The 113,343-nt window shown below is 72.8% G+C and carries 102 protein-coding genes (1 of these 102 only partly in view); 35 read left to right on the top strand and 67 right to left on the bottom strand.

Going from position 1 to position 113,343, the window contains the following annotated elements; translation table 11 throughout:
- A protein-coding gene (locus ACFYMU_RS21710; protein WP_388375460.1) for a DUF6421 family protein crosses the window boundary here: on the bottom strand, positions 1-1,212 show its 5' portion. It extends 186 nt beyond the left edge of the window; only the first 1,212 of its 1,398 coding nucleotides appear in the window; it begins with the start codon at positions 1,210-1,212; its stop codon lies beyond the left edge, outside the window.
- Positions 1,213-1,624: 412 nt separating this feature from the next.
- Between ACFYMU_RS21710 and ACFYMU_RS21705 the strand changes: the two genes are divergently transcribed.
- Positions 1,625-2,308: a glycerophosphodiester phosphodiesterase gene (locus ACFYMU_RS21705; protein ID WP_388375457.1), complete on the top strand. Its 684-nt coding sequence runs from the start codon at positions 1,625-1,627 to the stop codon at positions 2,306-2,308.
- A 49-nt stretch (positions 2,309-2,357) separates the two neighbouring features.
- Here the strand turns inward: ACFYMU_RS21705 and ACFYMU_RS21700 are convergent, their stop codons facing one another.
- Positions 2,358-2,915, bottom strand: coding sequence for a GNAT family N-acetyltransferase (locus ACFYMU_RS21700; RefSeq protein WP_388375454.1), 558 nt, complete (start codon positions 2,913-2,915; stop codon positions 2,358-2,360).
- Between the two features lie 73 nt (positions 2,916-2,988).
- Here ACFYMU_RS21700 and ACFYMU_RS21695 point away from each other — a divergent pair, with 73 nt between their 5' ends.
- The 5 genes from ACFYMU_RS21695 (at position 2,989) to ACFYMU_RS21675 (ending at position 6,797) form a co-directional block, all read left to right on the top strand.
- Positions 2,989-3,381, top strand: coding sequence for a VOC family protein (locus ACFYMU_RS21695; protein WP_388375451.1), 393 nt, complete (start codon positions 2,989-2,991; stop codon positions 3,379-3,381).
- A 295-nt stretch (positions 3,382-3,676) separates the two neighbouring features.
- Complete coding sequence (locus tag ACFYMU_RS21690) at positions 3,677-4,219, top strand: DUF5134 domain-containing protein (protein ID WP_388375449.1); 543 nt, start codon at positions 3,677-3,679, stop codon at positions 4,217-4,219.
- Positions 4,220-4,336: 117 nt separating this feature from the next.
- Positions 4,337-5,272 (top strand): M56 family metallopeptidase, encoded by a 936-nt coding sequence (locus ACFYMU_RS21685; protein ID WP_388375446.1) that lies wholly within the window; start codon positions 4,337-4,339, stop codon positions 5,270-5,272.
- 83 nt (positions 5,273-5,355) lie between these two features.
- A complete protein-coding gene (locus ACFYMU_RS21680) occupies positions 5,356-6,066 on the top strand; it encodes a phosphatase PAP2 family protein (protein WP_388375443.1) in 711 nt (236 codons plus the stop codon).
- A 32-nt stretch (positions 6,067-6,098) separates the two neighbouring features.
- Positions 6,099-6,797, top strand: a complete 699-nt coding sequence (locus ACFYMU_RS21675; protein WP_388375440.1) for an HAD family hydrolase — start codon at positions 6,099-6,101, stop codon at positions 6,795-6,797.
- A 45-nt stretch (positions 6,798-6,842) separates the two neighbouring features.
- Here the strand turns inward: ACFYMU_RS21675 and ACFYMU_RS21670 are convergent, their stop codons facing one another.
- Positions 6,843-7,088 (bottom strand): DUF2630 family protein, encoded by a 246-nt coding sequence (locus ACFYMU_RS21670; protein WP_388375437.1) that lies wholly within the window; start codon positions 7,086-7,088, stop codon positions 6,843-6,845.
- 273 nt (positions 7,089-7,361) lie between these two features.
- Between ACFYMU_RS21670 and ACFYMU_RS21665 the strand changes: the two genes are divergently transcribed.
- Positions 7,362-8,045, top strand: coding sequence for a TetR/AcrR family transcriptional regulator (locus ACFYMU_RS21665; RefSeq protein ID WP_388375436.1), 684 nt, complete (start codon positions 7,362-7,364; stop codon positions 8,043-8,045).
- Here the strand turns inward: ACFYMU_RS21665 and ACFYMU_RS21660 are convergent.
- Positions 8,033-9,526: an LVIVD repeat-containing protein gene (locus tag ACFYMU_RS21660; RefSeq protein WP_388375433.1), complete on the bottom strand. Its 1,494-nt coding sequence runs from the start codon at positions 9,524-9,526 to the stop codon at positions 8,033-8,035. The genes ACFYMU_RS21665 and ACFYMU_RS21660 overlap by 13 nt on opposite strands.
- Before the next feature lie 64 nt (positions 9,527-9,590).
- Here ACFYMU_RS21660 and ACFYMU_RS21655 point away from each other — a divergent pair, with 64 nt between their 5' ends.
- Positions 9,591-10,295 carry a DUF305 domain-containing protein gene (locus tag ACFYMU_RS21655; protein ID WP_388375431.1) on the top strand — a complete coding sequence of 235 codons (705 nt, stop codon included), beginning with the start codon at positions 9,591-9,593 and terminating at the stop codon, positions 10,293-10,295.
- A 43-nt stretch (positions 10,296-10,338) separates the two neighbouring features.
- On the opposite strand, the gene ACFYMU_RS21650 is transcribed toward ACFYMU_RS21655, so the two are convergent.
- Entirely contained in the window at positions 10,339-10,884 is a 546-nt protein-coding gene (locus ACFYMU_RS21650; RefSeq protein WP_388375428.1) for a DUF6214 family protein, read from the bottom strand.
- Between the two features lie 235 nt (positions 10,885-11,119).
- Here ACFYMU_RS21650 and ACFYMU_RS21645 point away from each other — a divergent pair, with 235 nt between their 5' ends.
- Positions 11,120-12,484: an FAD-dependent oxidoreductase gene (locus tag ACFYMU_RS21645; protein ID WP_388375425.1), complete on the top strand. Its 1,365-nt coding sequence runs from the start codon at positions 11,120-11,122 to the stop codon at positions 12,482-12,484.
- A 150-nt stretch (positions 12,485-12,634) separates the two neighbouring features.
- On the opposite strand, the gene ACFYMU_RS21640 is transcribed toward ACFYMU_RS21645, so the two are convergent.
- Positions 12,635-13,006, bottom strand: coding sequence for an ArsR/SmtB family transcription factor (locus ACFYMU_RS21640; protein ID WP_388375422.1), 372 nt, complete (start codon positions 13,004-13,006; stop codon positions 12,635-12,637).
- Between the two features lie 133 nt (positions 13,007-13,139).
- Between ACFYMU_RS21640 and ACFYMU_RS21635 the strand changes: the two genes are divergently transcribed.
- The 7 genes from ACFYMU_RS21635 (at position 13,140) to ACFYMU_RS21605 (ending at position 27,394) form a co-directional block, all read left to right on the top strand.
- Positions 13,140-14,219, top strand: a complete 1,080-nt coding sequence (locus ACFYMU_RS21635) for an NADH:flavin oxidoreductase/NADH oxidase (RefSeq protein WP_388375419.1) — start codon at positions 13,140-13,142, stop codon at positions 14,217-14,219.
- A gap of 130 nt (positions 14,220-14,349) precedes the next feature.
- Positions 14,350-14,637 carry a metal-sensitive transcriptional regulator gene (locus tag ACFYMU_RS21630; RefSeq protein ID WP_388375417.1) on the top strand — a complete coding sequence of 96 codons (288 nt, stop codon included), beginning with the start codon at positions 14,350-14,352 and terminating at the stop codon, positions 14,635-14,637.
- A 297-nt stretch (positions 14,638-14,934) separates the two neighbouring features.
- Positions 14,935-15,816, top strand: a complete 882-nt coding sequence (locus ACFYMU_RS21625) for a DUF4132 domain-containing protein (RefSeq protein WP_388375414.1) — start codon at positions 14,935-14,937, stop codon at positions 15,814-15,816.
- Entirely contained in the window at positions 15,813-20,678 is a 4,866-nt protein-coding gene (locus tag ACFYMU_RS21620) for a hypothetical protein (RefSeq protein WP_388375411.1), read from the top strand. Before ACFYMU_RS21625 ends, ACFYMU_RS21620 begins: the two co-directional genes overlap by 4 nt.
- Positions 20,675-21,802 (top strand): AAA family ATPase, encoded by a 1,128-nt coding sequence (locus ACFYMU_RS21615; RefSeq protein WP_388375408.1) that lies wholly within the window; start codon positions 20,675-20,677, stop codon positions 21,800-21,802. The genes ACFYMU_RS21620 and ACFYMU_RS21615 overlap by 4 nt, the downstream gene beginning before the upstream one ends.
- Positions 21,789-25,511: a DUF5682 family protein gene (locus ACFYMU_RS21610; RefSeq protein WP_388375406.1), complete on the top strand. Its 3,723-nt coding sequence runs from the start codon at positions 21,789-21,791 to the stop codon at positions 25,509-25,511. The genes ACFYMU_RS21615 and ACFYMU_RS21610 overlap by 14 nt, the downstream gene beginning before the upstream one ends.
- Positions 25,508-27,394: a hypothetical protein gene (locus ACFYMU_RS21605; protein ID WP_388375403.1), complete on the top strand. Its 1,887-nt coding sequence runs from the start codon at positions 25,508-25,510 to the stop codon at positions 27,392-27,394. Before ACFYMU_RS21610 ends, ACFYMU_RS21605 begins: the two co-directional genes overlap by 4 nt.
- 477 nt (positions 27,395-27,871) lie before the next feature.
- Here ACFYMU_RS21605 and ACFYMU_RS21600 read toward each other — a convergent pair whose 3' ends face one another.
- Complete coding sequence (locus ACFYMU_RS21600) at positions 27,872-28,471, bottom strand: hypothetical protein (RefSeq protein WP_388375400.1); 600 nt, start codon at positions 28,469-28,471, stop codon at positions 27,872-27,874.
- Positions 28,472-28,748: 277 nt separating this feature from the next.
- Between ACFYMU_RS21600 and ACFYMU_RS21595 the strand changes: the two genes are divergently transcribed.
- On the top strand, positions 28,749-29,834 hold the full coding sequence (locus ACFYMU_RS21595) for a WD40/YVTN/BNR-like repeat-containing protein (protein ID WP_388375397.1): 1,086 nt from the start codon (positions 28,749-28,751) through the stop codon (positions 29,832-29,834).
- Positions 29,835-29,920: 86 nt separating this feature from the next.
- Here ACFYMU_RS21595 and ACFYMU_RS21590 read toward each other — a convergent pair whose 3' ends face one another.
- The 5 genes from ACFYMU_RS21590 to ACFYMU_RS21570 all read right to left on the bottom strand — a co-directional run bounded on the left by ACFYMU_RS21590 (position 29,921) and on the right by ACFYMU_RS21570 (position 36,214).
- On the bottom strand, positions 29,921-32,143 hold the full coding sequence (locus ACFYMU_RS21590) for a TIGR03767 family metallophosphoesterase (RefSeq protein ID WP_388375394.1): 2,223 nt from the start codon (positions 32,141-32,143) through the stop codon (positions 29,921-29,923).
- Between the two features lie 95 nt (positions 32,144-32,238).
- Positions 32,239-33,828 carry an FAD-dependent oxidoreductase gene (locus tag ACFYMU_RS21585; protein ID WP_388375392.1) on the bottom strand — a complete coding sequence of 530 codons (1,590 nt, stop codon included), beginning with the start codon at positions 33,826-33,828 and terminating at the stop codon, positions 32,239-32,241.
- The gene (locus tag ACFYMU_RS21580) at positions 33,825-34,472 is read right to left on the bottom strand and encodes a DUF5987 family protein (protein ID WP_388375389.1); all 648 of its coding nucleotides are present in this window, start codon (positions 34,470-34,472) and stop codon (positions 33,825-33,827) included. The genes ACFYMU_RS21585 and ACFYMU_RS21580 overlap by 4 nt, the downstream gene beginning before the upstream one ends.
- A gap of 6 nt (positions 34,473-34,478) precedes the next feature.
- A complete protein-coding gene (locus ACFYMU_RS21575) occupies positions 34,479-34,970 on the bottom strand; it encodes a hypothetical protein (protein ID WP_388375386.1) in 492 nt (163 codons plus the stop codon).
- Between the two features lie 566 nt (positions 34,971-35,536).
- Positions 35,537-36,214 carry a uracil-DNA glycosylase gene (locus ACFYMU_RS21570; protein WP_388375383.1) on the bottom strand — a complete coding sequence of 226 codons (678 nt, stop codon included), beginning with the start codon at positions 36,212-36,214 and terminating at the stop codon, positions 35,537-35,539.
- A gap of 284 nt (positions 36,215-36,498) precedes the next feature.
- On the opposite strand from ACFYMU_RS21570, the gene ACFYMU_RS21565 reads away from it, so the two are divergent.
- On the top strand, positions 36,499-37,500 hold the full coding sequence (locus ACFYMU_RS21565; protein WP_388375740.1) for an N-acetylglucosamine kinase: 1,002 nt from the start codon (positions 36,499-36,501) through the stop codon (positions 37,498-37,500).
- 167 nt (positions 37,501-37,667) lie between these two features.
- On the top strand, positions 37,668-38,591 hold the full coding sequence (locus tag ACFYMU_RS21560; protein WP_388375380.1) for a sirohydrochlorin chelatase: 924 nt from the start codon (positions 37,668-37,670) through the stop codon (positions 38,589-38,591).
- Positions 38,592-38,795: 204 nt separating this feature from the next.
- On the opposite strand, the gene ACFYMU_RS21555 is transcribed toward ACFYMU_RS21560, so the two are convergent.
- On the bottom strand, positions 38,796-39,845 hold the full coding sequence (locus ACFYMU_RS21555; RefSeq protein WP_388375378.1) for a lactonase family protein: 1,050 nt from the start codon (positions 39,843-39,845) through the stop codon (positions 38,796-38,798).
- A 128-nt stretch (positions 39,846-39,973) separates the two neighbouring features.
- On the opposite strand from ACFYMU_RS21555, the gene ACFYMU_RS21550 reads away from it, so the two are divergent.
- Entirely contained in the window at positions 39,974-40,672 is a 699-nt protein-coding gene (locus tag ACFYMU_RS21550; RefSeq protein WP_388375375.1) for an HAD family hydrolase, read from the top strand.
- A gap of 28 nt (positions 40,673-40,700) precedes the next feature.
- Here the strand turns inward: ACFYMU_RS21550 and ACFYMU_RS21545 are convergent, their stop codons facing one another.
- Positions 40,701-41,633 carry an NADP-dependent oxidoreductase gene (locus ACFYMU_RS21545; protein WP_388375373.1) on the bottom strand — a complete coding sequence of 311 codons (933 nt, stop codon included), beginning with the start codon at positions 41,631-41,633 and terminating at the stop codon, positions 40,701-40,703.
- A 77-nt stretch (positions 41,634-41,710) separates the two neighbouring features.
- Positions 41,711-42,529 (bottom strand): LysR substrate-binding domain-containing protein, encoded by an 819-nt coding sequence (locus ACFYMU_RS21540; protein WP_388375370.1) that lies wholly within the window; start codon positions 42,527-42,529, stop codon positions 41,711-41,713.
- A 58-nt stretch (positions 42,530-42,587) separates the two neighbouring features.
- Between ACFYMU_RS21540 and ACFYMU_RS21535 the strand changes: the two genes are divergently transcribed.
- Positions 42,588-42,995: a DUF5997 family protein gene (locus ACFYMU_RS21535; RefSeq protein ID WP_388375367.1), complete on the top strand. Its 408-nt coding sequence runs from the start codon at positions 42,588-42,590 to the stop codon at positions 42,993-42,995.
- Positions 42,996-43,084: 89 nt separating this feature from the next.
- Here the strand turns inward: ACFYMU_RS21535 and ACFYMU_RS21530 are convergent, their stop codons facing one another.
- Positions 43,085-43,453, bottom strand: a complete 369-nt coding sequence (locus tag ACFYMU_RS21530; RefSeq protein WP_388375365.1) for a DUF6479 family protein — start codon at positions 43,451-43,453, stop codon at positions 43,085-43,087.
- A gap of 322 nt (positions 43,454-43,775) precedes the next feature.
- On the opposite strand from ACFYMU_RS21530, the gene ctaD reads away from it, so the two are divergent.
- Together ctaD and ACFYMU_RS21520 are read left to right on the top strand one after the other, a co-directional pair.
- Positions 43,776-45,449, top strand: a complete 1,674-nt coding sequence (gene ctaD, locus ACFYMU_RS21525; RefSeq protein WP_388375363.1) for a cytochrome c oxidase subunit I — start codon at positions 43,776-43,778, stop codon at positions 45,447-45,449.
- Entirely contained in the window at positions 45,446-45,835 is a 390-nt protein-coding gene (locus tag ACFYMU_RS21520) for a cytochrome c oxidase subunit 4 (RefSeq protein ID WP_388375362.1), read from the top strand. The genes ctaD and ACFYMU_RS21520 overlap by 4 nt, the downstream gene beginning before the upstream one ends.
- Here the strand turns inward: ACFYMU_RS21520 and ACFYMU_RS21515 are convergent.
- The 11 genes from ACFYMU_RS21515 to mftA (ACFYMU_RS21465) all read right to left on the bottom strand — a co-directional run bounded on the left by ACFYMU_RS21515 (position 45,765) and on the right by mftA (ACFYMU_RS21465) (position 55,733).
- Positions 45,765-47,207, bottom strand: a complete 1,443-nt coding sequence (locus ACFYMU_RS21515) for a cytochrome bc complex cytochrome b subunit (RefSeq protein WP_388375737.1) — start codon at positions 47,205-47,207, stop codon at positions 45,765-45,767. The two genes, ACFYMU_RS21520 and ACFYMU_RS21515, sit on opposite strands and share 71 nt — an antisense overlap.
- 324 nt (positions 47,208-47,531) lie before the next feature.
- Positions 47,532-48,554, bottom strand: a complete 1,023-nt coding sequence (locus tag ACFYMU_RS21510; RefSeq protein ID WP_388375360.1) for an iron-containing redox enzyme family protein — start codon at positions 48,552-48,554, stop codon at positions 47,532-47,534.
- Positions 48,551-48,790: a CDGSH iron-sulfur domain-containing protein gene (locus ACFYMU_RS21505; protein ID WP_388375358.1), complete on the bottom strand. Its 240-nt coding sequence runs from the start codon at positions 48,788-48,790 to the stop codon at positions 48,551-48,553. The genes ACFYMU_RS21510 and ACFYMU_RS21505 overlap by 4 nt, the downstream gene beginning before the upstream one ends.
- The gene (locus ACFYMU_RS21500; RefSeq protein WP_388375356.1) at positions 48,774-49,451 is read right to left on the bottom strand and encodes a HemK2/MTQ2 family protein methyltransferase; all 678 of its coding nucleotides are present in this window, start codon (positions 49,449-49,451) and stop codon (positions 48,774-48,776) included. The genes ACFYMU_RS21505 and ACFYMU_RS21500 overlap by 17 nt, the downstream gene beginning before the upstream one ends.
- 183 nt (positions 49,452-49,634) lie before the next feature.
- Positions 49,635-51,200, bottom strand: coding sequence for a mycofactocin biosynthesis glycosyltransferase MftF (gene mftF, locus ACFYMU_RS21495; protein WP_388375354.1), 1,566 nt, complete (start codon positions 51,198-51,200; stop codon positions 49,635-49,637).
- Complete coding sequence (locus tag ACFYMU_RS21490; protein WP_388375351.1) at positions 51,197-51,982, bottom strand: mycofactocin-coupled SDR family oxidoreductase; 786 nt, start codon at positions 51,980-51,982, stop codon at positions 51,197-51,199. The genes mftF and ACFYMU_RS21490 overlap by 4 nt, the downstream gene beginning before the upstream one ends.
- On the bottom strand, positions 51,979-52,737 hold the full coding sequence (mftE, locus tag ACFYMU_RS21485; protein ID WP_388375349.1) for a mycofactocin biosynthesis peptidyl-dipeptidase MftE: 759 nt from the start codon (positions 52,735-52,737) through the stop codon (positions 51,979-51,981). Before mftE ends, ACFYMU_RS21490 begins: the two co-directional genes overlap by 4 nt.
- 33 nt (positions 52,738-52,770) lie before the next feature.
- Positions 52,771-53,964: a pre-mycofactocin synthase MftD gene (gene mftD / locus ACFYMU_RS21480; protein WP_388375346.1), complete on the bottom strand. Its 1,194-nt coding sequence runs from the start codon at positions 53,962-53,964 to the stop codon at positions 52,771-52,773.
- A 70-nt stretch (positions 53,965-54,034) separates the two neighbouring features.
- The gene (gene mftC, locus ACFYMU_RS21475; protein ID WP_388375343.1) at positions 54,035-55,267 is read right to left on the bottom strand and encodes a mycofactocin radical SAM maturase; all 1,233 of its coding nucleotides are present in this window, start codon (positions 55,265-55,267) and stop codon (positions 54,035-54,037) included.
- On the bottom strand, positions 55,264-55,593 hold the full coding sequence (gene mftB, locus ACFYMU_RS21470) for a mycofactocin biosynthesis chaperone MftB (RefSeq protein WP_388375340.1): 330 nt from the start codon (positions 55,591-55,593) through the stop codon (positions 55,264-55,266). Before mftB ends, mftC begins: the two co-directional genes overlap by 4 nt.
- A gap of 11 nt (positions 55,594-55,604) precedes the next feature.
- Entirely contained in the window at positions 55,605-55,733 is a 129-nt protein-coding gene (gene mftA, locus ACFYMU_RS21465) for a mycofactocin precursor MftA (protein ID WP_388375337.1), read from the bottom strand.
- A 377-nt stretch (positions 55,734-56,110) separates the two neighbouring features.
- Between mftA (ACFYMU_RS21465) and mdo the strand changes: the two genes are divergently transcribed.
- The 4 genes from mdo to mftM all read left to right on the top strand — a co-directional run bounded on the left by mdo (position 56,111) and on the right by mftM (position 61,256).
- A complete protein-coding gene (gene mdo, locus ACFYMU_RS21460; protein WP_388375334.1) occupies positions 56,111-57,403 on the top strand; it encodes an NDMA-dependent methanol dehydrogenase in 1,293 nt (430 codons plus the stop codon).
- A 74-nt stretch (positions 57,404-57,477) separates the two neighbouring features.
- The gene (locus tag ACFYMU_RS21455) at positions 57,478-58,716 is read left to right on the top strand and encodes an AAA family ATPase (RefSeq protein ID WP_388375332.1); all 1,239 of its coding nucleotides are present in this window, start codon (positions 57,478-57,480) and stop codon (positions 58,714-58,716) included.
- A 34-nt stretch (positions 58,717-58,750) separates the two neighbouring features.
- Positions 58,751-60,274 carry a VWA domain-containing protein gene (locus ACFYMU_RS21450; RefSeq protein ID WP_388375329.1) on the top strand — a complete coding sequence of 508 codons (1,524 nt, stop codon included), beginning with the start codon at positions 58,751-58,753 and terminating at the stop codon, positions 60,272-60,274.
- 43 nt (positions 60,275-60,317) lie between these two features.
- Positions 60,318-61,256 (top strand): mycofactocin oligosaccharide methyltransferase MftM, encoded by a 939-nt coding sequence (gene mftM, locus ACFYMU_RS21445; protein WP_388375326.1) that lies wholly within the window; start codon positions 60,318-60,320, stop codon positions 61,254-61,256.
- 97 nt (positions 61,257-61,353) lie between these two features.
- Here the strand turns inward: mftM and ACFYMU_RS21440 are convergent, their stop codons facing one another.
- The 3 genes from ACFYMU_RS21440 to ACFYMU_RS21430 are packed head-to-tail and all read right to left on the bottom strand — an operon-like array spanning position 61,354 to position 64,694.
- Complete coding sequence (locus ACFYMU_RS21440) at positions 61,354-62,022, bottom strand: response regulator (protein WP_388375323.1); 669 nt, start codon at positions 62,020-62,022, stop codon at positions 61,354-61,356.
- Positions 62,012-63,388: a sensor histidine kinase gene (locus tag ACFYMU_RS21435; protein ID WP_388375320.1), complete on the bottom strand. Its 1,377-nt coding sequence runs from the start codon at positions 63,386-63,388 to the stop codon at positions 62,012-62,014. The genes ACFYMU_RS21440 and ACFYMU_RS21435 overlap by 11 nt, the downstream gene beginning before the upstream one ends.
- A gap of 31 nt (positions 63,389-63,419) precedes the next feature.
- Positions 63,420-64,694 (bottom strand): iron-containing alcohol dehydrogenase, encoded by a 1,275-nt coding sequence (locus ACFYMU_RS21430; RefSeq protein WP_388375317.1) that lies wholly within the window; start codon positions 64,692-64,694, stop codon positions 63,420-63,422.
- Between the two features lie 230 nt (positions 64,695-64,924).
- On the opposite strand from ACFYMU_RS21430, the gene ACFYMU_RS21425 reads away from it, so the two are divergent.
- From ACFYMU_RS21425 to ACFYMU_RS21415, 3 genes are all read left to right on the top strand, one after another.
- Complete coding sequence (locus tag ACFYMU_RS21425) at positions 64,925-66,160, top strand: GAF domain-containing protein (protein WP_388375314.1); 1,236 nt, start codon at positions 64,925-64,927, stop codon at positions 66,158-66,160.
- Positions 66,161-66,446: 286 nt separating this feature from the next.
- On the top strand, positions 66,447-67,964 hold the full coding sequence (locus ACFYMU_RS21420) for an aldehyde dehydrogenase family protein (protein WP_388375311.1): 1,518 nt from the start codon (positions 66,447-66,449) through the stop codon (positions 67,962-67,964).
- A complete protein-coding gene (locus ACFYMU_RS21415) occupies positions 67,964-68,368 on the top strand; it encodes a DUF779 domain-containing protein (protein ID WP_388375308.1) in 405 nt (134 codons plus the stop codon). The genes ACFYMU_RS21420 and ACFYMU_RS21415 overlap by 1 nt, the downstream gene beginning before the upstream one ends.
- Before the next feature lie 191 nt (positions 68,369-68,559).
- Here ACFYMU_RS21415 and ACFYMU_RS21410 read toward each other — a convergent pair whose 3' ends face one another.
- From ACFYMU_RS21410 to ACFYMU_RS21395, 4 genes are read right to left on the bottom strand one after another with little or no spacing between them, the layout of a single operon-like run.
- Entirely contained in the window at positions 68,560-69,702 is a 1,143-nt protein-coding gene (locus ACFYMU_RS21410; RefSeq protein WP_388375305.1) for an XdhC family protein, read from the bottom strand.
- On the bottom strand, positions 69,695-71,827 hold the full coding sequence (locus ACFYMU_RS21405) for a xanthine dehydrogenase family protein molybdopterin-binding subunit (RefSeq protein WP_388375302.1): 2,133 nt from the start codon (positions 71,825-71,827) through the stop codon (positions 69,695-69,697). Before ACFYMU_RS21405 ends, ACFYMU_RS21410 begins: the two co-directional genes overlap by 8 nt.
- Positions 71,824-72,816, bottom strand: a complete 993-nt coding sequence (locus ACFYMU_RS21400) for an FAD binding domain-containing protein (protein WP_388375299.1) — start codon at positions 72,814-72,816, stop codon at positions 71,824-71,826. Before ACFYMU_RS21400 ends, ACFYMU_RS21405 begins: the two co-directional genes overlap by 4 nt.
- Positions 72,813-73,367, bottom strand: a complete 555-nt coding sequence (locus ACFYMU_RS21395; RefSeq protein ID WP_388375296.1) for a (2Fe-2S)-binding protein — start codon at positions 73,365-73,367, stop codon at positions 72,813-72,815. The genes ACFYMU_RS21400 and ACFYMU_RS21395 overlap by 4 nt, the downstream gene beginning before the upstream one ends.
- A gap of 293 nt (positions 73,368-73,660) precedes the next feature.
- Here ACFYMU_RS21395 and ACFYMU_RS21390 point away from each other — a divergent pair, with 293 nt between their 5' ends.
- Positions 73,661-74,227, top strand: a complete 567-nt coding sequence (locus ACFYMU_RS21390) for a TetR/AcrR family transcriptional regulator (RefSeq protein WP_388375735.1) — start codon at positions 73,661-73,663, stop codon at positions 74,225-74,227.
- A 95-nt stretch (positions 74,228-74,322) separates the two neighbouring features.
- Here ACFYMU_RS21390 and ACFYMU_RS21385 read toward each other — a convergent pair whose 3' ends face one another.
- The gene (locus ACFYMU_RS21385; RefSeq protein WP_388375293.1) at positions 74,323-75,132 is read right to left on the bottom strand and encodes a GntR family transcriptional regulator; all 810 of its coding nucleotides are present in this window, start codon (positions 75,130-75,132) and stop codon (positions 74,323-74,325) included.
- A 161-nt stretch (positions 75,133-75,293) separates the two neighbouring features.
- Here ACFYMU_RS21385 and ACFYMU_RS21380 point away from each other — a divergent pair, with 161 nt between their 5' ends.
- A complete protein-coding gene (locus ACFYMU_RS21380) occupies positions 75,294-76,034 on the top strand; it encodes a class I SAM-dependent DNA methyltransferase (protein WP_388375290.1) in 741 nt (246 codons plus the stop codon).
- Positions 76,035-76,098: 64 nt separating this feature from the next.
- Here ACFYMU_RS21380 and ACFYMU_RS21375 read toward each other — a convergent pair whose 3' ends face one another.
- The 24 genes from ACFYMU_RS21375 to ACFYMU_RS21260 form a co-directional block, all read right to left on the bottom strand.
- Entirely contained in the window at positions 76,099-76,374 is a 276-nt protein-coding gene (locus ACFYMU_RS21375; RefSeq protein WP_388375287.1) for a ferredoxin, read from the bottom strand.
- The gene (locus tag ACFYMU_RS21370) at positions 76,371-77,981 is read right to left on the bottom strand and encodes an FAD-dependent oxidoreductase (RefSeq protein ID WP_388375284.1); all 1,611 of its coding nucleotides are present in this window, start codon (positions 77,979-77,981) and stop codon (positions 76,371-76,373) included. The genes ACFYMU_RS21375 and ACFYMU_RS21370 overlap by 4 nt, the downstream gene beginning before the upstream one ends.
- Before the next feature lie 106 nt (positions 77,982-78,087).
- Positions 78,088-78,906 carry a mycofactocin-coupled SDR family oxidoreductase gene (locus tag ACFYMU_RS21365; protein ID WP_388375281.1) on the bottom strand — a complete coding sequence of 273 codons (819 nt, stop codon included), beginning with the start codon at positions 78,904-78,906 and terminating at the stop codon, positions 78,088-78,090.
- A 33-nt stretch (positions 78,907-78,939) separates the two neighbouring features.
- Positions 78,940-80,406, bottom strand: coding sequence for an aldehyde dehydrogenase family protein (locus ACFYMU_RS21360; RefSeq protein WP_388375278.1), 1,467 nt, complete (start codon positions 80,404-80,406; stop codon positions 78,940-78,942).
- 75 nt (positions 80,407-80,481) lie between these two features.
- Positions 80,482-81,660, bottom strand: a complete 1,179-nt coding sequence (locus ACFYMU_RS21355; RefSeq protein WP_388375275.1) for a cytochrome P450 — start codon at positions 81,658-81,660, stop codon at positions 80,482-80,484.
- Between the two features lie 406 nt (positions 81,661-82,066).
- Positions 82,067-82,717 (bottom strand): TetR/AcrR family transcriptional regulator, encoded by a 651-nt coding sequence (locus ACFYMU_RS21350; protein WP_388375272.1) that lies wholly within the window; start codon positions 82,715-82,717, stop codon positions 82,067-82,069.
- A 448-nt stretch (positions 82,718-83,165) separates the two neighbouring features.
- Positions 83,166-83,609 carry a Zn-ribbon domain-containing OB-fold protein gene (locus ACFYMU_RS21345; RefSeq protein ID WP_388375269.1) on the bottom strand — a complete coding sequence of 148 codons (444 nt, stop codon included), beginning with the start codon at positions 83,607-83,609 and terminating at the stop codon, positions 83,166-83,168.
- A complete protein-coding gene (locus ACFYMU_RS21340) occupies positions 83,606-84,799 on the bottom strand; it encodes a lipid-transfer protein (RefSeq protein ID WP_388375266.1) in 1,194 nt (397 codons plus the stop codon). The genes ACFYMU_RS21345 and ACFYMU_RS21340 overlap by 4 nt, the downstream gene beginning before the upstream one ends.
- 137 nt (positions 84,800-84,936) lie before the next feature.
- Complete coding sequence (locus tag ACFYMU_RS21335; protein WP_388375264.1) at positions 84,937-85,149, bottom strand: hypothetical protein; 213 nt, start codon at positions 85,147-85,149, stop codon at positions 84,937-84,939.
- A 42-nt stretch (positions 85,150-85,191) separates the two neighbouring features.
- The gene (locus tag ACFYMU_RS21330; protein ID WP_388375261.1) at positions 85,192-86,316 is read right to left on the bottom strand and encodes an amidohydrolase family protein; all 1,125 of its coding nucleotides are present in this window, start codon (positions 86,314-86,316) and stop codon (positions 85,192-85,194) included.
- A gap of 419 nt (positions 86,317-86,735) precedes the next feature.
- Positions 86,736-87,359, bottom strand: coding sequence for a TetR/AcrR family transcriptional regulator (locus ACFYMU_RS21325; protein ID WP_388375259.1), 624 nt, complete (start codon positions 87,357-87,359; stop codon positions 86,736-86,738).
- Positions 87,360-87,521: 162 nt separating this feature from the next.
- Entirely contained in the window at positions 87,522-88,442 is a 921-nt protein-coding gene (locus ACFYMU_RS21320; RefSeq protein WP_388375256.1) for a DUF2889 domain-containing protein, read from the bottom strand.
- Between the two features lie 288 nt (positions 88,443-88,730).
- Entirely contained in the window at positions 88,731-89,489 is a 759-nt protein-coding gene (locus ACFYMU_RS21315; RefSeq protein ID WP_388375253.1) for an SDR family NAD(P)-dependent oxidoreductase, read from the bottom strand.
- Between the two features lie 147 nt (positions 89,490-89,636).
- Positions 89,637-90,209 (bottom strand): DoxX family protein, encoded by a 573-nt coding sequence (locus ACFYMU_RS21310; protein ID WP_388375251.1) that lies wholly within the window; start codon positions 90,207-90,209, stop codon positions 89,637-89,639.
- A gap of 43 nt (positions 90,210-90,252) precedes the next feature.
- Complete coding sequence (locus tag ACFYMU_RS21305) at positions 90,253-91,065, bottom strand: enoyl-CoA hydratase-related protein (protein ID WP_388375248.1); 813 nt, start codon at positions 91,063-91,065, stop codon at positions 90,253-90,255.
- A gap of 195 nt (positions 91,066-91,260) precedes the next feature.
- On the bottom strand, positions 91,261-92,223 hold the full coding sequence (locus ACFYMU_RS21300; protein WP_388375246.1) for an electron transfer flavoprotein subunit alpha/FixB family protein: 963 nt from the start codon (positions 92,221-92,223) through the stop codon (positions 91,261-91,263).
- Between the two features lie 54 nt (positions 92,224-92,277).
- Positions 92,278-93,063, bottom strand: coding sequence for an electron transfer flavoprotein subunit beta/FixA family protein (locus ACFYMU_RS21295; RefSeq protein ID WP_388375244.1), 786 nt, complete (start codon positions 93,061-93,063; stop codon positions 92,278-92,280).
- 78 nt (positions 93,064-93,141) lie between these two features.
- On the bottom strand, positions 93,142-94,074 hold the full coding sequence (locus ACFYMU_RS21290) for a phosphotriesterase (protein WP_388375241.1): 933 nt from the start codon (positions 94,072-94,074) through the stop codon (positions 93,142-93,144).
- A 350-nt stretch (positions 94,075-94,424) separates the two neighbouring features.
- Positions 94,425-95,540 carry an acyl-CoA dehydrogenase family protein gene (locus tag ACFYMU_RS21285; RefSeq protein WP_388375239.1) on the bottom strand — a complete coding sequence of 372 codons (1,116 nt, stop codon included), beginning with the start codon at positions 95,538-95,540 and terminating at the stop codon, positions 94,425-94,427.
- Positions 95,541-95,582: 42 nt separating this feature from the next.
- Positions 95,583-96,695, bottom strand: coding sequence for an acyl-CoA dehydrogenase family protein (locus ACFYMU_RS21280; RefSeq protein WP_388375237.1), 1,113 nt, complete (start codon positions 96,693-96,695; stop codon positions 95,583-95,585).
- On the bottom strand, positions 96,692-97,549 hold the full coding sequence (locus tag ACFYMU_RS21275; protein ID WP_388375234.1) for a VOC family protein: 858 nt from the start codon (positions 97,547-97,549) through the stop codon (positions 96,692-96,694). The genes ACFYMU_RS21280 and ACFYMU_RS21275 overlap by 4 nt, the downstream gene beginning before the upstream one ends.
- Positions 97,546-98,607 carry an acyl-CoA dehydrogenase family protein gene (locus ACFYMU_RS21270; protein ID WP_388375231.1) on the bottom strand — a complete coding sequence of 354 codons (1,062 nt, stop codon included), beginning with the start codon at positions 98,605-98,607 and terminating at the stop codon, positions 97,546-97,548. Before ACFYMU_RS21270 ends, ACFYMU_RS21275 begins: the two co-directional genes overlap by 4 nt.
- On the bottom strand, positions 98,607-99,758 hold the full coding sequence (locus tag ACFYMU_RS21265) for an acyl-CoA dehydrogenase family protein (RefSeq protein WP_388375228.1): 1,152 nt from the start codon (positions 99,756-99,758) through the stop codon (positions 98,607-98,609). Before ACFYMU_RS21265 ends, ACFYMU_RS21270 begins: the two co-directional genes overlap by 1 nt.
- A 1-nt stretch (position 99,759) precedes the next feature.
- A complete protein-coding gene (locus tag ACFYMU_RS21260; RefSeq protein ID WP_388375226.1) occupies positions 99,760-100,617 on the bottom strand; it encodes an enoyl-CoA hydratase in 858 nt (285 codons plus the stop codon).
- A 132-nt stretch (positions 100,618-100,749) separates the two neighbouring features.
- Here ACFYMU_RS21260 and ACFYMU_RS21255 point away from each other — a divergent pair, with 132 nt between their 5' ends.
- A complete protein-coding gene (locus ACFYMU_RS21255; protein WP_388375224.1) occupies positions 100,750-102,333 on the top strand; it encodes a class I adenylate-forming enzyme family protein in 1,584 nt (527 codons plus the stop codon).
- A gap of 29 nt (positions 102,334-102,362) precedes the next feature.
- On the opposite strand, the gene ACFYMU_RS21250 is transcribed toward ACFYMU_RS21255, so the two are convergent.
- The 7 genes from ACFYMU_RS21250 to ACFYMU_RS21220 form a co-directional block, all read right to left on the bottom strand.
- Positions 102,363-103,043 carry a GntR family transcriptional regulator gene (locus ACFYMU_RS21250; RefSeq protein ID WP_388375221.1) on the bottom strand — a complete coding sequence of 227 codons (681 nt, stop codon included), beginning with the start codon at positions 103,041-103,043 and terminating at the stop codon, positions 102,363-102,365.
- A 261-nt stretch (positions 103,044-103,304) separates the two neighbouring features.
- Positions 103,305-104,141 (bottom strand): enoyl-CoA hydratase-related protein, encoded by an 837-nt coding sequence (locus tag ACFYMU_RS21245; protein WP_388375218.1) that lies wholly within the window; start codon positions 104,139-104,141, stop codon positions 103,305-103,307.
- A gap of 95 nt (positions 104,142-104,236) precedes the next feature.
- Positions 104,237-105,007, bottom strand: a complete 771-nt coding sequence (locus ACFYMU_RS21240) for an SDR family NAD(P)-dependent oxidoreductase (RefSeq protein WP_388375215.1) — start codon at positions 105,005-105,007, stop codon at positions 104,237-104,239.
- Positions 105,008-105,036: 29 nt separating this feature from the next.
- Positions 105,037-106,209, bottom strand: a complete 1,173-nt coding sequence (locus tag ACFYMU_RS21235) for a thiolase family protein (protein WP_388375213.1) — start codon at positions 106,207-106,209, stop codon at positions 105,037-105,039.
- Positions 106,210-106,256: 47 nt separating this feature from the next.
- Entirely contained in the window at positions 106,257-107,804 is a 1,548-nt protein-coding gene (locus ACFYMU_RS21230; protein ID WP_388375210.1) for an AMP-binding protein, read from the bottom strand.
- A complete protein-coding gene (locus tag ACFYMU_RS21225) occupies positions 107,801-108,544 on the bottom strand; it encodes a hypothetical protein (protein WP_388375207.1) in 744 nt (247 codons plus the stop codon). The genes ACFYMU_RS21230 and ACFYMU_RS21225 overlap by 4 nt, the downstream gene beginning before the upstream one ends.
- Positions 108,541-109,899, bottom strand: coding sequence for a phenylacetate--CoA ligase family protein (locus ACFYMU_RS21220; RefSeq protein ID WP_388375205.1), 1,359 nt, complete (start codon positions 109,897-109,899; stop codon positions 108,541-108,543). The genes ACFYMU_RS21225 and ACFYMU_RS21220 overlap by 4 nt, the downstream gene beginning before the upstream one ends.
- Before the next feature lie 555 nt (positions 109,900-110,454).
- On the opposite strand from ACFYMU_RS21220, the gene mftR reads away from it, so the two are divergent.
- Positions 110,455-111,126 (top strand): mycofactocin system transcriptional regulator, encoded by a 672-nt coding sequence (gene mftR / locus ACFYMU_RS21215; RefSeq protein WP_388375202.1) that lies wholly within the window; start codon positions 110,455-110,457, stop codon positions 111,124-111,126.
- 135 nt (positions 111,127-111,261) lie between these two features.
- Here mftR and mftG read toward each other — a convergent pair whose 3' ends face one another.
- Positions 111,262-112,809, bottom strand: coding sequence for a mycofactocin system GMC family oxidoreductase MftG (gene mftG, locus ACFYMU_RS21210; RefSeq protein ID WP_388375199.1), 1,548 nt, complete (start codon positions 112,807-112,809; stop codon positions 111,262-111,264).
- A gap of 309 nt (positions 112,810-113,118) precedes the next feature.
- On the opposite strand from mftG, the gene mftA (ACFYMU_RS21205) reads away from it, so the two are divergent.
- Positions 113,119-113,253 carry a mycofactocin precursor MftA gene (gene mftA, locus ACFYMU_RS21205; protein ID WP_388375196.1) on the top strand — a complete coding sequence of 45 codons (135 nt, stop codon included), beginning with the start codon at positions 113,119-113,121 and terminating at the stop codon, positions 113,251-113,253.
- Positions 113,254-113,343: the final 90 nt, after the last annotated feature.

Raw genomic sequence — 113,343 nt, 5'->3', positions numbered from 1 at the left:
CGCCGGGTGCGGCGAGAGGTAGGTGGAGACGAATTCGTACGCCTTGAGCCAGTGCACCAGCTTGGGGCGGTCGATGCCCTCGCGGTACAGCGTCTCGATCTCGCCGCACAGCTGGTTGGTGGCCTGCGGGGCCCGCTGCCAGTCGATCGAGAGCTTGTTGTCGGTCCACCGGACGACGTCGTGCCGGTGCAGGTACGCGAAGAGCAGCTGTCCGCCGAGGCCGTCGTAGTTGCGGACCCGCTCGCCGGTGACCGGGAAGCGGAACATGCGGTCGAAGAGCACCGCGTACTGCACGTCACGCCCCTGCGGGAAGCCGTCGGCCGCCAGTCGCACGGCCTCCTTGAACGCGGTGAGGTCACAGCGCAGCTCCTCGAGGCCGTACATCCAGAACGGCTGGCGCTGCTTGATCATGAACGGGTCGAACGGCAGGTCGCCGTGACTGTGGGCGCGGTCGTGGATCATGTCCCACAGGACGAATGCCTGCTGGCAGCGCTCCTGGTCGTGGACCATGTCCGCGATGTCGCTCGGCAGGTCGAGCCCGAGGGTGTCGACGGCGGCCGCGGTGACCCTGCGGAAGCGCGCGGCCTCGCGGTCGCAGAAGATCGCGCCCCAGGTGAAGCTCTCGGGCGTCTCGCGCACGGCGACGGTCTCGGGGAAGAGGACGGCCGAGTTGGTGTCGTAGCCCCCGGTGAAGTCCTCGAAGGTGATGCCGCAGAACAGCGGGTTGTCGTAGCGGGTGGCCTCCAGCTCGGCGAGCCACTCGGGCCAGACCATGCGCAGGACGACCGCCTCGAGGTTGCGGTCGGGATTGCCGTTCTGCGTGTACATCGGGAAGACGACCAGGTGCTGGAGGCCGTCCCGGCGGATCGCGGCGGGCTGGAAGGCCATCAGCGAGTCCAGGAAGTCCGGCACCCCGAAGCCCTCCTCGGCCCAGCGGTGCAGGTCCCTCACGAGCGCCTCGTGGTACGCGGCGTCGTGCGGCAGCAGGGGGGAGAGCTCCTCCACGGCCTCCGCCACACGGCGCACCGCGGACTCGGCGGCCGCGCGATCAGGTGCGCCCTCGGCGTGGAAGTCGATCGAGCCGTCCTTGGCCTGCCACGGCCGGATCTGATCGACGGCGTCCTTGAGCACGGGCCAAGCCGGATGATCCACCACCCTGCTCAGCGGAGGAACCCGCTCCCCCGAACCCACCTGCACAAGAATTTCCGTCATAACCCATCCTCCACGGGAGAACCTCGCGTAAGGACACCGTAAGCACAGAGTGTTTCCCCCAGCAAGGGGGTGGTCAGCAAATATTCCTGCGCACCCCCACCTTCACCGCTCTTTTTCCTGCCCCATGCTCGGTGTTCGAAACGTCGACTCTCACCCGGCCGCCGATGCGTACGCGCGTGCGGGCGAGAGCCCGGCACCCGCGAGCCAGGGGTCAACACCCGCGCGACGCGCCCACCGGGAGGTGACGCGCACCCGGCCCCGAGGGGCGGATTCGCGCCGTGCCGCACACCCATTGCCTCGCGTAGGAGCGGGTTCAGCGCGCACCCGGGCCACTAGGCTGCGGCCGTGCCGCGCGGGTACGGGAGCGCCACGCGCGACAGCCGAGCCGCCGTCGACGGAAGCGAGTTGAACCTTGAACTTCCTCACCATCGGTCACCGCGGAGTCATGGGTGTCGAGCCCGAGAACACCCTCAGGTCCTTCGTCGCCGCCGAGCGCGCGGGCCTCGACGTCATCGAGCTGGATCTGCATCTGAGCAAGGACCGCGCCCTCGTGATCATGCACGACGCCGAGGTGGACCGGACGACCGACGGCACCGGACCCATCTCTGAGAAGACCCTCGCCGAGCTGCGCGCGCTCGACGCGGGACGCGGCGAGCGGGTCCCCGTCCTCGAGGAGGTCCTGGACGCGGTGAAGGCCCCGCTCCAGGCGGAGATCAAGGACGTGGCCGCGGCGCGCGCGCTGGCCGACGTCATGGGCCGCAGGGACCTGGTCGGCAGGGTCGAGGTGTCGTCGTTCCACGACGCGGCGCTCGCCGAGATCGCCCGCCTGGTACCGGGCGTGCGCACCGCGCTGATCGCCGGCCGCTACGGCACCGACGTCGTGGAGCGAGCGGTGGACGCCGGAGCCACCACCGTCTGCCTCGACATCCGCCGGCTCACCCTCGAGGTCGTGGAGCACGCGCGCAAGGCGGAGCTGAGGGTCTTCGGCTGGGTCGTGAACACCCAGAAGCACCTGCGGCTCGTGCGCGCGCTCGAGCTGGACGGCGCGACCACCGACTATCCGGAGATCAAGCGCACCGGCCGCTTCACCGCGTGACCGCCGGGGGACCGCCCCCGGCGGACGCCGTCCGCGCGCCGCGCGTGCCTCAGCCCAGCGACTTGACCAGCAGCTCGAACTGCAGGTCCGCGCGCTGCGGGATACCGAAGCGCTCGTCGCCGTACGGGAAGGGGCTCATCCTCCCCGTACGGCGGTAGCCGCGCCGCTCGTACCAGGCGATGAGATCGTCCCGGAGGGAGATCACCGTCATCCGCATCTCCGTCACGCCCCAGGTGTCGCGGGCCGTCCGCTCCGCCTCGGCGATGATCATCTTGCCGAGGCCCGCGCCCTGGAGCGTGGGGCTGACCGTGAACATCCCGAAGTAGGCGTGGTCGCCGCGGTGTTCCAGCTGACAGCAGGCGATGACCGCTCCGTCGCGCTCGACGGTGAGCAGCCGGCTGTGCGGCGCCTCGATGACCTCCAGCACGCCCTCGCGATCGGTGCGCTGCCCCTCGAGGAGGTCCGCCTCGGTGGTCCAGCCGGCCCGGCTCGAGTCGCCCCGGTAGGCCGACTCGATCAGTGCGACCAGCACGTCGGCGTCCGCCTCGGTCGCGTCGCGGAAGGTCAGTCCGTGCGTGCTGGCGGGGGCGGCGGCAAGGCTGTCCATGGGGTGCATCTCCGTCTTCCGTGGCGCGAGTCGGGCATCTGCGAGGGTAACCGCCCCACTAATCTGCGCTTGTATGGTCCACGTATTGAGCAGCCGCACCCTCCTGCGTCCCACCGACCCGGAACGCTCGCGCGCCTTCTACGGCGGAAAACTGGGGCTCGCCGTCTACCGGGAGTTCGGCACGGGTCCCGAGCGCGGGGTCGTGTACTTCCTCGGCGGCGGCTTCCTGGAGGTGTCGGGGCACGGTGACGCCCCGCCGTCGCCCGCGCTCAAGCTCTGGCTCCAGGTGCCGGACGCGACGGCCGCGCACGAGGAACTGTCGGGCAACGGGGTCGACATCCTGCGGCCGCCCGTCAGGGAGCCGTGGGGCCTGATCGAGATGTGGATCAGGGACCCGGACGGCACGCAGATCGTGCTGGTGGAGGTCCCCACCGACCATCCCCTGCGCTACCGCCCGGGCATCTGAGCCGCCGAGCCGGCCCTCCCACCGGACGAGCAGGCCGCCGAAGCCGGCGAGGGGCAGGGGGCGCACGCGGAGGGCCGGAGGCGGGGTCGCTCTGCCCACCGCGGGGATATCGTCAGGTGCTTTACCCATAAATATCTCCGTTCGGAGCGCCGCCCCAGTTCACGGCGGCGATGCTCCCCCGTGTACCGCCGCGTACCTCCGTGCGCTCGCTTGCGCGCCGTCGATGAGGGGTATGTCGCCCTTACAGCCGTTTAGGACTGTTCAGGTCTGTCGAGCGGGGGAGGTGGACGGGACGGTGCACGGACCGGCATCGCCCGGCTGGCTGCTCGTCGCCCTGTGCGCGGCGACCGGCGCCTACTGCCTGCTGCGCCTGCGCAGCAGCGTCGAGGAACAGCGCAGGACCGCGGGCGGCGAGGCAGTGATGGGTTTCGGGATGGCGCTGATGGCCGTGCCCGCGACGGTCGCGGCTCCGCCCCGCTGGGCCTGGATGGCCTATGCGGCGGTCTTCGGCGCCGCGGCGTTGCGGTCGCTGTGGGCGGCGCGCACCGGGGCCCACCATCTGCACCACCTGATGGGCGCTCTGGCGATGGCCTACATGGCGGCGGTGATGGCCGCCTCTCCCGGACACCACGGGCACGCGGGGGTCCCGCCCCTCACCGGGGTGCTCCTGCTGTACTTCACGGGGTATGTGCTGTGGTCGGGGGTGCGGCTGGTGCCGGTGACCGCGGTGGCCACCGCGGGCGCGCGCTCCGTCGGCTGGGGCGACCGGCCCGAACTCGCACGCGTGTGCCGCCTGTCCATGGCCATCGGAATGCTGGCGATGCTGCTCGCACTGTGAGGCGGCGCCGCAGGAGACGCCCCGGCGCCGGCCCGGGGTGTACAAAACCGTGGCGTGCGTCACATTGCCTCGCCGTTACGTATCCCGGGGCACCGCACGACTCATAGGCTTTGAGTCATGATGGTCCCCGCGGCACTGCTGCTGCTCGGCGCCCTGACCGCCGTGCTCGCTCCGCGGCTGCTCGCCCGGGCACGCTGGCTGGACCGCGAACCTGTGGTCGCCCTGTGGGTGTGGCAGTGCGTGGTGGCGGCCGTCCTGGTGTCCTGCGCCCTCTCGATGACGTTGAGCGCGGCCGCCGCCTGGGCCGCCGTCCGTGGCCATGTGTTCGCACCCGCACCGCACTCCGTCGTGGACGCCTACGCGCTCGACACCGGGAGCCCGTGGGCCGCGGCGACCGCCGTGGCGCTCGCCTGCGGCGGGGCCTGGAGCGTGACGATGCTGGTCCGGGAGGTGGCCCGGGCCCGGGCGCGCCGCCGGAACAGCCGGGCCGCACTGCTCGTGCGCGCCCCGCTGCTGCCGGGTGAAAAGCCCGACGGCGACCGGCTGGTGGTCCTGGAGGGAGAGCGACCGGACGCCTGGTGGCTGCCCGGTGCCACACCCCGGCTGGTCATCACGACGGCCGCGCTGCGCCGGCTCAAGGGCAGGCAGTTGGACGCGGTGCTCGCCCACGAGCAGGGTCACGCGCGGGCCCGTCACCACTGGCTGCTGCACGTCTCGGCCGCACTGGCCGCCGGTTTTCCGCAGGTGCCGGTCTTCGCGGCGTTCCGCGACGAGATGCACCGCCTGGTGGAGCTCGCCGCCGACGACATGGCGTCGCGCCGCCACGGCCGGCTCACGACCGCTCTCGCGCTGGTCGGGCTGAACGAGGACCGCGGCGTGTTCGGCCCCTGCCCCACTCCGGAGGCCCACGTACCGGAGCGCGTCCACCGCCTCCTCACTCCCCCGGACCGGCTTCCCGCGGTGCATCGGCTGCGGCTGACGGCGACCGCGGCGCTGGTGCCGGTGGTCCCGGTGCTCGTGACATTCGTGCCGGGGCTGCGCGCACTGGGGTAGCGGAAGGGCGCCGACCGCCCTCGCGGGGGCCGGGGGCCGCACCGGGCTGGCCCCGGGTCCCGCGCGTCGGCAAGGATCAGGGCATGCACCTCGCTCCCGTGGAGTCACCGACCCGCCGGCCGAGCCCGCGGGCCCCGGCGCTCGCGGCCGCCGCCCTGGCCGTGCCGTCGATGGCGCTCCTGGTACTGGTCGCGGTCTCCTGGCACCCGCTCATGGCGCTGGACGGCCGAATCGCGCGCGCCGCACACCGCCGGGCGGTGGCCGAGCCCGGGCTCACCCACACCTTCCGCGTCCTCACGGACTGGGTGTGGGACCCGGTGACCATGCGGGTGCTGGCCGCGGCCGCCGTCGTCTGGCTGCTGTGGCGGTACCGGGCGCGGGTGCTCGCCCTCTGGGTGGTGGCCACCGTCGCGCTGGGGGCGTTGGCACAGCAGTCCCTCAAGGCCGCCGTCGGCCGACGGCGCCCCGTCTGGCCGGACCCCGTCGACTCGGCGCACAACGCGGCCTTCCCCTCCGGCCACGCCATGACGGCGACGGTGGTGTGCGGCCTGCTGCTCTGGCTCCTTCGCCGGTACGGCGCAGGGCGCGTGCTGTGGCGCACCGCGCTCGCCGTCGCCGTGGTCTCCGTCGTCGGCGTCGGTCTGACCCGTGTCTGGCTCGGGGTGCACTGGCCGTCGGACGTGGTGGGCGGCTGGCTGTTCGGCGCCCTGCTGGTCGCGCTCGCGACGATGTCGTACGAGCGGTGGCGGGGTTCCGAGGAGCGGCCGGTGGTCCGGCGGGAAGGGCGTTCTTGACCCGTCCGCGCACCTCACGAAGGATCGGGGCCATGGCGATCAAAGGCGTGCTCTTCGACTTCTCCGGGACCCTCTTCCGCATCGAGTCGAGCGAATCGTGGCTGCGTGCGGTGCTGGCGGAGAACGGGATCGCCCTGCCCGAACCCGAGCTGGTCCGCGTGGCGGAGCAGTTGGAGGCGGCGGGCGCACTCGCCGGCGGTGCCCTCCCCGCGGGGCGACTGCCGGACGACCTCGCCGCGCTGTGGGCGATCCGGGACCGTACCGCCGAGGCGCACCGGGCCGCGTACACCGGTCTCTCGCGCCAGGTACGGCTGCCCGACCCGGGACTCCACGACGCCCTCTACGACCGCCATATGACACCCGCCGCCTGGCAGCCCTACCCCGACGCCGCCGAGGTGCTCGGCGCCCTGCGCGAGCGCGGCGTGGCCGTGGGGGTGGTCAGCAACATCGGGTGGGACCTGCGCCCGGTCTTCCGGGAACACGGCATCGACCCGTACGTCGGCTCCTACGTCCTGTCGTACGAACACGGGATCCAGAAGCCCGACACGCGGCTGTTCGCCGTGGCCTGCGAGGCGCTCGGGATCGATCCGCGGGACACCCTGATGGTCGGCGACGACCGCCGCGCCGACGGCGGGGCGGCGGACCTGGGCTGCGCCGTGCACTTCGTCGACCACCGCCCGGTGACCGAGCGTCCGGACGGACTGCGTCCCGTCCTGGACCTGCTCGGCTGAACCGGCCGGCCGGGCTCCCGGCCCTCGGGGACCTCGGCCGGTCCGTCAGCCCTCGTAGTTCTCGACCTGGGACGACGGGCGGACCCGGGCGTCGTTGGGGTTCCCGCCGAACTCGGTCTTGGCGCGCCGCTGGCGCAGCAGGTCCCAGCACTGGTCCAGAGCGCGTTCCAGCCGCGCGAGCCGTTCCTGCTCCGTCTCGCTGTCGATCCGGCCGGCCGAGAGCGCGTCGCGCAAGGCGTGCTCCTCGTCCACCATCGCCGTGATCCTCGCCAGGATCTCGTCTTGATCCATGGGGTCAGCCTCCTCCCGACTCGTGCCCACTCTAGGAACGGTCCGGCGGCTCTGCGACACCTGCGGCGGGTCCCTGCCCGCCGGGCCCGCGGCCATGGCTCGCTGCCCGGGCCGCACGGCCGATGCGCCGGCTCGCGCCGGGGCAGTCGTCTGCCCTGGACCATCCCCCGTGTGGCCCAGGGCAGACCTCACCCCGGAGCCGAACCCGTCGGGGCGGGATCCGGGACGCGTTGAGTATAGTTGGCTGGCAGCCAGTCAACGCAGGAGTCCAGCATGTCCCCTCGCAGCCCCTCGGTCAATGAAGAATTGCGGCGGCGTTCCCGCGAACGGCTCCTGCAGGCCGCGGTGGAGCTCGTCGGAGAGCGCGGATACGACGCGACGACGCTCGGCGACATCGCGGATCGCGCCGGCTCCGCGCGGGGTCTGGTGTCGTACTACTTCCCGGGCAAGCGGCAGCTCCTGCAGTCGGCGGTGCACCGGCTGATGCACCGCACCCTGGAAGAGGCACTGGAGTGCGAACCGCGTACCGAGGACGGCCGGGAGCGCATGGCACGGGCCGTCGACGCGATCCTCGGCCTGACCGTCCGTCACACGGTCCTCATGCGGCAGCACATGGCGGGAATCCTGCAGGCCGAGGGTTTCCTGCAGTGCCCCGAGCAGCAGCGACTGGCGGAGCTGCTGCGGGACACCGTCACACGGCTGGGGTCCCCGAACCCCGAGAGCGACTATCCGATGCTGCGGGCCCTGCTGATGGGCGCGGTCTACGCGGCGCTGGTGCCGGGCGCTCCGATGCCGGTGCCCGTGCTGCGGGCCGAGCTGTTCAAGCGGTACGGCCTCGACTGGACGATGGGTGCACCGCCGGACCCCGAAGGGACCGGCGGCGCACCCGACACGGATCTGTCACGGTTCTTCGCGACGGAGAGCCGCTGCCCGGAGGGGAACGGTCAGTCGAAGTAGTCCGGCTGCGTCTGGACGTTCAGCTCGTGCAGCCGGACCCGCTGCGCGGGGTCCGTGCGGCGGTCGTGCAGCCTGAGGACGTCGAAGCCTTTGGCAATGTCGTTGGAGTAGACGTAGCCGTTGTAGTAGTAGGCCGACCAGGAGCCTCCGACGGTGAGCGTGCCGGTGCTCAGCGGACCGCGCTCGAAGTAGGCGATCTCCCTGGGGTTGCGGGAGTCGGTGAAGTCCCAGACCGAGACACCGCCCTGGTACCACGCCTGGACCATCAGGTCCCGGCCCTTGACCGGGATGAGCGACCCGTTGTGGGCAACGCAGTTCTCGGAGTCCGCCTGGTGCCGGGGGATCTTGTAGTAGGCGCGGAAGACCAGTCTGCGGTGGTCACCCCTGCCGACGATGTCGTAGATGCCGTCGGCGCCGCGGTCGGGGCCGATCGCGGCGTTGCAGGTGGCCGCTCCGCCGCCGCCCAACTCGTCGGTGAAGACGACCTTGTCCGCCTTCTGGTTGAAGGTCGCCGAGTGCCAGAACGAGAAATTCACGTTGTCCTGGACACGGTCGATCACCTTCGGGTGTTCCGGGTCCTCGACGGACATCAGGATGCCGTCGCCCATGCAGGCGCCCGCCGCCAGGTCGCGTGAGGGCAGCACGGTGATGTCGTGGCAACCGGTGGTCTTCTGGACACCCGGGTTGGTGGGGGAGCCCGGGTTCCCGCCGCCGTCCGGGCCGTCACCGGGGAACAGCACCGGGAAGCCCACGACCGCCGCCTTCTCGGGGGCGTGCCGCGGCACCTTGATGACGGAGATGCCGTCGTGCGGGGGTTGGCAGTCGGGGAACGCGCTGTTCGGGGAGTAGGAGGAGACGTAGACGTAGACGTTGGCGCGCCGCGGCACCAGTGAGTGCGTGTGGGAGCCGCAGGCCGTCTCCACGGCGGCCACGTACTTCGGGTTCCGCTTGTCGGTGATGTCGAAGACCTTGATGCCCTCCCAGGAGGACTTCTCGGTCGCGGGCTGTGTGGTGCTGTTGCAGCTGCTGTCGCTGCGGGAGGAGTCCGTGGAGAGGAAGAGCAGATTACCGGAGACGGAGACGTCGTTCTGCGAACCGGGGCAGAGGACCTGGGCGATCGTCTTCGGTGCCCCGGGGTCGCCGATGTCGAAGACGCGGAAGCCGTCGTAGTTGCCGGCGAAGGCATACCGGCCCTGGAACGCCAGGTCCGAATTGATGCCGGTGAGGGCGTCCTTGGGGACGTTGGCGAGGTGGTCGACGTTGGCGGAGTGGACGATCTCGTCCTGGCCGGGTATCTCGCCGCTCACGAGCGCGGCCGCCGCGGCGCTCCCGGAGACCTTCTGGTGGGGTACCGGACCGTCCCCGGGGTCCGGGGTGGCGGTGGCGGGAGCGGCCGTGAGCAGCGCGGCCAGGAGTGCGACCGCGGTGGCGCCGACTCCGAGGCGTCTGGGCCGCGTTGAGGGGTCGTGGGACAGGGTCACTGTGTCCTCCCTGGTGCCGTTCAGGCATGAACGGTTCACGGTCTCCTGAAGTATCGTCTCCCTCATGCGGGGACCAACAGACGGCAACGCACGCGTCAAGGGCCTGTCTCGATACGCGCCCGCGCGCCGTCGCCGCGGATTCGCCGTGGGGCTCGCGGTGTTGCCGGCGGTGGTCGGCCTGCTCGCCGGATGCGACTCGGGATCCGGCTCCGACACGGCGGCGTCGGGCGGGCCTTCGGTGATCGCGCCAGGCAAGCCCGGTGCGGCGGCGAGGACGCTCTCCCCCGAGGAGGCCCGCAGGCAGCGCGCCGAGGACGACACACCGAACGCGGCGGACTTCTCCTACGCACGGATGATGATCGAGCATCACCGGCAGGCGCTCGAGATGGCGCGGCTCGTCCCGCAGCGCGCGGAGTCGGGCTCCGTGAAGCGGCTCGCGGAACGGATCACGGCCGCGCAGAAGCCGGAAATCGCCGCGATGGAAGGCTGGTTGACGGCACAGGGCGGCGATGAGCCCGCCACCGCGCCGCACCGGCACGACGGGATGCCGGGGATGGCGACCGCGGACCAGCTGAAGCGACTGCGCACGGCCCGGGGCGAGGCGTTCGACAGGCTCTTCCTCACGCTGATGATCGCCCATCACAACGGGGCGATCACCATGGCCGCGGAGGTCAAGGCGCAGGGCAACAACATCCGGATCGAGGAGATGGCCGACGACGTGATCGCACAGCAGACGAGCGAGATCGGCAGGATGCGCGCCCTGCGGTGACGGGCCCGTCGCCTCGCGGCGGCGCCGTGCTCACATCGCGTGCTCAGGGCCGTGCGTGACGTGGTGTCAGCAGCCCCGCGTCGCGGGCCCCGCCGATCAGCTTCAACGACCGTCGGCGGCTGTGCCCCGTCGCGGCCATCACGGCGAGCACCGGGTCGGCGCCCTTGCCCTGGGCCGCGAGGTACTTCTCGGCGACGAGGCGCCAGCCCTCGACGGCGGACGGCGGGACGGGGCAGGAGCGCCCCGCGGCGTCCCCCGGCGGCTCGCGGGGCGAGGACTCGTACGCTGCGGACTCGCAGGAGGCGGACTCGCAGGAGGCGGGCTCGCAAAGTGCGGACTCGCAGGGGGCGGACTCGCAGGGGGCGGGCTCCGCGCCGCACGCCTCCAGCAAGGGCCTCTCGATCCAGTCGGCGAGTGCCGCCAGATCGTCGAGGGACAGGGGCGGCTGGGCCCGTACCTCCTCGATCCCCACGCATCCGCCGCCCACCACGGCGAGGACGTCGATCCCGCCCCCGTCGGGGAAGTCGAGCCGCACGGCGAACCAGGTCGTGTGGTTCCCGCGCTCCTGCACTTCCCACGCGGGCCACACGGATACGGCCCCATTCGATCGATAACGCTCAGAAAAATCCCTGAAGGACGCTTCCAGCACATGCGCAACGTAAGCAAATGATCACATACCCGGCGACGAGCCACGCACGGGAAGGAGGTGCACCGCACCCCGTCGGCCCAGCGCCACGCCCGCCGATCCTCCCTCCTCCCCTCACGCGCCGTGCGGTGCCATGCTGGAGGCATCAAGCGATCTCCTCCGCCGAGGGAGCTCCGCCGTGCTGCGTGTCGCCGTCGTCGGTTCAGGACCGAGCGGGGTCTACACCGCCCAGAGCCTTGTCCAGCAGGATCCTGAAGCGCGCGTCGACGTCCTCGACCGGCTGCCGTGCCCGTACGGGCTGGTGCGGTACGGGGTCGCGCCCGACCACGAGAAGATCAAGTCGTTGCAGGGCAACCTGCGGACCGTCCTGGAGCACGAACGGGTCCGGTTCCTCGGCGGCGTCCCCGTGGGGACCGGCGGGGTGCCGCCCGCCCGGCTGCGCGAGCTGTACCACGCGGTGGTCTACTGCGTGGGCGCCGCGACCGACCGTCGTCTCGGCATCCCGGGCGAGGACCTGCCCGGCAGCTGGTCGGCGACCGAGTTCGTGTCGTGGTACAGCGCCCACCCGGACGCCGGCGCCGACGGTTTCCTGCGCGGCGCGCGGACGGCCGTGGTGATCGGGGTCGGGAACGTCGCCGTCGACGTGACCAGGATGCTGGCCCGCGGAATGACGGAACTGAGCCCCACCGACATGCCGCAGTCGGCGCTCACCGCGCTGGCCGCCAGCAGCGTCACGGAGATCCACATGGTGGGGCGGCGCGGCCCCTCGCAGGCCCGCTTCACCACCAAGGAACTGCGCGAGCTGGGCGCCCTGCCGGACACGGACATCATCGTGGACGAGGAGGAGCTGGCGCTCGACCCCGCGTACGCCGACCCGTCCGCGCTGCCGGCCACCCAGCGCCGCAACGTCGAGGTGCTGCGCGGCTGGGCCGCGACGCCGCCGCGTGGCGCCCCACGCCGGATCCGGCTGCGCTTCTTCCTGCGCCCGGCCGAACTGCTCGCCGGCGACGCCGGCTCCCCGCCGGCGCCGGGCGGGGGCCGCGTCGCGTCGGTGCGTTTCGAGCGGACGGTTCCGGACGGACACGGCGGGGTGCGGGGCAGCGGCCGGTACGAGGACGTCGAGACCCAGCTCGTGCTGCGCTCGGTCGGCTATCGCGGAGTGCCGCTGGAGGGCATGCCGTTCGCCCCGGAGACCGGCACCGTGCCGCATCTGGCGGGCCGGGTGCTGCGCGACGGGGCGGTGTCGGCCGGCGAGTACGTGGCGGGCTGGATCAAGCGCGGCCCGACCGGCGTCATCGGCACGAACCGCCCCTGCGCGAAGGAGACGGTGGCCTCGCTGCTGGCGGACGCGCCGGCGCTCGTACGACGTGACGTGCCCGACGACGCGCTCCCCGCCCTGCGCGCGGACGGCCTGGCACCCGTGGGATGGGCGGGATGGCTGGGGATCGAGCGGGCGGAGGCGGAGCTCGGGGCCTCGCTGGGACGACGGATCGTCAAACTCCCGGACTGGCAGGCCCTCATGGCGGCGGCTCACGGCTCCTGAGCGGCGCGGGCGCGGGGTGGACGCGCCGGGCGCCCGTGACGGGGCGTCCTCGTGCCGCTGGGCCTGCGGCCGAAGCCGGGCGCGGTGGTCGTGGCCGTTCCGGTGCCGGTGCCGGTGCCGGGCGACGCCCACCTCCCCGTGAAGGCGCGTTCAGCCGCCGGTGCGGCCTCCGGCGCGGTCGGCCTGGTGCGCGGCGGCGGCGAGCAGGGTGTCGAGGAGCCCCGGGAAGAGGTCGTCCAGGTCGTCCCTGCGCAGGCCGTTCATCTTGGCCGTGCCCCGGTAGATCTGCCGGATCACGCCGCTCTCGCGGAGCACCCGGAAGTGGTGCGTGGTCGTGGACTTGGTGACGGGCAGGCCGAACTGCGAACAGGTGAGCTCGTCGCCGTCGACGGCGGCGAGCTCGCGCACGATCTGCAGCCGCACGGGTTCGGACAGTGCGTGGAGCACGGCCTCCAGGCGGATCTCGTCGCGCGCCGGGTGCGGGAGGTCGCGGCTGCTGGTGGCGGGGGCGGCTGTGGTCACGACGGCTCCAGTACGTCCAGGAATCCGACCGGGGGGCTCCTTCATTGTACGAGACTCTTCGTAGTTTGACATTCGCCGTACTACGATGTCTATCGTATGAGTGTCCGTCGACCCTCACCGAATGGAGTCCGCCGTGAGCACGCTGTTCGAGCCCTTCACCCTGCGCGATGTGACCGTCCCGAATCGCGTCTGGATGCCTCCCATGTGCCAGTACTCGGCGGCACCGGAGGGCCCGGAAGCGGGCGCGCCCGGTGACTGGCACTTCGTGCACTACGGGGCGCGGGCGACCGGCGGCACCGGACTGATCGTCGTCGAGGCGACGGCCGTCTCCCCCGAGGGCCGTATCTCGCCCTACGACCTGGGCCTGTGGAACGACACACAGGCCGAGGCGTTCCGCCGGATCACACGTTTCCTCGTGGAGCAGGGCACGGTACCGGCGATCCAACTCGCGCACAGCGGCCGCAAGGCGTCCACCGACCGCACCTGGAAGGGCGGTGCGCCCGTCGGTGCCGAGGCGTACGGCTGGCAGCCGGTCGCCCCGAGCGCGCTCCCCTTCACAGCCGAGCACCCCGTACCGGCCGAGCTGACCGTGGACGGCATCAGGGACATCGTGGGCCGGTTCGCGGACGCGGCCCGCCGCGCCCTGGCCGCCGGCTTCGAGGTCGTCGAGATCCACGGCGCGCACGGTTACCTGCTCAACGAGTTCCTCTCCCCGCACTCCAACCACCGCACGGACGCCTACGGCGGCTCGTACGAGAACCGCACCCGTTTCCCGCTCGAAGTCGTCGACGCCGTACGGGAGGTGTGGCCGGACGACAAGCCCCTGTTCTTCCGCATCTCCGCCACCGACTGGTTGGGCGAGGACGGCTGGACGGCCGACGACACCGTCCGCTTCGCGGCCGATCTCCAGGCCCACGGCGTGGACCTCCTCGACGTCTCGACCGGCGGCAACGCCTCGAGCGCGCACGTCCCCGTGGAACCCGGGTACCAGGTCCCCTTCGCCGCCCGCGTGAAGGCGGAGACGTCGCTTCCGGTCGCCGCGGTCGGGCTCATCACCGAGGCCGGACAGGCCGAGAAGATCCTGGCCGCCGGCGAGGCGGACGGGGTGTTCCTGGGCCGCGAACTGCTGCGCAATCCGTCCTTCGCCCGCCTGGCGGCCCGCGAACTGGGCGCCGGGGTACGGGTACCGGAGCAGTACCACCGCTCGGTCTGAGCCGACGGCCGCACCGGCGGTCCCACCCGGCCCGGCCGTCCCGTTCCCGGCCAACGGTGTCATCCTTGATTGTCACTGACACCCCCGAAGCGGGGTAGATTACCCCGTGGGGTATGTCTGAGGAGTGAGCGTGGAGCTGGATCTCGCGGGCGCCGAACTACGAGCCGTGCTGAACCGACTGCGCCGTGCGCAGGGCCAGATAGCCGGTGTGATCCGGATGATCGAGGAAGGCCGCGACTGCGAGGACGTGGTCACCCAGCTCGCCGCCGCGTCGCGGGCCCTCGACCGGGCCGGCTTCGCCATCATCGCGACCGGTCTCCAGCAGTGCCTCGTCGACGGCGAGGACGGCACGAAGCCGGCGGAGGACCGCGAACAGATGCGGGCGCGCCTGGAGAAGCTCTTCCTGTCCCTCGCGTAGGGACACCGACGCAGCCCGTGCGCCACCACTCGGAACCGGCCACGCCGCGACGGCACCGTGCGCGGGCCGGTGACGGCGGCCCGGGTCGCCTCGACACCGGACCGCCTCGACACCGGACCGCCTCGACACCGGACCGCCTCGACACCGGACCGCCGCCGCGCGCCTGCCGCAAGGCCCTCGCCCCGGCCGCCGCTCCCCAGCCGGGGAGCCTTTCCACCGTTGCCCGTGAGGCGTTGTCAGAGCCCTCCCCTACTGTGATCACCGTCGCCGGAAGGATCATCGGGGAGGGCTCCTGGCATGGGCTGGATCGAGACATCGGACGGGTACGCCGTCACGTTGGACGGCACGCAGGTGCGCTGCCGGAACGCCGCGGGGCGGACGCTGAGGCAGGTCCCCGCCAGACTGCGGGACGACGCGGAGGTCGTCCGGCTGCGACAGCTGACCCAATGGCTGGAGCGGCACGAACAGGAATGCCGCGCCCAGGCCGACACCTGGCTCGTACGATCCCTGCCGGTGCCGGCGGGGTTGCTCGCCCGGGTCTGGCCCGACGCGGCGTGGCAGGCGGCCCTGCGCGACCTGGTGGTCGCGCCCGTCGGCGCCGACGGCACCGCCGACATGGCACACGCCGGATTCCTGCGCGACGCGGATCCCGAACGGGGCCTGGGTGTGGTGGACCTGGACGGCGATTCGGTGCGGCTGGACGGCGAGAGGGTGCTGATACCGCACCCGGTGCTCCTCGAAGACCTCGACGACCTGAGGGAGTTCGCGGCCGAACTGGGGGTCGAGCAGGGGGTGTCCCAGCTGTTCCGGGAGGTCTGGACGAAGCCGGAGGAGCTGAAGAGCGGCGCCCAGGAGTGGGGCGCCTACGCGAACGCGCGATTCGACCAGTTGCGGCACGCGACGGCACGGGCGGCGTCGTACGGCTACCGGGTGCGCGGCGGATACGCGGTCTGTCCGCTGATCGAGGCCGGCGTGCCGCTGGAGGCGGCGTACTGGCTCGGCGACGACCATCCCGACTCCGAGGCACTCACCGGCGGCCTGGAGTGGCGCGGCGCGGGCGGACGGCGGCTGCACCTGCGCGAGGTGGGTCGGGTCGCCTGGTCGGAGGGCGTACGCATGGCGGCGCTGGTGCACGCGGGCCGTGTGGTGAAGGTGGACGACGAGGAGGGGGAGCTGTGAGCGGGGACGAACTGCTGGCGTCCGGCGGTGTCCTGCCGCTGGGCGAGGGCGTCGGGGACGTGCTGACCGCCCGGACCTACGGGCACCCGGTGCTGGAGGGGCGCACGGTGGTGCGTCTGGTGCCGGAGGCGATCGGTGCGGCCGAGGACCTGGCCCTGGAGTACCTGGGGTTCGGGGCCGGGACATCGGTGCCGGTGGGCCGGGTCAGGCGGCAGTCGCTCGGCTTCCCCGCGTGGGCGCTGGTCAACGACCCGGCGAACGGGCATCACGCGCTCGCCGTCGTCAAGGAGATGGAGCGCCTGGCCCGCCTGGTGGCCACCAGGCCCGGGCACGCCAAGGACGGCTTCGACGAGATCGGCGCGCGCCTGGACCGCTCGGTGCCGCACTTCCTGCCGACCTACTACGAACACGTGGCGCGGCTGTTCCTGGCGGCCGAGTCGCGTCAGCACGCCGCGTCGTTCTTCGGCAAGGCCCGTGCCGCCGAGCAGCGGCACGCGCTGCCGGTGGACGAGGAGCGGCTGCGGGAGGTGTTCCTGGAGTTCGCGGGTGCCGGCGCCCTCAGCGGCAAGGCACTGCGCGACCACGCCAAGGGCCTGGCCGCGCGGCTGTCGGGGAAGGAGGCGTACGAGCAGTTCCGCACCCTGTCGCTGCAGCGCTGCGCGGCCGGGATCGCCCCCTACGCGGGCATGCTGGAGGACCTGCGCCGACTGGCCAGGGCCGCAGGACTCGACGCGCATGCCGAGGAACGGGCCCTGCTCGCCGAGATCATCCACTCCGGTGTCATGAACCGCACCGCGGCCGGCTTCTGGAAGGCCGCGCTGCCCGTGCTGGCGGAACTGGCCCATGACGACCGGGGGGTCCGGGAGCGGCTGCTCGCGCTGCTGCCGACCACGACGGGCGAGCACCAGGAGGAGTTCGACGCTGCCTGGCTCGCCCTCCTGGACCGGTGCGGGGCGATCGATCTGCTGCTGGACGGCACGGTGGACGCAGCCGACTGGCTGACCGCGTGGGCGGCGCACCGTCAGCGCGGCTGGCGCCCGAAGCGGCGGCTGCCGCAGGAGCTCGCCCTGATGGAACGGCTGGCGCCGCGGCTGATGGCCGACGGCCGCCCGGTGCGCCTGTTGCGCGAGTCCGGGTACCACAGGGCGGTCGACCTCGATCTGCTCGACACCGCGCTGGCGGCGGGCGTCGCGGTGGCCGACCCCGACCCGAGGGCCGACGAGTTGGAGCTGCAGTACTGGCTCGCCGACGACAGCGAGGGCGGCCGGGACCTGGCCGCCGTCGCGGCGGACCCCCGGTTGGTCCCCCTGCTCCGCAAGGGCGTCGAGCGTCTCGCCCTCATGGACGGGCCCGGGGCCGGTCCCTCGACCCGGCTGAAGCGGCTCGCCGCGCACCCCGTGCTCCGCACCGTGTTGGCCGGCTGGTTTGCGGACCGCGCCGAGGACGTCACGCGCCCGATGGGGCTGCCGGGCCTCGCCGACCTGCTGACCAGGGTGACCCGCTTCTCGGCCCCCGCGGTGCTCGCCACGGCTCCGGACGCGGTGGACCGGATCACCGGCTTCGACCCCGCCCCGGTGCTGGGCCGCACGCTGCGCACCGGCATCCTCGACGAACTGGGCTGGCCCGCGCTGGAGGAGGCCCTCGGCACCTTCGGCACGGCCGGCCCCACGACGCGGCAGCACCACCCGCATCCGGACGACGCCTGGTACCAGTGCGCGGACGCCTCGCCCGCGCTGATCGTCCGCGTCGGCACCCGGGTGGCGCTGGTCGGCCCGGACGCCGTCCTCGACGCGCGGGTGCTGACCCTGCCGTCCGAGGGACCGCACCACGGCGAGCCCACCGTGCGGTTCGTGGACGGGCAGTGGCTGATCGCGTCCGGGTACGGACCGGAACGGCGGGCGTCCTGGTCGGGCCGGCCCGCCGACGTGTTCACCCCGATCGGGCTGCCCGCCGGGTGGTACGGCAGCGAGCCCGTGTCGCTGGAACTGCCCGACGGCGGCCGCTGCTTCGGCGGCCGCCCGGTGCACGCCGGGGACACCTCGTTCGCCGAGCAGCACCGCGAGGTGGCCTCGGACGGCATCTCGTACTGGGTGCTGCACGAGGGGAACTGGTACGCGTACGACCCGGCGTCGGCGAAGCGCGGCCGGGCGTCGGTGCCGGCCTTCTTCGACTCCGCGCTCGCCGCGGCCCGGCCGGGCGTGCGGCTGGCCCCGTCGGAGTGCCGTCTGCTGCCGGCGCGCCCCGGTCTGGAAGGCTCGCCGTTCGGCTGCAAGGACGGGCTGCTCGGCTGGTGGGTGACGCACGACGAGAAGTCCGGCACGTGGACCGCCTGTTCCGTCGACGGGACGCGGAGCCCCGCCACGGGCGAGGGCGTCCCCGTGCCGCCCCTGCGGATGCCGGGCGGTGCCCTCGTCCACCCCGTACGGCCACGCTGGAACCACACGCCCATCGGCCTGTACGACACGGAGGGCGTGGCCGTGGCCCACATCCGGGAGGGCCGGCCCGGCGGCGCCCACGCGGCCGGCACGCCCCTGGTGCCGCCCGTGTGGTACTGGCATGCGCTGCGTCCGCGTGACGAGCGGGGTTCCGCCGCGCTGCGGGCCCTCACCGACGGGGACGCCGCGGCTCTGCTGGACGCCGTCCGCGACGGCGAGACTCCGGCCGAGGCCGTGGCCCGGCTGCTGCCCGGCGTGACGGACGAGCGGCTGGCCCGGGGCGTGGCCGGGCTGGTGGAGGAGACCGCCCGCTGCGCCCGCCGGATCGCCGACCTCGCCGAGCGTGCACGGCGCGCGGCGACGGCACCGCAGGACACCGAGGAGACCCGCCACGCCTACGACCATGTGCTGCGCCAGGCGATGCAGGCGCTGTGCGGCCGCCAGTACCACTACGGCTACTCCTACGGGCAACAGGACCGGACCACCAAGGCGATGGACCACTTCCGCGCGCTGCGGTGGGCGTTCGGTCCGGACACCCCGGCGGGGAAGGTCCCTCCGGCCGGCACGGCCGTGGACTGGCCGACGCTGATCGGGCCGGGCATGGTCGCGCTCGGGCTGCGTGCGGCCTCTCCGGCGACGGACGACACGCAGCGCGCCGCCCTGCTCGAATTCCTCGACGCGGTGCTGTCGGTGGGCGACGACCCGGTGGTCGTGGATCCGCGCGGCCGGCTGCGGGCGGTGCTGCTGAAGGCGTCGCGCTCCGAGCGTCCGGAGCGGATCGGCGAGCTGCTGGTCCGGGGGGCGCGACGGCTGCTGATCCTGTCCTGCCAGAAGGTCGACGGCGACGACGCGTACTGGAACGCCGTGGAGCACGACCCGGCCGGTGCCTTCGGTCCCTGGGAGGGTCTCGCCCTCGTCGACTCGCAGGTGCGGGGCACCACGGACGACGGCGCGTGGGCGCCGTCGCTGCGCCGGCTCGTCGCGCTCGTGCGGGAGCGGGGCCCGCTGCCGTACCGGCCCGAGCAGGCACGGGACTTCGCCGACCGGGTCGGCATCGGCGCGGTGACCGCTGCCCTGCTGCTGCTCGGCCTGCCGGGAATCACGGCGTACGGCAGGGAGGGCCTGCTGTCCGCGGACTTCCTGCGGCCGCTGGACGCGAAGAGCGCGGAGGCACAGGCGGCGCGCGGCGCACTGGCCGAACTGACGCTGTCCGAGCGGCAGGCGTGCCTCGCCGCGCTGCTGCCCCGCGATCCCGAGGACGTGCGGCGGCTGTGGGACGGGGGCTTCGACCTGGAGCCGTTGGCGGCACTGTGGATCGAGCGGTGGGGCAAGCGCCTGGCCGCTCCGCCGGAGCTGGTCGCGCGGGTGGTCGCCGAGATCGGTCCGGGCCGCATACTCGACTCGGTCCTCAACCCCGCCCTGCGTCCGGAGCTGACGGGTCGCACCGAGCAGCGGTACGACGACGGCATCGAGGCGGTGGATCCGCAGGCGCTGCTGACCGGCCGGGACCTCGCCGCGTACGTCACCATGCTCGGCTGGCTCGCCTACCGGCTGCCGTACGGGGATCCGCTGCGGCCCGTGCTGCCGGGCACCCTGGACGTCCTGCGCGAGCGGCTCGCCGACCCGGGGCTGCTGCTCGACCTCCAGGTCACCTGGGACCTCGACTGGAAGGCCACGTCGGGCCGCATCCGGGAGGCGTTCGGGCTGCCCGAACAGGGCGGCGCGGGCCCGGACGGGCTGGTGCGCGCCGGCTCGGCGATCGTGCTCGCACCGATGGCTCACGGGCAGACGTCGGACACGGTGTGGGTGCGGTCCTCGGCCGTCCTGGCCGAGGACGGCGGGCCCGACCATCCCGCGCTGAAGCTGCTCGCCGCGGTGGGCCGGCCGACCGCGGAACTGCGGGCGCTGCGGACGCTGCTGAGCGACGGCTTCACCGCGCTGGTCGCCGCGGACGGCCCGTCCGGTGCCGCGCAGGACCCGGCGCACAGCGCGCCTGAGCTGGTCGCCGAGGCGGCGCAGCGGTTCGGGCTGTCGCAGGACGCGGCGGGGATCTACCTGATGCTGCTCGCGCTGCCCGATCCGACGGACCGCAACCAGGCGGCCTGGACCGGCTGGAAACCCGCCCGCCTGAAGAGAGCCAGGGCGGAGCTGGCCGCCACCGGACTGGTGGTGGAGGCGAAGCGGGCCCGCGCCGGGCGCACGCAGTTCCTGCCGGGCGGCTGGCTGGAGGCCAAGGCGCCGCAGCTGCCCGTCGAGAGCTGGAAGACGCCGCTGCTGCCGCCGGGGCACGGGGTGGTGGTGCCGGACCGCCCGGTGCCCGAACTGTTCGCGCACGCCTGGCGCAGGGTCGTGGAAGGGGACGCGCCGGCGTTCGAGGAGTTCGCGGGGCGGGGCGCCCGGCGCGCCAGGAGCGGGGGCAACCGATGAGCATGCGGCAGATCGAGCTGCCCGAGGACCGCTACGCGCGGGAACTGGAGTTCCTCGCGGCGTACGACGACGGGCCGCGGCCGCCCCGCTGGCGGCTGAGCCCGCGCGCCGTGGTGACGTTCGTGTGCGGTTCGGACGGCGAGGAGCTGACCGGTCCGGACGGTCGGCGCTGTGTCGTGTCACGGAAGTTCGTGGGAGACCGGGCGCTCGTGGAGCGCTGTGTGGTGACGCTCGCCGGGGAGCGCGGCCTGCTGCTGGTCGGCGAGCCGGGCACGGCCAAGTCGATGCTCTCCGAGCTGCTGGCGGCCGCGGTGTGCGGCACCAGCACCCTCACGGTGCAGGGCACCGCGGGCACCACTGAGGACCAGCTCCGCTACGGCTGGAACTACGCGATGCTGCTCGCCAAGGGCCCGAGCCGCGAGGCCCTGGTGCCGTCTCCCGTGCTCACCGCGATGGAGCGGGGCGCGGTCGCCCGGGTCGAGGAGGTCACCCGCTGTCTGCCCGAGGTGCAGGACGCGCTGGTCTCGCTGCTGTCCGAACGGCGCATCTCGGTACCCGAGTTGGCGGGCCAGGAGGAGGACGGCGGCGTGGTGCACGCGGTGCCCGGCTTCGCCCTGATCGCCACGGCCAACCTGCGCGACCGGGGCGTGTCCGAGATGTCCGCGGCGCTCAAGCGGCGCTTCAACTTCGAGACGGTCGGCCCGATCGACGACCTGGACGCGGAGACGGAGCTGGTGCGCAGCCGGGCCACGGCGGCGCTGGAGCGCTCCGGCGCCGGATTCTCCGTGGACGACACGGTCCTGCAGGCCCTGGTCACCGCGTTCCGGGACCTGCGGTCGGGGCGGAGCGCGGAGGGCTGGGAGGTGGAGCGTCCCACCACGGTCATGTCGACGGCGGAGGCGGTGCAGGTGGCCACGTCCATGGGACTCGGCGCGGCCTATCTGGGAGACGGCCGCGATGTCGTACGCACGCTGCCTGGGCATCTGCTCGGCACGGTGCGCAAGGACGACCCGGCCGACCACGCCCGGCTGCTGGGCTACTGGGACGGGCCGGTGCGGCGGCGCGCCGAGCAGGGGGCCGCGCTGTGGCGGACGTTGTGGGAGCTGCGCGATGAGCTCGGCTGACGGCGGCGCCGCGGCCGGGGAGCCGGGGGCCGGAGGCCCGCCCTCGGAGGAGGCTCCCGCGGCGGCGGGTGAGGCCCTGGCGCGGTGCCGTGCGCCCTTCCTGATCGGCGTGCGCCACCACTCCCCCGCGCTGGCGGCCGCCGTCCCGGCGATGCTGGCCGAGGCCGCTCCTGAGGTGGTGTTCGTGGAGCTGCCGGAGGAGTTCGCGCCGTGGCTGGAACATCTCGCGGATCCGGCGACCGTTCCCCCGGTGGCGCTCGCGGGCTGCGGGGAGGACGGCGGGCTGGTGTTCCTGCCCTTCGCCGAGTTCTCGCCGGAGCTGGCGGCGATCCGGTGGGCTCGGGAGGCGGGCGTGCCCGTGGTTCCGTTCGATCTGTCGCTCTCGCGACGGGGGACGGACGGTCCCGCCGGATGCGCGCCCACCGACGCGAACGGGGCGTGTGCCACGTCGGGGCGGCTGACCGCGGCCCTGCGGGCGCGGGCCGGCGGCGGCGCGGAGGACGACCTGTGGGCACGGCTCGTCGAGTCGTGCGCACCCGGCGCCACGGCGGAGGAACTGCGCCGGGCCGCCCTGCTCGTCGGCTGGGCGCTGCGCACCGACACCGGGCAGGTGAGCGCCGGCGATCTGCGCCGGGAGGCCGCCATGCGGCGTCGGCTGGCCGAATGGCCCGGCCGGCGCACGGCTGCGGTCATCGGTGCGTTCCACGCGCCGGCACTGGTGGGCGCGGCGGAGCCGGTCGCCGCCCGGGCCGCCGGGACGGCCCCGCAGGAGCCTCCGTCGACCGTGACCGGGGCCGCCGGGGCCCCCGAGGCCGGCGAGCCGCATCACCGGGTGACGACGTCCCTGGTGCCGTACTCGTACGCCCTGCTCGACGAGCGCTCCGGATACCCGGCGGGCATCCGGGACCCGGAATGGCAGCGCGGCGTGTTCCGCGCCGGCGGGGATCCTGAGCGGCTGGACGACCTGCTGACCCGGACGGCCGTACGGATCTGTGCCGGGGTGCGGGACGCCGGGCATCCCAGCGGCCCCGCCGACGCCCGGGAAGTGGTCCGGGTCGCCCGGGACCTCGCGGCGCTGCGCGGCCTGCCCGCCGCGGGGCGCGGAGAGCTGGTCGAGGCGGTGCAGACCGTCCTCACCCAGGGACAGCTCCTGGGCAGGGGCCGGGCGGTGGCCACCGTCATGGAGCGCGTCCTCGTCGGCGACCGGCAGGGCCGTCTCGCGCCCGGCACCCCCAGATCCGGCCTCGGCCCGGCGGTCGAGGCTCTGCTCGCGGAGCTGTCCCTGCCGTCCCCCGCCGCCCCGGAGCGGCGCGAACTCCGGCTCGACCCGCTCCGTTCCGCACCGGACCGGCGGCGCGAGGTCTGTCTGCGCCGCATGGCCGTCTGCGGCATCCCCTACGGCGAGGAGACCGGCGTCACGGGGGTGGGCGAGTCGTCCGCGCTCACCACCCGGTGGGCCGTCCGATGGACGCCGTCGACCGCGGCGATGCTCGATGTCGCGGGCGTGCACGGGGTGACCCTGGAGCAGGCCGCCACCGGGGTCCTCGGCCGGCGGCGGGCCACCGAGCGGCGCGACGGCGGACCGACCGCGGCCCAGGTGATCGCCGGGCTCGCGGACGCGGCCCGCTGCGCCCTGCCGACGCTCGCCGCCGAACGTCTCACGGAGGCCGCCGAGCTCCTCCCCGCGACCGGTACCCTGCCCGAACTGCTGGACGGACTCGACCTGTTGAGCCGCCTGGCCGCCGGGCATGTGCCGGGGCTGCCCTCGGACTGGGAGGCGGAGCGTGTGCGGGCCGCCGCCGAGCAGCTCGGTGCGGCGGGGGTGCGCGCGCTCGACGGGCTGGCGGGATCCACCGATCCGGCCGACGCGCGGGCCCTGGTGGACCTCGCCACCCGTGTCGACGGGGCGGGCGGGGGACTGCGCCTTGCCGATGCGCTGGCGCGGCTGGACGCGGAGGGGACCCCGTCGATCCGGGGCGCCGCGGGCGCCGCGCGCGCGCTGCTGGGCCAGCGGGACGCCGTCGGCTTCGGCGCGCGGCTGGCCTCGCGGGTGGACGCGGCGGCGACACCCGAACTCCGGACCGATCTGGCGGAGTTCCTGCGCGGCACCCTGCTGGCGGCGGGCCCGCTGCTGGAGACGGGGCAGGCGCTGGACCCGCTCGTGGAACGGATCGAGTCCCTCGACGACCGGTCCTTCCTCGACCGCCTCCCCGCCCTGCGCGCCGGCTTCGACGTCCTGTCCCCGGCGGCGCGCTCACGGATGCTGGCGGCCGTGGAGGACCGCACGGGCGCCGCGGTCGGTACGCTGCCGGATCCGGTCGCGGCGCCCGGATCGCTGGCGCTGACGGCCGCGGCGGATCTGGCGGGACGCGAGGCGCTCGCGGCGGCCGGATGGGCCGTACCCGTGGCGGGCACCGACCGGCCCGCGACGGCAGCAGGCACCGACGGCCCTGCGGCGGCAGCCGGCCGTGCACCGGCACCGGGGCGGGACGCCCGGCCGACGGCGCCCGCGGACCGTGAACCGGCCGCCGCCGCGCCGCGGGCGCCGGGACCGGCGGCGCCGCTGGCACGGACGGCACCCGCGGGGCCGCGAGGTCTCGCCCCGGGTGAGAGGTGGCGCCTCCTCCTGGGCCGGGCCCGGGAGCTGACCGGGCGGGCGGGGCGGATCGCCTCGGCGCTGGACGAGCTGTACGGCAGCGGGAGGGGCGAAGGCTCCCGCGGTCAGGAGGGCGTCGGCGCGGGCGGGGGCGGCGAACCCCCGTACCCGGACGTGCGCAGCTGGTCCCGGGAGCTGGCGGCGTTGTTCGGGCCGGGGGTGCGCGAGGAGGTGCTGGCCGCGGCGGCGGACGCGGGGCGGGCCGACGCCCTGCTGGAGATGGACCCGGCGGCGGCACGGCCCTCCGTGGAACTGCTGCGCACGGTCCTGTCGTACGCGGGCGGCATGCCCGAGCAGCAGCTCGCCCGGTTGCGGCCGTTGGTGGCGCGGCTGGTGCGCGAGCTGACGGACACCCTCGCCGCCCGGCTGCGGCCCGCGCTCACCGGTCCGGCCCGTCCGCGCCCCAGCCGCAGACCGGGGGGCCCGCTGGACCTGGCGCGTACCGTCCGGGCGAATCTCGCCACCGCCCGCCGGGATCCGGGCACGGGGGCCGTGACGGTGCTGCCGGAACGGCCCGTGTTCCGCACCCGGTCCCGCAAGGCGGCGGACTGGCGGCTGGTGCTGGTCGTCGACGTGTCCGGGTCGATGGAGGCGTCCACGATCTGGGCGGCGCTGACCGCGTCCGTGGTCGCGGGGGTGCCGGCGCTGAGCACGCACTTCGTGGCGTTCTCGACCGAGGTCATCGATCTCACGGACCAGGTCGACGATCCGCTCGGGCTGCTGCTGGAGGTCCGGGTCGGCGGCGGGACGAGCATCGCGCGGGGGCTGCGGCACGCGCGCTCGCTGGTGACCGTGCCCTCCCGCACTCTCGTCGTCGTGATCAGCGACTTCGAGGAGGGAGGCCCCGTCGGGCCGCTGCTGGGCGAGGTCCGGGCGCTGGTCGACGCGGGCTGCCATGTCCTGGGCTGCGCGTCACTGGACGACCGGGGGCGGCCACGCTACTCGGCGGGCGTGGCCGGGCGGTTGGTGGCCGCGGGCATGCCGGTGGCGGCGCTCAGCCCGCTGGAACTGGCCCGCTGGGTGGGCGAACGGATGGGAGGTGGGCACCGGTGACCGCGCTTCCCCCGGTGACGGCGGACGTGGCCGCCGCCGCTCTGGAGCTGCTGCCCACGCGGTTGCGCAAACGCGTCGACGCCGCCGCGGCCAAGGCGGCGAACTGGACGGTGCGGGCGGTGGACACGGGCGTGGTGGTGCACGTCGACGACTCGACCACGGTCACGCTGACCACCACGTCGGGGGTGGTCGCCTCGTCCGACGCGGCGGTGTGCTGCTGTCTGCTGGCACCGGCGTGTCTGCACCGGGCGGCGGTCCTCACGCTGGCACCGCTGGCGGAGGAACCGGACCCGCCGGGGCCGGAGGGCGAACCGGCGGCCGGGGAACCGGGGACGACGGGGCCGGAGGCCGCGGAACCGGGCGCGACGGAACCGAAGACGGCGGAGCCCGACGGGGACGCGGGCAGGAGGGGGTCCACGCCACCTGCCGGAGAAGCCGGAGCACTGCTCCTGACGCCGCGGCAGTCCGCCGCCGCACTCGCCCTGCGCACCGCCGCGTGCGACGTGGTGGCCGCGGGAGTCACCGGCTGCGGCGCCGTGCACCGCACCACGCTGCTGCACACCGCGCACTCCGCACGGGTCGCCGGTCTGCACCGGGCCTCGGCCGCGGCCGTGCGCGTCGCCCGACGGCTCGGGGAGGCCGCCTCCCAGGACCCGGCGTTCCGCCTCTCGGAACTCTCCGCGGACCTCGCGGAGTTGCTGACGGTGGTGCACCGGCTCGGTGCGACGCCCGACCGGTCCGTCGTCGGAACGGCACGCCGTGCCTACGCGTCGCCCGGGTCGCTGCGGCTGTACGGGCTGTTCACCGAACCGGTGGTCACGGCGTCGGGGTACGCGGGAGCGGTCGCGTACGCCCTCACCCGGCACGGCGCCTTCCGCTCCCTGTCCGACGTCGCGCCCGGCGGCGCCGACCGGGTGCCGCAGGCGGCGGGTGCCTCCCTGCCCGGTGGATGCGCCCTCACCCTGCGCGAACTGGGCGACGGTGGCGGTGCGATCCTCACCGACGCGACCGTTTCCCCGGACGGCCGGATCGGCGGTGGCGGGACGGTCCGTTCGGTACGGGCCGCGGGCGCCGACTGGTACGAGGAGCCGCTCGACGCGCTGTGGAGGCGGTCTCCGGGCCGGCAGGTGACCGCCGCGCTGGAGTGGGCCGCCCTTCCCGCCCAGGACCGGACGGCGGGCGGTGACCTGCTCTTCCTCTCCGGGACGATGACGCCGGAGGGGTTCGTCGTGGACGACGGCCCCATCGTGCGGCTCCTGGCCCCGGACGAACGCCCCGAACTGCCGTACGCCGAGAACCTGCTGCTGCTCGCCGGGGCCCACGGGCTGCGCCTGAGGGTCGTGGCCCGTCCGGCGCCCGACCGGCCGCAGGGCATACGCGTGCTGGCGGCGGCCTGGCGGGACGCCGGCGGGGAGACGTTCCGCGTGGATCTGGGCCTGCGCCGGCTCAACCGGACGCATCTGCCGCCCGCGGACACGACGGTCACCGGGGCCGCCGCTCCCTCCGCTCCCCCCGCGCTCCCCACCGAGCTGGACCTGGTGCGGCGGCTCGTGGAGCGGGCGGTCGCGGGCGGGCGTGCCGTCGTCGCGGTCGCCGGCGACGGCGGCCTCCCGCGCCGGCTGCGGACCGTGGGCCTGGCGACGGGGGCCGACTGCGTACGGGCCCTGGCGCGGGCCGCGGCGGACCGGCGGCACGATCCGCTCGGCCGTCTGCGCGCGGCCGATCCTGAGGCGTATGCGCGGGCGTGGGTCGCGGCGTTCCTGTACACCTCGGTGGCCACGGCGTCCCTGCTCACGGCCGCGTGGACGCCGGACGCCGATCCGGCGGGCAGACCCGGGAGCGATGCGGCGCCGCCACCGGTGACGGGCCGCCCTCCGGAGTGAGAACGCGCCCGGGGCCGAGGCGGTGCGCGCCGGGAGTCGCCGGTGCGCCGGTGCGGGCGGCTCGGTGCGGACGGGTCCGGGCCACCGTACGGCTGCGGCGCGGTGAGAGACGGGGCGGCCCTCGGCGTGCGTCCGCCGATGCTCCGGCGGACGCGCCCGTCCCCTGCCGGACACGCCCGCCGCTCCGCGGTGCCCCCGCCCGGTCGCCCCGGACGGAGATGCCACCACCGCGGTGACCCGCCTCGACGAGGCTCGCGCCCGGCGCGGCGCCGTGCACGGGGTCGAACGGCCCCCGCCGGGGACCGAACGTCCCGGGCGGCACCGCGGACGTCGATCCGCTGCCGTCGGCCGCAGGCCGGTGCCGTCTCGGCCGCAAGCCGGTGCCATCGGCCGCAGCCCGGTGCCGTCGGCGGCCGGGCCCGGCCGGGTGTCCGGGAGCCCGGCGTTCCCGTCGGGTGACCCGCCCGCGCGACCGCGTCAGCCCGTCTTGTGCCCCCGCGTCGGCCCGAAGCGCGCCCATGCCTCGTCCCACTGCGCCATGCGGTGCCGCTCCAGGCGGCCGCGAACGATCCGCCCGCCCACGAAGGGGACCGCCGCCACGCCCGCTCCCACCAGCGCGCCGACCGCGGCCGCACGCGTCCGGGCCTCGGACGCGGTCGCGGGCCGTGACACCAGAAACCCGTCACGGTCGGTCCACACGGTGACGGCCGTGCCCGTCGGGCTGCCGGCGGCGACGCGCGCCAGGCCGGAGTGCGGCGAGCCGTCCGTCCCGGTCCAGCGCACCTTCGCCCACACCCGTGCCGGACGGGACACCGCCGCGGCGGCCGCCCGCGGCGCGTCCTGGCTGAGCAGGGCCACGACCGGGCGCCACTCGGCCCGCTCCCGGGCCATCCCGCGCTCCACCGCGTCCGTCGCCGTCCGTCCCGTCAGCACGCCGCCGACCACGATCAGGACCCAGACCGCGAGCACGAGCCACGCCTCCAGCACATCGCTGCGGCGGCGCAGCGGATTGCGCCGCCACTGCCACAGCCACACCGCGGGGCCGCGGAACGCCGTCACCGATGCCGGCCGTCTCATCGATGCCATCCTCCTCACGCGGGCACACGCCCGGCCGCCCTCCCATACGCGAGCCGGCGGGCCCGTGCTCATGTGACGTCCGTCAACCGGCCGGACGCCCGTGCGTCCGAGCCCGGGCGCCGCCGGTCCGGCCGACCGGTCCCGCCTCGCGGCATCTCCCGCCGATCCTTGGCAACACGGCCCTGACCTGCATGGAAGACGCATGTGGGGGTGACTGTCAGTGCCGGGGTGCAGACTGGCCCGTGTCTGGAACAACGGCGTTTCGGAGGTGGTCGGCATGGCCGAGGTACTGCTCACCGTGGGCACGCGCAAGGGACTGTTCATCGCACGACGACGTGGCGGCGCCTGGAAGTTCGACGACAGTCCGTGCTTCAACGCGCAGGCCGTCTACTCGGTCGCCATCGACACCAGGGGCGACACCCCGCGTCTGCTGGCCGGAGGGGACAGCTCGCACTGGGGGCCGTCCGTGTTCCATTCCGACGACCTGGGCCGCACCTGGACCGAGCCGGCGCAGCCCGCCGTCCGGTTCCCCAAGGACACGGGCGCTTCGCTGGAGCGCGTATGGCAGCTGCACCCGGCTGCCGCCGAGCCGGACGTGGTGTACGCGGGCACGGAACCTGCCGCGCTCTACCGCTCCGAGGACCGGGGCGAGAGCTTCGAGCTCGTCCGCCCGCTGTGGGAGCATCCGACGCGCGACAAGTGGGTGCCGGGCGGCGGGGGCGAGGGTCTGCACACCGTGCTCACCGACGAGCGGGATCCGAGAGCGGTGACGGTCGCCGTGTCGACGGCCGGGGTGTTCCGGACCCGGGACGGGGGTGCCACCTGGGAGCCGTCCAACTCCGGTGTCTCCGCGGTGTTCCTGCCCGACCCGAACCCGGAGTTCGGCCAGTGCGTGCACAAGGTCGCCCGGGACGCGGCGAACCCGGACCGGCTGTATCTGCAGAACCACTGGGGGGTGTACCGAAGCGACGACGCGGGCGCCCACTGGACGGACATCGGTGAGGGGCTGCCGTCGACGTTCGGGTTCGCCGTGGCCGCCCATCCGCACCGCGGGGACACGGCGTACGTCTTCCCGATCACCGCGGACTCGGACCGTGTCCCGGCCGACCGCCGGTGCCGCGTCTTCCGCACGGCGGACGCGGGCGCGACGTGGGAGGCGCTCACGGCGGGCCTGCCGCGCGAGGACCACTACGGCACGGTGCTGCGCGACGCCCTGTGCACGGACGACGCGGACCCGGCGGGCGTGTACTTCGGCAACCGCAACGGCGAGGTGTACGCGTCGGCGGACGACGGCGACAACTGGTGGCAACTCGCCTCCCATCTGCCGGACGTGCTGTGTGTACGAGCGGCGGTGATCGGCTGAGGCGACGCCCGACCGTGGACAACTGCGCACCGGCAGCACTCCGTGACGCCCCCGGCACCACCGTCGTATGAGAGGGCGATCCGGCGTCACAGCGCGGTCAGCGTCTGCCAGGTGGTGGACGCGACGACCCCGTCGGCCGGCAGGCCGTGTGCGGACTGGAAGGACCGCACCGCGCTGTCGGTGGCCGAACCGAAGGAGCTGTCCACGCTCAGCGCGGTCCCGTGGGCGTTGAGCTGGCGCTGCAACGCCGTCACCGCGGGCCCGCTGCCGCCCTGCTGCATCACCACGCCGAGGGCCCGCCAGGTGGCGGGTCCGACGATCCCGTCGGCGGACAGACCGCGGCTGGACTGGAAGGACCGCACCTCGCTGCCGGTGAGCGGGCCGAAGGACCCGTCCGCGCTCAGCGTGGCCCCCCAGGCGTTGAGCAGGTATTGCGCGGTCCTGACCCGCTCACCGCTCGCCCCTTGCTGAACCACCGGCCAGCCGGCGCTCGGAAGCGGCGTGCCGCGTCCGGCGGGCAGGGAGAAGGGGACGGGGAGAAGCAGCTGTGTGTTGCGGGCGTCCGCTGTTCCACGGCGCTTGCCGATGCCGGCCGCCACCGCCTGGAGGTCGTTGGCCGCCAGCTCGCGTCCCAGCGAGGCGAGTGCGGCGGGGGTGCTGGTGTCCCCGTTGCACGACAGCGGTGCGTCGGAGTCGACCATGGTCGTGAAGATCGACAGGATGCCGTCGCCTTCGGCGATCTCGAAGATCCGGCTCTGGATGGGCCAGTCGATGTGCGAGGCCGTGTTCACCTCCCAGAAGCCGTTGCCGATGGCGGACGGCCAGGAAGCCTTGTGGGCCCAGATGTTGTTGGTGTGCGTGTGCCCGTCGACCATGAGTATCACGTTCGGGAAGCGCAGCAGCAGGTTGCGGAGTTCCGTGCCGCCGTACGGGGACCCGCTGTCCGTGTTGTCCATGGAATCGAGCGTGTGGTGGCAGCAGATGACGATGAATTTGTCGGTCACGCCGGGCTGGTCGACGACCGTCCTGGCCCGGCTGCCGTCGGAGTCGTCGAGTTCGTAGCGTGAGCTGTTGGCCCGGAGCTGGTCGTTCAGCCAGTTCCACTGGTCCTTGTCGATGGCGCCGTTGGCGCCGCCGCCGATGTTGGTCGTGTCCAGCACCAGGAACTGGAACATGTCGTCCGGCCCCGAGGGAATCGCGTAGTACGCCCGGTCGCTGCCGGACGTGAACCCGTGCCCGCGGGGGGCACCGGTGGTGTTGAAGTGTTCGGTGATGAAGTCGCTCCGCGTGAGCAGCCGCCGGGACGGGTCCTTCGTCACGTGGGCGGTCTGGAGGGTGAATTCGCCCGTCAGGATGTCCTTCAACAGGTTCAGGTAGTACGTCGCGGTGTTGTCGAAGACGTCCGGGACCCCCTCGACCTCCGTCAGTTTGGTGGAGCCGGTGGCGATGCTCTTGAGCGGGTCGAAGGGGAGGATGTCGATCGGGACGTTGCCCTGGACGAGCCCGTCGTGGTTGCCGTAGGCGGCGTACCAGGGCATGCCCAGGCCGGTCGCCGCGAACGGTCTGCGGGCGTCCTTCAGCAGACCGCTCACGACCGGAAAGCCGTGGAGCGCGTTGTTGTCGGGCGGGGTCTGCCGTGCCTCCGGATGCCAGTAGTGGGTGTCCGTCCCGAACCGGCCGCTCGCCACGCTCTCGTCCGTGGTCAGGTCGCCGGAGTCCGGGTGCACCGTGTTGCCGTCGAGCAGGTCGACGTACCACCGCGACTCGTTGTACTGGCAGTTGTCGACCGCGTCACCGGTGACGACGGTGAAGGCCAGCGGTGTGCTCGTCCGCGGACTCCGGAGGACCTGCCGGACGGCTCGGCACATCGCGTCGGTCGTCTGTGTCGAGAGGAACTCGTGCGCGCGGTACGCCGATTCGGTCGGGTAGGAGTTGTAGTGCGGAGGTCCGTAGTCCGCGAGCCGGTCGAGGCACTCGATGCGCAGCGGGGACTGGTCGTCGACGATGTGCAGGTCGGACATCTGGGCGAAGGCGATCAGCGATCGGGTGACCTGCGGCGTGGCGGTGAGGCTGAAGTCGTTGCGGATGATGTGCGGTTCGCCGGGGCCGGCCGCCACGTCGTGGTACCCCATGCCCAGGTCGGGACCGATCTGCACCGTCTGGTCCAGGGTGGTGAGCCCGAATGCCGCACCGGTGCCGAGCGGCGGCGATACGGCACCGGCGACGGCGCTCAGACTTCCGACGTCGATGGCCGCGGCCACCACAGCCACTCCGGCAGCGGTCAGGAGCCTGCGACGGGAGATTGCCATGTCGATCCCTTCGGTGATGGGCTTCACATGCCGCGAAGCCATGGTTCGCCCGTCCTGCACCCCGTTGTCCGGGGTGGGGTCCTCGCAGCAGTCCGTCAGCGGCCGGGCAGCGGAATGTCGCGGCGGAGCGTGACCCCGGCGTCGGCGGCGCGGGTGGCGATCGTGGCGACGGCACGTTCGGCCAGGGCCGCGATGGTCAGTGAGGGGTTGACGGTCAGGGAGGTGGGGACGGCGGCGCCGTCGGTGACGAACAGTCCGCTGTGGCCGCGTAGCTCATGGCCGTCGGTGAGCGCACTGGTGGCGGGATCGTCGCCGATCCGTGCCGAGCCGAGCGGGTGGGCCGTGACGGTCCCGGACACGTCCTCGCTCCACGGCCGGACCCGGGACAGGCCGTCCTTCTCCAGGATGTCCCGCAGTGCGGTGTCGGCCCGGTCCCATGCCCGGCGGGTACGGGAGGTGGGCTGGTAGGTCATCGTGCCCAGTCCGAGCCCTGGCGCAAGCCGGGTGAAGCTGCCGGTGAGCGGGACGGCCCCGAAGGTGCCCTCGTTGTCGTCCTCGGTCATGGCCAGCAGGGTGAGCCAGGAACGCCACCGGGCCCGCATGTTCCGCTTCTCGATGCCGAACCAGGCCGGTGACCCGGCGCTCTGCGCCAGCATGTTGGTCAGCGGGGGGAAGTAGATCTGCTGGAGGGTGAAGCGGCTGTACTCCGGGGCGGTCGGGTCCAGGTGGTCGTAGGTGGCGGCGGTGATGGGCCGGCCCACGGGCAGCCCCTGGTAGGCGGAACCGTCGGGACGTGACAGCCCCAGCAGGGAGCGCGCCTTGTCCTCGACGATGTCGGCGACGCTGACGCGGTCGCCGTTGCCGGAGAAGTAGCGCCCCACGGCGGCCGGGATGCCCCCCAGGAGGAGCGCGGAGCGCTGGAGGATCACGGGCGTGCCCACGGCGCCGGCGGCGAGGACGACGACCTTGGCGTGGATGACGTCGGCCTGCGCGGTGCAGCTGTAGTCGTCGGGGTCCAGGACGGTGTAGCCGACGGCGTAGCGATAGCCGGACAGCGGCGACGGGGTGATGGTCTGCACCTCGTGCAGCGGGCGGATGTCCGCGCCGTGGGCCTCCGCCGCCGGCAGGTAGTTGAGCAGCAGGGAGCGTTTGGCGTCGAAACGGCAGCCGGAGAGCATCCAGTTGCAGTTGGTACAGGTGGTGGTGTCGACCGCCACCGGCACGGGATTGCAGGTGTGCCCGGCCCGTCGGCAGGCGGCGGCCAGGACCCCGCCCGCATAGGACACGTCCGGCCAGTCGGTCCGAGTGACCGGCAGTGCCTCCTCGACCCGGTCGTACCAGGGGTCGAGGGCGCCCCGGGTCAGGGCGGCCGGCCACAGCCGGCGGCCGAGGCTGCCGTGGCGCTCGAAGACGAAGGACGGTGCGCGCAGTGAGGCGGCGAAGTAGACGACGCTCCCGCCGCCGACGCAGTTGCCTGCGACCACCGCCACTCCGTCGCCGCGGATCACGTCCACGATCTTGTTGTAGGTGCCCAGGCGCATCGAATGCGTGAAGTCGGCGGCGGCCGCGCGCGGGCCCCGCTCCAGAACGGTGACGCGGGCTCCGCCCGCCGCGAGGTAGTAGGCCGGGATCGCGCCGCCGAAGCCGCTGCCGATCACCAGGACGTCCGTGGTCTGCGCCGTCATGCCGGGCTCCCGGAAGCGGTCGTGTTCGGGTGGAGTTCCGCGAGCGGGCGGCCGTAGGAGTACTCGGGGAATCGCCAGAGGCCGTCGGGGTCCGGCTGGGGGAAGCGCAGCCACGTCAGTCCCGGATGGCCCTGGCCGAGGGCCTCGACGGTGTCCTGCTGTCCGGCGGTGTCGAACGCCAGCCCCACCAGCAGGCTCATCACCTGCCAGATCGGCCGGTCCGGGTCGTCGGGGCCGAACAGGCCGCCGACCAGGGCGGTGCGGTCGGAGAACGACAGGCCCACGAAAGGCGGGCGCGTGGGTGACAGCCAGATCAGCCGGAGTGCGGCATAGGCGACGGCGCGGGCGTCGAGCAGCGCCGCGATCGCCGGCAGCAGCGGTGCCACCGGCAGTTGGGGCGACTCGAGGAGGGAGACGACACCGGCCTGCACCGCACCGGGGCCGGTGACCGCACCGGCGACCACCACGTCACCGGAAAAGCGGCGCTGGCCCGGGATCAGGGTGTCGGCGAACGCCTCGAGGGTCTGTGTCGTCCAGCTCTCGGATGCGGCGGCGGCCACGGGTGTGTCCAGACCGCCGACGGACAGTCCTGCGAGCGTGGCGACGAGTGCCTTGAGGATGGATCTCCGGTCGGGTCCGGTCATGGTGACTCACCCGGCCAGTGCGCAGCGCAGGTCGTACGGCAGGGACACGGTCAGTCCGGTCTCGCCGGCGGCCTGACCGTAATCGCTCAGCGCGCGGGCGACGTCGGGGAAGACCGGTTCCAGAGCGGCGACCGCGTCTCCGATGCCCACGGTGTGTCCGTCGATGCGGAAGTTGGTCAGGCGTGCTCCGGCTCGTCTCGCGGCCTTGTCCCACCAGTACTGGCCGTCCCACGTCACCCACGGCGTCGCGCCCTGGGTGGACTGCACGCTCCAGTGGTCCTTCTGGTAGTAGTGGCAGGTCAGCATGGCGATGGCGAACCGGGAGGGTTCGGCCACCAGGAACCGCAGGGCCCCTCCGTCGTCGACGGTGATGTCCCGCTTGCTGTACTCCACGCACAGCGGGTCGGTGAACATCAGCCACAACGGCGGCTGCTCCCCCTCCCCGAACTCGTGCCAGGTGCAGTCGGCGGCGAAACCCGGTTCGGCGAACGGGCTCACGGACGTGGCGGCCCCTGCGGAGCGGACCGCATCCCGGGCCGGGCTCTCTCGGACGACCGGCTTCGACGGGGCCGCAACGGCGGTGCTGCTCGAGAGCAGCGCCGCCGACGCTCCCAGAACCAGCGCGCAGCCGGCTGCGGAGACACGAAGACGCAGGGGAAACACGGGACCTCCCGTAAGCGGTGCAGGACGAACGTCACACAGGACCGACTGCCGCCGCAGCGCGCTGGGCGGGCGACCGGCGTACCGAGGATGGGGCACACCTACCGATCAGTACAAGAGGTGGGTCAGTGACTGAGCCACTGAGCCGGTAAAAAGAACGGCCGTCAGCTGCACCGCATTTCATGGCGGTTGGCTCCCGACCGGACATAGCGACCAGAGCCGGGGGCGGGATCGCCGGGAGCGCACACGGCTCGGCGTCGAGCTCGGCGGCTCGGCCGGGTGGACGCAGCCGACGTGCGCCCACCGGCTCGTGTGCGGCGATGATCCCGACCCGCCGGATGCCCGGCCGAGGAGACGCGGACGCGGCGGAGCCCGCCGCCACGGCGGGCTCCGGCCTGCAGACGCTACGGCAGGCGCCAGTCCACCGGCTGCGCCCCCTGCCGGGTCAGCAGGTCGTTGGCCCGGCTGAACGGACGTGAACCGAAGAAACCGCGGTCCGCCGACATCGGCGACGGATGGGCGGACTCGATCGCCGGAAGATCCCCCAGCAACGGCCGCAGATTACGCGCGTCACGCCCCCACAGGATGGACACCAGCGGCTTGCCACGCGCCGCCAGCGCCCGGATGGCCTGCTCGGTGACCTCTTCCCAGCCCTTGCCCCGGTGCGCGCCCGGCTTGCGCGGGGCCGTGGTCAGCGCCCTGTTGAGCAGCAGCACGCCCTGCCGCGCCCATGGCGTCAGATCGCCGTTGGACGGCCTGGGCAGCCCCAAGTCGGAGTGCATCTCCCGGAAGATGTTCTCCAGGCTGCCGGGCAGCGAGCGCACCTCGGGCGCCACCGCGAAACTCAACCCGATGGCCATGCCCGGGGTGGGGTAGGGATCCTGACCGACGATCAGGACGCGTACGTCGTCGAAGGGCTGCTGGAAGGCCCGCAGGACGTTCGCTCCGGAGGGAAGGTAGGTCCGACCTGCCGCTATCTCGGCCCGGAGGAAGTCCCCCATCGCGGCGATACGTTCGGCCGCGGGTTCCAGAGCCTTCGCCCAGCCCGCTTCGACAAGTTCATACAAGGGTCGTGGTGCCACAACGCGTCACCCTACTGGCACACACCGGTGCCCCGCACGAACGCAGCAGGCCCCGCGCACGGACGCCGCCCCCGGCGCTACTCTTCACTCCTCGTCGAGGCCGTCGGGCCGGTCCGGCGGACCGCGCGGTCGGCCCCTGGGCAGAAGGGAAGCCCGTTGCATCCAGTGATCGAGGAGCGGGGCGTGCCGGCGTCCGGCCGGGCCGACGACCTGCTGATCCGGCAGGGGCCGCAGCCGGTGGAACGGTGACTGCCGTGAGGCGGCCGGTGCTCGTGGGCGAACCGGTGGCGGAGGCGTCGGGGCGGGTGCCGGAGGCCGTCCTCGCCGTGGACTCCGGAGGTTCCGGTCTACGGGTCGTGCTCGCGCCGCGCGGTGGTCCGGCCTCGGCCGCTACGTCCCCGGCCCTGTCCGGGGAGCCGGTCCGCACGGGTGCCCACGGCATCGACGCCGGCCATCTGCTGGCGCAACTCCTGCCGATGGCACGGCGGTTGCTGGGCGACGCCGGTGATCCCCGGCTGTGTGCGGTCGCGATCGGGGCGGCCGGACTCGCCTCACTGGGCGACCGGCTGCGAGCGGAGCTTCCTTCGGCGCTGGCCCGTGAGTTCGGCGTGCGCAGGGTGGCGCTGGCCGCGGACGCCGTCACCGCCTACACGGGCGCGCTGGGCGCGCGTCCCGGAGCGGTGATCGCCGCGGGGACCGGTCTGATCGCGCTCGGCACGGACCTCGGGAGCTGGCGCCGGGCGGACGGCTGGGGCCATCTGCTGGGCGACTGCGGGGGCGGCGCGTGGATCGGCCGGGCGGGGCTGGAGGCGGCGCTGCGCGCCCACGACGGACGACCCGGCGGTTCGGACCGCCTGCTGCGGCGGGCGGAGGCGGTGTTCGGGCCGGTCGCCGGGCTGCCCGGGAAGGTCTACCCGCGCGCCGACCGGCCCGCGGTGCTCGCCTCGTTCGCCCCCGAGGTGGCCGGCTGCGCGGCCGAGGACCCGGTCGCGGCCGGAATCCTGCGCGCGGCCGCCCGGAACATGGCCGAGTCCGCGGCCGCCGTGTGCCCCGCCGCGGGTGAACCCCTGGTCGCCCTCACGGGGGGTCTGTTCAGGACGGGAGAGGTGCTCGTGGCGCCGCTGCGGGAGGAGTTGGCGCGAGTGCTGCCGCACGCCCGTGTCCTCCCCGCGGAGGGCGACCCGCTGCACGGCGCCGTACGCATCGCGCTCGCACTCGCGGACGACGCGCTCGAACTCCCGCGCGACGGACAACTGCTGAACGTGATGTCCGAAAAGGGCGAGTGACCCCCCTTGCCGGGAGAGAGGCGTTGCTCCCCGCACACGACAGAAGAGTCAGACGGTACCGATCACATCTCATCGGCACGTAACTCATCAGACAAAACAGGACGGATACCGCTCACCCGCACCCTCACCGAACAAGGGAGCCCAGAAAGCCAGTAGCATGCGGCGCCATGAGCTCCCCCACTGGGCCCGCATCCGGCCTGCCAGTACGAATGCCGCGACCCCGCCAGCCCGGCCGGCACCGCCGCCCGGAACCCCTGGCGGCTCCCGAAGGCGCGCCCGCGCTCGTCCTCGCGGTGCCGGGCACGCCCAGCACCACCACGCGCAGCCTCGCCGAGGAGGTCGTGAGCATCGCGCGTTCCGAGCTGCCCGGCCTCGACGCCCGGATCGGATACCTGGACGGGGACGGCTCCGAGTTCCCCTCCCTGCAGTCCGTTCTCACCAAGACGGCCGAGGAGCGCACCGAGCGCTACGAACAGGCCGTCGCCGCCGGCGTGGAGGTCAAGGAGCCCGAGGGCCCGGTCGCCGTCGTGGTGCCGCTGCTGGCCGGTCCGGACAGCGCGCTGCTGCGCCGGATCCGCCAGGCCGTCATGGACAGCCGCGTCGCGGCCGATCTGACCGATGCGCTCGGCCCGCACCCGCTGCTCGCCGAGGCCCTTCATGTGCGCCTGTCCGAGGGCGGCCTGGCGCGCGCCGACCGTGCCCGGCTGTTCACCGTGGCGACGGCCGCGGACGGCATCATCCTCGCCTCGGTGGGCGGCGAGGAGGCCGTGCAGGCGGCCGGGATCACGGGCATGCTGCTGGCCGCGCGGCTCGCCGTGCCGGTGATGGCGGCGGCGCTGGACCAGGAGGGCTCGATCACGGCCGTCGCGGAGCAGCTGCGCTCCTCGGGCTCCCAGCAACTGGCGCTCGCGCCCTACCTGATCGGTCCGGAACTGGACGCGGAACTGCTGGAGGCGGCCGCCAAGGAGGCGGGCTGCGACGCGGCCGAGCCCCTCGGCCCCTACCCGGCGATCGGCAAGCTGGCCCTCGCCAAGTACACGACGGCGCTGGGCATCGCCCCGCAGCAGCCTCAGGGAACGCCGGCCCACTGAGCCGCGCGACCGCCGCCGCAGGGCCCGAGGCCGGCTCGGCGGTTCCGGCGGTCGTCGCGCCACGGGGTCGTATCGGTCAGGTCGTGGGCGGTCCGTGCAGGAGCTCGGCCGGGGTTTCCCGGCCGAGCTCCTTGCGTGTGGCCTGCCGCCTGCACGTGCCCGCTCCGACGGCTCTCATCACGGGGACGTCCCGCGGCGTCCGGGTCAGCCGAGGACGACACAGGAAGCCGCCGGCGCCTGCACCGATCCGCCCCGCCGCGGCACCCCCGACCCCGGGTCCACGGCGAACCAGGTCACATCCCCCGAGCGTTCGTTGGCTGCGTACAGAAAACCGTCCGAGAAGGTGATCGCGCGCGGCCAGGCGCCCCCGCACGGCACCGTGGCCACCGGCTTCAGTGCGTCGCCCTCGACCGCGAGCACGGAGAGCACGTCCGCGCCGCGCGTGGCGGTCCACACGACGTGCCCGTCGGGCGAGGCGACGATCCCCGAGGGATAGGCGTCGCCCGCGGGCGGGTCCGGCAGCACGGGCTTCTCGGCGACCGGCGTCAGGACGCCGCTGTCGGCGTCCCAGCGGCAGACGGTGACGGTCGGCGTCAGCTCGTTGAGGACGTAGGCGCGGTCCCCGTCCGGGTGGAAGGCCAGGTGGCGCGGCCCGCCGCCGGGGCGCAGCGCGATCTCGCGGTGCGGCCGCAGCGCACCGCCCTCCAGCACGCACACACGGACCGAGTCCGTGCCGAGGTCGACGCTGACGATCCACCGCCCGCTCGGGTCGGGCTGCACCTGATGGGCGTGCGGTCGCTGCTGGCGCTGCGGGACCGGCCCCGACCCCCGGTGCCGCAGGACGGCGGAAGGACCGTCCGCCACCGCGCCGTCGCTCCGCAGCGGGACGACGGTGACACTGCCCGAGCCGTAGTTGGCGGTCAGGACGTGGCCTGCGTGCACGCTCAGGTGCGTGGGCCCGCTGCCGCCGACGGGCACGGGCGCGCCCACGAGTTCGGGTGTGGCGCCGCCGAGGCGGTACGCGGCGAGCGCGCCGTCGGCCGTCTCGCTGACCGCGTACAGCATGTCCCCGGACACCGCGAGGTACGACGGGTCGGGTACGCCGTCCACGGCGCCGAGCACGGTGAGCGCACCGGTGTCCGGGTCCACGGCCGCCGTGAGGACGCCGCGCCCTCCGGCCGCCGTGAACGAGCCGATGTACGCCCGCCGCCGTCCGCCGCCGCTCGCCACTGCCGTCCCCTCTCGCCGACGCATGCCGGGACGACGGTAGCGCAGGTCTAGACCAAAAGGGGTCAGGTTGGGGCCGCCGACGCGGCGGACGCGGGCCGGGGCCGTGAGCCGTCCGGGGCCGGGCCCTCCGCCTCCTTGGCATCCTTGACCTCATGAGCACCCTCGGTACCACCGCGGTCATCTTCGATCTCGACGGAACCCTCGTGGACAGCGAGCCCAACTACTTCGAGGTGGGACGACAGATCCTCGCCGAGCACGGCGTCACCGGCTTCACCTGGGCGGAGCACCAGCGCTACGTGGGCATCAGCACGCGGGAGACGCTCGCGCTGTGGAAGGAGCGCTACGGCATCGACACCCCGCTGGAGACGCTGCTCGCCAGGGCCAACCGCCACTACCTGGACCTGGCCCGTGCCTCCACTCCGGTGTACCCGGAGATGCGGAAGCTCGTGGAACTGCTGGCCGGCGAGCAGGTTCCGATGGCGGTGGCCTCGGGCTCCTCACCGGAGGCCGTCGAGGCGATCCTGGCGGGCACGGGACTCGCGTCCTGGTTCACGGCGGCGGTCTCGGCCGACGAGGTCACGCACGGCAAACCGGCCCCGGACGTCTTCCTGGAGGCCGCCCGCCGCCTCGGTGCGCCCAGCGCCGACTGTGTGGTGCTGGAGGACGCGGCGCCGGGGGCCGCCGCCGCGCACGCCGCCGGGATGCGGTGCATCGCGATCCCGTACGTGGCCGCCCAGGCCGACGACCCGGCGTTCGCGGCCGCGGGGCTGCTGCTGCGCGGCGGGCAGGAGGAGTTCACGGCCCGCGCCGCCTACGCCTGGCTGGCGGACTCGGCCGCCGCGTCGTCGTAGTCGGCGGGCCCGCCTGCGGCCGGCGCGGTCACGAGACCTCGATCACGATCTTCCCGCGCCGGTGCCTCTCCTCCAGGGCCGCGTACGCCCGCGCGGCCAGCTCCAGCGGCACCACGCGGTCCACGCGCGGGACCAGCCTGCCGTCGGCGACCAGCCGGGACAGCTCCTCCAGGCCGGCCCGGTCGGGCTCGACGACGAAGAACACGCCGCCCTCCTTCGAGGCGTCCGGTGGGGCGACGACGCTCACCAGGACACCGCCGGGGCGCAGCACCTGCCAGGAACGCTCCTGGGTGTCCCCGCCCACCGTGTCGAGGACCAGGTCGACGTCCCTGACGTGGTCCTCGAAGCGCTGCAGACGGTAGTCGACGACCTGGTCGGCCCCCAGGGCACGGACGAAGTCGGCGCCCTCCGCCGTGGCTGTCGCGATGACGGAGGCGCCCAGCGCCACCCCGATCTGCACCGCGAGGGAACCGACGCCGCCCGAGCCGCCGTGCACCAGCACGCGGGAGCCGGGCCGCAGCCCCCCGTGCCGGACCAGGCCCTGCCACGCCGTGAGCCCGGCGAGCGGCAGGGCCGCCGCGTGGTCGTGGTCGAGGCTCGGCGGCTTGGCGGCGAGCACGGCCGCGGGAACCGTGGTGAACTCCGCGGCCGCCCCGTCCCGGGTGAACGGGATCAGCCCGTACACCTCGTCGCCCACAGCCCAGTCCGTCACCCCCGGGCCCACCTCGGCGACGACCCCGGACATCTCCTTGGAGGGGATGACCGGCACTCGGAGGCTTCCGTCGCCGTCCAAGCGGTCGGTCCAGGTCGCGTCCCAGTCCAGCTCGCCCAGGGTGATCGAAGCGGAGCGGACGGCGACCAGCACCTCTCCCCCGCCCGCCACCGGGCGCGGCGCGACCTCGTACGTCAGCTGTTCCGGGCCGCCGCGCCGGTGCCCTCGTACCGCGTGCATGGTGTTCATCGCACCCTCCGGGTCCGGGACCGATACCTCCAGACTGGGGCTCCGGCCCCCGTCTCGCACGGCCCGCCGGCCCGCGGCTACGACCGGCGGCGAGGCCTGCCGCGCCGACCGCCCTTGGCGGCGCCCGAACCGCTCCGTGTGCTCCCGCCCGCCGTGCTCCTGCCCGCCGTGGTCTTGCCCGTCGTGGTCTTCTTGCCCGTCGTCTTCCCCGCCGCGGGCTTGCGCCCGGTCTCCGTCGCGTCCGGGCGCCCGCGCTGCGACTGCGCGGGGGCGGTACCGGCCGGCGCACGGCCCCGTGTGCTGTTGACCGTCCGCCCGCGGACGATCCCGATGAAGTCCTCGACCAGGTCGGTGGTCGCCTCCTCCGGCCAGGACAGGGCGACGCTCGACTGCGGGGCGTCCACCACCGGCCGGTACGTGAGGTCGCGGCGATGGTGCAGGCGCGCCAGCGACTGGGGGACGACAAGGAGGCCCACGCCCGCCGCCACGAGTTCCACGGCGTCCGCCGTGGTGACGGGGCGCTCGACCGCGGGCCTCCCGGGCGGCTGCTCCCAGCCGAGGACGTCGTCGAGCGGGTGGAACACGACGTCGTCGGCGAGATCCCCGAGGGACACCTCGTCCGCCGCGGTCACGACATGGTCCTTGGGGACCACGACCACCGTCGTCTCCGTGTAGAGGGGGATCGCGCTGAAGACCGTGCGGTCGACCGGCAGCCTCACCAGCCCGGCGTCCGCCGCTCCGTCGCGCAGTGCTCCGGACGCCTCGGCGACCGGCACCTGGAGGAGCGTCAGCGGGACGTGGGGCAGGCGCTCGTTCCAGATGCGCACCCACTTGGCGGGCGTCACCCCGGGGACGTAGGCGAGCCGGAACGACGGGGATGCTGCCGAGCCTGTCACGCCACCAGGCTACCGTGCGTGGTCGGGGGTCCCCGACACGGCCGATAGTCTTGACAGCATGACGTCGCACCCGACCACCCAGACGATGAAGCCCGCGACCGCGGCGAAGAAGCTGGGCGTGTACCTCCCCGCCACCCCCGCCGAGTTCCAGGAGGGCGCCGTCTCGCGCGCCGAACTGAACGAACTCCAGGCCGCTCCGCCGGAGTGGCTGCGGGAACTGCGACGCAACGGCCCGCACCCCCGTCCGGTGGTCGCGGCGAAGCTGGGCGTCTCGATCGCGGGCCTCGCGCGCGGCGGCGTCACGGAGGCGCTGACCACCGAGCAGATCGAGGCGCTGAAGCAGGACCCGCCCCAGTGGCTGGAGAAGGAGCGCGCCACCCAGGCGGGGGTCCGCAAGGAAGCGGCCCGCATCAAGGAGAAGAACGCGGCCGAGCGCGCCGGGCAGGTCCGCGGGCCGCGTTCCTGACCCGCTCGCCCGTGCCGTGACCCGTCCGCCGCAGCCGGCCGGTGTACCCGAGGAGTTCGCGTCCGGACAGGCGCTCGAAGACCGGCGGATCAGGTCGCACCCGGACCGCCGCCGCCGAAGGAGCCGCTGGATCCCGGGCTCCAGCGGGGACGGTCCTGGTTCTCGCTGCGCCTGCTTCCGCTGGCGTCCAACTCGTGCGGGGTGAGGCGTGCGCTCCCGTCCGCCGTGCGCGGCACCTCGTTCGGCTCCCTCATCTCCCGGGACGCCCCGACCGGCCCGGAGGGCGGCACGGTGGGGTGGTCGGCGCGGCGCGGCGGCGCCGGTTCCCGGCGGCGCACCCTGATGCCGAGCCGGACGGCCCACACCAGGGCACCGGCGACGAGAAGGCCGCCGACGAAGGCGCCGATCACGCCCCACGCGGCACCCGAGGCGATCGTTTCCACAGAGATCGGAGTCATGGGCCTCGGATACCCCTGCCGGTCGGAGGAACACGCCATGGGGTCCGGCGCGCCCCCGCCGTGTGCGTCCGCCCCGGCCCACCGCGTGAACCCTGCCCCCGCAGGCGTGGCGCGACGGCGTCCGCGGGGAGCTCGGCGATACCGTCACGGCGAACGGTCATGATCCACACCGGCGCCGGCGCCGAGGACCGGCCCCCCGCTCCTTCTTCGTCCGGACCGGTTTCCCGCAGGGCGACCGGGGCACCCGCGCTGCGCTCGCCTGCCGTCCGGCCCACGCGAGCGACCCGCGGCCGCGCGGGGCGACGGCCCGTGGAGGAGGACGATGACGGAACTGACGAAGGAATCGCCCGCTGCCCGGCGGAAGACCGCTCCGATGTCCTCGCTCGGCCGGGCGCTGCTGAGCTGGAGCACGACGACCGATCACAAGGTGATCGGTCGTCTGTACATGGTCACGGCCTTCTGCTTCTTCCTCCTCGCCGGTCTGCTGGCCCTGGGAATGCGGGCGGAACTGGCCCGTCCCGGGCTGCAGTTCATGTCCCAGGACGTCTACAACCAGCTGTTCACGGTGCACGGCACGGTGATGATGCTGCTCTTCGCGACGCCCATGTTCGCCGGGTTCGCCAACGCGGTGATGCCGCTGCAGATCGGCGCCCCGGATGTGGCGTTCCCGCGCCTGAACGCCCTGTCGTACTGGATGTACCTCTTCGGCGGACTGATGGTCGTGTCGGGATTCGTGGTGCCCGGCGGGGCCGCTTCGTTCGGCTGGTTCGCCTACGCCCCGCTGAACAGCGCGTACCACTCCCCCGGTGCCGGTGGCGACCTGTGGGTGATGGGCCTGGTGGTGACGGGCGTCTCGACGACGCTCGGCGCGGTCAACTTCATCTCCACGATCCTGTGTCTGCGGGCCCCCGGGATGACGATGTTCCGGATGCCGATCTTCACCTGGAACGTCCTGTTCACCTCGATCCTGGTGCTGCCCGCGTTCCCCGTCCTCACGGCGGCGCTGCTCGGCCTGGAGGCGGACCGCAAGTTCGGGGCGCACATCTTCGACGCCGCGAACGGCGGCGCCCTGCTGTGGCAGCACCTGTTCTGGTTCTTCGGCCACCCGGAGGTCTACATCGTCGCGCTGCCCTTCTTCGGGGTCGTGTCGGAGATCATCCCCGTCTTCTCGCGCAAGCCGCAGTTCGGCTACCTGCCGATGATCGGCGCGACGATCGCGATCACCATGCTCTCGGCCGTCGTATGGGCGCACCACATGTTCGCCACCGGGGCCGTGCTGCTGCCGTTCTTCTCCCTGACGTCGTTCCTGATCGCAGTGCCCACCGGGCTGAAGTTCTTCGCGTGGATCGGCACGATGCACCGGGGGTCGCTGTCGTTCGAGACACCGATGCTGTGGGCGCTCGGATTCCTCGTGTCGTTCCTCCTGGGCGGGCTCAGCGGCGTCCTCATCGCCGCCCCGCCGCTCGACTTCCACGTCACCGACTCGTACTTCATCGTGGCGCATCTGCACTACGTGCTCTTCGGCACCGTGGTCTTCGCGATGTTCGCCGGCTTCTACTTCTGGTGGCCGAAGTTCACCGGGAGGATGCTGGACGAGCGGCTGGGCCGCTTGCACTTCTGGCTGCTGTTCCCCGGCTTCCAGCTGACCTTCCTGGTGCAGCACTGGCTCGGCGCCGAGGGCATGCCGCGCCGCTTCGCGAACTACCTCCCGGCCGACGGCTTCACCCTGCTCAACACGCTGTCGTCCGTGGGGGCGTTCCTGCTCGGGGTCTCCACGCTGCCGTTCCTGTACAACGTCTGGCACACCGCCCGGCACGGTGAACGCGTCTCGTCGGACGATCCCTGGGGATTCGGCCGCGCACTCGAGTGGGCGACGTCCTGCCCGCCGCCGCGCCACAACTTCGTGGCCCTGCCGCGCGTGCGGTCCGAGTCGCCGGCCTTCGACCTGCACCACCCCGAGACCGTGCGGCACTCGCTGGAGGAGGGACTGCGGTGAAGATCGAGGCACTGCTCTTCGGCGGCGTCGCCCTCTTCTTCGGGGCGTCCGCCGCGCTGTACGGCGTGTGGTCGGGCGAACCGGCCGGTACGGCGGTACTGATCATCGCCTTCGGCATGGCCGCCCTGGTGTCCTTCTTCTGCGCGGTGCAGTACCGGCGCCGGGGGCGCCGCCCCCAGGACCGTACGGACGCCGAAGTGGCGGACGGATCCGGGCCCCTGGAGTTCTTCCCCGCGCACAGCTCCTGGCCCGTGATCACGGCGCTCGGGTTCGCCGTCGCCGCACTCGGCGTGGTCTACGGGCTGTGGCTGTTCCTCATCGGCGTCGGCGTACTGGGCCGGGGCGTTCTCGGGATGGCGTTCCAGTACGCGACTCGCGGGGAGTGAGCGGCTTCCTGGGTGCTCCGGGCCGGAACCGGCTGACGGGCCGGTGGCCGCTCTCGTAGCCCCCTTCCACGGTCTGGCGCACCTCCCCGGTCTCCTCCCCCTCGCTCAGGCGCCGCTGCTCGGCCTCCAGCAGGGCGTGGCACAGCCGCCGGGTGAGCAGGAAGGCCAGGACCGGAGCCACGGTCAGGGAGACGCGCAGGATCCAGGTCAGCGCGTTCAGGGAGACCCGGAAGGTGTCCGCGATGATGTCGTTGCCGCCGGCCAGCAGCAGGACACCGTAGAAAGTGATGCCGGCGACGCCGAGTCCGGTGCGCACCGGACGGTCCCGCGGCCGGTCGCACTGGTGGCGTTCCTCACGCCATTCGCCGGTCAGCCGCTGCTCGACGAACGGGTAGGCGTACAGCACGAGGAACAGCAGGGCCGGCAGGACGACGGCCGGCAGCAGGACGTTCCACATGAACGTGTGCCCGGCGACGTTCGTCTCCCAGGGCGGTACGAGCCGGAGCGCGCCCTCCAGGAAGCCGACGTACCAGTCGGGCTGTGAGCCGGTCGACGCCTGGTCCGGCCGGTAGGGACCGTACGTCCACACCGGGTTGATCTGGGCGAGCCCCCCGAGGAGTGCCGTCACACCGAAGACGGTGCAGGCCAGGCCCGTCGAGGACGCCGTGAACTGCGGGTGGAGCGGCTTGCCCACCGCGTTCCCGTTCGTCCGGCCCGGTCCGCGCCACTGGGTGTGCTTCAGATGGAACACGAGGATCAGGTGCACGGTGACCAGACCGATCAGCGCCCCGGGCAGCAGGAGGATGTGCAGGCCGTACAGGCGGCTGATGAAGTCCTCGCCGGGGAACTGGGACCCGAACACGAACATGCTCACGTACGTCCCCACGACGGGCAGGGACAGCATGATGCCCTGCGCGATGCGCAGACCCGTTCCGGAGAGCAGGTCGTCGGGGAGCGAGTAGCCGGCGAAACCCTCCGCGAGGGCGATCAGGAACAGGGTGACCCCGATGACCCAGTTGATCTCGCGGGGCCTGCGGAAGGCCCCCGTGAAGAAGATCCGCAGCAGGTGCAGGCCGATCGCGGCGACGAAGACCAGGGCCGCCCAGTGGTGCATCTGCCGGATGAGGAGGCCGCCCCGCACATCGAAGCTGATCTGCAGGGTCGAGTCGAACGCCGCCGACATGCGGATGCCGCGCAGCGGCACGTACCGTCCGTCGTAGACGACCTCGCGCATCTCCGGATGGAAGAAGAAGGTCAGCCACACACCGGTGAGGACGAGGACGATCAGGCTGTAGAGCGCGATCTCACCGAGCAGGAACGACCAGTGCTCGGGGAACGCCTTGCGCAGCAGCCGGCCGCCGCCGTCCAGCACGGGCAGCCGTCCGTCCGCCGCGTCGGCGAGCCGCTCTCCGGGCCGGCGGGCCGCGGCCGCCGGCGGTCCGGGCGGCCGGCTCTCCCCGTCCGTGCCGTCGTCGGGCCGCTCCTCCCGGTCCCGCTCCACGGAACGCCTCCTTCTGCGGTGCTCGCCGACCGCTCGCCGTCATGCATTGCCTTCGGGGCGCCGGGCGAGTACCCCGGCTCCGCGAAACACTCCCGCGCCGTCGCCGGTGCACCTGTCCGGATGAGTACGGCGCCCGGCCGCGGCAGCGTCGTGTTCCCCGTCCGCGTACGGTCGTGCGGCGTCGTGCGGCCGCCGTCAGCGCGACGGCACCGGGGTGGTGCGCAGGGCGGAGCGCCCACCGCGCCAGGCGTCCAGGAGCCGGGCGGCGAGCCGGTCCTCGAGGAAGCCCGTGGCCCGGATGCCGAGGACGACGTCCTCCGCCAGGCCGGGTTCGCTCTCCAGCAGCCCCCCGACCACGTCGTGGCGTACGACCTGCTCGTGCACCGCGTCGGCCACCACGTGCTCGTCGTAGAAGCGCGCGGCGGCCCCGCCCGCGCCGGCTCGGCGCAGCGCCTCGGCCAGTCGGCGCGACCCGGGGGACGAGGTGACCTCGACGGCCGCGAAGTGGCCCGCCAGGGCCCCGCGCAGACTCCGGTGGAGGCCGAACAGGGACATCAGGTTGACCGTGGCGAGCATCTCCGCGGGCGCGGCCTCCAGGTAGTGCCCGTAGGCCGTGGTGAGCCCCAGTTCCTCCATCAGGTCGGCGAAGAGGGCGGCGTGGATCTCGTCGGCCCGTCCGGCCCCGAACTCGTCGAACTCCACGGCCGCCATGGCCGCCTTGGCCCTGCCGTGCAGCCGCGGGATCACCCAGGCGTGCGGGTCGGCCTCCTTGAGGTGGTACAGCGACCGCAGCACGGCGTACTCCCGCAGGTGGCCCAGCCGGCCCTCGTTCCGCAGGAAGTGGCTCACCCCGGTGCCCTCGTCGTCGGCCGGTTCGACCTGCAGTCCGTCCAGCGCCTCCCGCACCCCGGCGTCGGTGGGGACGTCGGCACGCAGGGCGTGCAGGAACCGGTCCTCCAGGACGCGGCGGAAGGCGAGGAGCGCGGGATCCCACTCCCGGTCGTCGTCGACCCCCTCGAACCCCTGGTAGTGCAGTTCGTACAGCACGTACAGCGCCAACTGCAGGTCCTCACCGTAGGGATCGCCGTCCGCCACCGGCGCGGGCGACGTCGGGGCGCCCCCGTCGCGCAGCGCGCCGAGCACGGCGCCCGACAGCGGACCCCTGGCGAGGGGCAGCGGCGGGCTCTCCCTGCGCGGTTCGACTCGGCCGGTCGTCACTCGCGCGTCTCCCCCCGGGCCGGGTTCCGCTCGTCCCCGGCCCTGCGGCGGCGCCGGTGGCTGGTGTCGCACCACGGATACGTACGGCTGCGGCGGCAGGTGCACACCGCCACGACGAACCGTCGGCTCACGACGGCCTCGCCGTCGGGACCGACGATCTCCACCGGCCCCTCCACCAGCAACGGGCCGTCCCGGTCGGCACGGATGCGGCAGATGCGTTCACGCTCGTACGGCACGGACGACCACCAGTTCCTCCACCATGTCGTCGGCGGGCAGACCGCGCTGCCGCAGCCAGGGCAGCCGGGACCTCAGCACCCGGCCGAAAGGGATCAGGACGCGGTCCGCGACCGTGGGGACGAGACCTGCCCCGGACAGCCGGGACAGGGTGTCCTCCACCCCGCACAGCCCGGAGTGCACCACCAGCAGGGAGCCCTGGGGGCGCAGCAGCGCCGTCGCGGCGTCGCAGACGCGGTCCAGCAGCAGACGCCCGTCCCAGCCGGCGTCCCAGGCCCGCGCGGCACCGCGCGGGGACCCGCCGACGGGGGACGGTACGTACGGCGGGTTGCTGACCACCAGGTCGAACGAGGCACCGGCCACGGCCGTGGCGAGGTCACCGCGGCGGACGCTGATGCTCTGCCCGCTGAGCAGGGCGTTCACCCGGGTGGTGAGCACCGCCCGCCAGGAGATGTCGACCGCGGTCACGCGCGCGCCCAGCCGCGCGGCCTCCAGCGCCAGGACCCCGCTGCCGGTGCCCAGGTCGAGGACGTCGGTGCCGGTGGTGATCCCCTCACGGCGTATCGCCCGGGCCAGCAGCCAGGTGTCCTGCTGCGGCTCGTACACGCCCGGCGGGATCCAGGCCGGGCCCCGTGGGAGCGGCCGGCGGATGTCGAGGGTCATCGGCTCCTCCGTACGGCGACGACACGCCCCACGAGTCCCCTGCCGGGCGCGATCGACACGCCGCCGGACGATCGACGCGCGGTTTCCTCCGAGGGTGCGGGCCGGGCGACGGGTCTGCCTCTCGACGGGTCCGCTCCTCGGGGAGCGGGGCGGCACTGCGGTCACAGCGGGGCGGTACGGCCGTCACCAGGTCTCCGCAGTGGGCGTGGCGGACGGGTGCGAGGTCGGCGCCACGGGGTGGGGCTCCCAGGGGCGCCGTACGGGACGGCGGCCCGCGCGGTGGCGCAGCGGCAGGGCGAGGCGGGGAACCAGCGGAGCGGCGGTGCCGCGCCGCAGGGCGCCCTGCCACACGCCCCAGCCGTAGGCCAGGTCGTCCAGGCGCCGGATCGCCGTGTGGGTGAGAGGTCCCAGCGAGGTGCCCGAGCGGCGGTGGTCGGCCAGTCCCTCGGCGAGGACAGCAACAGCCAGGACCCGGCGGGCCCGGCGACTGGTGGCCGCGGCCGCCACGGCGAGGGGCCAGTGGTGCCGGGTGGCGCAGCGCAGCAGTTGCTCGGCGGTGCCGCGCAGCGCGGCGAGCGCCAGCAGGGTCCCGGCCCGCGCGGGGGCGTCGGCGTCGGGCATGCGCCGCGCCACCCGTACGGCGGTCGCCGCCGTCAGTGCCAGCGCCGCGGCCGCGGGCAGCGGTCTGCCCCGCAGGAGCAGCGCGCAGGCGGCGAGCGACCAGGGAGCGGCGTACAGCGGCGGCACCCGGCCGGGGTGACGCAGCGCCAGGTCGGCGGCGCCGGTGCCGTACCCGGCCCGCTGGGCGAGCCAGCCGCGCAGGTCGGTGCGGTGCCGGTGGCCCACGCGGACGGCGGGGACGTAGCGCAGCCGCCAGCCCGCCTCGTGCAGCCGCATGCACAGGTCGACGTCCTCCCCCACCCGCATGCCGGGGGCGAACCCGGCGCCGACCGCGCAGCGGCGGACCACGATGGTCGCGCTCGGGACGTAGGCGAGCATCGAGACCGGCACGACCGGACCCTCCCGCGGCCCCATGTCGAGCGGCGAGCGGACCTGCTCGTAGCGGTCCAGGCGCCCCGGCCCGGGGACCGGGAGGGCGACCACCCTGGGGGCGGCGAGGGCCACCGCCGGGTCGCCGAACTGTGCCAGCAGCGGCGCGAGCCAGCCCCGTTCGGGCACGACGTCGGAGTCGCAGAACGCGACGTACGCGGTGCGGGCGTGGCGCAGCGCGGTGTTGCGGGCGGCGGCGGGGCCCAGGTTGTGCGGGTGGACGAGCAGCCGGGCGCCGTGCCGCCGGGCCACCCGGGCGAGGGCGTCCGGGTCGCGGGAGCCGTCGTCCACGACCAGGACCGGCAGGGCCACGGTGGCCGGATCGGCGCGCAGCGCGGCCAGCAGTCCGTCGAGCTGGTCGGCCCGGTCGCGCACCGGGATCGCGATCGTGGTGTCGCGGACCGGTGGCAGCGGGGGGCGGGGGTGTGCGACGCCCGCGTCCAGGAGCCGGCGGGCGAGTGCGGCGCTGCCGGCGTCCGTGACGACGAACCCGCCGTCCCGCAGCAGCCGGACCGCCGCTGCCTGGAGGCGCAGCAGCCGGGGAGGCGAGCCGCCGAGCATCAGGTGGCCGTCGCGCGAGCGACGGGTGTCGGCGGCGAGTTCGACCGCGAACCCGTCGGGCAGCCGGTCGGCGGGCGGGGACGGCAGCGCGCCCGGCTGCGGGGTGCCCTCCCCCGTGTGTCGCGTGAGCCGTGTCATGCCGTGAACCCCCCGTCTGCGTGCAGTACCGACCCGGTGACGGCGAAGGATCGTGCCGAGCAGGCCCAGGCCACCACGTCGGCCACCTCCTCCGGTTCCAGCGGGCGCCCGGTGAGCTGCTGTTCGGCGAGCGTGTCGATGCCGGGCAGGCCGTACAGACCGGCCGTGGCCCGCAGCATGTCGGTGCGGGTGGAGCCCGGGGACACGGCGACGGCGCCCACGCCGGTGTCCCGCAGGTCGCAGGCCAGGCCGCGCACGAGTCCGACCACCGCGTGCTTGGCGGCGCAGTAGGCGCCCAGGCCCCACAGCCCGCGGTGCGCGGCGGCCGAGGCGAGGGCGACGAACCGGCCGCTGCGCGGCCACGGCCGGCGCAGCAGCGCGGGCACTGCGGCGCGCGCCAGGTGGGCCACGCCCAGGACGTCCACGTCGAGCAGCGTGCGCCACTGCGTGTCGGTGTGCTCCCACACCGGTGCCCCGCCGACGATCACCGCCGCCGCGGCCACGGCGGCGTCGAGCCCGCCGAACTCGCTCTCGGCCAGCGCGACGGCCGAGCCCAGCGCGGCCGCGTCCCGGACGTCCGCCCGGACGGTGCGGACGTCGGCGAACTCCTCGGCCAGCGCGTCGAGTCGGTGCGGCTCGGCGAGCGGATAGGGCACGTCGGGGTCGGCGGCGCAGCGGTCGACGGCGACGACGGCCCAGCCGTCGCGGGCCAGGTGCCGGACGGTCGCGGCGCCGATGCCGCGGGCGGCGCCGGTGACGACGGCGACCCGGCGCCCGGTCACCGTCCGTCCCCCGTCCGGGCGGTGACCGGGCGCCGCCCGGACACGCCGAGCCGGCCCCGCGGGGAGACCTGCCAGGCGCGGATGTCGGAGGCCAGCCGGTCGGCCATCCCGTCGAGGAGCCGTTCGCCCTCGGTGGGCGTGGCCCCCGCCGGATCGCCGAGGACCCCGGAGGGGCTGACCCCGTGTACGGACTCGGCGACCAGCCGGTCCATCAGCAGGTGGACCGGCTCGGTGGGTCCGGTGGCGGCCCTGTCGCCGCGCACGGCCGAAGGCCGCAGCCGCAGCATCAGGGAGGTCTCGGTGCGGCCCGCGTGGGCGTCGCAGCCCGGGGGCAGGCACGGCCACCAGGCCACGTCGCGGCTCTCGCCGCGCAGTGTGCGCACGGCGTCGGCCAGCCCGGCCAGATTGCCTCCGTGGCCGTTGACCACCAGCAGACGGCCCGCCCAGCGCAGCAGCGAGCGGCCGGTCTCGGTCAGCAGCAGTCGCAGCGCGGTGTGCCCGATGGACACCGTGCCGGGGAAGCCCTCGTGTTCACCGCTGGCGCCGTAGGGCTGGGGCGGTGCGATCACGACGTCCGGTTCGCCCGGCAGCCGGGCCGCGGCCCGCTCGGCCACGGCCGAGGCCACCGCCGAGTCGGTGTCCAGCGGCAGGTGCGGGCCGTGCTGCTCGCAGGAGCCGAGGGGCAGCAGCACCAGGGGGCGGCGGCCCTCCAGGTCCGGCCAGCCCAGGTCCGCGAGACGCCTCGCCGCGGTCACGGCGCATCGCCCGTCAGGGCCTCGGGCCGCATGTCACACCGTCCCCGGGGTGCGGGAGGCCGCGCCGAGGGTGCGGGTGAAGCCCGGCGGGACGACCACGTCGTCCGGGGTCAGTTCGTGGACGGACGAGCGCCCCAGACCGAGCAGGGCCGAGTCGATGCCTCGGCTGAGGACGTCGAGGACGTTCTCCACTCCGCTCTGGCCGCCCGCCGCCAGACCCCACAGACAGGCGCGGCCGATCATCACCGCCCGGGCCCCGAGCGCCAGTGCCTTGACCACGTCGCTGCCGCGGCGGACGCCGCCGTCGAGGAGCAGTTCGACCTGGTCGCCGACCGCGGCGGCGATCGCGGGCAGGGCGCGGATCGGTGCCGGGGTCGCGTCGAGGTTGTTGCCGCCGTGGTTGGACACGGAGATCGCGGTGACGCCCGCGTCGACCGCGCGGCGGGCGTCGTCCACGCGGCAGACGCCCTTGAGCAGGAACGGCCCGTCCCACTGTTCGCGCAGCCAGCGCACGTCGTCCCAGGAGGGCGGTGGTGTCTGCATCCATGCGCCGTAGGCGCCGAAGAACGTCGGCGCGTCCTGGCCGGCCTCGGCGAGGTTCGGTGTCGTCAGGTCGGGGAGGCTGCGGGACTTCACGAAGTCCCACAGCCAGCGCGGGCGGGCCAGCGCCTCGGGGGCGAACCGCGCCATGGCCTTGAGGTCGAGCCGCTCGGGGATCGCCGGGCTGCCCCAGTCGCGGCCGTAGGAGAAGGACCAGTCGAGGGTCACGATCAGTCCCTCGGCCCCCGCCTCTCGGGCGTACTCGATCCGCCGCTGCATCGCGTCCTTGGTGCCCATCCAGTACATCTGGAAGAACGTCCTCGGGTTGGCGGCCGCGACGTCCCTCAGCGGCTTGCTGGCGAACGAGCTGAGGCCCATCGCGGTGCCCCGCGCCGCGGCGGCGCGTGCGACGGCCACCTCTCCGTCCGGGTGCACGGCCTGCACGCCGGTCGGGGAGATGATCACCGGCAGGGCGATCTGCTGCCCCATGACGGTCGTGGACTGGTCGCGCTCGGCCGGCAGCCCCGCCACGTGCGGGGCGAGGCCGAGCTCGGTGAAGGCCGTGGTGTTGTCGTCGTAGGAGACGCCCTTCTCGGAGCCGGCGAGCAGCGCGCTGTAGACGGACTTCGGCAGCCGCTTCCTCGCTCGCCGCTGGGCCTCGGCGACCGTCTCGATCCACCCGCTCATCTTCGTCCTCTTTCGTGTCGTGGGCCGGCCGTGTCGTGTGCCGGGGCCGGCGGTGCGGTCGTCCGGCCGGTCACATCGGTTCCAGGCCGGCCAGGGGGCTCTCGTCGCAGAAGCGGTCCGGGACGGGGGCGGCTCCCAGCGGTGGCCGGAGGAGGTTCCGGACGGCGGGCATGCCCAGCGACACGGTGCGGTGGGAGTGGTCGTTGCCCTGGCGGGGAAGCGCGGACCGGTCGCCGCCCGCGAGCGCGGCGGCGCCGTGGCCGCGGACGCACTCCGGGTCGGGTCCGTCGAGCGGCAGGCCGGTGAAGAACTTCGCGGCCATGCAGCCGCCCTGGCAGGCGTCGTACGCGGAGCAGCCGGCGCAGGCACCCGCGGCGGCGGGCCGGCGCAGGCCGGTGAACAGCTCGGAGTCCCGCCACACCCGCTCGAAGCCTCCCGGCGCGCGGACGGTGCCCGCCCGGAACGCGTCGTGGATGGCGAACGGGCAGGCGTACACGTCGCCCACCGGATCGATCAGGCACACCACACGCCCGGCTCCGCACAGGTTGAGTCCGGGCAGCGGCTGGGAGCCGAGCGCGTTGAGGTGGAAGAACGAGTCGCCGGTGAGCACCTTCTCGCCGTGGTCGACGAGCCAGGTGTAGATCTCACGCTGCTGCTCCGCGGTGGGGTGCAGTTCGTCCCACACGTCGGCGCCCCGGCCGGACGGCCGCAGCCGGGTGATGCGCAGCCGGGCCCCGTACCGGTCCGCCAGTGCCGCGAAGTCGTCGAGTTGCGGCACGTTGTGACGGGTCGCCACGACCGAGATCTTGAAGTCCCGGAAGCCGGCGGCCGCGAGGTTCTCCATCGCCCGCACCGCCATGTCGTAGGAACCCGGGCCGCGCACCGCGTCGTTGACCTCGCGGGTCGCGCCGTCCAGGGAGATCTGCACGTCGACGTAGTCGGTGCCGGCCAGTTGCCGGGCGCGTTCGGGCGTCAGCCGCAGTCCGTTGGTGGAGAACTTCACGCCGACCTGGTGGGCGACCGCGTAGTCGAGCAGCTCCCAGAAGTCGGGGCGGACGGTGGGCTCACCGCCGCCGACGTTGACGTAGAACACCTGCATGCGCCGGAGTTCGTCGATCACGGACTTGATCTCGTCCGTGGACAGCTCAGCCGGGTCGCGCCGCCCGGACGAGGACAGGCAGTGCGCACAGGAGAGGTTGCACGCGTACGTCCACTCCCAGGTCAGGCAGATCGGGGCGTGCAGTCCGCCCTTGAACTGCTCGACGAGGGCGGGGACAGGCGTGGCTTCATGCGTGACGGTCACCGCTGCGGCTCCGCTCCACTGGGTTCACTGGGTTCACTGGGTTCACTCGGTTCACTCGGTTCGCTGGGGGTGATCATCTCGGCGGCGGCCAGCGAGGCCAGCGCGCGCCGGAGGGCGTCCCGGCGTCCCTCCGGCACGCCGGCCAGCGCCTCGCGCACGCTGCCGTGGCCGCCCAGGCCGCGCACCAGCTCGACGAGCTCGGGTGCCTTGAGGAACGACAGCCGGCGGTTGCCGAAGTGGTAGGCCAGCGCCCCGAAGGGTTCGGGGCGCAACGCGACGCCGGGACTGAGCCGGTAGGGCCGGGCGGTGTCGAACGGCGAGGGCATGTCCGGTGGCCCTAGTAGACGCCGCACATGCCGTCGATGGAGACCTCCTCGACGAGAACCTCCTCGGTCATGTCGTCCGCGGTCGCCACGACGGTGTCGTCCTGCTCGACGGCACGGGTGTCGTTCTGTACGGCATGCATGGCAGTCCTCCTGGAGCGAGGGAAGGGTGAGGGTTTCCGGGCCGCGGCACGCGGGCCGGACAGCACTCGACGCTAGGCCGGGCGGCCCCGTGTCTCGCCCTGCTTTCGGCCGCCCTCGCCCTGTCCGGTCGGACAGGGCGCGCGGACCGCGGCCGGTCACCGCCCGGCACCCCCTCCGATCGGGCAGGTCGCGTCCCCTGCGTCCGCGTCCGCCTGCCGCCCGAGCGGCCGGTGTCGCCGTGCGGTGCCTTCCCCGAGGGTGATGCACGCCGCCAACTTCCGGCGCGTCCGTGCTCCACCCGGATCTCTGCGCCGCCGGCCACGGAGCAGCCGTCGCAGTACACGCGCTTCACCGCGCGGAGAGGACAGTCGCGATCATGCAGGTCGAAGAACTTCTCAAGCCGTTCCCCATCAAGGAGTTCCACCCCTTCCCCCGGGCTCTCCTCGGGCCGGGTGCGCACGAACTGATCGGCCCGGAGGCCAAGAAGCTGGGCTTCGGGCGCACGCTGGTGATGACCACGGGGCTGCGCGGCAGCGACACCGTGCACAAGATCGTCGAGTCGATGAAGTACCACGGTCTCGAGGTCGTCCTGTACGACAAGGTCGAGTCGAACCCCAAGGACTACAACGTCATGGACGCCGTGGCGCTGTACCAGGAGAACAGGTGCGACTCGTTCGTCTCCATCGGGGGCGGCTCCTCGCACGACGCCTGCAAGGGCGCCCGCATCTCGGTGGCCCACGACGGCCGCAACGTCAACGACTTCGAGGGCTTCAACAAGTCCGAGAACCCCAAGAACCCCCCGCACATCGCGGTGTCCACCACGGCGGGCACGGGGTCGGAGACGTCATGGGCGTACGTCATCACCGACACCACGACCGACCCCGACAACCCCCACAAGTACGTGGCCTTCGACGACGCGTCGGTGGCCACGCTGGCGATCGACGACCCGACGCTGTACTACGACTGCCCGCTCGACTACACGGCGCAGTGCGGTTTCGACGTGCTCGCGCACGCCTCCGAGCCGTACGTGTCGCGGCTGAACTTCCAGCCGTCGCTGGGCAACGCGCTGCACGCCATCCGGCTGACCGCTCAGCATCTGCGGCAGGCGGTGTGGAACGGCCAGGACCTGGCCGGGCGCGAGGGGATGATGTACGCGCAGTACATCGCGGCGCAGGCCTTCAACTCCGGTGGCCTCGGCATCATCCACTCCGTCTCGCACGCGGTCAGCGCGTTCTACGACACCCACCACGGGCTCAACAACGCCATCGCGTTGCCGCGCGTGTGGGCGTTCAACATGCCGGCCCACTACGAGCGGTTCGCGGACATCGCCGAGGTGATGGGCGTGGACACGCACGGCATGTCGAAGGTCAAGGCCGCCGAGGCGGCGCTCGCGGCCGGCATCCGGCTGCTGCGCGACGTCGGCATCCCGGAGAAGTTCGTGGACGTCAGGCAGGACACGTACTCCAAGAACCGGCTGGGCCAGGGCCCGACGAAGTTCTACGAGCAGGCCAAGGTGATCACGGGCGACGCCGCCGACGTCGACCGCATCACGAACCACGTCCTCGGTGACGCCTGCACCCCCGGCAACGCCAAGGAGTGCACGTTCGACACGGTCCGGCCCGTCGTCGAGCACTGCATGACCGGCGACCTGGACGACCTGCTCAGCTGAGCCCTTCCCGCCCGGGGGCGGGGACCGGTGCCGAAGTCGCCGCTCCCCGCCCCCGTCTCCCCGACGGAGGACCCGTGCCCGCCACACCCGACCACCCCGCCGCGTTCGCCTCGGTCGAGGACGTCACCGAGCGTTTCGCCGACCACGGCTACATCGCCGACCGCCGGCTCGCCACGACCGTGTTCCTGCTGACCCGGCTGGACAAGCCGGTGCTCCTGGAGGGCCCGGCCGGCGTCGGCAAGACCGAACTGGCCAAGACCCTCGCCGCCGTCACCGGGCGCCGGCTGCTGCGCCTGCAGTGCTACGAGGGCCAGGACGAGAGCCGCGCCCTGTACGAGTGGGACTACGGCAAGCAGTTGCTGTACACGCAGATGCTGCGGGACAAGATCGGCGATCTGACCGCCGACGCGCCCGACCTGGCGTCCGCGGTCCGGCGGATCGAGGAGGAGGACAGCGTGTTCTTCTCCGACCGGTTCCTCGCGCCGCGCCCGCTGCTGGACGCCGTCCGCGGCGAGGAGCCCGCGGTTCTGCTCATCGACGAGGTGGACCGTGCGGACGAGGCGCTGGAGGCCGTGCTCCTCGAGTGCCTGGCCGAGTACCAGGTGTCGGTGCCCGAGATCGGCACGTACACCGCGAAGACGGCGCCGTACGTCGTGCTGACCTCCAACAACACCCGCGATCTGTCGGCCGCGCTCAAACGGCGCTGTCTGCATCTCTTCCTCGACTATCCCGACGCCGGGCGGGAGCTGGAGATCCTGCGCTCCAAGGACACCGGGCTGCCCGAGGCGACCGCCCGCCATCTGGTGGAGGTGGTGCGCGGGCTGCGCGAGCTGGAGCTGCGCAAGAACCCCAGCATCTCCGAGACCGTGGACTGGGCCCGCACCCTGGCCGTCCTCGGCGTGGAGGAGCTCGCCCCCGAGGTGCTGGCCGACACGGCCAATGTCGTCCTCAAGTACGAGCGCGACCTGCACCGCGCGCTGGACGTCCTGCCGCGGCTCGTCGACCCCAACCGCGAGCTGCCCGAGCCGGGCCACCACCACGACGGGCACGGGCATCATCACCACCCCCACCGGCCGGGCGGGCACCACCACGACCATGGGCCCGAGCGGCACGAGCGGCACGAGCCGCCCGAGCGGCACGAGCCGCCCGACGCGGCGGACGGGCGCGCGGTGCGGGCGGCCATGGACCAGCAGGGCCGGCACGACGAGGGCTACTACGGGGCACCGGGGTCCGGCCCGACGCGCCGCTCCGCGCCGGGTGCCGGGCAGGGTGCCCGCGCCTTCGCCGCCATCGCCCGGCGGCGCACCGACTGACACGGGACAGGGGAGACGGAGTATGGAAGCCGGTGTGCACCGATTCGTACGGGTGCTGCGGTTGTTCGGGCTGCGCGTGTCCGTGTCGGAGGCCATGGACGCGATGCGGGCGGCGGCCCAGCCCGGGGTGCTGGGCCGCCGCCGGACGCTGCGTGAGGCGCTGCGCATGACGCTGGTCAAGGACCGCCGGGACGAGGAGCTGTTCGACGAACTCTTCGACGCGTTCTTCTCGCTGCGTCCGGTGGCCGGGGATGCCGACGGCCACGGTCACAGTCATGAGCACGACGACCTGGCGGACACGGGCGAGCTGGAGTCGTACACCGTCTCCGACGAGCCGTCCGAGACCCCGCAGCAGGGGCACAGCCACGGCAAGCCGGCCGACATCCGCGACTTCTTCGACCAGCAGGACCTGGCCCAGCAGTACAACCTGCACCAGGAGGCCAACAAGATCGACCTGGCCTCGATGACCGACGAGATCGTGCTGTCCGAGGACGGCGGCACCGACCCCTCGGGCCGCGGCCCGTCCGTCCAGCTGGAGACCGAGCGGCTGCACGGCGCCGGCGTCCCCGGGCAGCTGGCCGCGGCGACCGGGCACCGCATCGACACCGAGCTGACCGTGGCCCGGCAGGACGCCCTGCTCGGTCTGCTCGCGGCGGACGCCGACGATGCCGACGGAAGCGGCCCGAAGGCCCTGCGCCGCCGGCCGGCCGGAGTCGTCGAGAATCTGCCCGAACTGCTGAAGCGGCACCTCGACCGGCTGGCGGAACTGCAGTCGGTGGCCGTGGAGTCCGCCCGGATCGCCGAGCGGGCGCGCGTGGAGAGCGTCGACGAGGACGAACGCACCCGGCTGGAGGAGACACTGCGCCGGATCGGCCGCTCCCTCCACGGCGCGCTGACCAGCCGCAAACGCATCACCCCTCGGGGACGCGTCCATCCCGGCCGCACCATGCGCCGCAACATGCGCTACGACGGCGTGCCGTTCCGGCCCGTCACCGTCACCCGCGCCGAGGACCGGCCCCGTCTGGTGGTCCTGGTGGACGTGTCGCTCTCGGTGCGGGCGACCGCCCGCTTCACCCTGCACCTGGTGCACGGGCTGCAGTCGCTGTTCGGGCAGGTCCGCTCGTTCGCCTTCGTCGACGACCCGACCGAGATCACCGAACTGTTCACCGAGCACCCGCTGGAGCGGGCGCTGGGCCTGGTCTTCGACGGCCTGCCGGCCGGCGGCCTGCTCGACGTGGACGCGAACTCCGACTACGGCAGGACCTTCGAGCTGCTGCTGGCCGAGCACGCCCCCGCCCTGGGCAGGCGCACCACCCTGCTGGTGCTGGGCGACGGACGCGGCAACGGCAACCCCCCGGGGCTGCGCGCCTTCGAGGAGATCACCCGCAGGGTGCGGGAGACGATCTGGCTCACTCCCGAACCCCGGTACTCCTGGGGCCTGGGGTCGTGCGACCTGCCGCGCTACGCCGAGTACTGCGACCGCGTGCAGGTGGTCGCCGACCTCGCGGGACTGCAGCGCACGGCGCACCGGATGGCGGAGGAGGCGACCGGGCGATGACCACCGCCGTTCCCCCTCCCCCGGCCCCGGTGGAGCCGCCGTCGTGAGCGTGCCCAGCCTCCGTATCGCCGTCGCCGCTCGCCGTATCGACCCGCTCGCACCCCATGCGCCCGGCCGGTACGCCGATCACCTGGTCCGCGTGCTGCGCGAGCAGGCGCTCGCCGACGGCACCGCCCAGGCGCCGGTCGTGCGGACCGAGCACTTCCGGCTGCGCCGCCGCGGGCGACGCGTCGAACTGGGCCACTGGCTGCGGCCCGACCAGTTGGACAACGATCTGGCCGGGCTCCTCGCCGAGGAGTTGTTCGCGCCCGGCTGGCTGTCCGGGAGCGATGTCTTCGAGCGGGTCTTCACCGGCGTCGTACGCTCCTGCGTGGACGGTCCCCTGCCCGCGTGGGCCACCTTCTACGACAACACGCTCACCCGGATCCGGGAGTGCTGGCGCCGGCCGGCCGCGGCCGCACACTCGTCGATCGCGGGCTTCGCCCCCGTCTACCGCCGCACCCTGGACCTCGTCGGCGCGGGCAGCGTGCTCGACATGGGATCCTGCTTCGGCTTCCTGCCCCTGCTCCTCGCCGGGCGCCCGCAGAACACCGTCATCGCCTCCGATCTGGCGGGGGGCACCATGCGGCTGCTGTCCGCGGTGGCCCGCACGCGGGACGTGCGGCTGGACACGCTCGCCTGCGACGCGGCGCGGGTGCCGCTGCCCGACCGCTCGGTGGACACCGTCACCGTCATCCACGTCCTGGAGCACCTGGATCCGGAACACGGCGAGGCCGTCGTACGGGAGGCCCTGCGGCTGGCCCGGCGCCGGGTGGTGGTGGCGGTGCCGTACGAGGACGAGCCGACCGCCGCCTACGGGCACGTCCGCTCCTTCGACCGGGGCGCGCTCGCGGCCCTGGGGCACGGCACGGGCCTGCCCGCCACGGTGGGCGACCACCACGGGGGCTGGCTGGTGATCGACGCCGGACGACCTGCCGGATGACTCTCCGGACGACCCTCCGGACGACCTGCCGGACGACCTGCCGGGCGGCCCTTCGGCACCCGCGGGCGGCCCTTCGGCGCGGCCCCCGGGACGGGCGTCAGATGACGCCCATCTTGCTGGCCTCGTAGACGACCTCCGCACGGCTGCCCGCGTCCATCTTGCGCATGATGTTGCGCACGTGGAACTTCACCGTGGTCTCCGAGATGTACAGCTCCCCGCCGATGTCCCGGTTGCTCAGGCCACGTGCCAGCAGCTGCAGCACCTCCACCTCGCGCTCGGTGAACCTGGGCTGCTGCTCCGGCTGCACGCGCATCGACCGCACCATCGCGGCGGCCGCGTGCGAGTCGAAGGCGCTCTCGTTGCGGGCCACGGCGCGGATGGCGCGCAGCAGTTCGGTGGTGTCCACGTCCTTGACGACGTAGCCGCGCGCACCGTGCTGGATCGCGGCCACCACCAGGCTGTCGTCCAGGAACGTGGTGAGCACCAGCACCGCGAGACCCGGGTCACGGCGCGTCAGCCGGGCGCACAGGTCGAGGCCCTCCGTGTCGGCGCCGGTGGACAGCTTCAGGTCCAGCAGCACGATCGCCGGGCGCAGCCGGTCCACGACGGCCTCCGCCTCGGCGGCCGTGCTGGCCTCGCCCACCACCTCCAGGTCGCTCTCGCGGTCCAGGATCGACCGCAGCCCGTGCCGGACGATCGCGTGGTCGTCCACCAGGACGATCCGCAGGGTCCCCACGGGGGTGGTGATGTCCTGTTCAGCGGTCATCGGCTGCCTCCTGATCGACTCGCACCGGCAGCGGGATGCGCACCCGCAGCAGGACGCCGCCCATGCCCGAGCGGCGGATGGACAGGGTGCCGCCGAGCTCCTCCGCCCTGGCGACCATGTTCGCGAGTCCCCGGTGGCGCCCCGACAGATCGGCGGCCCGGGAGAGTGCCAGCGCCCGCCGCAGCTGCGCGGGGTCTCCGGTGCCGTCGTCGGACACGCTCAGCGTGACGGCGTCCGGCAGGTACCGCAGCCGCACCAGCGCCCGGCCCGCCTTGCCGTGCGTGGCGGAGTTGAACAGCGCCTCGCCGGTCAGCCGCAGCACGGACTGCTCGGCCTGCGGCGGCAGCGGCACCGGGGTGCCCCGGACGGACACGCGGACGTCCAGGGCGGTCGGCAGGTGCACCGTGGAGAGCCGTTCCAGCATGACCGGGAGCGGTCCGGTCGGCTCGTGCGAGGAGTGGTGGAGCGCGTAGATCGAGGCGCGCAGCCGTTCCACCGCCTGCCGGCTCAGGTCCTTGGCGTCGGCGAGCCGTCCGGCGATCTCCGCCGCACGGCCGCCCATGGACTCCAGCTCGGCCCGGCACACCTCCACGGTCATGCCCGCGCTGAGCACGTACTGTGCGACGCTGTCGTGCAGCTCACGGGCGATGCGGTGCCGTTCGTCGTCGAGGGCCTGGTGCTGCATCACGTCGAACAGCCGCGCCTGCGTCTGCGCCAGTTCCGCGTTGCGCGCGGCGAGGTCCCGGGCCTGGCGCTCGGCGGCCTCCGACAGTTCCTCGGTGCGCCCGCGCAGCGTGGTCGCCGCGTGGAAGAGGTACGTGTGGTGCAGCGCCACGGCGGCCTGGTTGGCCAGGACGCGCAGGATCGCGAGGTCGGTGTCGGCCACCTCGACCCCGGCGCCGGGCTGCGCGGCGATCCCGCCGACGGGTTCGTCGTCCAGGGTCATCGGGGCCCGCACCCAGGCCCGGTCGTCGGCCGACGTGGCAGCCTCCCACGGCCGGGTGCGCAGCACCCGCAGATGCCCTCGCACCTCGGCGGGCAGCCGCGTCTCGTCGTCGATCAGCACGTCGTCGGCGTACAGCAGGAACCGCGGGCGGGCGGCGCGCAGCGCGCCGTCCGCGACGGCCAGCAGCAGCCAGCGCGCCTGCAGGTGGTCGGCCGCGGTCCGCACGACCGCCTCGACCAGGGCCCGCGGCCCCTCCGCGGTGCGGACCAGGGCGCGTGAGATGCCGTCCAGCGCCTCCACGGTGTGCTCCAGGCGCTCGGTGGAGCGCACGTACGCCGGGTAGAACGACCGCTTGCCGGACCGCAGGCCGGTGAGCACCCCCAGGTCGGCGGTGCGCGGGGACGGTTCGGGCACGGTCATGCGGCTCGTCCCACCGGGCGTCCGAAGCGCTTCACAGCGCCTCGCGGAACAGCGTCTCGACGTCGCGGACGTCGACGTGGCGGGGGTTGGTGGCCATGCAGGCGTCCCTCAGCGTGGTACGGGCCAGCACGGGCACGTCGGAGTCGGCGACGCCCAGACTGGCCAGTCCCTTGGGCACGCCGATGTCGTCGGCCAGAGCCCGCACCAGCTCGGCGAGGCGCACCGCCACCTCGTGCGGGGGAACCCCCTGGGTGGGGATGCCGGCCGCCTCGCCCAGTGCCACGAAACGCTCCGGCCACGCCTGCGCGTTGAACCGGATGACGTGCGGCAGCAGCACTCCGTTGACCACGCCGTGCGGGGCGTCCAGCAGGCCGCCGACCTGGTGGCTCATGGCGTGGGTCGCGCCCAGGATCGCGTTGGTGAAGGCCATCCCGGCCTCCAGGGACGCCTGGGCCATGGCGAGCCGCGCCCCGAAGTCCTTGGGCAGCACCTGGGTGCGCACCAGGTTCTGGGTGATCAGCCGGACCGCGTGCAGGGCGTGCGTGTCGGTCAGCGGGTTGTGCGCGCGGGACACGAACGCCTCGATGGCGTGCGTCAGCGCGTCCAGGCCGGTCGCCGCGTTCAGCCAGTCCGGCATGGTCGTCAGCAGCCGCGGGTCGATGACCGAGATCTCCGGCACCAGGGTGCGGCTGACGATGGTGATCTTGATGTGTTCGGTGGTGTCGGTGATGACGGCGAACTGCGACACGTCCGCGCCGGTGCCCGACGTGGAGGGCACCATCACGGTGGGGGGAATCGGCTGCACGACCTCGTCCACGCCCTCGTAGTCGAGGATGCGCCCGCCGTTGCCGGACAGGATCGCCACGCCCTTGGCGGCGTCGATGACGGAACCGCCGCCCACGCCCACGATGACGTCGCTGCCGCTCTCCGCGTACCGCTGGAAACCGGCCTCCACCTCGCGGTCCTTCGGGTTGGGCGTGACGTCGTGCCACACCACGGGCCGCAGGCCCACCCGCCGCAGATGGCCGACCGCCTCGTCGACCCAGCCCGCCTCGATCAGCCCGGGGTCGGTGACGAGGAACGGCCTGCGGGCGCCGAGCCGCAGCGCACAGTGCCCGAGTTCGGCGAGCGAGCCCGGGCCGAAGACGATCTCGGGGACGTGGAACTTGGCCAGCCGCGTGGACCGGTCCGCGGGCCCGCCGCCCGCCGGCTGCGGCCCCACCAGCTCGCACTGGTACTCGTCACGGCTCCACTCGGCGGTGGGATCCCCGCCGCCGGTCGCCATGACGCCTGGCGCTAGCGACATGCGACCTCCCGAGCCCGTTGCCTTGCGTGAAGTCCGCACGGCGTGTGCGACCTTGATTTTAGCGCTCACGTGTCCGATAACTGTCGTCCATGAGGGGCCAAGGTAGGCGCGCGGGCCCGGGTGCGCCACCCGTCCGTCCGGAGGGGGTTCCCCGTCCGATCGGACAGGTGCGCTCGGCACGGTCCTGACGGACAATGAGCGATCGTCCCGGTACGACGGCAGGGAAGCACATGTCACAGCGCAGTGACCTCCGGCGGCGCAGGGCCACACTGGAGGACGAGTGGTCCCGCTGGGTACCGCATCTGAAGAAGGCCCGGCGGTCGCCCGACGGCGGGGCGCTCCGGCCGGAGGTCTCCGAGTCGTGGGTGCGCTCCCTGAGCAGCGTGGATCCCGACCGGGACAGCGCCCCGGCCTCCGACGGGCGCTCGGTCGCCCAGCGGTGGGCCGCCTCACCGCTGCGCCGACCGGTCGACGACCTCTCCGGCGAACTGCACAGCATCGCCGACGACGCCGGGTTCGTCACCGCCGTCACCGACGAGTCGGGCACCATCCTGTGGACCTGCGGCGGACAGACCATGCGACGCCGTGCGGAGCGGGTCAACTTCGCTCCCGGCGGCCGCTGGGACGAGGCGGCGATGGGCACCAACGCCCTGTCCCTGGCCCTGCGCACGGGCCGCCCCAGCATGATCTTCTCCGCCGAGCACCTGGTGACGGCCCTGCACGGCTGGGTCTGCTACTGCGCGCCCGTGCGCGCTCCGGACGGCCGGGTTCTGGGCGTGCTGGACCTGTCCACCAGCTGGGACCGTTCGCATCCGCTGGCCATGTCCACGGTGCGTACGCTGGTGTCCGCCATCGAGAGCAGGCTCCGTACGGAGATGCCCGCACAGCGCTCGTCGGACCTCGCCCCGGTACGGCTGACCGTGCTGGGCGCGGAGCGGGCCGAACGCGGCGGCGTCCCGCTGCCCCTGCGCCCCCGCCAGCTGGAGATCCTCACGCTGCTCGCGCTGGAACCCGGCGGCTTCACGTCCGAGCGGCTCCGGGACGCCCTGTACGGCGACCGCCCCGTCACGGCGTCCACCTTCAAGGCGGAGGTCTCCCATCTCCGCCGGGCCCTCGGCGGCGGCGTCGCGCCCCGCCGCTACGCCCTGACCGCGCCCGTCGCCTGCGACGCCGTCGACGTGCTGCGCGCCTTGGCGAACGGCGACATCGCGACCGCCCTGCGGCACTACCGGGGCCCGCTGCTGCCCCGCTCGGAGGCTCCCGGCATCCTCGAATGGCGCGCCCATCTGGAGGTCGCCGTGCGAGAGGCCGTGCTGGCCAGCTCCGGGCCCGAGGCCGCCCTGCGGTACGGGGAGAGCGCCCCGTACGACGCGGAGGTGCACGAGCACGCGCTGCGCCTGCTGGCCCCGGACGACAAGCGCCGTCCGATCGCGGTCGGCCGGCTGAGCACCGCGCTGCGCGCCTGACCGCACCGGAATCGCCCGGCGCGCGCCGCCGGGGCCGGGGCCGCACCGCACCCCATGTGGCCGCGCCCCGTGTGGCCGCGCCTTGTATGGCCGCGCCCCGTATGACCGCGCCTCGTATGGCTGCGCGCCCCGTATGGCTGCGTCCCGTGTGACCGCGTCCCCTATGGCTGCGCCCCGTGTGACCGCGGCACCAACCTCGCGCCAACCTCCCGGAGTCAGAGTGGGCGGCATCACGGCGGCCCCGCCCGCCGTCCCCCGCACTCGCCATCCACCGAGGAGAGCCGCCATGGTGTACGCGCAGCCCGGATCAGAAGGCAGCGTCGTCAGCTTCGCCCGCCGCTACGACAACTTCATCGGCGGAGACTGGGTCGCCCCCGTCGAGGGCCAGTACTTCGAGAACCCGTCGCCGGTGGACGGCAAGGTGTTCTGCGAAGTGGCCCGTTCGTCCGCCGCCGACATCGAACTGGCCCTGGACGCCGCCCACGCCGCGGCCGACCGCTGGGGCCGCACGTCCGTCGCGGAGCGGGCCAACCTCCTCAACCGGATCGCGGACCGCATCGAGCAGAACCTCGAGAAGATCGCCGTTGCGGAGACCTGGGAGAACGGCAAGCCGATCCGCGAGACCCTGAACGTCGACATCCCGCTCGCGGTCGACCACTTCCGCTATTTCGCGGGCGTGGTGCGCGGCCAGGAGGGCACCGTCGGCGAGATCGACGAGGACACCGTCGCCTACCACTTCCACGAGCCGCTGGGCGTGGTCGGCCAGATCATCCCGTGGAACTTCCCCATCCTGATGGCCGCGTGGAAGCTCGCCCCGGCCCTCGCGGCGGGCAACTGCGTGATCATCAAGCCGGCCGAGCAGACCCCGGTCAGCCTCCTGGTGGTCATCGAGCTGATCGCCGACCTGCTGCCGCCCGGTGTGCTCAACGTGGTCAACGGCTTCGGCGTCGAGGCCGGCAAGCCGCTGGCCTCCAGCCCGCGCATCGCCAAGATCGCCTTCACCGGTGAGACCACCACCGGCCGGCTGATCATGCAGTACGCGTCCGAGAACATCATCCCGGTCACCCTGGAGCTGGGCGGCAAGAGCCCGAACATCTTCCTCGCCGACGTCATGGACGCCGACGACGCCTACCTGGACAAGGCGGTCGAGGGCTTCGTGATGTTCGCGGTCAACCAGGGCGAGGTGTGCACCTGCCCCTCCCGGGCGCTGATCGCCTCCTCGATCTACGACGAGTTCATGTCCCGCGCCCTGGAGCGCACCCGGGCCATCAAGGGCGGCAACCCGCTCGACCCGGAGACCATGATCGGCGCCCAGGCCAGCAACGACCAGTTCGAGAAGATCCTGTCCTACATCGACATCGGCAAGCAGGAGGGCGCCGAGCTGCTCACCGGCGGCTCCCGGCGCAGCGTCCAGGGCCTGGAGGGCGGCTACTACATCGAGCCGACCGTCTTCAAGGGCACCAACGACATGCGGATCTTCCAGGAGGAGATCTTCGGCCCGGTCGTCTCGGTCACCACCTTCGACTCCCCCGAAGAGGCCGCCAAGATCGCGAACGACACCCTCTACGGTCTCGGCGCGGGCGTGTGGAGCCGCAACGGCAACCTCGCCTACCGGCTCGGCCGCGAGATCAAGGCCGGTCGTGTGTGGACCAACTGCTACCACGCCTACCCCGCGCACGCGGCCTTCGGCGGCTACAAGGGCTCCGGCATCGGCCGCGAGACGCACAAGATGATGCTCGACCACTACCAGCAGACCAAGAACCTGCTGGTGAGCTACTCGGAACAGAAGCTCGGATTCTTCTGATGGGCACGCGGGCGACACGGGTCGAGCTGACCGCCGCCGCCGAGGACCTGGTGCGGAGGCTGACGGACCGTCACGGCCCGTTGATGTTCCACCAGTCCGGAGGCTGCTGCGACGGCAGTGCGCCCATGTGCTACCCGCGCGGCGAGTTCCGGGTCGGCGGCGGTGACGTCCTGCTCGGACACGTCGCCGGGGACACACCGTTCTGGATGAGTGCCGACCAGTACGCGTACTGGCGGCACACCCATCTCACCGTCGACGTGGTCCCGGGCCGGGGCGGCGGCTTCTCCCTCGAAGCCCCCGAGGGGGTGCGCTTCCTGCTCCGGTCCCGGATCCTCACCGACGAGGAGTGGGCGCGCATCGCCGCGGAGCCGCCCCTGCCGACCGGGGCCGAGACCGACGGCTGACCCCGCGGCCGCCCCACGGGCGGGCACGCGGCGGCCACCGCGCCGGCGGTGGCGCGGGCGGTGGCGCGGGGAGGGGTGGCGCGGGGGGCCGCGCGGGCGGGGCCGGACACGTGGTGTCCGGCCCCGCCGGTGTACGGAGCCCCGGGCCCCGGGGAACGTGCGGCGCCCCGGGGCCGCCGCTCGCCGGCCCCTCACGCGGCCACGGCGTCGGCCCGCTCCTCGCGGTCAGGGTGGATCGGGGTCCGCGAGCCGGTCAGCGGTACGCCCGTCCCTCCGCGTCGCAGCGCGACGATCTCCGCCGCGATCGACAGGGCGGTCTCCTCGGGCGTACGGGCACCGAGGTCGAGGCCGATCGGCGACCTCAGCCGGGCAAGCTCCCGCTCGCTCACACCGGCCTCGCGCAGCCGCCGGTCGCGGTCCCGGTGGGTGCGGCGGGAACCCATCGCCCCGACGAAGGCGACCGGCATCCGCAGGGCCTCCCTCAGCAGTGGCACATCGAACTTGGCGTCGTGGGTGAGCACGCACAGGACCGTGCGCCCGTCGGTCGCGGTGCGCCGCAGATAGCGGTGCGGCCAGTCGACCACGATCTCGTCGGCCTCGGGGAAGCGGGCCCGGGTGGCGAAGACGGGGCGGGCGTCGCACACGGTCACGTGGTGGCCGAGGAACTTTCCCACGCGCACGAGCGCCGCCGCGAAGTCGATCGCCCCGAAGACGATCATGCGAGGCGGTGGCACGTTCGACGCGACGAACAGCGTGAGCCCGCCGGGGCAGTGCGAGCCGTCCTCGGAGACGGCGACCGTGCCGGTGCGACCGGTGTCCAGCATGGCCCGGGCCTCGGCCGCCGCCGTCCGGTCCAGTTCCTCGTGGCCGCCCAGACCCCCTTCCCACGTACCCTCGGGGCGTACGAGCAGGGCCCTGCCGAGCAGGCCGGCCGGGCCCCGTACCACCTGGGCGAGAGCCGCGGGCTCGTCCCGAGCGGCGGCCGACAGCGCCGATCGGAACACGGCCCGCACAGGCGCTTCCGCCCGGACCGGCGTGATCAGGATGTCGATGATCCCGCCGCAGGTCAGCCCGACCGCGAAGGCGTCCTCGTCGCTGTAGCCGAACCGTTCCAGAACGGGCTCGTCGTCCCGCAGCGCCTGGAGGCACAGGTCGTACACCGCTCCTTCCACGCAGCCGCCGGAGACCGAGCCGATGACCGTGCCCTCCGCGTCGACGGCGAGGGCCGCGCCGGGACCGCGCGGCGCGCTGCCGCCGACGGAGACGACGGTGGCGACGGCGAAGTCCCGGCCCTCGTCCGCCCAGCGGCTCAGCTCCTCGGCCATGTCAAGCATGCGGGGCCTCCGCATCCGGCTCCAGGACACGGTCCGGCCGGATCGGCAGGTTCCGGTGGCGGACGCCCGTCGCGTGCCAGACCGCGTTGGCGATCGCCGCCGCGGCGCCCACGATGCCGATCTCCCCGACGCCCTTGATCCCGACCGGGTCCTCCGGGTCCTGGTCGTCGATCCAGTCCGCCTCGACGAGGGGCACGTCGGCGTGCGTGGCGACGTGGTAGCCGGCGAGGTCGGCGCCGACATGGCCGCCCGAGGCCCGGTCCCTGACCGCCTCCTCGTGCAGGGCCATGGAGATGCCCCAGGTCATGCCGCCGACGAGCTGGCTGCGCGCGGTGAGCGGATTGACGATCCTGCCCGCCGCGAAGATGCCGAGCATGCGGCGGACGCGCACCTCGCCGGTGGTGACGTCCACGGCGACCTCGGCGAACTGCGCTCCGAAGGAGTGGCGTTCCTTCTGTGCGAGGCCCTGGACGGCGGCGGAGGTGTCCGACCGCACCGTGATGCCCTCGGGCGGGACGTCGGCGCCCGGGGCGAGCCGCTCGCGCAGTTCGCCGGCCGCGGCCGTGACGGCCCACGCCCAGGAGCGGGTGCCCATGGAACCGCCCGCGATCATCGCCGGTCCGAAGTCGCTGTCCCCGATGTGCACGCGGACGCGGTCCGGCGCCACGTCGAGGGCGTCGGCGGCGACGAGGGTGAGCGCCGTCCGCGCCCCGGTGCCGATGTCGGAGGCGGCGATCCGCACGGTGAAGGTGCCGTCCGCCTCCGCCGTCATGGTGGCCGTGGACGGTCCGGCTCCGGAGGGGAAGGAGGCCGCCGCCGTGCCCGTGCCGAGCAGCCAGCGCCCCTCACGGCGCAGGCCGGGACGCGGATCCCGGTCCGCCCAGCCGAACCTGCGGGCGCCTTCCCGGAAACAGGCCATCAGATTGCGCCCGCTGAACGGCAGTCCGGACACGGGCCCCCGCTCGGGCTCGTTGCGGGCGCGCAGTTCGATCGGGTCGACGCGGCACCGCTCGGCGAGTTCGTCGAGTGCCGCCTCCAGCGCGAACGACCCGGGAGCCTCCCCCGGCGCGCGCATGAACGTCGGTGTGGGCACGTCGAGCCGGACGACCCGGTTGGCCGTGTGGTGGGCGTCGGCGTCGTACATCACCCGCGCCACCCCGGCGCTGGGTTCGACGAACTGGTACACGGTCGAGGTGAGGCTCAGCGAACTGTGCTCCAACGCGCGCAGCCGCCCGTCGGCGTCGGCGCCGAGCCGGATCCGCTGGGCCGTGGGACTGCGGTAGCCGGCGAGCGAGAACATCTGGCGGCGGGTCAGGACGACCCGGACCGGCCGCTGGAGCGCCGTCGCGGCCATCACGGCGGCCACCTGGTGGGCGCGCAGCCCCTTGCTGCCGAAGCCGCCGCCGACGTGTTCGGAGCGCACCCGCACGGAGGCGGGGTCGAGCGAGAACATCTTCACGAGCTCGTCCGCGACCCATGTGCTGCCCTGGTTGGAGTCCATGACGTCCAGCCGGCCGCCGTCCCAGCGGGCCGTCGCCGCATGGGGCTCCATCATGCTGTGGTGCTCTTCCGGCGTGGTGTACCGGGCGTCCACGACGACGGCGGACGCGGCGAGTTGCGACTCCAGGTCGCCCTTCTCCGTCACCGCCGGCATGAAGCCGTCCCCCGGGTGGCTGTCCGGGCGTGCGGCCGAGAAGGCGATGTCGTGCGGCTCCTCGTCGTAGTGCACCACGAGCGCTTCGGCGGCCTCCCTGGCCTGCTCGGACGTCTCGGCGACGACCAGCGCCACCGGCCAGCCCACGTGCGGCACCCGGTCGTGCTGGAAGAGGGCGGCGGTCGGGTCCGGCGGAACCCCCAGCAGGCCGGCGTGGTCCATGTCGACGCGTGGGGCGTTCCGGTGGTGCAGGACCGTGAGCACGCCGGGCATCCCGAGGACCGCGTCGGTCTCCATCGAGCGGATGCGGCCGCGGGCGACGGTGGAGAGCGCCAGCCAGCCGTGGGCGAGGTCGGCGAAGGGGATCTCCCCCGCGTAGCGGGCCGCCCCGGTGACCTTGTCGCGGCCCTCCACGCGGGTGTGGGCGGTGCCCACGGCGCCCCTGGCCGTCCCGGTCGTGGCCGTGGTCATCGGGCGGCCTCCTCGGCGAGTTCGGTCAGCACGGCCACCATGAGGTTGCGCATCAGTCTCACCTTGTATCCGTTGTGGGGCAGCGGCCGGGCCGCCGCCAGTTCGGCGTCCGCCGCGGCGGCGAAGCTCTCGCCTGCGGCCGGTGCCCCGGTCAGCATCCGCTCGGCCGTGCGGGCCCGCCACGGCCGGGAGGCGACCGCCCCGAGGGCCAGGCGCACGTCGTGCACGACGCCGTCCCTGACCTCCAGCGCGGCGGCGAGCGAGCCGATCGCGAACGCGTACGAGGCTCGCTCCCGCACCTTCCGGTAGCGCGAGCGGGCGGCGACCGGGGCGGGCGGCAGGGTGACGCCTGTGATCAACGCCCCGGCCGGCAGGGCGGTCTCCAGGTGGGGGGTGGTGCCCACGGGCAGATAGAACTCGGTGAGCGGCAACTCGCCTGGCCCGTCGGCCGTTTCGTACGAGACGACCGCGTCGAGGGCCGTGAGCGCCACGCCCATGTCCGAGGGGTGGACGGCCACGCAGTGGTCGGAGGCGCCCAGGATCGCGTGGTTGTGGTGCTCGCCCTCGATGGCGGGACAACCGCTGCCGGGTACGCGCTTGTTGCACGGTTTCGTCACGTCGGCGAAGTAGCCGCAGCGGGTGCGCTGGAGGAGGTTCCCTCCGAGCGTGGCCATGTTGCGCAGTTGTCCGGAGGCGCCGGCCAGCACGGCCTGGGTCAGGGCCGGGTAGCGGCGGCGCACGTCGGGGTGGGCGGCGAGGTCGCTGTTGGTGACGGTCGCGCCGATGCGCAGCCCGCCGTCCTGCGTCGACTCGATCCGGTCCAGGGGAAGTTCGCGCACGTCGACGAGCCGGGCGGGTCGCTCCACGCCGCTCTTCATCAGGTCGACGAGGTTGGTGCCGCCGCCCAGGAAGCGTGCGTCCGGGTCGGTGCCGAGCAGCGCGACCGCGCCGGCGACGTCGGACGCCCTGTGGTAGTCGAACTCCCTCATGCCACGGCCTCCTCGGCTTCGGACACCGTCGCGGCCGCCCGCTCGATCGCCTGGACGATCGACACGTAGGCGCCGCAGCGGCACAGGTTGCCGCTCATCCGCTCCCGGATCTCGTCCGCGGTCAGTGGTGGGGGTCCTGCCTCGGGCCGGACGTCGTCGGTGACGGCGCTCGGCCAGCCCGCCGCGTGTTCCTCGATCACGGCGACGGCCGAACAGATCTGTCCCGGCGTGCAGTAGCCGCACTGGTACCCGTCGAGGTCGAGGAACGCCTGCTGCACCGGATGCAGCCGGTCGCCCTCGGCCACACCTTCGACGGTGGTGATCTCACGTCCCTCGGCCGCCACGGCGAACTGCAGGCAGGACACGGCCCGGCGTCCGTCGAGCAGAACCGTGCAGGCACCGCACTGTCCCTGGTCGCAGCCCTTCTTGGTACCGGTCAGATCGAGGCGCTCGCGCAGGGCGTCGAGCAGCGTGGTGCGGTGGTCGACGGACAGCGTGTACTTCTCGCCGTTGATGTTCAAGGTGATGGCGCTGGACGTCGATGGGGCCATGATCAGCCTTCTTTCGCGTATCCGGAACGCGTCGCGGGGACGGTCCGGCCGGCAGACGAGTCAGGAGACAAGGAGACGGCGCTGTACGTGGCGATGGTGCGTCGCGGACATGCAGAATGCGGGGAAGGAGCGCCGACGGTGACGGCCACCCGGCTGCCCACGCCGGTCGTGTCCGCCCTATGGTGGACCTGGACCGGACAGTTGTCCGCTACCGAGAAACCTAACGGACAGCTGTCCGGTTAGCAAGAACGGGTTCGGCCACGGGCCCGGGAGGAGGACGAGTGCAGCGGAAAATGGGCACACCCCTGCGCTCGGACGCGCAACGCAACCGCGAGCGGATCCTGGAGGTGGCGCTGAGCGAGCTGACGCAGTGCGCGGAGGCGCCGCTGAGCGTGATCGCCAAGAAAGCGGGCGTCGGGCAGGGCACCTTCTACCGCAACTTTCCCAATCGCGAGGCACTCGTCCTCGAGATCTACCGCCATGAGATGCAGCAGGTCGCCGACAGCGCGGCCCAGTTGCTGGCCTGCCGTGAGCCCGACCGGGCGCTGCGCGAGTGGATGGACCGCCTCGCCGAGTTCGCCATGGCGAAGGCCGGCCTGGCGGACGCGATCCGCCTGGTCACCGGCGCACCGGGTGCCCAGGCGAAGCCGGGACACGCCCCGGTGATCGCCGCGGCCGACCTCCTGCTCCGCGCCGGCGAGGAGGCCGGCACCATACGCCCGGGCGTCACCGCGGACGACTTCATCCTCGCCATCGCCGGCCTGTGGCAGATCGACCCCCACGAGGACTGGCGGCCGCGCGCCACCCGGCTCCTGGACCTCGTCATGGACGGACTGCGCGTGGGCGCACCCGGGCGCTGAGCACCGCCGTGCGGACGTCGGCCGCCCGGTGCACGGCTGCACGGGTGGCCCGTGGACCCTCCGCGGAAGCCGGTGTGCGGCGTCATGCCCGCGCCCTACCGCCGCTCCCCGCCGAGCCGCAGAGCGGGCTCACGGTCTCCGCCGTCCCCTCGTCCGTCCCCTCGTCCGTCCCCTCGTCCGTCCCCTCGTCCGTCCCCTCGTCCGTCCGCTCGGCTGTCCGCTTTTGCGTTCGCCCTTCCGTCCGCTTCTCCGTCCGCCCACAGGGTGCGGACGTGGGCGAGGTGGCGGCGCATGCAGTTCTCGGCCTCACGCGCCTCACCGGCCAGCATGAGGTCGAGGAGCTCGATGTGCTCCCGGGCGGAGGCCACCAGCCGCCCCGACTCGTCCAAGTGGCCCAGTCCGTACAGACGTGACCGCTTGCGCAGATCGGCGACCACCTCGACGAGGTGCTGGTTGCCGGCGAGCGACAGCAGTTCGAGGTGGAATCGGTGATCGGCCTCCAGATACCCGAGAACGTCGTGCGCCTGGGCCGCCGCCACGATCCGCTGCGCCAGCGGACGAAGGGCGTGGAGATGCTCGGCGCTCGCCGTCTCGGTGACCCGGCCGACGGTGGGGACCTCGATCAGGGTGCGGATGTCGGTGAACTCGTCGAGGTCCCGGTCGGTCATCTCGGTGATCCGGAACCCCTTGTTGCGGACCGCCTCGACCAGGCCCTCCCGGGCCAGGTCCAGCATGGCCTCGCGGACCGGCGTCGCGGAGACGCCCAGTTCCGCCGCCAGGGCGGGGGCGGAGTAGACGACACCGGGGCGGAGTTCGCCGGCGATGAGCGCTGCGCGAAGCGCGTTGGCGACCTGATCGCGCAGGTGGGTCTGGACCGAGACCGCCTGCAGTTTCAGATGAGGCATTGCGGTTCCTTCGTGCGTCCGGTCCACCGGCCCAGCATACAATGTCACGTTGTTCTGCTGATCGCGCCCACGACGGCGCGACGGCGCGGCGGTGCGGCGGTGCGGCCGTGCGCGGTAAATGCGTCGACAGCACCGATCAGCGCGCGGCACAGTGGCCACCCGTGACGAGCAGTGAGTTGTGGACGCGTGCGACCGCCGACCGCTACGACGCCGAGGAGACCGAGATGTCCTCGGCCGCCGTCCTCGGACCGACGGTCGCCTTCCTCGCCGACCTCGCGGGAGACGGCCGGGCACTGGAGTTCGCCATCGGGACCGGACGGGTGGGCATCCCGCTGCGGGAACGGGGCGTGCCGGTGGCGGGCGTCGAACTGTCCGAGCACATGGCTGCGGTCCTGCGGCGCAAGGCCGACGAGGACACCCTCCCGGTCACCATCGGGGACATGGCCACGACCGTCGTGCCCGGCGAGTTCACCCTGGTCTACCTCGTCTACAACACCATCTCGAACCTGCTCACGCAGGACGAGCAGGTCGAGTGCTTCCGCAACGCCGCACGTCATCTGACGCCCGGTGGCCGCTTCGTCGTCGAGCTGAACGTGCCGCCGCTGAGGTTCCTGCCGCCCGGGCAGGCGGCGGTGCCGTTCGACGTCTCCGAACGGCACCTCGGCTTCGACACCTTCGACCTGGTCGAGCAGATTCTGGTCTCGCACCACCTGACCCGCGACGGCGACGACGGCCGCTACCGCCGTGACGCCTCCCGGCACCGGTACGCCTGGCCGGCGGAGCTCGACCTGATGGCACGGATCGCGGGGCTCGAGCTGGAACGGCGCGTCGCGGACTGGGCCGGGGCACCGTTCACCCAGGACTCCGCGAAACACATCTCCGTGTGGCGCAAGCCGGCCTGAGGTCGGCCGCACCCCGTCCCGCGGCACCTTGACGCTGCCCCGACGGCTTCACCAGGGCCTCGCTTCAGGAAAGGGAGACGGCCCTCTCAGGGCAGGCCATGACCCCCCGGCGTGCCTGCGCCTCCAGGTGCGGCGGCACCTCGCTCTCCTCGAGAGTCACATAGCCGGCGTCGTCGAGTTCGAACAGTTCCGGAGCCACCGCATTGCATCGGGCGTGCCCGGAGCACTTGTTCCTGTCCACCGTGATCTTCATTGCCTTCTCCTCATTTCTTCGCGTTGTCGCGGGTATCGGGTGTGTCGGCCGCCGCCGTTCGCGGGCGGCGGCGAGAGAGATGCTCACGGCCGGTGCCCTCGCTCCAGGGCGACACGACGAAGCTCCTCGGGGTCGGCGATCTTGACGCGCGGGCGGCCGGCGGCTCGGCCCGCGGCCCGCTCGTGGGCGTCGATCGCCTCCCACGCCTTCAGGCCGAGGCCCGGCCCTGAGCCGGTCCCCGGCGTCTGCGGAGTGGGCAGCCTCCCGGCGAGGAAATCTGCCACGATCCCCGCGGCCGTCTCCTTGGCGCACATCTTGTTGGCACCGATGCCGCCCTTGGCACCCCGCTTGATCCATCCTGCGACGTAGGCACCGGCGACGCGTCGACCGGTGGCGGTGTCCAGGACGCGGCCGGCGTCGTTGGGTACCACCCCGCGCTCCTCGTCGAAGGGGAGTCCCGGCACGGGTCGGCCGCGGTAGCCGATGGCACGCACGACCAGGCCGCACGGGACGTCCTCGGTCTCGCCCGTGCGGGGGTCGGCCACGCGGATCGCCTCCACGCGGTCCTCACCGAGGATCCGGACGGGCGCCGACCAGAACCGCAGGCCCAGGTGGCGCCCCTGCTGCGGCGCGGTGCCGGGCAGGGCACGCAGGCGCTCGACCTTGAAACCCGCGGGCTCGCCCAGGGTGTCGGAGGACGGCTCGAGCCGCTGCGCGGTCACCGTCAGAGCGCTGTGCCTCTCCAGCCCCAGCAGTTCACCCGCGGAGAAGGCCGCGGCGTCCGGCCCGCGCCGGCCGAGCACCAGTACCTCGCGGATGTTTCCGGCCTCCAGTGCCTCCAGGACGTTCGCGGGCACGTCGGTACGCGTCAGGGAGGCCGGAGCGGACAGCAGGACACGGGCGACGTCGAGGGCGACGTTGCCGTTTCCGACCACGACCGCCCGCCGCGCGGAGAGGTCGAAGGTCTGGCCGAACCGGTCGGGATGGCCGTTGTACCAGCCCACCAGCTCCCCAGCGGTATGACTTCCGGGCAGCTGCTCCCCCGGAATGCCGAGGCTGCGTTCGCCGGCGGCGCCGACCGCCATGACCACGGCGTGATGGGCCGCCAGCAGGTCCTCGATACCGATGTCGGAGCCGACCTCGACCCCGAGGCGAACCGTCACCCCCGGGCGGCGCAGCGCGCGCCCGAGCCTGTCGGCCATCTTCTTGGGGCCTCGGTGGTCCGGGGCGACACCGAAGCGGACCAGGCCACCGGGCGTCATCAGCCGCTCGAAGACGGTGATCTCCGCCTGCAGGCCGCGGGTGGTCGCCAGTTCCTCAACGAGGTACTGGGCCGCCGGTCCGGTCCCCACGACGGCGACCGTGAGGGGGCCGGAGGCCTCGCCGTCGGACGGCTCGGGCGCCGCCGGACGGGCCGACGCCGCGGCCGCGCGGTGCCGCGGGTCGGCGTACCAGCGCCGGTTGAGCTCCAGGAAGGGCTCGTCCCCGGGTTCGAGTTCGAAGTCCGCGGTCACCGCGCCCACCGGGCACACGTCGGCGCAGGCGCCGCAGTCGATGCAGGCGTCCGGATCGACGTAGAGCATCTCGGCGTCGAGGTAGTCCGGCTCGTCGGGTGTCGGGTGGATGCAGTTCACCGGACACGCGGCCACGCAGCCGGCGTCGTTGCAGCAGGCCTGGGTGATGACGTGGGTCATCGGCGTCCTCCACAGGCGCTGAAGAAGAGCTCGATCGCGGCGGAGCGCCGCCGCACTGCACGGTCGGCACCCCGTGTGCGGGGTGCCGACCGCATGCTGCGAGTCGTCACCGGACGGAGAAGCCCGCGTCCAGGGCCCACTGGGTACCGGTGATGAACCTGGCCTCGTCGGAGACCAGGTAGGCGACCGCGTTCGCGATGTCCTCCGGCTGGAGGATCTCGATCGGCAGGGCGTTCTGCATGGCCGACATGTTGGAGTCGGGCCTGGCCATCATCCTGGCCATGGCCTCGTTCATGGTCATGCCGCTGGCGACACCGGTCGGGTGGATCGTGTTGACCCTGATCATCTCCGGCGCGTACTGGTTGGCGAGGACCTGCATGTAGCCGACCAGGCCGCGCTTGGCGGCCGTGTACGCCTGCGAGCTGGGCTCGTCGCTGCCGGTGCCCTTCAGACCCGCACTGGAGCTGGTGATCACGATGGAACCGCCGCGGTTGCCCGCGCGGAGCGTGGGCAGTGCCGCCTGCACCGTGTTGAAGGTGCCGGTGAGCAGGATGTCGATGGTGTCCTGCCACTCGCGCACGGGGTCCTGCACGTCGCCCAGGCGGATGATGCCGGCGTTGGCGATGACGATGTCGATGCGCCCGAACGCCTCGACTCCCTCGTCGACGGCCGCCTTGACCGCCTGCGCATCGCGCACGTCGGCCTTGCGGCCGATCATCCGGCGCCCCTCCTTCTCGACGAGCGCGACGGTCTCGGCGAGCTCCTGGGGGGTGGCGCACGGGTAGTTCATCGACGGGATGTCCTCGCAGATGTCGATGCCGATGATGTCGGCACCCTCGCGAGCGAGCCTTACGGCGTGGGCCCGGCCCTGGCCCCGTGCGACGCCGGTGATGAAGGCGACGCGGCCTTCCAGAGATCCTGACATTGGTCTTCTCCTGTGTGCTTCGGTGACGGACGGTCAGACGGACATCGCGATGCCGACGGCCTTGACGCGCAGGAACTCCTCGATGCCCTGCCGGCCGCCTTCCTTGCCCATGCCCGACAGCCCGAAGCCTCCGAAGGGCCGGCCGATCTTCAGGTTCTGGGCGCCGTTGACGAGGGTCTCGCCGGCGTCGAGTTCGGCCGCCAGCCGGGTGGCTCGGTTCAGGTCCTTGGTCTGGACGTAGGAGGACAGCCCGTAGCGGGTGTTGTTGGCGATCGCCAGCGCCTCCTCCTCGGTGCTGAACTTGAAGATGGCCAGCACCGGGCCGAAGACCTCGTTCTGCGCGAGGTCGGAGTCGGGGTCGACGTCGGTGAAGACGGTCGGCTGGATGTAGTAGCCGTCGGCGAGTTCACCGCCGATGCGCTCGCCGCCGGTGATCAGGGTGGCGCCGTCGGCCTCGGCCTTCTCGATGACGCCGAGGATCCGGGTGAGTGCGGCCTCGTTGACGACCGGTCCGGTGAAGACCGCGGGGTCGAACGGGTCGCCGATCGCGATCGACTCCGCGATCGCCTTGACCCGGGCGACGACCTCGTCGTGGACGGTGTCCTGCACCAGGAGGCGGGTGGCGTAGGCGCAGCCCTGGCCGGTCAGGAGCGAGAGGGAGAAGGTGGTCGCGATCGCGCAGGCGGAGTCGAGGTCGGCGTCGTCGAAGACGATGTTCGCCGACTTGCCGCCGAGTTCGAGCACGGCCGGCTTCATCGTCTCGGCGCAGCTCTGGAGGATCCTGGTGGCCGTCACCGGTCCGCCGGTGAAACTGACCTTCTTGACCAGCGGATGGGTCACCAGCTGGGCGCCCGCCTCGGCGGTGCCGGGAAGCAGGTTGATCACTCCCGGCGGGAAGCCGGCCTCCTCGACGAGGTCCATGAACAGCTCGCCGGCGAACGGGGTCAGCTCTGACGGCTTGACGACCACGGTGTTGCCCGCGGCGACCGCTGCCGGAATCTTCATGGCGAGCGAGATCAGCGGGCCGTTCCAGGTGATGATGATGCCCACCACGCCGTAGGGCTGGGCCAGGGTGTAGCCGAGCTCGCCGTCGCAGACCGGGTTCCCGGTCAGGTCGCCCTGGATCTTGTCCGCCCAGCCTGCGTAGTAGCGGGTCCACTCCGAGCAGGTCGCGGCGAAGGGGGTGCCTATCGTGACGGGGGTGCCGTTGTCGAGGGCGCCGAGGCGGGCGAACTCGACGGCGTTCTCGTCCAGCAGGTCGGCCAGCTTGTGCAGCATGGCGCGGCGGGCCGCCGGGGCGACCTTGCGCCAGGACTGGTACGCCTGGTGCGCCGCGTCCACGGCGGCGTCGACCTCCTGCTTGTCGGCCAGCGGGATCTGCGCGTCCACCTGGCCCGTCACCGGGCTGATGTGGTCGTAGAACCCGCCGGCTCCGGCCTCGAGGCGCTCGCCGTTGATGTGAAGGTGAACCTTCGGCGGGGTACGGTCAATGTCGGACATCTTTGTCTTTCCGTATGGCTGGCTTGCTGGGCAGCGGGGGATGGGTGGGGAGGGGGCCCGCCGGACGACCGGCGTTCAGAGGGAGTTGCTCGGCCGGACCTCGACCGGGAGTCCCAGCAGCCCGTGCACGTTGGCGTAGTAGGCGGTGACCTCGGCGCCGTCCTTGACCCGGTAGTCGGCCAGGGCGCGGTGCCACTCCGTGAGTGCCACGTTCAGTTCGATGCGGGCGAGGTGAGAGCCCAGGCACCGGTGCGGACCGGCGCCGAAGGTCAGGTGCGGGGCGGCGTCGGGGCGGTCGAAGCTGACCTTCTCGCCGTCGCTGATGAACGTGTGGTCGCGGTTGGCCGAGACCAGCGGGAACAGGATCAGGTCGCCTTCCCGCAGCTGGTGGCCGTCGAGCTCGTAGTCCTGCGTCACCTTGCGGCCGATCTCGGCGACCGCGTAGTAGCGCAGCAGTTCTTCGACGACGTCCTCGGTGGGCTCACCGTTCACGACGAGCCGGGCCACATGCTCGCGGTCCTTCGGCTGGGTGGCCAGGTGGTACAGCATGTACGACAGGCTGGAGGCGACCGTGTCGAGCCCCGCCATGAACAGCAGCAGGGAGCAGTTCACGAGCGCCTCGTCCGACGGCTTCTGCCCGTCGAACTCCCAGTCGAGCATGTCGGTCAGCAGGCCCGGGGTGGGCGAGGGGTCGGCGCGGCGGCGCGGGATCTCCTGGGCGAAGTACCGCATCGCGCTGAGCGCGCCGGCTTCCTGGCGGGCCGGGTCGCACTGCCCGTTCTCGTCCGGGGCGATGATCTGGTTCTCCCAGACCAGGAAATTCGGCAGCTCCTCGACCGGAAGCCCCATCAGATCGAGGAACACGGAGGTGGTGAAGGGCAGTGCGAAGTCCTCCAGGACGTCGCACTCGCCTTTCGCGGCGATCGCGGCGATCAGCTTGCGACAGCGGGCCTCGAGGTCGGGACGCATCTCGCTCATCCGCTTGGGGCTGAAGAAACGGGCGAGCATCTGCCGCCACGGCGTGTGCTCCGGCGGGTCGAGCTGGATGGGGATCATCTTGTACGGCGGCTCGGGGGTGAGCGGCGAGAGGACGCAGCTGGAGAAGACCTGCGGCTTCTGCAGACAGTCGCGGATCAGATCGTGGTCGAGAACCATCCAGTACCAGCGGTCGGGCTCCTGGACCTTGACCACCTTGGCCGTCCGGCGGACCCGGTCGAACCGGTCGCCGGCCTCGGCCACGGACCCCTTACCCATGATCGTGTGATCTGTCAAGACTCGGGCTGTTGTGGGCATAGCATTTTCACCGCCAAGGATTGACTCAATGTGTCAATTTACTGAAGGGACAGTAACCTCGCCAGAAGGCGGCGTCTAGCCCTTGAGGGGAGAGGAAATCCGACAAACCGCGCACCCGATCCGGCGTGCCACGGGACATGGGCGCACAAAACCGCCCGTCGGCACCGCGTCAGAACAGTCCGAGGTCGGCGGGTGGGCGGGTGGGCTCTGTCATCGGCGGCCTGAGACGTGGCGCTTCGTAGAACGATCACCACGTCGGCTACGCACGGAAGTTGTCCGAATCAACCGCTGTACGGCGATCGGCGCACATCGGCCACGCCGACGAAATCAGGCGGAACACCCGGTCACAGCACTAGGCGCGGAGCTCTCAGGCGGAGGCTCCGCGAGGCGCTTCGCCCCTCGGCTTGAAGCCGTCACGCAGCGCGTCCTGGACCTGGGTCAGCAACGTCTGCCAGTCGTCCACCGCACCGCGGTTGAACCAGTAGTGGGTCGCGCCTTCGACAGCGGCCACCAGGGCCGCGGAAAGCACGAGAGGGCGCGGATCGTCCAGCAGCCCGACATTCAGCGACTTGGCAACCCACTCGGCAAGGCGGTCCGCCAGTTCCCTGCCCCCGTAGGCCTTCTCGTGGAGCTCGGGGACGAACTGCATCGCCCTGCTCCAGCTCGCGAAGTGGCCCATCTCGTCGGCGGCGACCACCGCGAGCGACTTGAACACCTCGAACATCGCGTCGAGCGGATCCGGATCGTCCGCCAGCGCGGACATGGCCTTGAGCTGGCTGGCGCGACGCCGACGCGGCAGTGCCAGCAGCAGGTCCTCCTTGAGCGGGAAGTACCGCGTGACCGTACGGCGAGAGACTCCCGCGGCCTCGGCGACCTCGGTGACGGTGACGTTGGCGTAGCCCCGCTCGGCGAAGAGACCGATGGCTATGTGCTCGATCTCGAGGGCAATACGACTGCGGCGGCGGGTCCAGCCGTCCCCCTCCGCCTTCTTGCCGTCGATGACCTCGGCCTCGCTCACGGCTACATGCTAGCGCCAAGCAAAGCGCCCGGTGGCCGCCCCGGTACTCCGGCTACGGCGACGAGCCGGCGGACGGGGCGTTCACGCGAGCGCGGACTTCCGTCGGCACGGAGGCACCGCACGGTTGGTCTACCCTCCGCTCTGCCGCGTCAGCGACCGTACGGCAGCCTGCGGGCGTTCCGACCGAGGGAGCGGATGCTGATCGCTGCGGACACCGGTGCCGTGCGATCGGCCGGTCCGGCCGACGCATCCTCCGAAACACATACCCATGCACAGGGCCCCGGCAGGGGCCGGGCGGCAGGGCCGCCTCACGGCCGTACTGGGAGCGGGGCTTCCGCGCATCGTCATGCGGATGCGCCCTCTGCTGGCGGCAGGGGCGTCCCGGGACGAGGCCCTGCAGGCCGTGGGGTCCTGATCCGGGGGCGGACAGGCGGTCCTTCCCGTCGGCTCAGCGCTGCTCGGCCGGCTCCACGGCCCGGAACACCGGGAGCTGCCAGCCGTCCGCGATGGGCCAGAAGTCGACCGCCAACCGCATCCCGATGCGGACGTCCGCCGGGTCGACATCGATGATGTTGGAGACCAGCCGCGCGCCGGGCGCGTCGGGCAGGTCGACCACCGCCGCCACCATCGTCACGTCCGGCAGCCCCGGGAAGCCGTGTATGACCGTGAAGCTGTAGACCTCGCCCTGACCGGACAGGCGCACCCAGTCGACGGCGGTCGACTGGCATTCCGGGCAGAACGGCGTCGGCGGCATCCGGAAGTGCCCGCAGTCGGCGCACTCGCACGCCACGAGCCGGCGCTCCTTGGCGGCCTGCCAGAACGGCTCGGTGGCCGAGTCGGTGGTGATGTGCACCCTGTCGCCCGGAAGCGCCTGTGCCCGTACCGCGCTCACGCGTCACGCCCCAGGATCAGGCCGCTGACCGGCAGGTGGGCGGGGCCGCCGGTGACCAGTGCCAGTTCGGCGTCCCGGACCTGATTGATCGCTGTTCCCCGCATCTGCTCCACGGCTTCCAGGATGTGGGTCATTCCGATGATGTACGCCTCGGACAGTTGCCCACCGTGTGTGTTGACGGGTGTCGATCCGCCCTCGTACCGAATGGCGCCGCTCTCCACGAACGCTCCGCCCTCGCCCTTGGCGCAGAATCCGTAGTCCTCCAACTGCATCACCACCAGCGGTGTGAAGTGGTCGTACAGCAGAGCCACGTCGATGTCGGCGGGGCCGATGCCCGCCTGCGTGTAGAGCCGGTCGGCGATCGGCTTGTGACCGGACGAGGCGAAGTACTCGTCCGGCATGCCCATCCAGCCGAACGCCCGGCCCCAGTCCCGGTGCCCGCCGTGCGCCGCGGCGACCACCGGCACGGGCTTCTGCCGCAGGTCGCGGGCACGGTCGAGACTCGTGGTGATCACCGCGACCGCGCCCTCGGTCTCCAGGCAGAAGTCGTACAGGCACAGCGGTTCGGCGATCATCCGGGCGGAGAAGTAGTCGTCCGAGGTCAGCGGCGTGCGCATCCGGGCCTTCGGGCGGTTCAGCGCGTTGAGCCGGGTGGAGATCGCCACTTCGGCGAACGCCTCACGCCGCGTTCCGTAGAGGTGCATGTGGCGCCGGGTGAGGACCGACATCAGATGGCCAGGGCCGGACAGCCCGGAAGGCTGGAGGAACGAGCCCAGCGGGTCCGGCGGTGCCTGGGCGAACACGCTGCCCAGACGGTGCTTGTCCTGCTGGAGCGCCATGACGGTCACCACGTGGGTGGCGTCGCCGGCCACGATGGCGGCCCGGGCCAGGCCGATCGCCCCGGCCGATCCGCCGCCGCCCGAGGTGAGAGTGGCGGTGAAGGACACCTCGGGGATTCCGAGCGTCTCCATGAACACGGCGGTGTCCAGCTTCTGCCCGTATCCCGCGCCCGCGCTCGAGTAGTAGGCGAACCCGTCGATGTCCTTCACCGACAGGCCGGCGTCCTCGCAGGCGGCGAGGATCGCCTTGCCGGCCAGTTCGGTGATCGTCCGGGGTGCGGACCCGCCGCGCCGGTAGTACGGCGTGGCGCCCACCCCGACGATGGCGACATCCCGTGCTGCAATGTCCACTTCAGCCATTCTCCCTGGCATTTTGATCATGTGGATGGGGGACAAAAGGGGGGTCCCGCAGTTTGCGGGGGACCTGTCCGACTCGACCGGCCGAGCGTTCGGCCGCACGGTTGCGGGCGACCGAACGCTCTTCCGGCCTACTGGTTCGGGGCCTGTCCCGAGCCGGTGTGCCGGCGGGCGAGACGCAGGCCCTCCTCCCGGCCGGGTGCGATGGTCTCCCACTGCTCGCAGGAGCAGGCACACACATAGGTGCCGTCGCCCCGCGGGATCACCGACTGCGCCACGCACTCGCCGGAGAGTCTCGCCTCCTGCATGAACTCCAGGGGCGAGTCGTACATCAGGTCAGACATGGTTCAGCCACCCGTCCTCGGCACCGTTGGGGACCATGCCTGTCAGGCCGCGGCCGGCACTGCCGGCACACCGGGGAACAGTTCGTTGAAGGCACCGACCGTGATGCGTTCCCTGACCTTCGGGTCCACCCCGTCGAAGAGCCCGTGCAGCGTCTCCTGCGTGTGCCCGTAGGTCCCCTCCATGTGGGGGTAGTCGCTGCCCCACATGACCTTGTCGTAGCCCATCGCCGTCATGGCGCCGATCGCCGACCGGTCGTGCTGGAAGGAGGCGTACACCTGCGAGTAGATGATCTCGCGCGGCGAGCGCTTCAGCTTCGGGCGCACCGCCATGGCGTGCTGACGGTAGCCCTCCTCGATCCGGTCGGCGATGAAGGGCACCCAGGTGGCGCCGCCCTCGGCGATCAGGACCTTCAGGTTCGGGTGCCGGTCGAGGGCGCCGGAGGCGACCAGCTTGGTGACCACGCGCTGGCCGCCGTAGGTGGTCTCGGTGTAGTTCAGCACCGCGCCGCCGGGACCGCGGAAGGTCTGGCCCACCGCCCCGCCGGAGCTGAGGTCGATCGGGTCGGTGCCGATGTGGAAGGCCAGCACGATGCCGGCCGCCTCTGCCGCCGCCCAGAACGGCTCCCACTCGTCCCGGTTGTAGTCCTTCTGGAGCGGGTGCGGAGCGGTGGGCATGAAGATCGCCCGGTAGCCCATGGCCGCCACCCGCTCCAGCTCGGCGACCGCGTCGTCGATGTCGAGCGTGGAGACCTGGGCGGTGGTGACCAGCCGCGGCGAGGCCTTCTCGATGGTGTCCCAGGCCCAGTCGTTGCTCACCCGCAGGGCCTCACGAAGCACCTCAGGTGTACGGAAGGAGGAACTCCACATCCCCAGGGAGGGGAAGACCAACTCGGCCCAGATGCCTTCCTGGTCCAGGTCGGGGATGCGCTTGGAGATGTCATGGGCGCCCGGGGCGCGGTGGCTCGCCTCGTAGAACTCCTGGAGCTTGGGGTTCGGCAGCTTGCGCCGGAAGGACATCCCGTCGATGTGCACGGTCTCCCACTGCCCGTCGGGGTCCTTCTCCGACCTCGGCACCAGGTCGGCAAGCCGCTTGGGCAGGTTGGTGCGCCACAGGTCGTCGGGCTCCAGGAAGTGGGAGTCGCCCGAGTTGGCCCAGATTGTTTCCATGATGCTTCCCCTACGGTGATGTGTGTGGGCGACGGGTGTACGGCGGCCGGTCACGGGTGCGGTCCGGCGCCGAAGCAGTGCGGGCCCGTCGCGCTCGTCGGGATCCGAATCCCACGGCGGTCGGCATTCGGCGGTCGTGTCACAGACCGAGCCTCTTTGAAAATGCCGTTTTCAGCATCATCCGCACAGGGCCACCCCTTGTCAACACCCCTTCCGGGCGAGACGGAGCCACGAAGGTGCGAAATCACCGCAGACTGCGGGCGTTATCCGCTCGATCGGCGGGTGCGGTCGGGGCCGGGACCGCACCCGGACGTTGTCCGTGGCGCCACTGAACCGCCGGAGGCGTTGAAAGTGGCGTTCTCATCTCGGTGGTACACCGCTCGACACCGCACTGAGGCGTCGCAGCGGTACCCGGGAGCTCAGCCCTTCTGCGCGGTGCCCTCCGGGGCACGTCCCCCCGCCGCCCCCAGGGCCCGGAACGCGAATTCGACCACCTGTGCCGCCACGTCCGCCGCACTCACCGAGGCCGAGCGCCTCATCTGCTCATCGAGCGCCTGGAAGAGCACTGCGCGGATCGCCCAGGCATCGGTCTCCGGATCGGTCAGGGGGAACGAGCCGTCCTCGCGCCCCCGGTGCAGGATCTGCGCGATCGCCGCCGTCTGGGCCGCCCCGAAACGCTCCCGCTCGACGGCGTACCCGGTGGCACGCTGCGCTTCCTCGGACGTCATGACCTGAACATGCTTGCGGCGCTGCGCCTGGGACGTCAGCCGCAGCGTCACCTCGATCCACACCCGCAGGGCCTCCGGCGGCGTGGAGGCACGGGCCGCCGCGCTCTGCAGTTCGCTGAGCACCCGCTCGCTGTCCCGGCGGAACATGGCCAGCAGGAGGCCGTCCTTGGAGTCGAAGTGCCGGTAGAAGGCGCGGGTCGACAGGCCGGCGGCCTTGAGGATGTCGTTGACGGAGACGCTTCCCCCGTTGCTCGCCGCGAGACACCGGTACGCGGCATCGATGATCCGCTCACGTTCCTCGGATCCGGTCGCCACCGGCGTCGCCTCCCTCGTCCTCGCCTGCGCGGGCAACTCCCGTACGGTCGCCGGTGACCCGCGTTCGTCCCGAGACGCCCAGGATATCGACGTACTTCCGCGCTCCCGGACCCGACCGCCGGGGTCGTCCCCTCGGCGGCGGCCCCGCGGCGCGGGGACCGGTCAGCGTTCCAGGGCTCTCGCAAGCGTCATCACGTCGCCGAGCGAGCGCAACTGGTCGTTGAGGTGGGTGCAGGTGGAGATCCCGCGGAACTCTTCGCGCACGGCGTCGCGGACGTCGACGAGGCTCCGCCCGGCCAGTCGGCCCGCGCTGCCCACCGCGGCCGGACACTCCAGCCACGGCAGCACCCGCGCCGTGGCCACCGCCTCCAGTACCACCCAGCTGTCCGGCCGCACGGTGGCGTGCACCTCGTACTCGTGGATGACGGTTTCCAGCCCTTCGGCGCTGACATGGCTGTCGCGGAAGAAGGAGTTCACGGTGATCACCTCCCCACCCGCCACATCGAGGCGGCGGCGCCGACGCATCCCGTGCGGCGGGAGCGGATCGAGGTCGTGCCAGGTCAGCGGGTCGTCCGGACGGTCCAGCGAGGGCGCGCACGGGCCGGTCACCACGGGCGGCCGTCTGCCGACCGCCACCTCCGCCATGATGGTGCCGCCGACACGAAAGCCGGCACACAGATCCGCCACCTGCCGGTAGCCGGCCCGTCCGACCGGATCGCCCGCACCGGCCGCCCCCACCGCGTAGCCGGAGACCAGGGCCGCACCGGGCACGTCGTCGAGCAGCAGGTGCAGCAACGAACCGGCGGCCACCTCTCCGGGCGCCAACTCGCCGACCCTGCGCCTGAAGCCCGAGGCGGCGGGAACGCCGACCAGGCCGTCGAGACCGGGGACGTCCGGGGCGGCGGTCACCGCTGTCACCTTGCGGCCGTCGAGGAAGGCGACCTCGAGGGCGGCCCCGGCTTCGCCGATCACCGCCGTCGATCCGTCCGGAGCCGTGTACAGGTCCCGCCCCGCACCCCGCAGCAGGAGGTGCCCGAGCACGCCTTCCGGGCGGAGCATGTCGATGCTGCTGGTGCGGCGCACGGAGCCGGGTGTCCGCGGCGGTGTGCCGATCGTCGGATCATGCGTCCCATGCCGCGGGTGAACTGCCCGCTGCCCGCCGCTCACCACTGCTCCGTGCCGGGAATCCGGGCCACCGTCATCACAGTCCTTCCTTCCGGGAATCACCATCGAGCCGAACACCGAGAACCGTCCGGATCCAGAACCGTCCGGATCCGGGCCCGCGGTGCGGCACGGTGAACCTCGCCGGACGCGCTGCGGACGGCGGACCCGGATATCGGGCACCGGCCGTCCGTTCCACCGGGACGGCGGTCAGCGCGGCGCCATGCGCAGGGCGCCGTCCATGCGGATCGTCTCGCCGTTGAGGTAGTCGTGGGCAATGATCGACAGGGCCAGTTGAGCGTACTCGTCCGGCCGGGCGAGACGGCGGGGGAAAGGCACACCGGCGGCCAGATTTGCCCGGAACTCCTCGGAGACCGTGGCCAGCATCGGCGTCTCCACGATGCCCGGGGCGATCGTGCACACCCGGATGCCGTACTGCGCGAGGTCGCGGGCGGCAGGCAGGGTCAGGCCGACCACCCCGCCTTTGGAAGAGGAGTACGCCACCTGGCCGATCTGCCCCTCGAAGGCGGCGACCGAGGCGGTATTGATCACCACACCGCGCTGGCCGTTCTCGTCGGCCTCGGTCCGGGAGATCGCCTCGGCGGCGACGGCGAGAACGGTGAAGGTGCCGATCAGGTTGACCTGGACGACCTTGGCGTAGAGGTCGAGGTCATGGACGCCCTTCTTGCCGAGGACTCGCATGGAGGGGCCGATTCCGGCGCAGTTGACGACCGTACGCAGGGGTACGCCGCTTTCGGCGGCCGTCCCGACGGCCGCCCGCACCTCGTCGCCGTTGGTCACGTCGGTGGCGACATAGGTGATGCCGTCGACGACCGGAGCCTTCTCGATGCTTGTGGCGAGGTCGAGGGCGAAGACCCTCGCCCCCTGCTCCGCGAGGGCCGCCGCGGTCGCCCTGCCGAGGCCGGACGCCCCGCCGGTGACGATGGCCGCGGTGTTGTTCAGCTGCATTTCTTCTCCGTTGTCTGCGTTCTGTGTCGGGGTCCGAGCCTTCGAGTATCCGCGCGTGCCCGTTCTCCTCGGGCGGCGCCCCCGGGCCGGGCGGCGAGTGCGAGGGCGCGACAGTTCGCCGCCCGGGCCTCGTCTGCGCGGTGGGGTTCAGTCGGTGACCGTGCGTGCGGTCGCGGCGTCCGCCGTGTCCTCGGCGGGCTTGTCGTCCGGCCGGTAGCAGAGCTTCAGCAGGGCAGCGGCGCCCAGCCCTCCGAGTCCGGCGGCGGCCAGCGCCGGGCGTACGCCCCGGCCGCGGCGCCCCAGCAGGCCGTCGACCGAGTAACGGCCGTGTCCGAGGGCTGCCAGCGCCACCGCCGTCCCGCCCGCCACAGCGGTGTACTCCCAGCCGCCCTTGAAGACGAAGAAGCCCTTGCCGCGGTGGTCGGTGCGGGCGGCCACCGCCATCAGGCCGACCGCGGCGGCGGCCGGCAGCGGATTGGCCGCGCCCAGGGCGAGCCCCGCGCCGGCTGCCATCTCGGTGGCCGCGGCCACCCGTGCGTGCAGTGACGCGGGCCGCAGCCCCAGGGACTCGAACCATCCGGTGGTGCCCTCGATTCCGCCGGGGCCTTTCACCTTGTTCCAGCCGTGTGCGAAGAGCATCGGTCCCAGTACGGCGCGCAGCAGCAAGGACGCGGTGTCCAGGGCGGTGTTGTCGGCTCCGGCTCGGCGGGGCGTCGGCATGCGTCGGACTCCTTCGGAAGGGAATGGGGGGATCGGGTGCGGACTACCGCGGGGAGAGCGGCGGAAAGACGGGCGGGCGCCTTTCGGCACGGGCGGCCAGCGCCTCGGTGAGGTCGGGCCCGTCGAAGCTGGCGTCCATCCGGGTCAGGGCGCCGGCCAGCGCCTCGGTGCGGGTCCGCTCCAGGTCGGCGTAGACCTGGGCCTTGATGGCGGCCAGCGACGCCGGTGAGCAGGCGGCGGCCAGTTCCGCCGCGTGGTCGACGGCCCGGGCCAGTAGCTCCCCGGGGTCGGTGACGTGGTGGACCAGGCCGATCCGGGCGGCCTCGGTCGCGCCGACGGTCCGGCCGGACAGCAGCAGGTCCATGGCGTGCGGAGTGCCGATCACCCGGGGCAGCAGCCACGACACCCCGTACTCGGCCACCAGCCCCATCCGGGCGAAGCTGGTGCTGATCGACGCGTCCGAAGCGGCGTAGCGGATGTCGCTGCCCAGCAGGTAGGCGAATCCGATACCCGCCACCGGGCCGTTGACCGCCGCGACCACCGGCTTGCGCAGCCGCAGCGCCAGGTCCGGCAGGTCCTCCCGCGGCGGCAGGAAGCGGCGTATCTCCTCCGCACCCCCGCCCAGGACGGACAGGTCCGCGCCGGCGCAGAAGCCGCGCCCCTCACCGGTGACCACGACGGCCCGCACCGCCGGATCGGCGTCGGCCTCCCGCAGGGCCCCCGCATAGGCGCGCGCCATCCCCAGGGTCATCGCGTTGAGCACACGCGGACGGTTGAAACTGATGACGGCGACCGCCCGTTCATGACGGACCAGCACGCTGTCCCCGTCGGCCGTATGAGCCGTGCCAATGGTCATCTGCACCTTCTCCTCGGACATGGTTCTGCCGGCCCGCCGGTGAGAGCACCGCGCGTGGTGAGGGCAGGCTCGGATCGCATCCCGGTGATCTCCGGCACCGCCCCGGCACCGCGTTGCGGCCGGGCGGGCGACACGACACGTGCCGGGTCGGCGGCCGGAACCCCGGATGCGAGGGCCCCGACGGTCCTGGAGCGGTCAGCCCTTGCGGGCCTTGATCTCCTCGGTGAGCTGCGGGACGACGTCGAAGAGGTCACCGACGACGCCGTAGTCGACGAGGTCGAAGATCGGCGCCTCGGCGTCCTTGTTGACCGCCACGATCGTCTTGGACGTCTGCATGCCGGCCCGGTGCTGGATGGCGCCGGAGATGCCGTTGGCGATGTACAACTGCGGCGAGACGGACTTGCCGGTCTGGCCGACCTGGTTGGTGTGCGGGTACCAACCCGCGTCCACAGCGGCACGGGACGCACCCACCGCCGCGCCCAGGGAGTCGGCCAGCGCCTCGATCAGCCGGAAGTCCTCCGCACCGCCCACACCCCGGCCGCCGGAGACGACGATCGCGGCCTCGGTCAGCTCCGGACGCCCGGTCGACTCCCGCGGCGTACGGCCGGTCACCCTCGTCCCCGTCGCCTGCGCCGAGAAGGACACCTCCAGCAACTCCACCGCGCCCGCGGCGGGGGCGGCCTCCACCGCCGCGCTGTTGGGCTTGACCGTGATGACCGGAGTGCCCTTGGAGACGCGGGACTTGGTGGTGAACGACGCGGCGAACGCCGACTGCGTGGCCACCGGCCCCTCGTCGCCGGCCTCCAGGTCGACGGCGTCGGTGATGACGCCCGAGCCGATGCGCAGCGCCAGGCGGGCGGCGATCTCCTTGCCCTCCGCGGAGGACGGGACGAGAACGGCGGTCGGGGACACCCGCGCGACCGCCTCCTGGAGGGCGTCCACCTTGGGCACGACCAGGTAGTCGGCGTACTCGGGCGCCTCGTCGACCAGGGCCCGCGTAGCGCCGTGCTCGGCGAGCACGGGCACGGCCCCGGCGGCGCCGGAGCCCAGAGCCAGCGCGACCGGCTCACCGATACGACGGGCCAGGGTCAGCAGCTCCAGAGTGGGCTTGCGGACGGCACCGTCCACGTGGTCGACATAGACGAGAACTTCAGCCATGGGATGGATCTCCTTGCGGATGACGAATCTGAGGAACGGTCAGGCCGATGAGCCCTAGATGAACTTCTGGCTCGCGAGGAACTCAGCGAGCTGCCTGCCGCCCTCGCCCTCGTCCTTGACGATCGTGCCCGCGGAACGCGCCGGCCGCTGAGCCACGGACTCCACCACGCTCCAGGCACCCTCGAGACCGACCTCCTCCGCCTCCAGACCGAGGTCGGACAGATCCCAGGACTCCACCGGCTTCTTCTTCGCCGCCATGATGCCCTTGAAGGACGGATACCGCGCCTCACCCGACTGGTCGGTCACCGACACCACCGCCGGAAGCCGCGCCTCCAGCCGCTCGGAGGCCGCATCACCGTCGCGGCGGCCCTTGACCACACCGTCCTCGACAGAAACCTCCGACAGCAGCGTCACCTGCGGCACACCCAGACGCTCCGCCAGCAACGCCGGCACCACACCCATCGTGCCGTCCGTCGACGCCATCCCCGACACCACCAGGTCGTAACCGGCCTTCTCGATCGCCTTGGCCAGCACCAGCGAGGTACCGATCGCGTCCGTCCCGTGCAGGTCCTCGTCCTCCACATGGACCGCCTTGTCCGCACCCATCGACAACGCCTTGCGCAGCGCGTCCCTGGCATCCTCCGGACCCACCGTCAAAACAGTGACCTCGGCGTCGTCGGCACTCTCCGCGATCCGCAGCGCCTGCTCGACCGCATACTCGTCCAGCTCGGAGAGCAGCCCGTCCACATCGTCACGATCGACGGTCAGGTCATCGGCGAAATGCCGGTCGCCCGTGGCGTCGGGCACATACTTCACAGTGACAACGATCCTCAAGCTCATGGTGACTCCTCTGTCTTCGTCTCTTCCGGGCGCATCCGGGACGGCCGTGCCGCTCCCCGCGGCATCGGCCGTCGGGGCTCAGTCGCCGCAGAGCAGCCTGCGCGGCGTGCGGCGGAAGATCTGCTCCTCCTCCTCGGCGGTCAGGCCCATCTCGCGCAGCCGCGGCAGGAAATCGTCGAAGAGGTAGGTCATGGGCGCCGGCGCGCCCTTGAGGTACGGCGACTCCTTGCCGAGCCACACGGCCACCGAGTCCATGGAGATGACCAGCCGGTCGACGTGCCCGGAGCGGACCATGCCGATCGCCAGTCCGGCACGCAGCTCGTCGGGAAGGAAGACGGTCAGGCCCACCCGGTCGAAGCCGATCGTGGCACCCTGCTTGATCAACTTGAGCAGGTACGCCGGCGTGGAATGCCGGTGGTCGACGTGACCGATCAGTACCCGGCCGGGATCGGCGCCGCCTTCCTTCAGGAGTTCGAGCTGATGGTCGCCCCCCGACCCGCTGGTGTGGGTGATGACGGCGACACCGGTCTCCTTCTGGGCCCGCCCGGCAGCGCGGACCGCCGACTCCCAGACTCCGTGCCAGTTTCCGGCGGGCGTACCGACCTTGATCACTCCGGCCCGTACTCCGCTGTCGCCGATGCCTTCCACGATCTCGGAGACGAACCTCTCGGTGAGGGCGTCCTCGGTGCCCGTCTCCAGCCAGTCGGGCTCGTGGTCGACCCCGCAGTGGAACCCCGTCGCGACGATGATGTTCACTCCCGTGCGTTCGGAGACCTCGCGCAGCAGCACCGGGTCACGGCCGATCTCCGGCGTGCAGGGGTCGACGAAGGTACCGACGCCGCGCTGCTTGACGGCCTCGACGACCGCGATCGCCGTCGGCTCGATCGAGTCCCGCTGGGCCGCCTGCGCGACGGGGTCGGACGTGCCGCCGCCGGTCAGGTGCTCGTGCATCAGGACGGTTCCCAGGTCCTCGCCCTCGACGGGCCCGAGGACGCTCATGACGTGACTCATGTCGTGTTCTTCTCCGGTGTAGATGTTCGCGGCCCCTGCTTCCTGGTGGCCGCGGTCTTGTCGACAGCAGCGTCGGCGACGCCGTGCGGGGCACAGGTCCGCGCCTGCGCGTCGTTCAGGCCGCCGGCTCGGCGCGCGGCGGACCGGTGGTGGTCGGACCGTCCTCCGCCGGGTGACGCGGCCCGGCCGGCACAGAGACCTCCGTCGGGGGCGGCGGCGGGATCAAGCAGCCGCTGCCCCGGCCCGACTGCTTCGGGGGCGTCGGCCGGCGGGAGTCCGCCGGGTTCCCGGTGATGCGGATCCTCCGGCGGGTTCGGGTGCCCGCACGGGCGGCGCCGGAAATACTGCGGTCATGCCGATGCGGCCAGTCCGAGATCGACGGCCAGCCGAGCGCGGTGGTGGACCGCGTCCCCGAACAGCTCGGCGTCGCATCGCAGGCGTCTGAGGTAGAGGTGAGCCGGCTGCTCCCAGGCGAACCCCATACCACCATGCACCTGAACGCACGCCTCGGCGGCCTCGGGGCAGTGGGCGCTGGTGTACGCCTTGGCGACGCGGGCCAGCCGCGAGGCGTCCTGGTCCTGCGACGCGAGGGCCGCGCACGCCGCTCTGGCGATCGCGCCAGCTCCCTCGGCGGTGCGGTACATGTCGACGCAGAGCCTCTGCACGGCCTGGGTCGATCCGATCCTGACCCCGAACTGCGTGCGTACCGAGGCGTGGTCGACGGCCAGGCGGGTGGCCTGCCGCGCCGCTCCGGCCATCTCCGCGGCGAGCGCGGCGTGGGCCAGGTCGCGCAGCGCCTCGGTGTGGGGTGCGAAGTCGGGATGCAGCACCCGGGCCGGAGCGTCGGTCAGTACGACGTCGGCACAGGATCTGGTCAGGTCGAGCAACGCGACCGCGGACCGCGCGACCTGCGGTGCGTCGAGGTCGACCGCGAGGAGGGCCTGACGGCCGTCGACCTGCGCGACCACGAGGAGCAGATCGGCCAGGTCGGCGTCGAGCACCGGCCCCACATGCCCCGAGACGGCCCGGCCGCCCTCGGTCCCCGATACGGTGACGGCCGCAAGCGCCGTATCTCCGTCGGGCCGGGCGGAGAACGCGACGGCCGCCAGGAGATCGCCGGCCGCCATCGCGGCCAGTCGGCTCTCGGCCTCCGCCGAACCCTCGCACGCCAGGAGCGCCGTGGCTGCGAGCACCCCCGACACGAGGAAGGGGGAACGGCACTGTGCCGCGCCGAGTTCTTCCAGGACCACGGCCGCGACGGTCAGGTCGCCGCCCTGGCCGCCCAGCCGCTCGGGTACGAGCAGGCCCGCGGCCCCCAGCTGGTCCGACATCCGCTTCCAGAGCTCTCGCGTCCCGGCAGCCGCCCAGGCGGTGTCGGAGTGCGCGAGGTCCGTCGGTGCCGCTCCGCTCAGGAACGACCGGACCGCGACGGCGTACTCGTCGAGCTCATCGGTGAGATCGGTCATGGGCAAAGCCGCCCTTTCTGCTTGCCCCGGCGGGCCGGCCGCTCATCGCGGGAGCCCCAGCACGCGCTGGGCCACCACGGTGGTCAGGATCTCGGTGGTGCCCCCGGCGATGGTGGCCGCCCGCTCGGTGAGGTACCGGTGCGCCCGCGGGTTGCCGGTCCCTGCGACGCCGTCCAGTCCGGCGAGGGTGATGGCCGTGTCGGCCAGGCGCTGCGACAGCAGACTCCACTCGATCTTGATGATGGACTGCTCCGGCCCCGGCCGGCCCGTGGTCCTGATCGACTCCAGCGAGCGGCGGCCGAGTGCGCCCAGGACCCGGCTCTCGACGTAGCGCTTGACGAGTTCGTCGGCTCTGACGGCGTCGAGCGGCTGCCGTCCGGGGCCGGGGCGCCACGCCCGGATCACCTCCTCGACCTCGCGTTCCAGCTGGGAGGCGTAGTTGACCAGTCCGGCCCGTTCATGGCCGAGGGTGGTCATCGTGACGTTCCAGCCCTGGTTCAGCGGTCCGAGCAGGGCGTCGCGCGGCACTCGGACGCCGCTGAAGTAGATCTCGGCGAACTCGGCTTCGCCGTTGATCTGGCGGATCGGCCGGCGTTCGACGCCTTCGGCGGTCAGCGGTACCAGGAGCACCGAGATGCCCTGGTGCTTCCCGACCGTCCGGTCGGTGCGGACCAGCAGTTGGATGTGGTCGGCGCGCATCCCGTGCGAGGTCCAGATCTTCTGGCCGTCGATCACGAACTCGTCGCCGTGGAGCTCCGCCCGGGTCTGCAGCGCGGCCAGGTCGGAGCCCGCGTCGGGTTCGCTGAAGCCCTGGCACCAGATCTCCGTGCCGTCCAGGATCTTCGGCAGGTGCGCCTGCTGGGCGGCGTTGCCCCACTGCACCAGGGTGGGCCCGACGTTGAGCACGCCGAAGACGCCCGCGATCCCGGGAGCGCCGGACGCGGCCAGCACCTCGGCGCATTCGAGCGACGTCGCCACGTCGAGCCCGCGTCCGCCGTGTTCCACGGGCCAGCTCGGCGCGACCCACCGCTCGGTGTTCAACAGTCGCTGCCAGGCCAGCTTCGCCTCGAAACCGGTGTCGTCACCCCAGCGGGAGCGGTGCTGGGGAAGGGCGCGCCGCAGGAAGGCGGCGAGCTCGTCGGCGGGCGTGGTCATGCTTCCCCTCGCTTGACGAAGGTCAGGACCTCCACCAGTACGTCGTCGGTGTCGAACCACAGCGCCGCGTGGGCGGTGAGGGATCCGAACTCGAAGAACTCGGGAGGGCTGACGGGTCGGCCGCCCAGGTCCATGGCGCGCCGGTAGGACGCCTCGACCTCCTTGTCGAAGAAGGCCAGCCGGCGGAACCCGACGGTGTCGGCACGGCGCTGCGGTGCCGCACCCGTGCGGCGGTCGTCGAACATGCGCACCGTGATGGTGAAGGCGGCACCGGCTGCCGGTACGTCGAGATCCACCGAGCGGTACGGCGCTCCGGCGCCGTCCCTGACCTCGGTGACCGGACCCGCGGTCAGCCCGAGCCCTTCGGCGTAGGACCGGACCGACGCGTCGAGGTCGACGACGTCGACGACGGCTCCGGCCAGGAGCACCCGGTCACCGGCTCGTACCCGTACCCAGCCCCCTTCCGGGCTGCGCACCAGCAGCTGCGAAGGGTCCTCGGCGGGGAGCACCAGGTGGCCCGCCTGCTCGGCCCGCCGGCGAACGGCCGCCGGGTCCGGCACGGTGACCACGAGTTCGGCGATGCCGGCCAGTCGTTCGCCCTCGGCGACGGCGGGGTCGCACGGGGTGTCGGGGAGGCGCCACTCGATCAGTTCGATCGACGCCTCGGCCCTGCCCGGGGACAGCACCGCCACCCGGTTGGAGTGCGGCGGCTTCAGCCCGACAAGGGCGCCGGTGTCCTGGCGCTCGGGGAACACCTTGGCCACCGGCAGTCCGATGACGTCGGCGTAGAACGGCAGCGACGCGTCCCGGTCGGCGCAGTTGACGTTGACGTGGGAGAAGCCGGTGACGGTCATGCCGGCACCTCCGTCCCGCGCTCGGCCGCTGTGCCGCCGGGGATCGGGACGCCGCCTCGGGAGAGCAGGGTTCGGCGGAGGGTGGCGCGGTGGACCGCTTCGTTGCCCCACTGGGCGCCGAGGGTCATCGCGCGCTTGAACCAGTGCTGGAGGTCGTACTCCCAGGTGTAGCCGATCGCGCCGTGCAGCTGCAGGCCGACCCGGCCGGCCGCCGTGGCGGCATGGGCGGCGGCCGCCTTGGCGTGCGCCACGGTGCGGGTCGCCGTGCCGACTCCGTTCTCCAGCTCCCAGGCCGCGGCGTCGACGACCGGCGCCGCGAAGGTGGCGAGGAGCGCGGCGTCGACCAGGGCGTGCTGGACGGCCTGGTACCCGCCGATCACACGGCCGAACTGCTCGCGCTGGGCGACGTAGTCGCGGGTGAGGTCGATGAGTTTGGCGGTCACCCCGTTCAGGGCGGCCGCGGTGGCCAGTGCCCCGGCGTTCCGGGCCACGGCGCGCGGGTCGGCGGCCGCCGGGGCCTCGAAGACGGTGGACAGGCCGGAGCGCTCGCGCAGCCGGTGGCACGGCAGCGCGGTGTCGAGCGTGGGGAGGGGGACGAAGGCGTGGCCCGGGGTGACCGCCACCACGCGGTCCTTCTCGGGCACCAGCACCAGGTCGAGCGACGAGGCGTCCGCGACGAGTCCCGATTCGTCGACCACACCGACCGTGACCGAGCCTTCGCCGATCTTCTCCAGCAGGTCGGCGGCCTCGGTGCCACCGGCGGCGCGCAGCACGGCGGGCGCCACGCAGACCGTGTCCACGAAGGGACCGGGGACGGCGGCGCGGCCGATCTCGCGGAGCAGCCCGGCCGCCGCGTTCCACCCGAGGCCCAGGCCACCGCTCGTCTCGGGCACGAGCGTGCCGAACAGCCCTTGCTCCGCCAGGGTCGACCACAGTCCTTCGCGCAGCTGCGCGAAGGACTCGGTCTCCCGCAGGTGGTCGACGGAGAACTCGCGCGCCAGCACCTGGGCCACCGCGTCCGCCATCTCCCGATGGTCGGGGTCGGGGTAGAAGTCCATCAGTAGCTCCTCGGCAGTCCGTGCGCGCGCTGCGCCAACAGGTTTCGTTGGATTTCGTTGGTCCCGCCCCAGATCGTCCCTGGAAGCGCGGTGACGTAGGCCTCCAGCCACCTGCTCAGACGCTGGTCCGAGGCCGGGGTGGAGGTGGCGTGGAGGATGTCGAGCGCGAGCCCGCTGAGCTTGGTGTCCAGCTCGGACCAGAACAGCTTGTCATAGCTGGATTCCACGCCCAGGGACTCTCCGTGCAGGACCCGTGCCGTGCTCGACAGGACCCGGTAGCGGAAGGCCTGTGCGTCCTGCCAGCACTGGACGGCCCGGTCGGCCAGGTCGGGGTAGGAGGCCGCGAACTCCGCGTCGACGAGTTCGAGCAGCCGGTCGGCCGCGCTGACGAAGCGGCCCGGGCTGCGCAGGGCGAAGCCCCGCTCGGACCCGGTCGTGGCCATGGCGACCCGCCAGCCCTCCCCCACCGCGCCGAGCACCTGGTCGGCGGGCACGAAGACGTCCTCGAACCGGATCTCGCCGAAGCTGGCGTGCCCGTCCATACGGCGGATCGGCGTGACGGTGATGCCGGCGGACGACAGCGGGAAGAGCAGGTAGGTCAGGCCCTTGTGGCGCTGTCCCGGTTCTCCGGTGCGGAACAGTCCGAAGCCCCAGTCCGCGGACGGCGAGTGAGAGCTCCAGATCTTGTGCCCGTTGAGCCGGAATCCGCCGGGCACCGCCTCGGCCCGCGAGGTCAGGGAGGCCAGGTCGCTGCCGGACTGGGGCTCGGACCATGCCTGCGCCCAGATCACCTCGCCCTTGGCCATCGGCAGCAGGATGTCCTTCTTCTGCTGCTCGGTGCCGTACTCCATCACGGTGGGCGCGAGCAGCGAGATCCCGTTCTGGGACAGCCTGTAGGGGCCGCCCAGCTTGTGGTAGGCGTCCTCGAAGAGCAGCCACTCCATGATGGTGGCTTCCCGCCCGCCGTACTCCTTCGGCCAGGTCAGCACGGACCATCCGGCCTCGTGGAGCCGGCGGTCCCAGGCCCGGCTGCACGCCACCGCCTCGGCGTCTCCCGGGGGCGCGTAGCTTCCCTGCGGGATGTTCTCGGACAGCCACGCATGGGCTTCCTCGTAGAAGCTCCGCTCGGCACCGGTCAGATTCAGGTCCATCTCAGCTGTCCTTCGCCGCCGCAGTCATCGAGGCGCGCACCTTGGCGGGGATTCCCGCCGGGTCCATCGGCTCGCCGAACATCAGCATGTTGTGGGTGTGAGCCAGCTGGTGCAGCCCGAAGGCGGTCTGCATGGCGTTCCACTGGCCCTGCGCGTCCACCGCCGCGTTGATCGCCTGCTTCACCAGTTTCACCGCGAGCTGCGGCTTGCTCGCGATCTTCTCGGCCAGTCGCTGGGTGAAGGCCTCCAGTTCATCGGCCGGGACCACGTGGTTCACCATGCCGGCTGCCTCGGCCTGCCGGGCCGTCCACGACTCCGCGGTCATCAGGAGTTCCTTGGCCTTGCGCGGGCCCAGCTCCCAGGGGTGGGCCAGCCACTCCACGCCACCGACGCCGAAGTCGACCACCGGGTCGAGGAAGAACGCGTCCTCCGCCGCGACGATCAGGTCGCAGACCCAGGCGAGCATGAGGCCGCCGCCGATGCACTTGCCCTGCACCGCGGCGATGGTCGGCTTGGCGAAGTCCCGCCAGCGCTTGCACATGTCGAAGTAGATCTCGTGCTCCCGGGCCAGCCTGCCCTCGGCGCCCGGCGCCTCCCAGCCGGCCCAGGTGCTGACGCAGTGCCCGGGCTCGTCGTACCGTGCGGGGTCGCTGATGTCGTGGCCCGCGGAGAAGTGAGGCCCGTCGGCGGCAAGCACCACGACCTTGACCTCCCGGTCCTGAGCTGCGCGGTCGAACGCCTCGTTGAGCTCGTAGGTCATCGGGACGCTCTGGGCGTTCCTCTTCCGGACGCGGTCCATGACGATCCAGGCGACGCCGCCCCTGACCTCGTAACGGACTGTCCGATCCGGCCTTTCCATCCCAACTCCTCCTCCATGTTACATGCAACATGCAATCTAGCAGGAGGGAGAGGTTCCGTCACCTCCCCACATCCCTCCAGCTGCCACGCCATACGCCCATGCGCAAGGAAGATGCTGTGCTACTTTTCCAGCATGCTACATGTAACTCGGCCTCAGTTGCCCTCCGATTCGGCGTGGGCGGATCTGCTGCCGTCCGCGACAGCGAGCGACCTGCTGCGCGCCGCGGTCACGCGCGCGCCCGGAAAGCTCGCGGTGGTCGACGACCGGCAAGCGGTCACCTATGCGGAGCTCGCAGCCATGGTGCGGAGCTGGGTGGCCCTGCTCCGCACCCGCGGTGTGGCGCCGGGTGACACGGTGGCCTGGCAGCTCCCCAACTGCGTGGAAGCCGTGGCGCTGTTCTTCGCGACGCGGGAGATCGGGGCCGTCACCGTGCCGGTGGTCCCCATCTTCCGGCGCTCCGAGGTGTCCTTCATCTGCGCCCAGACCAAGGCGCGCGTCCTGGTCGTGCCGCGGGACACCGGTGAGGGATTCGCCTTCGAGGCGATGGCCGACGAGGTGGCCGCCTCCCTGGACCGCCCGGACGCCGTCCTCCCGGTGTCCGTCGGTGACCGGGCGGCGGTGCACGCCGCCGGATCCGGGAACCCGCCGCACCGGCCGGCGCGCCGGGACGAGATCGCCGCGGTGGTGTACACCTCGGGAACGGAGTCACGCCCGAAGGGCGCGCTGCACTCCGAGGCCGCGCTGCTCTACGAGGCCGCGTCCATGCGGGAGGTCCTCGGCCTCACCCCGGACGACGTCTTCTTCATGCCGTCGCCGCTCTCCCACATCACCGGACTGCTCAACGGTGTCGTCACCCCGCTCACCATGGGGTGCACGGTCGTGCTGCAGACGCGCTGGCGCGCCGAGGCCGCCGTGGAGCTGATCGAGCGGTTCGGGTGCACCTACTCGGTGCTGGCCACACCCTTCCTCCAGCAGATGTTCGCGCTGCCCGACGCGCGGCACCGGCTCCGCAGCTTCCGCATGGTCCGGTGCGGCGGCGCCGACATACCGGCGACCCTGATGCGGGCGGCCGCCGAAGTGGGTGTGAAGGTGCTGCGCGTCTACGGGCTGTCGGAGGTACCGACCGTCACCTGCACCCGGCCGGACGACACCGACGCCGGCGCGGCGGCAAGCGACGGATCCCCCCTGCCGCACATCGCCCTGCGGATCGTCGACGACAACGGCGCCGACGTGCCGGCAGGGGTGTCAGGGCACGTACTCGCGGCCGGCCCGGAGATGTTCCTCGGCTATGCGGACCCGTCCCTCAACGAGGGGTCCTTCACGCCCGACGGACTCTTCCGCACCGGAGACCTCGGCGCGTTCGACGAGGCCGGACGCCTGCGCATCACCGGCCGGGCCAAGGACATCATCGTCCGGGGCGGGGAGAACATCAGCGCCCTGGAGGTCGAGGAGGTCCTGCGGGAGCACCCCGGTATCGCGGACGTGGCGGTCGTCGGCGTACCCGACCCCGTGATGGGTCAGCGCGCCTGCGCCTTCGTCGTCTCCAGGGGCCCGCGGATCGACAGCGCCGCACTGCGGGACTTCGTCGTGTCCGCGGGCCTGGCGATACAGAAGGCGCCGGAACACCTCGTCCTCACGGACGAGCTGCCCCGGACGGCGGCGGGCAAGGTGATCAAGACCGCCCTGCGTGACCGGTTCGTACCGCCGCGGGGCTGACTCCGGCAGCCCCGGTGCCGCTCACGCGGCTATTCACCGTGGTGCTCGTAGAAGTCCAGAATGGCACGGACGTGGACCCGCGCGGCCTTCTCGGCGCGGCGCCCGTCGCCCGACAGAATCCCGTCCATGATCGCCCGGTGTGCCTCGACCACATGGTCGAGGGCACCCTCTTCCGCGGACATCTTGGCCGTCAGCAGCGTGACCTGCGACCGGAGGCGGGCGAGCTCCTCGGTGATCCTGCGGTTCCTCGAACCGGCGATGAACACCTCGTGGAAACGGCGGTCGTGTTCGAGGTGTCCGGAGACGTCCGAGGCCGCGACCGAGTTCGCGTGGGCGTCGAAGGCCGCGCGGAGGTCGTCCTTCTCGGCGTCGCTCATGCGCTGGGCGGCAAGTCGGGCCGCCATGCCCTCGAGGCCCTCACGGTACTCGAAGAGTTCCACGAGATCGGCGGGCTTGCCGGACAGCACCACCGCTCCGCGGCGCGGTGTGACGGACACCAGGCCCTCGGCCTGCAGCAGGAACAGGGCCTCACGCGCGGGGGTCCGGCTCACCTGCAGCTGCCGGGAGAGCTCCGGGACGCTCAGCCGCGACCCCGGCGCCAGCTTTCCGGCGAGGATGGCGTCACGGATCGTCGTGGCGACCCGATCGTGGAGCCGCTCCCCACCGTTGATCGGGGGCAAGCCAAGCGCCGGCTCGGTCGACTCGCTCAATGCCACACCTTCTCATTCGTCGGCTTGTCAAGATGTTACATAAAAAATGTTCTGCCATGGACACGGAGCCCGCCGCCGCAATCCTTCCAGAACGGGGTCCGCCGCGGGCGGCGACCGCGGCCCCCTCGCCGCCGACGTCACGGCGCCCAGGGTCGTGGAGCAGCACCCGTAGCCGCCCGCACCTCCCCCTGCGGGCAACCGGGCGGGAGAGATACGGGCGGCAAGGAGGGGCGAGCCGGAACTCGGTCGGTCCCGAGCAGATCACCGGCCCACGAAGACCGGGGGCCGCTTCTCCGCGAACGCTCGCGGCCCTTCCGCGGCGTCCTCGCTCAGCATCACCGCGGCCACCTCGCGCCCGGTCCTTTCCCAGTGCTCGCGGTCCGCGGGCCGGTCGCTGCCCTCGATGCCCAGGGCGATCCGCTTGGCCGCCCGGACGGCGAGCGGCGCGTTGCGGGCGATCCGGCCGGCGAGCGCCTGCGCCGCCGTGAGGGTCTCGCGGTCCGCGACGACTTCGTTGACCAGGCCCATCGCCTGTGCTCGGCCGGAGGTGATCGGCTCACCGGTCATCAGCATCTGCAGCGCGACCCGGCCAGGAAGCTGCTGGACGAGGCGGAAAGCACCGCCGGCGCCGGCGACCATGCCCCGCTGCACCTCGGGCAGGCCGAACACCGCCGACTCTCCCGCCACGATCAGGTCGCAGGCGAGCGCGATCTCGGCGCCCCCGCCGAGCGCCGCGCCGTTGACCGCGGCGATCACCGGCACGCTCACCACCTGACCGACCAGGCCGGCCAGCCCCCATGTCTGCCACGGCTCACCAGCCGGGATGACGTCCTCGCCCGCCGCGAGGGCCTTCAGGTCGGCTCCCGCGGAGAACGCCGCGTCCCCGGCGCCCGTCAGTACGACCGCGCGCACGTCGTTCGACGCGTCTGCGGCGGCGAGCGCCGTGCCCACGCCCCGGCACACGGCCTGGTTGATCGCGTTGCGCTGCCGGGGGCGGTTGATCGTGACAGTCAGTACGTGGCCGTCGAGGGACGTGCACACCTGCCCGTCGGAGACGGCGGCGACGGAGGCGATGTCGAAGGTCGTCGGATCAGGCATTGCGTGGTGGCTTCCTTCTGGTTCAAGCGTCGAACGGGCAGGGCGGGGCGGGCGATCCGCGATTCCGTGATCCGGGCGGAGCATGTCGGCCACGGCTATTTGACGCCGAACCTCTGCGCACCGTCGATGCGGATCACCTCACCGTTGAGGTAGTCGTTCTCCGCGATCGCCACCGCGAGGCGGGCGTACTCGTCGGTGCGCCCCATCCTGCGCGGGTTGGGGACGGCGGGTCCGAAGCGGGCCTCGGCCTCCTCCTCGGTCATGCCGTAGGCCGGGGTGAAGAAAGTGCCCGGCGCGATGCACATGACCCGGATGCCCAGCGGGGCCAGGTCGCGCGCGGCGGTCAGATTGAGGCCGATGACACCGCCCTTGGCGGCCGCGTAGTCGGACTGGCCCGCCTGCCCCTCGTACCCCGCGATGCTGGCGGTGGTGATCACGACCCCTCGTTGCCCCGACTCCAGCGGCTCGTTCCTCGCCATCGACTCGGCGGCCAGGCTGAGGACGCGGTACGTACCGGTGAGGAACACGCTCACGGTGCGCTCGAACGCGCCGGCGGGGCAGGCGGCACCGGCGCGGTCGACGATCCGCCGCCCCGCCACGGGCCCGCCGTGGACGACCACCGCGACGCGGAGCGGTCCGAGGTCCTCCGCCGCCGCGATCACCGCCCGCACGGAGTCGTCATCGGTGACGTCGGTGCGCACGAAACGCACCGCGTCGCCGAGTTCGTCGGCCAGTGCCTCGCCCTTGGCCTCGTCGAGATCGGCGACCACGACACGGGCTCCCCGCTCCACCAGCCGGGTGACCGTGGCCGAGCCGAAGCCGCCACCGCCTCCGGTGACCAGCGCGACAGAACCGCTCAGTTCCATGGAATGTGTCTCTTTCCGGATTGTGGGGGTCAGACGGCTTCGATGACGACGGCGCCGGCCTGGCCGCCGCCGGCGCACATCGCCGCCACGGCGATCCCGGAGCCGGCACGCCGCAGGTGGTGGGTCAGCGTCGTCAGCATGCGCGCTCCGGAGGCCCCGACGGGGTGGCCGAGGCTGCATCCGCTTCCGTAGGGGTTGACCTTCTCCTCATCGAGGCCGAGCACGCGGCAGGCGGCGACGGGGACCGAGGCGAACGCCTCGTTGATCTCCCAGACCGCCACGTCCCGGGCCGTGATCCCCGCCCTGGCCAGGACCCGCGGGATCACCTCCACCGCCGCCATCCCGGTCCGGCCCGGGTCGGTTCCCGCGCTTGCCCACGCGCGGATCACCGCAAGCGGTTCGAGGCCGTGCTCGGCGGCGAAGGCGTCACTGACCACGGTCAGGGCGGCCGCCGCGTCGTTGACGCCGCTGGCGTTGCCCGCGGTGATGGAGAAGTCCGCGATCTCCGGATGCAGTGGCTTCAGGCCGGCGAGACCGGCCAGATCGGTGTCTCGGCGCGGATGCTCGTCGGAGGCGAACTCGACGACCGATCCGTCCGCGCGGGTCACCTTCAGCGGGGCGATCTCGTCGGCGAACACCCCCGCGTCGATCGCCCGCACCGCCCGCCGGTGGGAGCGGAGCGCCCACTCGTCCATCTCCCGGCGGGTGATACCCACCTCGACGGCGGTACTCCACCCCACGGACAGGGACACGTCGTCGGTCGCGTGCTCGGTGTACGGGAAGGTCGGCGGCATCCGGTACGGGTCCAGATCCGAATCCGGCAGTACCGGCCAGGTCAGCTTCGGCGCGGTCGAGGACGACTGCACGCCCCCGGCAACGACCGCCCGGTCCATACCGGACCGAATGCCGGCCGCGGCCGCGGCGACGGCCGACAGGCCGCCGGCACAGTGCCGGTTCACCGCCATCCCGGGAGCCGACCGCAGCCCCGCGGCCACCGCGGCGTAACGGGCCAGGTCGCCCCCTCCGTAGAGCGCCTCGGCCAGGATCACGTCGTCGACCAGTTCCGGGGCCACACCCGCGCGGCGTACGGCTTCCCGCACCACGTGCGTGGCCAGCCGCTCACCCGACGTGGCCGCCAGGGTCCCCTTGCGCGCGGTACCGATCGGGGTGCGTACGGCGCTGACGATCACGGCATCAGGCATTGGGACTCTCCCCAGGAGATGGGACGGGGTCGGTGGGGAACGCGGCGTCAGTCACGTGGGACGCCGTTGGACGCGGGACCGGCGAGTGAGGACGGGTACCCGCCGCCACCGTAGAGCCGGTCCAGTTCGCGGTAGTCGGTGGCGCCGTCGGCCTTGGGCAGCGACTCGGCGAACTCGACGTGCCGCGGCCGCTTGAAGGGCGCGATGTGGGCCAGGCAGTGCCTGTCCACGGCCTCGGCGTCGACCCCGCTGTCCGGAGCGGCGACGATCACGGCCTTGACCGCCTGCATCAGGCGCGGGTCGGGCACACCGATGATGGCCACGTCCTGGACGCCGTGCAGACCGCGGATACAGCTCTCGACCTCGGCCGGGTAGATGTTCTCGTTGCCCGACTTGATCATCTGGCGCTTGGGCCCTATGAAGGTGATCGAACCGTCCTCCTCGCGGCGGCCGAGATCGCCGGTGAGACGGAAGCCGCGAGCGGTCCTCTGCTCCGCTCCACGGTAGCCGCTCATGACCACCGGGCCGCGGACCGCGATCTCGCCGACCTCGCCGACTCCCGCCTCACCTCCCTCGATGTCGATGATCCTCACCTGGGCCAGCGGTGAACTGCGGCCACCACGCCCTCGGGGATCCGGGCCCATCGCGGCGAAGGTGACCAGGCCGCTGGTCTCGGTCTGGCCGTAGCCGCCCCAGGCGCGCGCGAACGGACTCGTGTCCTGCCGGGCGTGGTCGAACCAGCCGTCAGGACCGATCGCCGAGCGCAGGCTCGACAGGTCGTAGCGCCGGTCGGCGTTCACCTCGAGGATCTGGGTCTGGGTCAGTCCGAAGAGATAGGCGAGCGTGCACCTCTCCCGCTCGACGAGCCGGCAGATCTCCTCCGCGTCGACGCGCCGCACGAACACGTTCACGCCGCCGAACAGCAGGACGGGCAGCATCTCCATGTAGATGCCCATGTGGAACAACGGGCCCGACACCAGGAAAACGTCCTCGTGCGTGACCTCCCGCACATAGGCGTTGACCAGGGCCTGCAGGATGAGGTTCTCGCTGGTCAGCAGGGCGGCGCGCGGCTTGCCCTCGAAGGCCGCGGTGAAGATGCCCAGCAGGGGCGCCGCAGGACTGATCGCAGCCTCGGCGTCGACCGGTGAGCCGGCCTCCACCAGCGCCTCGTAGGCCCTGCCGCTGTCCTGATCGTGGCAGAACCAGTTGTCCCTGGTGGCGAGCCGGTCGCGAACGGCCTGGGTCGCCTCGTGGATCTCTTCGAGCTGGTAGAAGACCACGGCGGGGTCCAGGTCGAGCTCGATCGCGGTCAGTTCGGCCGCGCTCAGCCGCCAGTTCACCGGGTAGAGCACGGCCCCGAGCTTCGACGCCGCCACGAGCAGTTCCAGGACGCGGACGCTGTTCTGTCCCAGCCAGAGGATCGCGTCCCCCTCGCGCACACCCAGGTCGGCCAGTGCGTTGGCCAGTCGGGTCGTACGGCGGTCCAGCTCGGGGTAGTCGCTGCGGCGCTCGCCGTCGACAGTGGCGAGTCGGTGCGGGAAGCGCCTGCCGTGCTCCCGGACGACATCCGCCAGGGTCAGCCAGGAAGTCGTCACCTGCTGCCTCCTTCTTCCCGTTCCGGACCGGGCGTCTCCACGAGCCGCAGACCCGCTCGGCCGCACCGGCACGGCTCGGACACCAGCGCGCCGCGGATGTCGGTGCGCACCGCGGCCTCGCGCGCGTTCCTGGTGTCGGCCGGCGCGACCGTGACGCGGCCGTCCGGGTCGGCCGTGTAGGCCCACACGGAGGTGTCGAGGTGGAGTCCGTCGTGCTCGTCGCACTCCATCGCGACGGTCGGCCCGACGAACTCCATCCGCCGTGTGCGGACACCCAGGTCCGTCAGCCGTTCGACCGCGCTCGCCCTGGCGACCACGACGGTCCCGGAGGAGAGCAGCGAGGTCAGCTCGACCTCGAGGTTGTCCAGGATCTCCGCGCCCAGGCCGATCACGGCGGCCACCGGCAGATGCTCCAGGTAGACCGCGAGGCGGTTGGCGTCGAACGGCGTGGCCTCCGTGTGGCAGGCCACCAGGCCCATGGCCTGTGCCGCTCTTTCGAGGGCGGCGAACTGCACGACCTCGCAGAAGCGCGAGACGAAGCAGACCACGTTCCCGGCGCTGAGGCCGAGGCCTGCCAGCACCTCGGTGGCGGCCGGGATCGCCGCGGTGGCGGTCCGCTCGCTGAGCGGGAACCACTCGGCCTTGTCGTCGGCCCAGACCCGGCCGACGATCGAGTAGCCCGACCCGACCGTCTGGACGGTCTTGGCGACGGGTTCGTTCTCGAATACTGACGTGCTCATGCGTGGACAACCCTCGGGATCTTGTGCGGCGGACCGAGTCTCAGCAGGCGCTCATCGGGCACGACCTCGACGGCGCAGGGAACTCCCAGCTCAGCGGTGATGCGACGCTCGATCTCCGCGGCGACGGCGGGGAACCGCTCCTCGGGCCCGCTCGACCCAACCCTCAGGTTCAGCTCGTCCATGGTGGGTGAGGCGCGCACGATCTGGAACAGGCCGCGCTCGGTGTCCCGGCACGCTTCGACGGCTCCCCAGACCGAGATCGGCAGGATGTGCCTGCCCGCGACGACGACGCCGTCCTTCGCACGCCCCATCGGCTTGACGCGGACGTGGGTCCGGCCGCAGCGACAGGTCCCGCGGTCGACGGTGGCGATGTCGCCGGTGCGGAAGCGCACCAGGGCCGTGGCCGGGTCCGAGATGGAGGTGACCACCATCTCACCGTGGGTGGCGTCCTCCGGGAGGAGCTCCCCGGTCGCCGGGTCCAGCAGTTCCAGCAGGGCGAGGTCCTCCCACAGGTGCATGCCCTGGTGCTCGGAGCACTCCATGGTCGGGCAGATGTCCCCGACGCTCGACATCTCGAAGAGCTCGACACCCCAGGACTCGACCAGGGACCTCGTGCGGTCGCTGAGCGGTTCGCCCCCGAAGACCGCGCTGCGGCAGCTGGCGAACACGGTCCGCGGATCCAGTGCCTGCGAGCGGCAGTACTCGTCGATGCCGTTGATCAGGGGAGCGCTGAGCAGGAAGAGCCCGGTCGCCTGGAAGCGCTGCACGGCCTCGACGATCGACGGCACCTCCAGCGGGCTGTGGTCGACGTAGATCGGGACGCACCCGAAGTCGAGGGAGCCGTCGGCGAAGTGCCCGCCGCGGAAGACGAACAGCGGGCGTACGACGTGCTCGCCGGGCCGGACACCGATCATCCACATGTCGCGCGCCTGCCCCCAGCGCGTCGGGTTCTGGTCCAGGTAGGGCAGCGGCGTGGGACGGCCGGTGGTCCCCGACGTCGTCCCGACGACCGTCAGCTCTTCCGCGGGCCTGGTCAGGAGGCCGCCGAACGGATCCTGCCGGCGGTGCCGGTAGCTGCGGATGTCGTCCTGGTCCATCACCGGGACGAGGGTGCGGTAATCGTCGATCGAAGTGATGTCGGCGGGTGTGACGCCCGCCGCCTGCCACTTCTCACGGACGAGGCCCGACATCTCGTAGACACGGGACACCATGTCTGCGATCCGGCGTTCCTGGAACCGCCGGAGCTCTTGTCTCGGCAGCGTCTCGATGGATTCGTCCCAGAACGGGCTGCCGGAGTCGGGGACCACGTCCGCACCTCCGGTGGCGCCGTTCGCAGGGGCCTGTAGGGAACTCACAGGCAGAGACCTCCTCATTGAGTCTCGAATAGACTGCACATTACATGCAACATCCAGAGTGGACAACGCATCATCCGGGAGCCTCGCCCCCGACCGACCCCGGCTCGGCACCGGGAAGACCGGCGGATCACCAGAACCGGCTCTCCCGGCCTTGCCCCGCGGGTCGGGTTCCGCGACATCCGGGCGATCCGCGTCAGGTGCTGCGGGCATGCGAGACGGTTGCGGCTCCGCAGGGTCCCGGGCGCCTTCGCCGGACCGCGGCAGCGCTGCCGCTCGCCCTCGTGTCCAGTGTGCAACTTCGGCTCCGTCCCTGCCTGCGGCCGTCCCGGACCACCTCGCTCGCGCATATTACACACAACATGTAAGTCTGCCCTGCCCTGTGTCGGTGCGGTGCCGGTACCGCGCGCTCCGCACTCCGGATCGAGCACCCCCGGCAGGCGTCGATCGCCCCGTCGAACCCCGGGCCACCGCCCGGTTCGACCGCAGGGGCGGTACCCGTAAGGTGGTGACACCGAGGTGGGGCGGAAGGAACGCCGTCGACGAAGTGGGGGATCCGTGGACCAGGCCACCAGGACAGCGGAACCCGCACCCTCCGGCGATGACAGCCCGCGTTCCCCCGGGCGAGGCGGACGCCCCCGGTCCACCTCCCGGAGCGACCTGGAGCGGATCGGCTTCCAGCTCTTCGCACGCCAGGGCTTCGACGAGACCACCGTGGACGACATCGCGGCGGCGGCGGGCATCGGCCGACGGACCTTCTTCCGGTACTTCTCCTCCAAGAACGATCTGGTGTGGGGCGACTTCGAGGAGCATCTCGCTGAGCTGCGCGCCCTGCTGGAGGCAGCGGATCGAGACGCCTCCGTGATGGACGCGCTGCGGGAGGCCGTCGTCGCGTTCAACCGCTTCGATCCGGCGGTCGTGCCGTGGCACCGGCAGCGCATGGAACTGATCCTCAGCGTGCCGACGCTCCAGGCGGACGCCGCCGTGCGCTACACGGCCTGGCGGACCATCGTCACGGACTTCGTCGCGGAACGTTCCGGACGCGCCCCCGACGATCTGTTGCCGCGTCTGGTCGGTTACACCGCGCTGGCGGCGGCGATGACCGCCTACGAACACTGGCTGGCCGACGACAGCCAGTCCCTGACCCTGCTGATCGACTCGACCTTCCGGCGACTCGCCCAGGGGCTGATCCCGGACGGTCCGGTCCCGCCGGGCCAGGAAAGCCGCTGACCGCGCGCCCTCCCCTCGACGGTCCGGCTGCGGACACGGGTGTCCGCACGCAGTGGACGCCCCCGACAGCGCCCTGCGGGCGGACGACCCTGCTCTCGAACCACGCCCCGGGGAGCCCCCAGGGCTCCCCACGCCCTAGGCGAGGTCGCGCCGCATCGCGTCGGCGACGAGCTCGCCGATCTGGACGGCGGTGGCGGCCGGACCGCGCAGCGGGGCGTCGGGCAGGATCGAGGTGTCGGCGACCCGGAGCGCCGCGATGCCGTGGACTCGGCCGTACTGGTCGACGGCGGCCCCGCGCGGGTCGTCGTCGGGTCCCATCGGGACGGTGCCGCAGGTGTGCTGGGCCGTGCCCAGGTTCTCCCACAGCCACCGGTCGAGCGCCCCGTCGTCGTCCAGGACGTCCGGCGCCGGCCCGGCCGGCCCCACCCGGCCCAGCTCGCGCAGCGGGGCGGCGCCGAGGACGGCCGTCGCGGAGCGGACGGCCGCGCGCAGTCGGGCCCTGTCGTCGGGGCTCCGCAGCAGGCCGAGGTCGATCAGGGGCGGTCGGCGGGGATCGGCGGACGTGGCGCGCAGCCGTCCGGCACGGCCGGGTGCCTGTGCGGCCACCATGAACGGGAGCGGCTCGCCGGGAACCCGGTCCCGGCCGCCGGTCAGTCCGGCCATGGGGACCAGGGACTGCAGCACCTCGATGTCGCCCGGCCCGTCCGCCGCGCCGGACTTCCCCACGCCGGAGGCGACGTGGAGGCAGGCGCCGAGCCAGGTGTCGCCGGGCGGCGGAAGGTCGGGCACGGGGGTCCAGTCGAGGACGACCTGCGGGTGGTCGCTGACGGCCGCGCCCACCGCGGGGGCGTCACGCAGCGCCGGGACGCCGATCCGCTCCAGGTCGGCGCGTGGGCCGATGCCGGAGAGGAGCAGCAGATGGGCGGAGGCGATGGCGCCTGCGCTCAGGACGACCTCGCCGGCGCGGACCGCCGTGCCGTCGGCGAGGAGCACGCCGGTGGCCCGGTGGCGCTCGACCACGACCCGCACGACGACGGCGTTCCCGCGGACCTCGAGGTTGGGGCGCGACCGGGCCTCGGGCGTCAGGTAGTTCAGGGCGGTGTTGCGGCGGACGCCGTCCACGCAGTCGGTCGGCACGGGGCCGATACCGGGCGGGGCGTCCCAGTCGTTCTTGTCGGGGTCGTCCCGATGGCCGGTGGTGCGCGCGGCGGCGCGGAACGCTGCGGCGGCCGGATGGCCCCAGCCGGTGCGGCGGATCGCCGTGGGACCGCGGTCGCCGTGGACGGGACCGGCGCCGAGGTCGAGGTCGCGCTCGAGCGCGCGCAGCAGTGGCAGGACGCGGTCGTGGGCCCAGGCGGGACAGCCGTCCGCGGCCCAGCGGTCGAAGTCCTGGCGGCGGGCGCGGATGAAGTAGCCGCCGTTCACCGTCGTGGAGCCGCCGAGGATCCGGCCCCGGACCACGGCCCAGGGGCGGTCGGGGGTGAGGTGGACCGGGTAGCGGCAGGTGCCGGGCCCGTCGGGGCGGGCGCCGGGAACGCGACGGGCGTCCAGCAGCTCGGGGCCGAAGTCGGCGGCGGTGGCCGGAACCGGTCCGGCCTCCAGGAGCAGGACGGCACGGTCGGGGTCCTCGCTGAGCCGGGCGGCGAGGACGGCCCCGGCCGCTCCTCCCCCGACGACGAGCACATCGGGGGGACGCTCGAGGGCTGGGGCAGGGCGGCTCGGACGCGGGAGCGGTGGGCTCACCGGAGCGTCCGTGTCCAGGACGACGGGTGCATCTCCCTCATGCGCAGTTGATCGAAGCGGAAGTCCGGCGGGAACGCAACTCGGCATGACCGGCCACCGGCGACCCGGGGGTTTCTTTTGGCACACTGTGCCGATACTCTGCGAGCAGTCGGCCGGCCCCGGACCAGATCCGCAGCCCCTTGCCGCCTGCCTCCCCACCCACCTCACTCTCCGGTGGATCACGCCGGAGCTCTCCCCATGGAGGGCCGCATGCCCGAACAGAAGAATCCGCCCACCGACCCCGCCGGGAACGCCGTGGCCGCGGAGACGGCCACCGAGGAACTGATCGAGGCCGACGCCCTGATCGAGGAGGTCTCGATCGACGGCATGTGCGGCGTCTACTAGGTCCTGTCTGGAGTTCGGATCAGGAGTTCGGTAGATCGCCTGCGCGCGGGGGCTCGTTCTTGATAGGCCGTCAGTCATGGCGCGAGGCGA

Origin of the sequence: Streptomyces sp. NPDC007264, assembly GCF_042869095.1 — a bacterium.
Classification (GTDB): Bacteria; Actinomycetota; Actinomycetes; order Streptomycetales; family Streptomycetaceae; genus Streptomyces.
Note: the sequence above shows the minus strand (reverse complement) of the source record. Positions and strands in the feature narration are given on the sequence as shown.

What these genes read in the sequence shown, in the direction of transcription:
- ACFYMU_RS21225 (WP_388375207.1), bottom strand. Translation starts at nt 108,544, where the DNA reads ATGAGCACGTCAGTATTCGAGAACGAACCCGTCGCCAAGACCGTCCAG.
- ACFYMU_RS21355 (WP_388375275.1), bottom strand. Translation starts at nt 81,660, where the DNA reads ATGGGTAAGGGGTCCGTGGCCGAGGCCGGCGACCGGTTCGACCGGGTC.
- mftB (WP_388375340.1), bottom strand. Translation starts at nt 55,593, where the DNA reads ATGCCCTCGCCGTTCGACACCGCCCGGCCCTACCGGCTCAGTCCCGGC.
- ACFYMU_RS21530 (WP_388375365.1), bottom strand. Translation starts at nt 43,453, where the DNA reads ATGACTCCGATCTCTGTGGAAACGATCGCCTCGGGTGCCGCGTGGGGC.
- ACFYMU_RS21270 (WP_388375231.1), bottom strand. Translation starts at nt 98,607, where the DNA reads ATGGACTTCTACCCCGACCCCGACCATCGGGAGATGGCGGACGCGGTG.
- ACFYMU_RS21655 (WP_388375431.1), top strand. Translation starts at nt 9,591, where the DNA reads ATGCGGGGACCAACAGACGGCAACGCACGCGTCAAGGGCCTGTCTCGA.
- ACFYMU_RS21560 (WP_388375380.1), top strand. Translation starts at nt 37,668, where the DNA reads ATGAGCTCCCCCACTGGGCCCGCATCCGGCCTGCCAGTACGAATGCCG.
- ACFYMU_RS21370 (WP_388375284.1), bottom strand. Translation starts at nt 77,981, where the DNA reads ATGACCCACGTCATCACCCAGGCCTGCTGCAACGACGCCGGCTGCGTG.
- ACFYMU_RS21590 (WP_388375394.1), bottom strand. Translation starts at nt 32,143, where the DNA reads ATGGCAATCTCCCGTCGCAGGCTCCTGACCGCTGCCGGAGTGGCTGTG.
- mftF (WP_388375354.1), bottom strand. Translation starts at nt 51,200, where the DNA reads ATGACACGGCTCACGCGACACACGGGGGAGGGCACCCCGCAGCCGGGC.
- ACFYMU_RS21295 (WP_388375244.1), bottom strand. Translation starts at nt 93,063, where the DNA reads ATGAGCTTGAGGATCGTTGTCACTGTGAAGTATGTGCCCGACGCCACG.
- ACFYMU_RS21300 (WP_388375246.1), bottom strand. Translation starts at nt 92,223, where the DNA reads ATGGCTGAAGTTCTCGTCTATGTCGACCACGTGGACGGTGCCGTCCGC.
- ctaD (WP_388375363.1), top strand. Translation starts at nt 43,776, where the DNA reads ATGACGGAACTGACGAAGGAATCGCCCGCTGCCCGGCGGAAGACCGCT.
- ACFYMU_RS21420 (WP_388375311.1), top strand. Translation starts at nt 66,447, where the DNA reads ATGGTGTACGCGCAGCCCGGATCAGAAGGCAGCGTCGTCAGCTTCGCC.
- ACFYMU_RS21400 (WP_388375299.1), bottom strand. Translation starts at nt 72,816, where the DNA reads ATGAGGGAGTTCGACTACCACAGGGCGTCCGACGTCGCCGGCGCGGTC.
- ACFYMU_RS21310 (WP_388375251.1), bottom strand. Translation starts at nt 90,209, where the DNA reads ATGCCGACGCCCCGCCGAGCCGGAGCCGACAACACCGCCCTGGACACC.
- ACFYMU_RS21290 (WP_388375241.1), bottom strand. Translation starts at nt 94,074, where the DNA reads ATGAGTCACGTCATGAGCGTCCTCGGGCCCGTCGAGGGCGAGGACCTG.
- ACFYMU_RS21410 (WP_388375305.1), bottom strand. Translation starts at nt 69,702, where the DNA reads ATGCTTGACATGGCCGAGGAGCTGAGCCGCTGGGCGGACGAGGGCCGG.
- ACFYMU_RS21585 (WP_388375392.1), bottom strand. Translation starts at nt 33,828, where the DNA reads ATGACGGCGCAGACCACGGACGTCCTGGTGATCGGCAGCGGCTTCGGC.
- ACFYMU_RS21700 (WP_388375454.1), bottom strand. Translation starts at nt 2,915, where the DNA reads ATGGACAGCCTTGCCGCCGCCCCCGCCAGCACGCACGGACTGACCTTC.
- ACFYMU_RS21545 (WP_388375373.1), bottom strand. Translation starts at nt 41,633, where the DNA reads ATGAACACCATGCACGCGGTACGAGGGCACCGGCGCGGCGGCCCGGAA.
- ACFYMU_RS21580 (WP_388375389.1), bottom strand. Translation starts at nt 34,472, where the DNA reads ATGACCGGACCCGACCGGAGATCCATCCTCAAGGCACTCGTCGCCACG.
- ACFYMU_RS21265 (WP_388375228.1), bottom strand. Translation starts at nt 99,758, where the DNA reads ATGGACCTGAATCTGACCGGTGCCGAGCGGAGCTTCTACGAGGAAGCC.
- ACFYMU_RS21440 (WP_388375323.1), bottom strand. Translation starts at nt 62,022, where the DNA reads ATGACCGCTGAACAGGACATCACCACCCCCGTGGGGACCCTGCGGATC.
- ACFYMU_RS21430 (WP_388375317.1), bottom strand. Translation starts at nt 64,694, where the DNA reads ATGTCGCTAGCGCCAGGCGTCATGGCGACCGGCGGCGGGGATCCCACC.
- mftA (WP_388375337.1), bottom strand. Translation starts at nt 55,733, where the DNA reads ATGCATGCCGTACAGAACGACACCCGTGCCGTCGAGCAGGACGACACC.
- ACFYMU_RS21395 (WP_388375296.1), bottom strand. Translation starts at nt 73,367, where the DNA reads ATGGCCCCATCGACGTCCAGCGCCATCACCTTGAACATCAACGGCGAG.
- ACFYMU_RS21425 (WP_388375314.1), top strand. Translation starts at nt 64,925, where the DNA reads ATGTCACAGCGCAGTGACCTCCGGCGGCGCAGGGCCACACTGGAGGAC.
- ACFYMU_RS21285 (WP_388375239.1), bottom strand. Translation starts at nt 95,540, where the DNA reads ATGACCGATCTCACCGATGAGCTCGACGAGTACGCCGTCGCGGTCCGG.
- ACFYMU_RS21600 (WP_388375400.1), bottom strand. Translation starts at nt 28,471, where the DNA reads ATGAGACGGCCGGCATCGGTGACGGCGTTCCGCGGCCCCGCGGTGTGG.
- ACFYMU_RS21390 (WP_388375735.1), top strand. Translation starts at nt 73,661, where the DNA reads ATGGGCACACCCCTGCGCTCGGACGCGCAACGCAACCGCGAGCGGATC.
- ACFYMU_RS21665 (WP_388375436.1), top strand. Translation starts at nt 7,362, where the DNA reads ATGTCCCCTCGCAGCCCCTCGGTCAATGAAGAATTGCGGCGGCGTTCC.
- ACFYMU_RS21555 (WP_388375378.1), bottom strand. Translation starts at nt 39,845, where the DNA reads ATGCGTCGGCGAGAGGGGACGGCAGTGGCGAGCGGCGGCGGACGGCGG.
- ACFYMU_RS21255 (WP_388375224.1), top strand. Translation starts at nt 100,750, where the DNA reads ATGCTACATGTAACTCGGCCTCAGTTGCCCTCCGATTCGGCGTGGGCG.
- ACFYMU_RS21280 (WP_388375237.1), bottom strand. Translation starts at nt 96,695, where the DNA reads ATGACCACGCCCGCCGACGAGCTCGCCGCCTTCCTGCGGCGCGCCCTT.
- ACFYMU_RS21275 (WP_388375234.1), bottom strand. Translation starts at nt 97,549, where the DNA reads ATGACCGTCACCGGCTTCTCCCACGTCAACGTCAACTGCGCCGACCGG.
- ACFYMU_RS21260 (WP_388375226.1), bottom strand. Translation starts at nt 100,617, where the DNA reads ATGGAAAGGCCGGATCGGACAGTCCGTTACGAGGTCAGGGGCGGCGTC.
- ACFYMU_RS21675 (WP_388375440.1), top strand. Translation starts at nt 6,099, where the DNA reads ATGGCGATCAAAGGCGTGCTCTTCGACTTCTCCGGGACCCTCTTCCGC.
- ACFYMU_RS21405 (WP_388375302.1), bottom strand. Translation starts at nt 71,827, where the DNA reads ATGACCACGGCCACGACCGGGACGGCCAGGGGCGCCGTGGGCACCGCC.
- ACFYMU_RS21305 (WP_388375248.1), bottom strand. Translation starts at nt 91,065, where the DNA reads ATGACCATTGGCACGGCTCATACGGCCGACGGGGACAGCGTGCTGGTC.
- ACFYMU_RS21670 (WP_388375437.1), bottom strand. Translation starts at nt 7,088, where the DNA reads ATGGATCAAGACGAGATCCTGGCGAGGATCACGGCGATGGTGGACGAG.
- ACFYMU_RS21435 (WP_388375320.1), bottom strand. Translation starts at nt 63,388, where the DNA reads ATGACCGTGCCCGAACCGTCCCCGCGCACCGCCGACCTGGGGGTGCTC.
- ACFYMU_RS21680 (WP_388375443.1), top strand. Translation starts at nt 5,356, where the DNA reads ATGCACCTCGCTCCCGTGGAGTCACCGACCCGCCGGCCGAGCCCGCGG.
- ACFYMU_RS21500 (WP_388375356.1), bottom strand. Translation starts at nt 49,451, where the DNA reads ATGACCCTCGACATCCGCCGGCCGCTCCCACGGGGCCCGGCCTGGATC.
- ACFYMU_RS21615 (WP_388375408.1), top strand. Translation starts at nt 20,675, where the DNA reads ATGAGCATGCGGCAGATCGAGCTGCCCGAGGACCGCTACGCGCGGGAA.
- ACFYMU_RS21695 (WP_388375451.1), top strand. Translation starts at nt 2,989, where the DNA reads ATGGTCCACGTATTGAGCAGCCGCACCCTCCTGCGTCCCACCGACCCG.
- ACFYMU_RS21335 (WP_388375264.1), bottom strand. Translation starts at nt 85,149, where the DNA reads ATGTCTGACCTGATGTACGACTCGCCCCTGGAGTTCATGCAGGAGGCG.
- mftA (WP_388375196.1), top strand. Translation starts at nt 113,119, where the DNA reads ATGCCCGAACAGAAGAATCCGCCCACCGACCCCGCCGGGAACGCCGTG.
- mftD (WP_388375346.1), bottom strand. Translation starts at nt 53,964, where the DNA reads ATGAGCGGGTGGATCGAGACGGTCGCCGAGGCCCAGCGGCGAGCGAGG.
- ACFYMU_RS21235 (WP_388375213.1), bottom strand. Translation starts at nt 106,209, where the DNA reads ATGCCTGATGCCGTGATCGTCAGCGCCGTACGCACCCCGATCGGTACC.
- ACFYMU_RS21595 (WP_388375397.1), top strand. Translation starts at nt 28,749, where the DNA reads ATGGCCGAGGTACTGCTCACCGTGGGCACGCGCAAGGGACTGTTCATC.
- ACFYMU_RS21625 (WP_388375414.1), top strand. Translation starts at nt 14,935, where the DNA reads ATGGGCTGGATCGAGACATCGGACGGGTACGCCGTCACGTTGGACGGC.
- ACFYMU_RS21610 (WP_388375406.1), top strand. Translation starts at nt 21,789, where the DNA reads ATGAGCTCGGCTGACGGCGGCGCCGCGGCCGGGGAGCCGGGGGCCGGA.
- mdo (WP_388375334.1), top strand. Translation starts at nt 56,111, where the DNA reads ATGCAGGTCGAAGAACTTCTCAAGCCGTTCCCCATCAAGGAGTTCCAC.
- ACFYMU_RS21245 (WP_388375218.1), bottom strand. Translation starts at nt 104,141, where the DNA reads ATGCCTGATCCGACGACCTTCGACATCGCCTCCGTCGCCGCCGTCTCC.
- ACFYMU_RS21365 (WP_388375281.1), bottom strand. Translation starts at nt 78,906, where the DNA reads ATGTCAGGATCTCTGGAAGGCCGCGTCGCCTTCATCACCGGCGTCGCA.
- ACFYMU_RS21550 (WP_388375375.1), top strand. Translation starts at nt 39,974, where the DNA reads ATGAGCACCCTCGGTACCACCGCGGTCATCTTCGATCTCGACGGAACC.
- ACFYMU_RS21385 (WP_388375293.1), bottom strand. Translation starts at nt 75,132, where the DNA reads ATGCCTCATCTGAAACTGCAGGCGGTCTCGGTCCAGACCCACCTGCGC.
- ACFYMU_RS21330 (WP_388375261.1), bottom strand. Translation starts at nt 86,316, where the DNA reads ATGGAAACAATCTGGGCCAACTCGGGCGACTCCCACTTCCTGGAGCCC.
- ACFYMU_RS21240 (WP_388375215.1), bottom strand. Translation starts at nt 105,007, where the DNA reads ATGGAACTGAGCGGTTCTGTCGCGCTGGTCACCGGAGGCGGTGGCGGC.
- ACFYMU_RS21685 (WP_388375446.1), top strand. Translation starts at nt 4,337, where the DNA reads ATGATGGTCCCCGCGGCACTGCTGCTGCTCGGCGCCCTGACCGCCGTG.
- ACFYMU_RS21360 (WP_388375278.1), bottom strand. Translation starts at nt 80,406, where the DNA reads ATGTCCGACATTGACCGTACCCCGCCGAAGGTTCACCTTCACATCAAC.
- ACFYMU_RS21535 (WP_388375367.1), top strand. Translation starts at nt 42,588, where the DNA reads ATGACGTCGCACCCGACCACCCAGACGATGAAGCCCGCGACCGCGGCG.
- ACFYMU_RS21415 (WP_388375308.1), top strand. Translation starts at nt 67,964, where the DNA reads ATGGGCACGCGGGCGACACGGGTCGAGCTGACCGCCGCCGCCGAGGAC.
- ACFYMU_RS21315 (WP_388375253.1), bottom strand. Translation starts at nt 89,489, where the DNA reads ATGCAGCTGAACAACACCGCGGCCATCGTCACCGGCGGGGCGTCCGGC.